Genomic DNA, 115,343 nt, shown 5'->3' on the forward strand with positions numbered 1-115,343 from the left:
GGTGACCACGACCTCGGAGGTATCATCTACGGTACAGGGCGACGTTGCCGCCACGGTATAGGTATAGGTTGCGGCACCAGCGAGGGCAGGGGACCATGTTCCCCCGGAATCAGGAGAATTCCCCAAACGGGCAAAAAGTTGTGCTTCGGTAACGGTCTCTCCTTCACAGATGGTCAAAGTGCCATCGGTCCCGGCATTGGGAGAAGCTTGTGCGGTGACCACCACTTCGGAAGTATCATCTACGGTACAGGGCGACGTTGCCGCCACCGTATAGGTGTAGGTTCCGGCACCGGCAAGGGCGGGCGACCAAGTGCCTCCGGAATCAGGGGAATTCCCCAACTGGGCAAAAAGTTGTGCTTCGGTGACGGTCTCTCCTTCACAGATGGTCAAAGCACCATCGGTCCCCGCGTTGGGAGAAGCTTGTGCGGTGACCACCACTTCGGAGGTGTCACCTACGGTACAGGGCGACGTTGCCGCTACCGTATAGGTATAGGTTCCAGCACCGGAAAGTGCGGGCGACCAAGTGCCCCCGGAATCGGGGGAATTCCCCAACAGGGCAAAAAGTTGTGCTTCGGTGACTGTTTCCCCTTCACAGATGATCAAAGTGCCATCGGTCCCGGCATTGGAAGCAGCCTGTTCGGTGACCACCACTTCGGAGGTGTCATCTACGGTACAGGGAGACGTTGCCGCTACCGTATAGGTATAGGTTCCAGCACCTGAAAGGGCGGGTGACCAAGTCCCTCCGGAATCAGGGGAATTTCCCAACCGGGCAAAAAGTTGAGCTTCGGTAACGGTCTCCCCTTCACAGATGGTCAAAGTGCCATCGGTCCCGGCGTTGGGGGCAGCCTGTTCGGTGACCACCACTTCGGACGTATCATCTACGGTACAGGGCGACGTTGCCGCCACGGTATAGGTATAGGTTCCGGCACCAGCGAGGGCAGGGGACCATGTTCCCCCGGAATCAGGGGAATTCCCCAACTGGGCAACAAGTTGTGCTTCGGTGACGGTCTCCCCTTCACAGATGGTCAGAGTGCCATCGGTCCCCGCGTTGGGGGCAGCCTGTTCAATAATAAATATAGTCGCTTCGCTAGTTGAAGAACATGGGGCAGTTCCGGTGATGGAATAGGTGTAAGAGCCACTAGGGTTTTTGACCCATGTACCACCAGTATCCGGCGAACCTCCCAAGGCATTGAACAGATCGGAATCACTAGGGGTGCTTCCTTCGCAAATTTGTAAGCTTGAATTTAATCCAGCTTCGGGACAAGAATTTATAGTAATGTTCACCGTAGCATGACCAATATGTCCTTTCCCATCTATAATACCGTAATCAAAAGAATCCGTTCCAGAATAATTGGTTGCTGGGGTATACACAAAATAATCGTCAAGCGGGTTGTTTGGTGTGCCATTAATGAATAAGGCCACCGTACCATTACTGGGAGTGCTCACCAAGAAGATGTCGTTATTGGCAGGTCCGTTACCGCTAAAATCATCATTTAGCACCACATCAATTTGTATCGGATTATCCTCATCTGTGTTTGCAGTATCATCAATCGGAGCAGGAAAGTAGCTTTCCGTAACATCATTTTCCGTATTACCATCACTATCCCATCCATCGTCGGAGATGTCGGTAGTATCTGCCGGACCATATGGACTATCTGCAGTAACCGTTACTTGATTTAAAAATCCGCCATGCAGTAAGTCGCTTGCAACCATGGTATAACCGGCAACATAGGTCGCGACTTCATTTGGTTGGAGTGTGCCTTCTGGTGACCCCATGGTAGAATTAGTATAGCTTGGTGCACTAGTTAGGCTTAAGGTATTGCCATCCACATCAGTAAAAGTATCGTTCAGTGAAATGTTATGTAGAGTTACATTTCCGGTATTTGTGATTTCAATTTCATAGGAAATTTGGTCGCCTGCACTTATAGGTACCGAGTAACTTTCGGTTACCGTTTTAGTGGCTTCAACAGAAGGTTCTGCAATAATTAAGTTGGAGAGAACGAATTCTACTTGGTCGGAGGCTGTTAGTACGCTTAGAATACTTCCTTGAAAATCAGTATCCATATTAATAACGGAAAGAGGTACATTTAGACTTAGACTACCACCTCCGGTTCCTTCATCAACTCCGTTTTGGCATTCTCCACCACCCCCAATTAAAAAGGCCTCATCATCTATTCTGAATTCTGTAGGGGTGGATTCAAAAATAGGTCCTACCGAGCTTAATTCGGTCCATGACCCTTCTAGCAAGGTGAAATTGGCGGTAGCGGCCCTTCCAAATAAAGGGAGAACTGTTAAGAGTTCAAATGTTCCAACCTTATCTGCATGTAAAATAGGATTTACAATATATACAGGACTTCCTGAAATAGCATCGAAAAAATGAAAACTAATATTGCCGTTCAAAAGGAAACTTGATTCAATTTCAAGGGACGGACTACCAAAAATTGCAGGGTCGCTGTAGGTAGATGCATCTACACAGCCCATGGTTTCATTTCCTAGAATGGATACACCGCCCGTGACCCTACATTCTACCCGAACCAACCCGTCAGACGAAAAGGATTCCCATACGGTTGATGAAACCGATGTCCAACTTGTGGTTTGCTGGGCGGTTCCAAAAATGTTAATTAGAAATAAGAAAAGGAGCCCCAGAAATTTTTTAAGATTATTCACCAATAGGGAATATTTAAATGGACTCCCGCTTCAATTGAAAGTCTACAACGTTGAAAACGATAAAATTAAAGGCAATAATGGGGCTGAGGAATTATATGTTGTATACTCCTGTGGAATAGATGTATAACCTTTTTATTTTGTTGAAACCACCTAGTAATGTACCGGTTTATTATGAATTTTATTTCACTTGAGGTACAAAAAAACCCTTCAGAAGAAGGGTTTGGCAAAATTTACGCGAAAATTTATTTAATTACGATAAACTCGGATCGTCTGTTTTCTTCATGCCTTTTATCTGCGCAGGATGAACTGGTTTCACAGTTGTTTACCAATTGAGATTCACCATATCCTTTACTTTCTAATCTATTCTCCTCAACTCCATTGGCAATAAGGTAAGCAACCGTATTTTTTGCCCTTCTCGCACTTAAATTGAGATTATAGCTTTCGCTTGCTCTAACATCTGTATGTGATTGTACTTCTATTCTTGTATTTGGAAATGTATTTAAATAGGCAATTACCTTTTCCAAAGTTTGCATGGCATCCGTTCTAATGACATCCTTATCCAAATCAAAATAGATAGGTTGCAAATTGAGATACGTAATGAGATTTGTGCCAACCGGAGCTGCCTTAAGGGATTTAGTAAGTTTCACGTTTACTATTTCATCTGAATTTTGGGTGGCCACCCAAGATTTTTCACTAGAATCATAGTCTTCTTTAGAGGCTACTACTTTTAATTGTTTAGCGTTACAATCCACATTGGCTGAAAATCTACCATCCCTATCAGTTATGCTTTCAGTCACAATTTTTTCAGTCTTGTCCACTATTAGGACCTTTGCATTAGACAGAGGCAAGTTTTTTTCCTGATCCAATACTATTCCATTGATCAACGAAGTGCACTCGAATGTTATGGGTTCGTGTTCTTGGAAGGAGTAAATATCATCACTACCTACGCCTCCATCTCTGTTCGAAGCAAAAAAGCCACTTCCGGATTCTTCGCTATAAAAGAAAGAAAAATCATCTTGCTTACCATTTAGGGGTTTGCCCAAGTTGATGATTTCCGATATTTCATCTCCCTTTATTTGTACGGCGAATATATCCAGGCCCCCAAGTCCTGGGTGACCATCTGAAGCAAAATAGAGAATATCATTTTTTGCTGCAAATGGAAAAGTTTCACGAGATTCCGTATTGATGGAGTTTCCGAGATTTTTTGGCGTTCCAAAACTTCCGTCTTCGTTTACATCAACAACATATATGTCCGAAGCGCCGTAGGTACCCTCTCTATCTGATGCAAAGTACAACTTGGTTTCATCTGGATTAAGGGTAGGGTGGGCCGTAGAAAATTCATCGCCATTAAATGGTAATTCTGTGATGTCTTTCCACTCATCTCCCTCTATGGTGGCTCTATAAATTTTAAGTCGACTTACCCCTTCATTATCTCGTGCGAATTTACCTTTCTCGGAATTATTTCTTGTAAAGTAAACGGTTTTCCCATCCTTGGTAAAAGCTGTGGTAGATTCATGCGTTTTCTTGTTCATACTTTTAGGTAATCTTTCTGCATTTGAGAAAGTTCCATTGTTGAAAGTTGCCTTGTACAAGTTTAGAAATGAACGGTTTGTCCACTCATGAATGTTTCTAAATGTTTTGCCGGTGTCCCTAGCGGTAGAAAAAATAAGTTCTTGATCTTTAAGCGAAGGCGCAAAATCAGATTCAGGTGAATTAATAGGAATATTTTCTATGGTATACCGACCGGACATACGCTCAATTTTTTCTAAATAATCCTGATTTTCATTGTAGTTTTTTGCCCGTAAATCTGAATCAATAGCGTCTTCAAATCTTTCCATCCAAATATTGGATGCTTCGTATTCTCCACTGGATTTTAAAGATTGGGCATAGCGGTACATATGGTCTGCACTTGCTGGTTCGTTATCTTTCATGAACAATTTTCCGTACCAATTGGCAGCCTCGGCATAATTAGCATTTAGATAATTGGCATCACCTAGATTCTTGTAGATTTCTTCATCTGAATACCCTTTTTTAACTAGGGTCTCATAACTTTCAATGGCATTTTGGTAGGCTAATTGATCGTAAGCCTTATCTGCTTTACGTTCTTTTTGAGACTGGCCATATCCTACGCTTCCTATTAGCAAGGAGAATGCAAAAATTGTTATATATTTCTTTTTCATCATTGCTGGTTTAGAAGAATCTTGGGGTAATGACACGCTTATACCTAGTTAGGAATTCATATCTAAGCATGATTTCAAAGGAACCATCATTAAATCTTGTTCCGCCTAGTTCCGTTACTTCCCTATCATAGGCTAGACCTACTAGAAATTGGTCGGTCAATTGAAAACCGAACATAGCACTTACAGCTGCATCCCACCTATAGGCTGCTCCCAGAGTAAACTTCTCATTATATAAAAAGTTAGCGGATAGATCTACTTGCAACGGAGCACCGCTAACAGCCTTAACGAGTGCCGCAGGTTTAAATTTCCAGATAGGGTGGATGTCAAAGATATATCCCGCAATCATATAGAAATTCATACGCTCCTCAGCTAAAAAGGAAGTGCTGGAAGAAGAATCATCAAAATGCTTTGTCTTTAGGAAATTAGGTACGGACAATCCAATATAGGCATTGTCTGTATGATAATAAACTCCGGCTCCAAAATTGGGTGAAAATTTACGGTCAATATTGCTTAAACCCAATGAGCTAGCTTCATTGTTATAATTTGCCAATTTGTTGAAATCTACATTTAAGAGATGGGCAGAGGCCTTGACCCCAAAAGAGAGTTTTGCTTCCCTGGCTAAAGGAATGGTATAGGAAAACACGCCATCAAAATAGGTTTCTTGATTGGTTCCGTTTCCAATTTCATCATTGACAATGGAAAGGCCTATACCCACCCGTTCAGAAACCGGACTATGAAAATTAAGGGTCTGGGTTTTGGGGGCACCGTCTAGGCCAATCCATTGGGACCTATGGAGCCCTGCAATACTTAATACCCCTCTAGAGCCAGCATATGCGGGATTTACTGCCATAGTATTGTACATGTACTGCGTATATTGGGCATCTTGTTGGGCCCATCCAGTAAAACATGTGATACCAATTAGGGTAATGGTTAGCATTAGTTTCTTCATGATTCTTTATTTACGCGATATAAGTAGGTTTGTTTATTATCTATTAATGTAAAGGTATCCATTTTTAGTTTGGACTTTTCCATTTATGGTATAGTCAATAATGTAAAAATAAATCCCTACCGGTAATTCTTTATTCACATTTATGGTGGCCCGCCCTTTTGAAATGCCTGTAAAAACAATATCTCTATTATCGTACCCAGTCGATTCAAAAACTATAACACCCCAACGGTTATAAATACGTACCGTATTTTCCGGAAAGGACTCAATATTAGTAATAACGAATTTTCCTTCATTTATTGTAGGTATAAATAGATCTGTATCTATTTGAATATCACAGTTCAAGTCATTGGGGGGAGTCCCTCCTAAGGAATTACAGCCGTCTAATGGGTCTGTACCATCAGATACTTCTTGACCGTCCATTATACCATCTCCATCTGTATCTGCCCTATTAGGGTCTGTTCCAAGGGCTTGCTCTTGATTATTTGAAAGACCATCTAAGTCACAGTCTGAAGTAGTCAATGGTACACCATTGAATGAATCACAGTCATCCAAGGGATTTGTACTATCCGAGTTTACTTCTTGACCATCTAAAATTCCATCACCATCGGAATCTGGAATTAGTGAATCCGTTCCCAACTCTATTTCTTCTCCGTCCGTTAGACCATCCCCATCGGTATCACAGAGACTATTCAAGTTATCCGGGTCGCAGGCATTTAGAGGATCAGTGTTGTTTGCTACTTCCTGCCCGTCGTTGATACCGTCACCATCTGAATCGGGATTGTTGGGGTCGGTACCCGATGCCGTTTCCTCAGCAGTTGTCAATCCATCGCCATCACAGTCCGAAGTAGCGAGAGGCGCCCCACCGTTGGAGTCGCAATCATCCAATGGGTCCGTACCATCGGTATTCACTTCCCGTCCGTCACTGATGCCATCGCCATCTGAATCGGGATTGTTGGGGTCTGTGCCCGCTGCCGTTTCCTCGACGGTGGTCAATCCATCGCCATCGCAGTCCGAAGTAGTCATAGGCGCCCCACCGTTGGAGTCGCAATCGTCCAATGGGTCCGTACCATCGGTATTCACTTCCTGACCGTCATTGATGCCATCGCCATCTGAATCGGGATTGTTTGGGTCGGTACCTGCCGTCGTTTCCTCGGCGGTGGTCAATCCATCGCCATCGCAATCGGAGGTTGCCAAAGGCGCCCCTCCGTTGGAATCACAATCGTCCAATGGATCGGTGCCATCGGTATTTATTTCCTGCCCGTCGTTGATGCCATCGCCATCTGAATCGGGGCTGTTGGGATCGGTACCCGCTGCGTTTTCCTCGGCGGTGGTCAATCCATCGCCATCACAGTCCGAAGTTGCCAAAGGTGCCCCTCCGTTAGAAGAGCAATCGTCCAACGGGTCCGTACCATCGGTATTCACTTCCTGCCCGTCGTTGATGCCATCGCCATCTGAATCAGGATTGTTGGGGTCTGTACCTGCTACCGTTTCCTCGGCGGTGGTCAATCCATCGCCATCACAGTCCGAAGTAGCGAGAGGAGCCCCACCGTTGGAGTCGCAATCGTCCAACGGGTCCGTACCATCGGTATTCACTTCCTCTCCGTCATTGATGCCATCGCCATCTGAATCGGGGTTGTTCGGGTCGGTACCCGCTACGGTTTCCTCAGTAGTTGTCAATCCATCGCCATCGCAATCGGATGTTGCTAAAGGCGTCCCACCGTTGGAGTCGCAATCGTCCAATGGGTCCGTACCATCTGTATTTATTTCCTGCCCGTCGTTGATGCCATCGCCATCTGAATCGGGGCTGTTGGGATCGGTACCCGCTACGGTTTCCTCGGCGGTGGTCAATCCATCGCCATCACAGTCCGAAGTTGCTAAAGGTGCCCCACCATTGGAGTCGCAATCGTCCAATGGATCGGTACCAGCGGTATTTACTTCCTGCCCGTCATTGATGCCATCGCCATCTGAATCGGGATTATTGGGGTCTGTGCCCGCCGCCGTTTCCTCGGCGGTTGTTAGTCCATCGCCATCACAGTCCGAAGTTGCCAAAGGCGCCCCACCGTTGGAGTCGCAATCGTCCAATGGGTCCGTACCATCGATATTCACTTCCTGCCCGTCATTGATACCGTCACCGTCCGAGTCGGAATCGTTGGGGTCGGTACCTGCTGCCGTTTCCTCGGCGGTGGTCAATCCATCGCCATCACAGTCCGAAGTAGCGAGAGGTGCCCCTCCGTTGGAGTCGCAATCGTCCAACGGGTCCGTACCATCGGTATTAACTTCCTGCCCGTCATTAATGCCATCGCCGTCTGAATCTGGATTGTTCGGGTCGGTACCTGCTGCCGTTTCCTCGGCGGTAGTCAATCCATCGCCATCACAGTCCGAAGTTGCTAAAGGTGCCCCTCCGTTGGAGTCGCAATCGTCCAACGGGTCCGTACCATCGATATTCACTTCCTGCCCGTCATTAATGCCATCGCCATCTGAATCGGAACTGTTTGGGTCTGTACCTGCCGCCGTTTCCTCGGCGGTGGTCAATCCATCGCCATCACAGTCCGAGTCTGGCAAGGGAGTACTTCCGTTGGAGTCACAGTCGTCCAAAGGGTCCGTACCATCGGTATTTACTTCCTGCCCGTCATTGATGCCGTCACCGTCCGAATCAGGATTATTGGGGTCTGTGCCTGCTGAAAGTTCTTCAGAATTAGGCAGACCATCTGCATCACAATCGGTTCCACCTAAGGGGGTACCTCCGTTGGAGTCGCAATCGTCCAGTGGGTCGGTCCCATCGGTATTTACTTCCTGACCGTCGTTGATGCCATCGCCATCGGTATCGGCAACTTCTGGATCCGTACCGGCAACAGTTTCATCATCGTTTGACAATCCATCTCCATCGCAATCCGAGATGCCCAATGGCGTACCGCCAATTGAATCACAGTCATTGGTAGGATTGGAGCCATCTACTTTCACCTCCTGACCGTCGTTGATGCCATCACCATCTGTATCTGCTATATTTGGGTCAGTGCCTTCTGCCGTTTCTTCGGCAGTGGTGAGCCCATCTCCATCACAGTCCGAGTCTGGCAAGGGGGTACCTCCGGTAGAGTCGCAATCGTCCAATGGGTCGGTCCCATCACTATTTACTTCCTGCCCGTCATTGATACCATCGCCATCTGAATCCGGGTTAGAAATATCCGTACCTGCGGCTTCCTCCTCTGCATTTGTGAGCCCATCTCCATCACAATCGTTTGTAGGTTGCGGTTGCCAATAAGGATTGGAAGTCGGTTGACAGGGGTCATTTTCAAAACCAGGTTCGTTAATGTCACAAATATTATCACCATCTAGATCTGAGCAGCTTGGTACCGTAATGAAAACCGTGGCCGTTGAACAAACGGTATTATTGCAGACTTGATAGTTAATGGTAATGATGCTGTTATTATCTGCCGCAACTGGGGTATAGTTTATTTCTCCGGTGGCTGAATTAAAAGAGACCGAACCATTATAAGTGCCTCCCCCAAAATCTGTGAGAATACTACCTGGTAAAAAATCGTCATTATAAACAATGTTGAGGGTTTTTGGTATTCCTACATCAGCGGCTGTAGCATCATCATTGGCTGTAGCATTGTAAGGATTGGGATCTGTACCGTTTAGGTTTCCATCTCCGTCACAATCATTATTTGGCAAAGGAGTTCCTCCAACGGAGTCGCAATCGTTCAATGGGTCAGTACCATCTGTATTTACTTCCTGCCCATCAGAAATGCCGTCTCCATCTGAATCTTCGTTATTTGGATCTGTACCTGCCGCTGATTCTTCTGCTGTTGTTAAACCATCGCCATCACAATCTGCAGAGGATGTGGGAGTGCCACCAACAGAACTACAAGAGTCGTTAGGGTCCGTTCCATCCGTATTCACTTCCTGTCCGTCGACAATTCCATCTCCGTCGCTATCTGCTACATTAGGATCTGTACCGGTAATTGCTTCTTGGGAATTGGTGAGACCATCCCCATCACAATCCGATGACCCAAGAGCAGTTCCTCCATTAGAATCACAATCGTTCAAAGGGTCAGTTCCATCTATATTTACTTCCTGCCCGTCATTAATTCCGTCACCATCGGAATCGGGATTATCTGGGTCTGTGCCTTCAGCAGTTTCATCTGCATTTGTTAATCCATCTCCGTCACAATCTGAACTAGAAAGGGGAGTACCGCCATTAGAGTCACAATCATCAAGGGGGTCTGTTGAGTCTGCATTTACTTCTTCGCCATCATTGATGCCATCCCCATCGGTATCTGGGTTATTGGGATCCGTTCCCAAATTTGTTTCATCATCATTGGATATACCATCAGTATCACAATCTGAGGTACCCAACGGACTTCCTCCAACGGAATCACAGTCGTTCAGTGGGTCTGTACCATCTAAATTCGCCTCTTGACCATCATTAATACCGTCACCATCCGTATCAGCTACATTTTCATCTGTTCCGAGGGCATTTTCTTCGGCATTGGTAAGGCCATCCCCATCACAGTCATTAGAAGGTTGAGGCTGCCAATCCATATGATTGTTGGGTACACAAGGGTCATTTGGAGCGGGATCGTCTACATCGCATATATTATCACCGTCTATATCTGAACAAGCAGGAATGGTAATGAAAATAGTAGCTGTTGCACACACACTTCCTTCACATATTTGATAGTCTACAGTGACCGTGCTATTATCTTCCGAAGCCAATGCCGTATAGGTAATCTCTCCCGTACTTTGGTCAATTGCAAGCGTTCCACTGGCCGTTCCCGTAGTTAAATCGGTTATTGTACTACCTGCCAGAAAATCATCATTTGTGATAATATTCAATGTTTTGGCAACTCCTACATCTGCCGAGGTATGATCATCGTTTGCTATTGGTAGTGTTCTATTAGGGTCACTACTATCTGGATTTCCGTCATTATCACTATCGGAATCCTGGGAGTCTGAAATGCCGTCTCCATCTGTATCAACACAAACAAAAACATTTACCTGAATAGAGATCGGACCCATTTCTCCTTGCCCGATATGGTTACTATTACCTAGTTTTATATTGGTATTTTCAAGACAGCTCAATGTGTTTTGGGAAAGGATCCAATTAGGCAAAGAATTGTTCATATATGGGAGGGCATCTACTCGCCCCCCTGTTGTGGCATCTAAAAAGAGCTGTGCCGAACCTCCAGCAGCTATAACCAATTCCGGATTTCCTTCACCCGTTGTTGGGTCCCAATTACCATCTCCATTAATGTCAAAAATTCCTCCGGAGCCAAATGCTGGTTGGTTTTCATAATGAGTAGAATCAAAATAGAGTATTGGTATATTATCAATATGAAGTTGTAATCCATCATCAAAATTGGTGGGGAATGTTATTATATTGCAACCATTGTAAATGTCATTTGGTCCCAGAACGGCCTGTAAATTGAAATCTGTAATGGTCTCCAAGCCCATTCCAGCGCCCGTTGAGCCGTTTCCACTTGCAGTTACAGGATAACCGCCGGTACTGTTTGAAGTAAGGTCTCCGGATAGATTTAGGGTAGTGGTATTTGAACCACATTCTACAGAATTGCCTACCCCATCTCCATCACAATCCGTAGTAGGCAAAGGGTATCCTCCATTTGAGTCACAATCGTCTGTAGGGTCTGTTCCATCTTCAAATACTTCTGTTCCGTCCAGTATTCCGTCCCCATCGCTGTCAGGATTATTAGGGTCTGTTCCATAGGTAGCCTCATCCTCGTCGTTAATTCCGTCACCGTCACTATCCAGTTTAGCCAGAACGGTAATGGTTTCCGATAGGTCATCGGCAATAGTATTACTGTCCGTTTGTGTTTGGGAATTGGTTGCCGTGTTGGTTATTGTTCTTTCCTCAAGTGTTTGATCTGCCGTGGCAGTAATTACCAAGTTGTGTACTTGTCCGCTATAAAAATCACCTATGCTCCAATCGGGATAAGTCCAGGTTCCAAAACTGGGCGTGGCTGAAACCAAAGTCAATCCTTCCGGCAATATATCCTGAACCGCAAGATTGGTTACAGTTTCAACGCCTAAATTCTCTACACTAATAGTGAATTCAACATTATCGCCCTCAAAAACAGTATTGGTATTAGCGGTTTTGGTAAGCACTATTTCGGGATCACAATTATAAGCGGATAGGGGAGAGGAATCATAACTACACGGCCCTTTGGTGACCCTTACGTGAAAATCTCCAGGAGAGGCGGGCGTATAACTACTGTTGGTAGCTCCCGGAATGAGGGTTCCATCTTTATACCATTGATAGGCATCAAAACTTCCGGTAATCTCTTCAACTGCAGATCCTGGTAAACAACCTCCGCCAACTATTTCCAAATCAACAATGGGTACTGTATCAAACCCTGAAAAATAACCTGCTATTCCCGCGCTACTTCTCACACCTAAAAATCCAACGGCAATAGGTCCCGTAGATTGTACCGATACGTCACCGGTCAAATTAGGGACGTAAAAGGTTTTCCAATCCGTAGATCCATTTACGGCCCTACTGGTAAGGGTTGAACCATCTCTACTTCCATTATTATCTGTTACAACAATGTTGGCATCTGGAGTGGTAGTGGATGCTATTATAGTAATGCCGCCGTTAAACGTTTGTCCATCAACATTACGTATATTGGGGATATTGTCCATGTTATCTGGCAACAAGCAATTTATGGGAGCAATAAAATTTAGGCCTATGGTCTGTATCGCCGTTGAGCCCGCCAAACACTGATAGGCATAGGTATCCTTACTAGTGGTAACCAACATATTGCCCCCTGCACTATAATTGGAGTAATGGATACCCGGGACGATAAAATAATCGCCATTATTGATGGTTGCAATAGGGGTGACAGAACCGTTTACATAGATATCCGTTCCGTTCTGAGTACCGATAATAATTGGAAATTCCGTTTCATTGGTTCCGTTGCCACGTACAAAAATATAATCCCGTCCAATAACATTTTGGGGCACCGGTTGGTCAATGGCAGCATCACGCAAGCCGGAACCTACCCTTACTCCGGTATTTAATCCACCATTGCTTATGGCTATTGGCTTGTCAGATTCAATGGTGGCTCCCAGCCAGCCATCTATGTTTGCGGCAGTTTCATTTTTTCTAGCTTCAAATACAAAAGATTCTCCGGCATTCAAGTTGATGGTGTAGGAATCATTTGTAAGGCCGTCTGCATCATTTTGATATCTAAACTCGCAATTGGGGTCATAATCATGAACTATTACTTGGGTATTGTCTTCAGTTGCCATGATTCCCAGAACACTTGATAGTGAGTTCTGGTTTGCCAGATTGGGGATGCCACCCCATTTGAATAAGGTTCCCAATGCCTGACGCCCCTTTGAGGTAAGGGAGGTGGCTTGTGCGGAAGAACGGCCTCTATAGTTAACATAGAATTTTTCACCACCTGGCGATTGAAACCTCAAACCACTATTGTTAAGAACAATACCTGTATTACTGTTACTAACAAGGGTAATTTCATTATCTCCGTTTGCAATGTTGTATTGGTAGGGCGTATTGTTTGAAACTGAAAAAGATGCAATTGGTGAGGTGTTGGAGCCTCTAAATACCTGAACTGTGAATGGATTTACATCTGGGGTAGAAATATAAAAAGCTTGCTCCCTTATGGCTTGATTATTACCGCCCTGTTTTAGGGGTGGTAAGATGTGAAGGTCACTAAGCTGTGCATACGTGGAGATTATTCCAAAAATGATAAAACATAGTGATAGTAAAAGTTTTTTGGGGAGCATCATCTTTACTTTTTAAACAAGCTATGGTCAAAACATAGCAACCTGACATTTTAAAATTATCCAGATCTGCAAGCTTAAAAAATAATTTGTTGTGTTTTCCTACATCTTTGATGTTAAATTGTAAAAAGATGTTGTTTATCGATAATCCTTTACACAATAGTACTTTAAAGAGTTTTTTAGTAAATTGAAACTATAACGTTTTCGTAATTTTCTTACACGAAAAATTTGAATTCGGAGTGAGCGGTTATCATATACCCACGAATAATTATACCCGAAATACTTTTCTTATGAAGTAAATCTAACATAGTAAGGAGATTATAATTTGCTAATTTTTGGTGGTTAGACCGAGAGCTTTTCCTTTTTGAAGCATAAAATTCTTAGCAGCTTCATATTCATTTGGGATTTCACCTTCTAGTATGGCTTCCTTGATAGCATCTTTGATTAGGCCAATTTCCCGAGAGGGTTTAAGATTAAAGGTGTCCATAATTTCTTCGCCGCTTACTGGTGGCTGAAAATTTCTAATATGATCACGTTCTTCAACTTCTTTGATCTTTTGGCGTACAAGCTTAAAGTTGTTCTTATATTTCTTTTGTTTCTTGGAGTTCTTGGTAGTAATGTCCGCCTCGCATAGCGTCATCAAGTCGTCTACATGGTCCCCTGCTTCAAATACTAAGCGCCTTACGGCAGAATCCGTTACAAAATCTTCAGAAAGTATCTGTGGCCTTGAACTCATCAAAACCATTTTTTGAACGTATTTCATTTTGTCGTTCAGGGGCATCCTCAAGCGTTTGAAGAGCTTGTACACCATTTTACTTCCCACAAATTCATGACCGTGAAAAGTCCACCCTATTTTCTTATGGAACTTTTTAGTAGGTGCTTTGCCTATATCATGCAATAAAGCCGCCCAGCGTAACCAAAGATTATCAGTTTCTTTCGAAATATTATCAACGACTTCCAAGGTATGCCAAAAATTGTCCTTATGGCGCTGACCTTCCTTTTCCTCAATACCTTGTAGAGCGGTCAATTCCGGTAAAATGTATGATAAAAGCTCTGTTTTATTTAAAAGGGCAAAGCCTTTGGAGGGCTTTGGACTGGCCATAATTTTATTCAGTTCATCTACAATTCGCTCTTTGGATATAATTTTGATTCTCTCCTTATGAGAAGTGATGGCTTGTAACGACTTTAATTCTATAGTAAAGTTCAATTGTGTGGCAAACCTAATGGCGCGCATCATTCGCAAGGGGTCATCACTATAAGTAATGCCCGGTTCTAAAGGGGTTCTAATAATCTGCTCCTGTAAATCTGCAACTCCATTGAATGGGTCTAATAATTTCCCAAAGTCTGAAGCGTTCAATGATAGGGCCAAGGCATTGATGGTAAAATCACGTCTGTCTTGATCGTCCTGTAAAGTGCCGTTTTCTACAATAGGTTTTCGGCTATTTCTTTGGTAGCTTTCCTTTCTAGCTCCCACAAACTCCAATTCAATACCTTCATGTTTGAGCATGGCCGTACCAAAATTCTTGAAAATGGAAACTTGGGGCTTTCCCTTTAATTTGTCAGCTACGGCTTTTGCTAACTCAATACCGCTGCCAATGGCAACAATATCAATGTCCTTTGGTATTCCTCTTTGTAGCAAATAGTCCCTTACGTAGCCACCAATAACAAAAGCGGTTACCCCTAATTCATCCGCGGCAGCGGAAACAATTTTAAATATTGGATTTTCTAAAGCCTTTTGATGGTTCAATTGATAGCATTTAACAGAATCCTCCTGGATTAAGGGATCCTACTTTCTTTACATTACTCCCTAATGACCTTTACCGTACCATCATTGCTCAATTTTATAATGGACGATGGTACCGAATTTTGATGTTCGGGCTGCAAATTTACCACATAGTCTACACCTTTTAAAATTGCGCTGCTAATTTCATCGAAAGACTTAGGTGTAGGTTGCCCGGAGATGTTTGCTGAGGTAGAAACAATGGGCTTTCTAAATTTATTGATTAGGTACTGACAAAATTTATCTGAAGCAACCCTGATAGCTAATGTATTGTCACTTGCTACCAAGTTCTTGGCAATACCCTTGGGATGGTCGTAAATAATGGTAGTTGGCTTTGTAGAAAGGTCAATAAGGTCATAAGCTAGGTCCGGTACATTTTCTACGTGTTTCTCCAGCATGGCGTCATTGCCTACCAAGCAGATCAAAGCCTTGCTATCCTCCCGGTTTTTTAAATCATACACCTTCTTAACCGCTTCTTCATTGGTAGCGTCACAGCCAATTCCCCAGACCGTATCCGTAGGGTAGAGTATGAGCCCACCATTTTTTAGGACCTCTACGCAGTTGTTTATTTCTTGGGAAAAGTCGGTAGGCATTACTTCTGATATTTTAATTTTTTTCGTTGAACATCCTCAATATCGAGAATATCCTGTTGTTTAAAGGTTAAGGCTTCATAAGTAGCTTTTAAATCCCTGCAAAGTTTTCTTAGGCCCATGGGTTCAAGAGAAGCTGCATGGTCCGTACCTTTCCACGTTCTGTCTAAGGTATAATGTCTTTCGATAATATGTGCCCCCAATGTATATGCAGCAACATCTATGGCAATACCAAGATGATGCCCAGAGAAACCAATGCTTTTAACCCTATGTTCATATTTTTCCTTTAACTTCAAAATATCCAAAAGACAAACATCTTTGAACGGCACCGGGTAGCCAGAAGTACAATTATATACCACTAAATCTTTGTTTCGTTTTCTTTTCTCGAAGAAATTTATAATGGATTCAATTTCGTCTTTGGTGGTCATACCTGTTGAAATATGAATTTCCCCCTTATAATTGTCACATAACCAACCTAACATCTCGTAGTTATTGTTGCAGGCTGATGGAATTTTAATGAACTCAGGATTTAGACTTGCAATTTCTTTTGCTGAAGTTGTTTCCCATACAGAAGTGGAATACGTGATTCCTAATTCTTCACAATATTCCTTTAACTCTTTATGCTGCTCAACCGTAAATTCCAAAAACTCCCTGTGTTCGCCGTACGTATCACCATAGGAATTGGAAGGATTCGGGTGCGGAGCGGCATACTGCACCTCTGTCAATAACTCCTTGTTGTTTCTTTTTTGAAATTTTACAGCGTCTGCATTGCCAAAAATTTTTGCCATATTAATGAGCTCTTTGGCAATTTTAATATCCCCTTTATGGTTACAACCAATTTCTGCAATTACGTAGGGTTTTTTATAAGTCATTAAATCTTAAATTGTAGTTGATAATAAATTCCGCGGTTTCTCTAATAGCTCCAGAAGCGGAATTACTGTTAAGAACCATATCTGCGTGATATTTGATTGTTTTGGTGGCATTGGCCGGACAAAAAGACCATCCAACGCGTAACATGTTGCTCCAGTCGTTAATATCGTCCCCCACATAGGCTATTTCTTGTGGAACTATTTTTCGTTGAGAGCATAGGTGACTTAATAGGGAATACTTATCTTTAACACCTAAATAAACATCTTCAATTTGAAGTTTCGCCATTCTCTTGGCAACCACCTCAGATTGCTCCGAAGTCATTACAATGACTTGAACACCGTGCTGTCTTAGAATTTCAAGACCCATACCGTCACGCATGTCAAAAACTTTTGAGAGTTCCCCTTCTGAAGAAAAATGAACCCTACCATCTGTAAAAACCCCATCAACATCTAAAATAAGATAGTTGATACGCCTTGAAGATTTATCAGTCTTAAATTTGTTGACCAATAGCTGTTCAATTAACAACCAATCTGTTTCAGAATCAATTTCGGTCAATGTATCCTCATCCATTTCAATGAGTCCAATTTGGCCACTTAGTCTGTTTTTAGACTTTAAAAGTGCATTTTTTGAGGTACAGTAAATAGCTCCGTTCTCTATAAGAAGTCCATCAAAATCTTGTCTACGAGGTCTCTTCTTATAATCATAATTGAGCGCTCTACCCTCATTGGACCAGATAAATCTATGCGTTTTGACTACACTAAGTACAGCATCTAATTTGTCCAGTTTTTGCTTATCCAATGCTTCATTGATGTCCTTCCTAGTTGTTAGGGGAGAAGTAGCCTGTAACAAGCAGAAAACGTCAAAATCAATATTATGATCATTACAAAACTCCATCATCGCCGCTTCGGTAGATGCCGTATCAGATGCATTCTCCTCAGAGCGTTTTAAGGCTTTAACTTTATTGGTCCAACGAAAATTCGCGTTTATGTATTCAATAATATATTCGTCATCTGTAAAAACATAGATTTCGTCTAGTTTTGAGAATATAGCTTCTGTTAAGACCCAAGTAAATAAAGGTCTTCCTAAAAGCTTTTTTTTGTTTTTGCCGGGAATACCTTTTGAGTTTTTTCTTAAAGGAATAAATCCAATTGTTTTGTAGGCCATATATGGAATGCTATGGGTTTACAACCATATTTTTTATAAGGTTGCGAGTTGATTTGGAGGTAAATTTATCCAAATATTCTTTACCTAGAAAAAATCGCTCTTCAACCATATCCAAATTATTGAGAGCTGTAGAAAATAGGGTATATCCTTTTTTAAAGTAGAAACCGTCTTTTAAGGTTAGTATTTCAATAGGAAAAAGTCCAGGCAAAACAGTGATACCCTTTAAATGTTTTTCATATTGGGTACGTTCTCTTGGATGGGTTTTTAAAACTATATGCATCCCCTCAGGAATTTTTGAAATAATATTCCTGTAAATGGATATCTTTTCTTGCTCATTTGCTATAACCTTATCTTCCGAAATAGGTTGTGTAAGAATCAAGGCGCTGTTTGGGTTGTTAATGGTAAGTGAACTGTTGGGTAAGAATAAATCAAAAATTTCATCTTTGGTTTGCTGAGTTAACTTCGAGCATATCTTACTTATATTAAGTTCTACTGCTTTTTCCTTTATACCTGCAGGAAGCCTTTCTGGAAATTGAGCATAAATGGTGTCAATTTCTTTATCAAATCCGCCACCAATGGGTGTACCGGTAATAAATTCCCTATAAAATTGTTCAAATTTAGAGTGACGCTGGCAATAGGTCCTAGCCCCATCTTCAATCATGTTTATCTTCTTGTGGCCATAAGTGTATAAGAAATAGCTTTTTGAAGAATCTGTGTCACATAAAAATAGGTCTGAGTTCTCTATAAAGGAATGCTCTTCAACCAAAACCGGATGCTTCTCTCTTAAATAGGGTAGTAGTCTACCCTTTCGTCTAAACGCATAATTGAAAGGTCCTACATCATTCTTGTGGATTTTACGCTTGGAAATAATGTGAACATCCCTAAAAAAGTTCTTTTTTAGACTGGGGATAAGTGTTTCTATGAAAGGAGTGCTTTCCACCAAGAAGAGAAGGTTATCTCCTCTTTCAACAGAATCAAAATTGCTGTCTTTTACTATATGAAGAAGCGAAAGATAGATGTGGTAAATTGTGGAGCCAACGTAGGTTCGCTTCATATAATTTAAAAAATTGTTATTGGGAATGGACCTCAAAAAACTACATTTGCAAAAGTAGCTAAAATTAAATTGTTCTTCATGAGTACGGTAAGTGTTATCGTTAGTACCTATAACCATCCGGAGTGGTTGGAAAAAGTTCTTTGGGGTTTCCATTGCCAAACATATAAGGATTTTGAAGTGGTTATTGCCGATGACGGTAGTGGAGAAGAAACAAAGCAACTCATTGAAAAAATTGAAAAAAAGGTCAAGTTTCCAATAAAACACGTTTGGCAAGAAGATGATGGCTTTCAAAAGTGTAGGATTCTCAACAAAGCGGTAAAATCTTGTAGTGCAGAATACGTGATTATGACCGATGGGGATTGCATTCCTAGGGAAGATTTTGTCCAGGTACATTACATTAATAAAGAACCTGGCTATTTTATTTCTGGTGGATATTACATGCTGCCAATGAATATTTCCAAAGCCATAACATTAAAGGATATTGAGGAACAAAACTGTTTCAATATACAATGGTTAAAGGAAATGGGTATACCAAAAACCTTTAAAAACAATAAGCTTACGGCAAGGGGTTTTATTTCAACCTTGTTCAACACTTTCACGCCAACAAACGCCAGTTGGAACGGCCATAATTCCTCAGGTTGGAAAAAGGATATCTACAATGTGAACGGCTTTGATGAACGTATGCAATATGGTGGGGAAGACCGTGAATTTGGTGAGCGACTATTTAATTTTGGGGTAAAATCCAAGCAATTGAGATATAGTGCTGTCTGTGTACATTTAGATCATGCTCGAGGTTATAAAACCCCTGAAGCAATTGCCAAAAATCAAGTAATTAGAAGAGAGGTAAGACAAAACAAAAGTGTTTGGACCTATCACGGCATTACCAAATAATAGGCAAGCTCATTTTTCTTTTCCAGCTTTTTCAATTCTCTATATCTTTCCAAATCACCCAAGGCGTTTAGATAACAAATGGTGATACCTTTTCGCCCATCTAAAACCCCCAAACGTATAATGTAGTGATTAAAAAACTTCCAAGCAGGTTTAAATATTAAAGATAGTACATTGTATCTGTTCTCCCTATAAAAGTCTTCTTTCGCTTTTAATCTACCATATTTTAGCATCTTGGATTTATAATCCTCAAAGCTCTTGTAGCAGTAATGGGTAAGCTTATTTTTTAAGATTCCCGAAGTTCCTTGAACAACCAAGGTTTCATGCACTATTTTTTTATCGGAAAATCGAGCCTTACTTTTTCTAAAAAGCCTATAGTTTTTATCTGTTTGCCATCCGCTGAAATGTAGCGGACTGTTCTCGAACATAAATTTTCTATAGAACCAAAAGGCAACGTCCTCCGGATTACTTTCAATAGTTTCAACAATCTCGTATTGTAGTTTTTTGGAAACTACTTCATCTGCATCCAAAAACAAAACCCAGTCATTGGAGGCCTGATCCAATGCAAATGACTTTTGTTGGGTAAAGTTGGAAAAAGGATGTTGTATGACCCTAACCTTGGGATGTGCCTTTAAATACTCATAAGTACCGTCCGTACTATAGGAATCAACAACAATAATCTCGTCTGCAAATTCAACAGATTCTACACACTTTTCAATATAGCCTATTTCGTTATAGGTAATGATTAGGGCCGATACTTTTTTGTTGTCCTTTGGCATTTGCGATTATTTGGGTTTGGTTAAGCATACTACTCTGTAGATTAAAAAGAACTGAAAAGGTTGCGTTTTCAGGCTCAATAAAAATCCTACCCTTTAATAACAAAGAAAAAACAAAAAAATTATGTTTAATCAAAAAAATCCTACAATTTATACAGCAACATCATACTCACGTAGGGCATCATTCAAGGATGTCTTCTTATTGGTGCTTTCTTTTCGCGTTCCAATAATCAAAGCACATGGCACCTGAAATTCGCCTGCGGCAAATTTCTTGGTGTAACTCCCCGGTATAACAACTGACCTTGCCGGAACCCTACCTTTTAGTTCAACAGGGCTATCTCCAGTTACATCTATTATTTTGGTAGAAGCGGTCAATACTACATTAGCACCTAGTACGGCCTCCTTTTCCACACGTACCCCCTCTACAACAATACACCTAGATCCTATAAAACAATTATCTTCAATAATGACGGGTGCTGCCTGTAAAGGCTCTAAAACACCTCCAATGCCAACACCTCCACTTAAGTGGACATTTTTACCGATCTGGGCACAGCTTCCAACGGTGGCCCAAGTATCAACCATGGTTCCTTCATCTACATAAGCACCAATATTCACATAAGACGGCATTAAAATGGTACCCGAGGAAATATAGGCACCGTGTCTAGCAACAGCGTGAGGTACAACCCTAATCCCTTTTTCTTGATAACCCTTTTTCAATGGAATTTTATCATGATACTCAAAAATTCCGGCTTCCAAGGTTTCCATTTTTTGAATGGGAAAATATAGTACCACACCTTTTTTAACCCATTCATTAATTTGCCAACCATTCTCAGTAGGTTCTGCACAACGTAATTCACCGGAATCCAAAAGATTGATCACTTCTCTAATGGCATCTTGGGTAGATGCTTCCTTTAAAAGTTCCCTGTTTTCCCAAGCATTCTCTATGGTTTTCCTTAATTCCGTCATGGTGTTATATTCTTTTGATTTTGTTGTCTAAAAATTCAAACTTCTTTATGAAGTGGCTGTTAAAGCGATGCAAATATAAGCTAGCATACTCATTTAGACGCCCAATTTTACGCTTATAACAATTTATGAGTTATTTTTGCCAAAAAATTAGGCTTGGGAAGACTATTGGCTTTGGATTTTGGACAGAAAAGAACGGGAATAGCCGTAACGGATGAGCTTCAAATCATTGCCTCAGGCCTAACTACAGAACCCACAGAGAAGGTAGTTGATTTTCTTAAGGACTATTTGGCACGAGAAAATGTTGAACGGTTCATAATAGGGGAGCCTAAACAAATGGATAATTCCCCTTCGCAATCCGAGGTTTATATTCAGGAGTTCATATTGAGCCTGAAGTCCGTTTTCCCCAATATCCCCATAGAACGCCAAGATGAGCGGTTCACCTCTAAATTGGCAGTAAAGAGCATGGTTGCAGGAGGACTCAAAAAAAAGCAGCGAAAGAACAAAGCTTTGGTAGACCAAATCAGCGCGACCATAATTTTGCAAGATTATTTAAATAAAATCAAATGATATTACCCATTGTTGCCTATGGCGACCCGGTTTTAAGAAAAGTAGGAGAGGATATTTCTGAAGATTATCCTAAGTTGGACGAATTGTTGGAAAACATGTGGGAGACCATGTACAACGCGAGTGGAGTGGGATTGGCCGCTCCTCAAATTGGACTTCCTATAAGAATATTTTTGGTAGATACAACTCCCTTTGCCAATGATGAAGACCTTTCTAAAAAAGAGCAAAAACAACTCAATGGGTTCAAGAAGGTTTTTATCAATGCCTACATAGAAGAGGAAACCGGAACTGAATGGGCCTTTAATGAAGGTTGCTTAAGTATACCGGATGTTCGTGAAGATGTGAAGCGAAAGGATACCTTGACCATCAATTACTTAGATGAGAACTTTAAAGAACACACAGAAACCTATGATGGCCTATTGGCACGTGTCATACAGCATGAATATGATCATATAGAAGGTGTGTTGTTCACAGATAAACTTAGCCCCCTAAAAAAGAGAATGCTAAAGAGTAAGCTTAGCAATATTTCAAAAGGAAAAATTAACGTAGAATATCGCATGCGTTTTCCTAATATGAAAAAAGGACGTTAAATTTTACCCTAATCCAGCTAAAAGTATAATTTTGCGCTCCTAAAACGTAAATTTCTATATGAGTTTAGACAAAGTTTTATCCATTGGAGGCAAACCAGGCCTTTATAAATTAGTAACGCAGACGCGTACCGGTTTTGTTGCGGAATCCTTATTGGACAAGAAACGTATTAGCGTGAGTATGCGAAACAACGTAAGCGTACTTTCTGAAATAGCTATATACACTTTAGAAGAGGAAGTGCCCCTAAGACAGGTTTTCCTAAATATTCAAGTAAAGGAAAAGGGAGGTAAAACTTCTGTTGGTCACAAGGAAGAAAAGATAAAATTAGAGGAGTATTTCTTTGAGATACTACCCAATTATGATGAAGATAGGGTGTATGCCAGTGATATTAAAAAAGTAATACAGTGGTATAATATTCTTCACGATAATGGGATTACAGAATTTAACGATCCCGAAGAAAAATCTTCATCTGAAGAAGAGTAAGTAAAACCCTCGCATTGCGAGGGTTTTTTGTTCAAGGTTCTTTTTTCATTTCAGGTTGATGTTTTACAATTAGCTTAAAAATATCTTCCCTGGCGTAATGCCCAATTACGTCAAAATCCAATTTACTCCTAATAACTTGATTTAAGTCTAGTTCTGCAGAAACGATACCTACCTGATCTAAAAGTGGGCCGTCCATAATCTCTCCCATAGGCGATATAATTACGCTTCCTCCCTTGGAAATGGTTGATTCTTCCTCGTCAGGAAAATCCTGATATTCTTTTGGATACATTTCCTTTGTGAAATATTGATTGCAACCCAGAACAAAACATCTGCCTTCTAGCGCAATGTGTTTTAAGGTAGCTATCCAATTATCACGGGAGTCGGCCGTAGGAGCTATATATACCTCTATTCCTTTTTGAAACATTGCCATTCTTGCCAAAGGCATATAGTTTTCCCAACAGATGAGTCCACCCAGCTTCCCTATTTTAGTATCATACGTTACCAAAGATGTACCATCGGCTTCTGCCCATATAACACGCTCTGCAGCCGTAGGTTTAATTTTTCTGTGAACACCTAAATATCCATTGGTTGGCGATATATAAACCATGGAACAAAATAAACTTCCGTTAGTATTCTGCTTTTCCGTTATGCCAATGATCAAATAGACATTGTTCTCCTTTGAAATGGTTTCCAATCTATGTAAGTCCCGCCCTCCCAAATCCACACTATTTTCATAGTATTTAGCATATTGGGTCCTACCTTCTTCACTGCGGCTACCTACTTTGGTGCCAAATGTAAAGCCTCTTGGGTAGCCGGGAATGAACGATTCCGGGAATACCAAAAGTTCGTGACCTTGGTTGGCGTAAGAAATTACAAGTTTCTGTAATTTGTCCAACGTTTTCTCCTTATCAAAGAAAACTGGATTATCCTGTACTACGCCAACCTTAACCTTCATTTTTCGGGAATCGTAACTTAATCTTTCTTAATTTCCTCGTAGGTGTATTTGCTCTTTTTCCAATCAATAAGTGGAGAGGGGTAATACTTAACGTTCATTCGGTCTAAAAAGGGTGCTTGATTGCCCAATCGTATTTTATAATTTTCCCAATTACGATCTTCGGGGGTAGACCAACTTAATTCTGCATAGCCAATAGCTCTTGGAAAGGCAAGATATTCAGCTTCGCCAATATCGCTCACCGTTTCAGACCAGAGGGGTGCCTCAATTCCCAAAATGTTTTCTACTGGAATTCCCTCATATTTTTCTGGGGTCCAGATATAGGCCGTGTCCGTGGGAATAAAAGCTGCCCAATGAAGACCATGTTTGGAAAGCGAATCATACTGCATATCTAAGTAGGCCTTTTTTGCTGGGGACATAATTATTTTCATTCCTTTTTCAACTGCCAAATCTGCATTTTTCTTGCTGGACCAAAATTGAGCTATGGATTTGGAATCAATATCTGCTGTTACTACTTCATCCCATCCAATCATGGTCTTGCCATACTTGTGGACTATTTTTTCTACTTTTTCAACGAAATAGATATAATCTTTTTTCTTGGTCACATGGCTTTCGTCACCCCCAATATGAAAGTAAGGTCCAGGGGTCATCTCAGAAATCTCTCTTACCACATCATCAATAAAAGCGTATACGGTATCTTTTCTAGTATCAAAGGTGCTGAAACCAACATGGGTACCTTCATAAAGTTCTACTTTTTTTCCGTTTCCGTTTAAAAAAGGATAGGAAACAGAAGCGGCATTGGTGTGGCCCGGCATATCAACTTCGGGAACTATGGTAATATATCTTTCAGCGGCATAGGCAACAATATCCTTGTATTGTTCTTGGGTGAAAAAGCCGCCTTTTTCACCGCCTACTTCTGTGCTTCCACCAATTTCGGTTAGTTTGGGCCATGACTTAATTTCTATCCGCCATCCTTGGTCGTCCGTCAAATGAAGGTGAAGAACATTGTACTTGTAATAGGCTAATAAGTCAATATATTTCTTAACCTCGTCTACACTAAAAACGTGACGAGCAACATCTAACATGCTACCTCTATACTCAAAAACGGGACTGTCCGTAATTTTCCCAGTAGGTAAGGGCCAAACCTTATAATCTGCAATGGTATCCAAACTTACCTCGGGTATAATTTGCCTTAGGGTTTGTATTCCTCTAAAGGCCCCTTGAGCCGTATTCGAATTTAGGATTACCGAGTCCGGTGTAATGTATAATTGATAAGCCTCAGGAATATCCAGTTCCAAACTGTCCGATTGATTAATGTAAATAATTCCTTCCCTATTGGGTACTTCTTCCACATTCACAGGGATATCAAGGTCTGTCTTTGCTTTAATAGATTTGGCTAGGAATTTTCCTGCCTCAGGAAAACCAACTGCGTTTTCGGAAGTATAAATGGCCGTAAATTGGTCTAAGGCAAAAGCTTTTTCAGTTGCCAATATTTTTTGCGGCATCGGTATTAAATCTCCCTTGGCCAAATCTGTTTGTGGCAGATTTAGGACTCGCTTTTTCTTTTCCGGCTCACAGGAAAAAGTTGCCGTAACCGCAATGCCTAGAACAAAGCATTGCACTAAAAGTTTCTTCATGGTACGTTATTTTTGGTTGTTTAGTTTGTGATGTAATCTTTCATGACCCCAAACCAAATTTCGTATCCTTTTAGGTTCATGTGAAGACCATCTTCAATGAATAAGTCTTCTTGAAGTTTTCTTCCGTCTAACATGGGTTTCCAAACATCGGCAAAATCCAATAGGGGGTCCTTTTGGGCCATTCTTTTGAATTTGCGGTTCAATCTTTTGTATTTACCTCTTAATTTCCATCTTGAAATACTGGGTTTGGCGGAAATGAGTACAATATTGGTAGCGGGGTATCTTTCCCTTACCAAATTGATGATTTGTTTGGTATCCGCTATAACATCGTTTGGTTTTTTCTTGGCTTGAATATCATTGTCCCCTTCGTAAATAAAAACTTGTTTAGGTTTGTATCTCAGAATCAGATTATCGGCAAAGTATAATAAATCTGAAGCCTGGGAGCCTCCAAATCCTGTATTGATGACCTGTTGATCTGGAAATCGCTCCTGTACATCCTTCCACATGCGTATACTGGAACTTCCTGTGAATACAATCGTTTCCCTGGATGGGTCCCAAATGCTATCATATTTGGTATCAAGCTCAGAAACTTGTTTTTTATAACGGTTGGGATCTTGGGCAAAAGTTTGAAAGGTAATTAAAACGGTAAGTAAGGTAAGGATGTTTTTCATGCTTAATATTTAAGAGACACAAGTTAGTTCATATTTACCGGTGTACAAAAGTAATATTAGGGTTATGGAATTTGTCTTCGTATTCATACGGGGTGGTGAATAGCTCTCTTTAACCTTGTAAACTACTGATTATGATTCCCAACTTCAAAAAGCTTCTATTAAGCCTAATTGTATTCTTTTTTCTCTCCTCGGTTCAATCCCAGCAAATCTCCAAAGAAGAACTTATCTTTTTGACTCCCGAGTGGAAAGGTGAACGTTTTGAGGATGGTAGGCCAAAGGTCCCGGATAATTTATTGCAAAGGATGGTAGGTGTTACCTTGGAGGAAGCTTGGGCAGTTCTAAAGGGTGAAAATTTTAAGTACCAATATGCAGAGGGGTGGAAGACCATAAATCCGGACAGTGTTTTGGTGGGCCGGGCGGTAACTGCAGTTTTTGTTCCCGGAAGGCCGGACATACATAGGGTAATCGATGATAGAGGACATAAGCAGGATGGTAGGATTAAGTCACAAAATGCCTGGACCATAGATTTATTACAAAAGGGAGATGTCTATGTGGTAGATCAATTTGGAGCCCACGTAGACGGACCTACAATTGGAGACAACCTTGGGAACTCAATCTATGCTAAAACAGGTAACGGAATTGTGTACGACGGCGCTATTAGGGATATTGACGGACTAAAGGAAATAGGTGGATTTACTTCTTTTTTTAGAAGCTATCATCCTTCCCATCATCTAAATAATCCTGATGGGCAACTGAATACCACTCTTATTGGTATTAATACTCCTACCAGAATAGGTTTGGCTACTGTAATTCCAGGTGATGTTGTTCTAGGTAGGGACGGAGGGGTAATCTTCATTCCGCCACATTTAGTTGAGAAAGTGGTGAAAACCTCTGAAGTTGTTAGGTTAAGGGATATGTTTGGCCACCAGAGGTTAAGAGAACAAAAGTATACCCCAGGACAAATTGATAACAGATGGTCTGAGGATATTGAAAAGGATTTCTCCCAATGGTTGAACGATCATATAGATGAATTGCCAGTGCCAAAAGAGCAGATTCAGGAATTGTTGAAAACCAGGACATGGTAAGATGGCGGTTGTGTTTTTTTAAATAAAAAATTAGGGTTTTGACATTTTAGGTTCGTATTTATTGAGAATGCTATAAAATCCATCCGACCTATGAAAAATTCAAGAAGACATTTTTTTACAAAAGCAGCCGCCGCCACGACACTTACCACTCTTCCTTTTGCAACTTTTGGAAGGGAGTACTCTAAAGCCATTGATAACACCCAAAAATTATCGGCTCCTTCGGAATTAAAGATTACAGATATTAAATGTGGTTTTATTAGGGGAGGGCATAGTCTTTTTGTAAAAATATATAGCAATCAGGATATTATTGGTCACGGTGAAGGTGTAGATGCTACTCCTGGAACTTATCATTTGGTGAAGATGTTCGGGAAAAGATTGGAAGGTAAGAATCCCTTGAACGTCCACAGACTCTTTGAAGATATAAGACGGAGTGGTTTTTTTGAAGGGGCTCAATCCGGAATGTACGTTGCTGTTCTAACCGCAGTGGAAACCGCCCTTTGGGATTTGGCCGGTAAAGCCCTTGGTTTGCCGGTGTATCAACTATTAGGCGGTAAATTTAGGGATAGGATTAGGGTGTATATGGATACGGCTTTATACCAAAGTAGGCTACCTAAGCCTGAGGATTTTGCCGCTAGCGCCAAGGAAGCGGTGGATATGGGTTTTACGGCGGTGAAGTTTGATTTAGATCAGGCGAACGACCCCAATAAATATGATACCTATAATTGGACCGCTAGCCCTGCCGAGTTACAACGCATGTTCGATCAAATGGCTGCAACCCGAGAGGCTGTGGGTCCAACTATCGATATATGTGCCGATATGCATGGTAGGTACGATGCGATCACAGGTGAAAAGGTGGCTAAAATGTTGGAGCCACTTAATATGATGTGGCTCGAGGAGCCCATTCCTGCTGAGAACGTAGATGCCTATAAAAAAATTACGGAGTCTACCAGTACACCGATCTGTGCAGGAGAAAACCATTATTTGGCCCACGGTTTTAGACCTTTATTGGAAACCGGTGCCGTAGATGTTATTATGCCGGACTTGCAAAAAGCGGGTGGATTGGGAGAAGCGCAACGCATTGCTAATTTAGCCAACTTGTATTACGTGCCATTCGCACCCCATATGGTCGCTTCCTTTTTAGGAGCAATGGCTTCCTGTCATGTGTGTGCCTCTGTTCCTAATTTTATGATATTGGAATGGCAGATCTACTTTCACAAGAACCCTATGTACAAAGAAATTGTAAGTTATGATGGGGAGATGGTCAGGGATGGCTTCATTACGCTTTCGGAAAAGCCAGGCATAGGCGTGGAAATAAATGAGGATGGAATGAAAAAATATGCGGACAAGGATGTTCCATTTTTTAAATAAACTATCCCTTTGAAACTTTTTCAATAATTTTTTCTGCTTTGGCCCAATCATAAAATCGCTCGATCCAACTATCTGAAGGCAGCCCCTGGGTTTTCATTCCAAAGCCATGACCTCCTTGGGAGTACATGTGCAAGGCCGGGGTATTTCCGGTCTTTAACCAAGAAGTATAAAGCTCAATACTGCCCTTTGCAAGTCCCAATGGGTCATCTGTGGCGCAAACAACAAGCATTTTAGGGGCATTTTTGGGAGCTTCTTGAACAGGAAAAGCAGAGGTCCAAGGATACACGGGAACTATAAAATCAGGTCGGTCCAGTATTTTGGAATAGTAGCCTACCCCCATAGTGACAGCTCCACCAGCGGAAAAACCCATAAATCCAATTTTTGATGGATCTACATTGTAATCATTTGCATGCTCCCTTACATAGGCAACTGCAGAAAGTCCGTCCGCAATGGATAATGGCAGCACTGGTTTAATACGTTCCCCAATTTTAGCAGGGTTGTTGGTACCTTCATCCGTAATTTCCTGTACCCCATCGTTACCGGTGGGGACCAATCTATATTTTAGGACAAATGCCGTTACACCTCTTTCACTTAGCCATTTGGCAACCATGTTACCTTCACTTTCTATACTTAGACCGTAAAGTCCCCCTCCGGGAGCTATAATTACGGCCGTACCGTTTGAAGTTGTTGGTTTAAACACCTGCATAGTGGGAGAGTTCACATTGGTAACAACTTGAGTGTCCCAAATGTTGGAGTAGTATTGATTCTCCTTTGTATTCCAAACTACGTTGTTAGATTTTTCGTGGGGTACTTTAATAATTTCCTGTGCAATCAAAGAGGTAGAAAAGGATAGCAGCATTAAAATTGAGAATAGAATTTTCATCAGTACGGGTTTTATACACTAAGGGCCATAAAGGCAAACGCCGCAAGGAAACTTCCAATTACAGGGCCTACAATAGGCACCCAAGCATAGCTCCAATCGCTTTTACCTTTGTTTTTTAAAGGTAGAATGGTATGCGCAATTCTAGGTCCCAAATCCCTGGCAGGATTAATGGCATAGCCAGTGGGTCCTCCTAAGCTGAAACCTATGCCCATAACCAACAAGGCAACTGGGAGGGCATCCAAGGACCCTAAAGAAACAGGTTCGTTTGAAATAGTTCCTCCAGCAATATAGAACACCCCAAATACCAACACAAAGGTTCCTATGATTTCCGTAACGAGGTTCCAGAAGGGACTTCGTATGGCAGGGGCAGTTGAAAAGGTCGCTAAAATGGAGTCTTTATCATCAGTGGCTTCATACTGCTTTTTATAGGTTAACCATACTAATATATTACCCATAAAAGCGCCTAATATCTGAGCCAATATATATCCGGGAACCAAATTCCAGCCAAATTTTCCCGCAGCGGCCAAACCAATGGAAACAGCCGGATTTAAATGTGCACCGCTAACGTCCGCACTTATATAAACTCCAACAAAAACTGCAATACCCCATGCCAATGATATGCCAACCCATCCAGAATCCGAACCTTTGGTTCCTTTTAATACTAGGTTAGCAACAATACCATTGCCCAGTAGGATAAGCATGCAAGTGCCAATAAATTCAAATAAATAGACATTCATATGTTGGTTGGTTTAGGCTGAGAAGTTAAAAAAAATTAGTAAAATGGCGTTTAATCCTTTTCATTTTTACGAAAGATACAATTATAAGTCAATTATTCTGTAAATAACTGTTTTTTCATTTACGGTAGGTCTTAGATTTTATTTTTAGATTGGGATTATTGTATTGATATGGTAAAGCCGCAGTAAGTTAAACTCCAAATTGTTGCAGGTGATGATCAATGTGCTTATAAAATAGGGTATTCCATTCAGTAGAGGTTAGCGGACCAAAAGCATGAGACTCCCTATTGTTAAAATACGAGGTACCTAATTTTTGTGTTTTTTCAACATGTTCTAGGAGTTTCTTTTTTTCAGATTCAAACTCCCTTTCATCGGTAATCAAAAAAACGGGAGCAGTTGGCGAGTTCCTTTTGTAAGGTTTGGGTCCCGTGACTACTTTTTTTGCAAAAAGTTTTATAAAAAACTTTTTTAATCCTTTTGGCTTGGGGTATTTGTCCGTATATACCAAATCATAGGCTACATTGCAATGGGCCAACATTTGACCCACATTCATTTTACCCCAATGGCCTTTGGATTCTGGAGAAAGTTGGTTGATTCTTGAGACCAGTTCGGTGGATACTTCGGGTGAGAAACAATCTTTTATGACCATAAGTTTCAGATTTCTAAATTAGGATAAGACGTTTGTCTTAAAAGTAGTAAAGTATGGTTATAATTTATAAAGCAACACTAAGAAAACTTGATAAAGTGATACTTATGTTTCAATAATTACTGATAATCTATGGTTTTTGTGATTATTAATGAATTGTTCTCGAGAACAATGGATTTTTACTATTTATTAACATTTTAACACTTCGTTTTGTAGGAAAAATAAGTAACTTCGAAATTTGTGTTAAAGTTTTGACCCTATTTAACAAAATTAAAATAGCCCTAATTCCCTCCAAGAACTACCATTTTTATTGATTTGAGTGATTTCAAAATATGTTGAAGAAGTTCCTCGGTATATTCTTACTACTATATATTCCCTTATTAGTTCTTTCCCTGCTTATGCTAGCGGGGCAACGAAGAGCGCGTATGGTTGAATTCTATGAGGAAGAAACTTCAGTAGCTATCAACAAAACGTATTTTTTAAGTGATGTCTGTCAGTACCTAGCGCACAATACCATGTACTGGACGTCAATTGAATACCCAAAAAACTTTGATCCTCTAGGGGAGGATAGGGGATTTCTACAACCCTACCTGGATGTTCTTAGAGACCTGGGTTTTTATGATCAATTTAGGATAATTGATTTGAATGGTGAGGAATTGTTGAGGTATCAAAGTAATCAAGGCAGGGAAATGGAACTCGCCCAATCACAGAATAAGGTACATCGAGAATATGTGCGAGAAGGTTTAAAATTAAATAAAGGGGAAGTCTACTTATCCCGTATCAATTTAAATCGGGAAAATGGCGAGATTGAACGGCCGTACAAGCCTGTACTTAGGTCTGTTGGGCCCATCTACGATTCTAATAATATTAGGCTAGGTTTGGTGGTTATCAATTTTAGAATGGAAGATATTCTAAAGCCTATTGTAAGTTTTAGGTCCAAAGGAAATACCTATTTGGTAGATTCGGATTTGACGGTGATTACAGCGAGTACTACCAAATATTCGATACCAAATGAAGTAGAAAAATTCCAGGATTCCTTAAAGGGTATTTATAGATTGGAAGATGTTGGACTTAAAAATTTAAGAGATACAACCTATATATCCAATGGTTCTATTTGGAGTTTACACAAGATGGACTTAACTAAAGGTTCTTTGCGAAATAGTGCGGTTTTTAATGAACCCGAAGCCATAAAAACTGCCACTGATTGGGCTGTGGTGAGGGAATTGCCGGAAGAAGAAATAAGTAATGGGCTCTGGCCCATTTACCAAAACTTTATGGTACTTCACCTATTTTCAATAATTGCTTTGACAGGAATAGCCTATGGGTATTTAAAATATCAGCAGACCAAATTGCAACTGGTGGGAGAATTGAAGGACAAAAATGAATCATTGGTTCAAAAAAAGAGCGAATTGGAAATGATCAATAAGCAGGTAAAGCAATCCAATTTACGCTTAAAGATAAGAAATGAGCAATTGGAACAATTCAGCTACTTGATATCCCACAACCTTCGTTCTCCCGTGACAAATATGACCGTAATCTTGGATATGTTGAAAAAGGAAAAAGATATAATCGGCGTACAGACATTATTGCCTAAGCTGGAATCTATAGCAGACCGCGTTACCAGTCTTACGGAAGATGTTAGATACTATATTTCCATTTTAGATCGTAACGAGGTGGATTTGAAGGAAATTGATTTACGTCAATTAATTGAAAAAGTGCGGGGTGATTTTTCTGAATCTGCTGTAGATGATGAAAACTTTAAGATAGTTTATGATTTAAAGGAGTGGGATACACTTGTCTTTTCCAAATATTATTTGAAAAGTATCATACATAGTTTTTTGGCGAATGCCATAAGATTTCGAAATAAAGAAGTGGATTCGTACGTTATATTCCGAAGTGATTTTGAAAAGGGAAGAAGGGTTCTTTATGTAGAAGATAATGGTTTAGGATTTGACTTTAAAAGGCACAAACACAATGTCTTCAAGTTGTATCGAAGGTTCCACAGAGATATTTCAGGCAAAGGAATGGGTCTTTTTCTTATTAAAACTTTGTTAGAATCCCTTGATGCGTCTGTAAGTGTTAAAAGTATTGTGGGAAAAGGAACTATTTTTAAGATAATTTTTTAAATTTAAGTAACTAACACTTTTAAATAGCAAACAGTAATTGGGGTTTTTAAATGCGAATTTAGAAACCTTGGACAATTAAAATTCAACTAACATGAGTAAAGCTAACATTTTGTTGGTAGATGATGATGAAATCTATCTCTACCTAACTGAACGTCTGTTGGAGGGCATCTCTGAGAACTTGGAGATAAATACTTACACAGATGGGGAAAAAGCCTTGGATTACATTGGGGAGTGTATCAATGAAGGTAATGAGCTACCAGGTGTTATCCTTTTGGATGTAAACATGCCCTTTTTGGATGGATGGGGATTTTTAAAGGAATTTAGAAATCTAAAATCAAAAATGACAGCGCCAGTTCACATTTACTTGGTTACCTCTTCTGAGCGTGAAAGGGACAAGGAACGCGCCAAGGAATTTGATGAGTTAACGGGTTATGTGGTAAAACCTGTGTCTGAAGACAAATTAGTAGAAATTCTTACGGCGGTTTATGAAAACCAATGGTAAGTAGTGTAAATGATTAAAGACTAGAGTATAAAAGAAAAATACTATTTTGGTTTGAGACCACAAGAAGTAAAAAGGGCGATATAAATCGCCCTTTTTTATTACCATCTTACCCCTTGAACGTTCATCATAAGTGTGTAAACGGAGTCCATGGCAGTTATAAACAAAATGTTTTGCTTTGGTCCTCCAAAAGTTACATTGGCCGTCCAGTTTTCTGGCACGGGTATGTGTTTTATTTGCTCACCATCAGCATTAAAAACTGTAACGCCATCTCCTGTTAGATATACATTGCCCTTATTGTCCACGGTCATTCCGTCTGAGCCCATATCTGCAAATAGTTTTTTGTTGGTTACTTTACCTGCCGCATCGATATCGTATACGTAGGTTTTTTTTGCCCCGTTATCTGAGACGTAAAGTCTTTTTCCGTCTGGTGTTCCAATAATTCCATTGGGTTGTTCATAGTTATCATCAATGACAATTTGTGGTTCAGCAGTCCCCTTTTTCAAGTAGTACACCCTTCTTGCCGTTTGTTCCGGCTCTTCATGGTTCCACCATGGCCTTTTATAAAAGGGATCCGTAAAGTAAATACCACCTTTGGCATCTAACCATAAGTCATTGGGCCCATTAAATAGTTTGTTCTCGAAATCATCCAAAAGAACCGTTACTTCCTTATTTAGGTTAATTTTCCAGAGCTCATTTTTTTCATCGGCTGCTGCCAAAATAGCACCCTCATTGTCAATGTAAAGTCCGTTTGAACGCCCTGCCGGCTTCATGTAATCGCTAACAGTATTGTTTCTGCAATCCCATTTTACGATCCTGTTATTCGGTTGGTCCGTAAAATAGACATCTCCATTTCTGGCCATTGCAGGACCTTCGGTAAACTTAAACTCTTCAGAAACCAAAGTAAGTTCTGCACCTTTGGCTACAATGTCTTCCGGTATTTTTTGTGCCCTACAGGAAACAAAACAGCTCAATAAACTGGCACAAATCAGTATTTTTTTCATCGTATTAAGTTGTGGTTAAAGCGCTTTAAGAAATTGCATATTGTGTTTCATGCTATCCAAGGCATTGTTAGCGTATTCTTCTTGTTCAATAAAGATATGCTCTACGCCAGATGCTTTTTGGCTGTCCATAATTTGTGCAATATCCAATCCTCCTTTGCCGAATTCTGTACTTTCCTTTTCGTGCATGTCCATATCCTTCAAGTGCCAGCATGGGAAACGCCCTGGATATTTTTTAAAATAGTCCATTGGTTCAAGCCCGGCCACTACAACCCATCCCAAATCGAGCTCCATAAACACTAGTTCCGGATCGGTATAGTCCATTAAAACATCATACAGTACTTGGCCTTCGTGACTTTCAAATTCATATTCATGGTTGTGATAGCCAAATTTCATTCCCAACTTTTTACAGGATTCGCCAGCCTTGTTAAAAGCATCGGCTACTCGTTTGTAATTTTCAACGGTTTGTCCCTTGCTAGGTAAAGAGGAGCAAATAACATATTCTTGACCCGACTCTACTGCCTGTGCCATCGTATGGTCAAAATTTTCATCAAGAGCTACATGCCCACTTACTAGTTTCATTCCCAAATTTTCACACTCCTTTTTCATCTCTTTTGGGGTAAGACCGTAATATAAACCTTTGGAGCTTCTAGCGGATTCTATTTTCTTTATCCCCAAATCGGCTATTTTTCTCAAGGTGCCTTTTGCATCTTTGGCCAACTCGTCTCTAAAGGTATAGAGTTGTACCCCGTATGCTACATTCTCATGTTTGGTAAAGGAAAATGTTGGTAACAAAAGGCTTCCAGCACCAGCAAGGGCACTGTTTTTAATAAAAGTTCTACGTGAATTCATAAGGTTAATTTTAGTCTTGCTCAAGATAGCGAAATTGGCTGACAACACATTTTAAAAAGGTTCAAAATAGATGTGATTGGTGTAGCGGTATTTTACAAAGCTGATTTACTTTTAGATATCAATTTAGTAGTATGAAAATTTTCAACTGTGAAGAGTGTGGTAGCCCATTGTATTTTGAAAATACCATGTGTATCGCTTGTGGGAGTGGCTTGGGTTACTTGGAAAAAACTACCCAGCTCGTACCTCTAGCGAGGACTGGTAACCAAAATTCATTTTTAGGAGAGGATGGAAAAAATTATCGCTATTGTGAAAATCACCAATATGAAGTCTGTAATTGGTTGGTGGAAGAAAGCACCGAAACAACTTTTTGTACGGCATGTGCTTTGAATAGGACTATTCCTGACCTAAGCAGCCACAATAATCTAGAAGAATGGCGAAAATTGGAAACAGCCAAGCATAGACTGGTTTATTCGTTAATTAGGCTAGGATTGCAGGTTGAACCCAAATCCGACGAAAACCCAAACGGGTTGGCCTTTGAATTTTTATCGGAAACAGCAACAAAGGGAGGGGTCACCACCGGACACTTAAATGGAATCATAACCATTAATTTGGCAGAGGCCGATGCGGTGCACCGTGAATATATGCGCAAACAAATGGCTGAACCCTACCGAACCTTAATAGGGCATTTTAGACATGAAGTAGGTCATTATTATTGGAATGTCTTAATTGCTAATAATGAAGAAAGGTTAAAGGCTTTTAGAGCGCTATTCGGGGATGAGCGAACAGATTATTCGCAAGCCTTGGATGCTCATTATAAAAATGGGGCGCCTGCGGATTGGAGCCATCAATACATCAGTGCTTATGCTACTTCGCACCCTTGGGAAGATTGGGCGGAAACTTGGGCTCATTACCTTCATATAATTGATATGCTAGAAACCGCCTTTTACTTTGGTATACAAACCGGTAACCAGACTTTGGGAGAATCTCCTTTAAAAATGCAGGCTACTTTTGACCCATATCAAGAACCGGATTTTGAACGCATCAATGAGGCATTTACCCCTTTGACCTTTGCTCTAAATAGTTTGAACAGAAGTATGGGGCAACCGGATATTTATCCCTTTGTCATACCCGTTGCCGTTTTGGAAAAGATGAAATTCATTCATCAAATTCTTTATTGATTTTTTATACTTCACTTATTGTTTTACCCTTGACTAGATGCTTATTTTTGCATCAAAATTTAAAGGGGATGAATTCCAGGGAAGAACAATTAAAAGCGTTTGATAGGTTGCTGACCATTATGGATGAACTAAGGGAGCAATGCCCTTGGGATAAAAAGCAGACCATGCAGACGCTTCGTCACCTTACCATTGAGGAAACCTATGAGCTGGGTGATGCCATTTTGGACGATGATTTGGAGGAAGTTAAAAAAGAATTGGGAGATGTACTTTTACACATTGTATTCTATTCTAAAATTGGCTCTGAAACCCAGGATTTTGACATTGCCGATGTATGTAATACCATTTGCGACAAGTTGATCAACCGTCATCCGCATATTTATGGCGATGTAGAGGTGAAAAACGAAGAAGACGTAAAGCGCAATTGGGAAAACCTGAAACTTAAAGAAGGTAAAAAAAGTGTTTTGGAAGGCGTACCTAACGGATTACCGGCCTTGGTAAAGGCCAATCGGGTTCAAGATAAGGTGGCCGGTGTGGGATTTGATTGGGAAAAACCGGAGCAAGTTTGGGAGAAGGTACAAGAAGAACTTCAGGAATTTCAAGCTGAGGTGGCCAAAGGTGATGCCAATTTAATGGAAGCTGAGTTTGGTGATGTGATGTTTTCCATGGTCAATTATGCCCGCTTTCTAAAAATCAATCCTGAAAACGCCCTTGAACGAACCAACAAGAAATTTATGGGTAGATTTCAATACCTGGAGCAAAAAGCCAAGGAATTAGGTAAAAACCTTAAGGATATGACACTTGCTGAAATGGATGTTTTTTGGGAAGAGGCCAAACATCAATAGCAAAAACCTCCATAGTTTTTACCACAGATTGATTTAGCACCAAACTCAACTTTTAGCTTTGTTAGCCAAGTACACAAAAGAATTTAGATATAACATAAAACTCTCCGTTCCTGTCATCATGGGAATGTTGGGCCATACCTTTGTTCAGTTGGCCGATAACATTATGGTGGGGCAATTGGGTACGGCACAATTGGCGGCCGTCTCTTTGGGCAACAGCTTTGTCTTTATTGCCATGAGTATCGGTATTGGTTTTTCCACGGCTATTACCCCTTTGGTGGCAGAGGCCGATGGTGCGGGCAATAAGGTCGACGCTAAAAATGCTCTTAAGCATGGGCTCGCTCTTTGTTCGGTTTTGGGTTTGACGCTATTTGGGTTGATTTTGCTAACAAAGCCATTGATGTATAAAATGGACCAACCCCCTGAAGTGGTAGATTTAGCGCTACCATATTTAGATTTGGTGGCCTTCTCCTTGGTACCCTTAATAATTTTTCAGGCTTTTAAACAGTTTTCTGAAGGGTTATCACAAACCCGCTACCCAATGTACGCCACCATTATTGCCAACGTGGTGAATATCACTTTGAATTACCTTTTGATTTTTGGAACCTTTGGTTTTCCTGAAATGGGCATCATTGGTGCGGCTATTGGTACCTTGGTCTCACGGTTTGTAATGGTACTGTACATTTGGTTCCTGCTAAAAAGTAAGAAGAAATTCCATGATTATGTTACCGGTTTTAAATTCAAAAATTTAGAACAAAAGGTCCTCAAGAAAATCATAAACTTGGGTTTTCCTTCTTCACTTCAAATGTTCTTTGAAGTGGCCATTTTTACAGCTGCTATTTGGTTGAGTGGCGTTTTAGGTAAAAATGCCCAGGCAGCCAACCAGATAGCTTTAAATTTAAGTAGTATGACCTTTATGTTCGGTATGGGACTGGGGGTTGCGGCCATGATTCGAGTAGGAAATCAGAAGGGATTAAAAAATTATAAGGGACTTAAGCGAATAGGGGAGTCCATTTTCTTTTTGACGTTTTTATTGGAAATCGTTTTTGCAATTTTATTTTTATTGGGAAGAAATTGGTTTCCGTCATTATATCTAGATGTAGATGATGTCGTGAATATGGCAGATAACTCTGAAGTGATCATTTTGGCTTCGGAATTATTGTTGGTAGCGGCCATTTTCCAAATTTCAGATGGGGTACAGGTCGTGGTCTTAGGGGCTTTGAGGGGAATGCAAGACGTGAAAATACCCACTCTTATTACCTTTATCGCCTATTGGGGAATCGGTTTTCCGGTAAGCTTCTATTTGGGTTTACATACGGGATTAAAGAGTACCGGAATTTGGCTTGGACTGTTAACAGGACTCACCGCTTCAGGTATTATGTTGTATCTTCGCTTTAATTATCTAACCAATAAATTGATTGCAAAATCGGCTTCGAGCACTGTGTTTTAAAGCCGTTAGCAAAACTAAAAATATGGAGTTTCCGAAGTTTCTTTTAGGGGATAATACCGATTATCCTACGGCAATTTTTGTTGTTCATACAGAATATCCCCGTTTTATCATCAACCTAGAGAATGATGAGGTAGAATGGCTGGAAGATTTTTCACCTGAGGATGAAAAGGAATTGGAGTCAGAAGCCGAGAATCTTATCGAACAGGCCGGTAATTTTTATGATAGGGAAGTTTCAAGGTACGAAGAATAGGTATGTTGCAAGAATTGGTTCAATGGGATAAGGAACTTTTCCTCTTTTTGAACAATTTGGGTACCCCAAGTTGGGATGCTTTTTGGATGTTTATCACCAACAAATGGAGTGCTATTCCATTGTATGCCCTGCTACTTGGTATATCTTTTAAGAAGTACGGATTAAAACGTACCATTGTCATTATAGTAACTGTGGCCCTGATGATCGTTGTTACCGATCAACTTTCCAATTTCTTTAAATATGGTGTACAAAGGTTACGCCCTTGTTATGATCCAGAACTTGATGGTCTGGTACGATTGGTGAAAAATTCATGCGGAGGTAAATTCGGTTATTTTTCTGCACATGCGGGCAATAATTTTGCAGTGGCACTTTTCTTTACTTTTTTGTTGAGGACATATTACCGGTATATAGAAGTTTTCTTAATACTTTGGGCGTTATTGGTGTCTTATAGTCGTATTTATATAGGTGTTCATTTTCCTTTAGATGTGCTAACAGGAGCTCTAATAGGTCTGATTTTTAGCTGGTTGTTTACAAAGTTGGCTATATTTGCACACCATAAAATAGCTCTATGATATCTAACTCTAGATATTGGGTTTTAGTTCTTTTAGTAGTTCTGGTCTATATCACCGGAATGTTCGTGACCCTTTTTGAAAATGATTCTGCCCAGTTTGCGGTAATGTCCATGAGAATGGTGCAGGAAAATGATTTCTTAAATCTTTTTAAGGGTACAGAGGAGTATTTGGATAAGCCCCATTTGCATTATTGGCTTGCCGCTTTTTCATACCTGATCTTTGGCTTGGAAGATTGGGCATATCGCATACCTGGTATTTTGGCGGTTCTATTGGCGGCATATTCCAGTTACGGTTTGGGTAAACTTTTGTATAATAGACAGGTTGGGAAAATAGCCGCTTTAATCTTTATGACCGCTCAGACCATTGTTCTTTCCGCTATTGATGTTAGAACAGATGCGGTTTTGACCGGTTTTGTTGCCCTAGCCATTTGGCAATTGGCTGCTTACGTTAATACAGGCTCTTTAAAAGCGATCATACTAGGGGCCATAGCTACGGGGCTTGCCTTTTCCACAAAGGGGCAATTGGCTATTTTAATTATAGGTCTGGCGCTCCTTAGCCATATAGCCTATAGAAGAAAATGGATTGTTTTGGTCAATTGGAAAGTTATAGTAGCACTGGCTGCGTTTGCGATTGCCATTGCTCCCATGCTATATGCTTACTACCATCAATTTGATATGCATCCCGAGAAAATTATCAGGGGTAAGGCTGAGCGTAGCGGAATCTTCTTTATTTTTTGGGAACAGAGTTTTGAGCGTATGAGCGGTGGTGGTATGGGAAGCAACAGTAGCGATTATTTCTTTTTCTTCCATACTTTTCTGTGGGTTTTTCTACCGTGGACGACACTAGGGTTACTGGCTTATGCTACTAAAATGAAAGCCATTTTCAAGAGCCGATTTAACTTTATACAAGGTCAGGAATTTTTAACCTTAGGTTGTATTACATTTTTCTTTTTGATTGCTAGTTTTTCGCAATTTAAGTTACCTCACTATTTAAATAGTACCATTCCCCTCTTTTCTGTATTGACGGCTTCTTACATCCTAACCCTGTTAGAGGATAAAAAAGCAAGGATTTTATTAGGAATTCAATATTTTGTGCTGAGCGTTATTTTCATTACTACCGTTCTTTTATGCTTTTTGGTGTTTGAGTTCAGCAATATTTTTGCGCTTGTTCTATTGTTGACTTTTATAACAGTAATCATTTATTTCTGTTTGAAGAATGAGACGTGTCCTAAAAAAATGATTACTATCTCTGCATTTGGGGCGCTTCTTTTAAATGCCACCCTCAATCTTCATTTCTATCCGAATTTATTGACCTACCAAGCGGGGTCAAGTATGTCTAAAGTGGTAGAAGAGAAAGAAATTCCTGTCGACAAAATTTACAAACTGGGTGACTATCATACCTGGTCATTGGATTTTTATAATCAACGACCAGTACAGATTACCTCCCTTGATGGAGTAAGGAATAAAAAGGATATTTGGATTTATGCTACAGATGCTCAACTTCGGCAATTGAAGGAATTGGACATGGATTGGGACATTCAATATACCCGAAATCAATTTAGAATTACGCGGTTGAGCCTAAAATTCCTTAATCCTTCCAAACGTAATAAGGTACTTTCCAAAATGCACTTAGTGCACATTTACTAGACGTTTTTCAGGATCGGTTTTTTGAAGTGATAGATAATTCCCCATAAGGAAGTAAAAGCGCTTATTAAAAAGAACATCATGCTCAAGGTTATAGAAATATCTTGATCTAAGCCCAACCACAAGGAAAAGTAATAAAAGGTTACTTCCCTACTTCCTATGCCCCCTATGGTCAAAGGTAAAACGGCCACAATGGAAGAAACCAAGAAAACAAAAAGATAGGACAGTATATTACTTTCAACGCCCATTGCTAAAATTAAAAGCCAAACACTCATGAGTTGCGTTAGTTGTACAATTGCCGAATAGCCCAAGGATTTCCAATAAACGCTGAAAACGGAAGGAAAGTATTTTTTATTGATGAACCAAAAAACAAGCAAACCTATGGCTAGCACAGGCAATGATAACATTTGATACCCTTTTAAAAGCGGATGCTCCAAAAAAAGGAATATAAGACAGACATAAACGCATATGAAACAGAGTCCGCTCAGCCTATCTAGTAAAAGAACAGAAACCACGCTCTTTGTTTTTACATCAAAGGTTTTTTTGATGAGATATCCTTTATAGGCATCCCCCCCAATTCCCCCGGGTAAAAATAGATTATAGAACATACCTAGAAGATACAATTCCAGGTTGCTTTTCTGACCTATTGGTAACGATAGCTCGTGAAAATATAGGTTGAGTCTAAAGGCTGCAAAAAGTTTGGAGACCACAAACAGAATAAGGGAGACTGTCAATAAATATGGGTCCACCATTTTTATAATTAGCCATACTTCCTGTATGTTCACTTTTGTAAAAACTAGGTAAACCAGTAGAGCACTGAATACAAATTTGAGCGCCGTAATGCCTTTTTTACGCAGATTGCCCACCTACCGATACTTTTTTGATTCTGTACGGGCGCTTTTGTTGGGACTCATAGTAAGTTCTAATCAAAAGTTCCATGACAATACCGATAGTAAATAGTTGAATACCACCTAGAATAAGCATAACTCCAAATATGAGAAGGGGTCTTGTACCTATATCTTCTCCCATTCCAAATTTCACAACCAATAAGTACATGTTAATTAGAATACCTAGCAGAATGAGTAACACACCAAAAATTCCAAAAAGGTGAATGGGCCGCTGAAAATATTTTCTGATAAACAGCAAAAGCATCATATCTGCAATTACCTTAAAAACCCTTTCCAATCCATATTTGGATACCCCTGCATTTCTTGCATGGTGTTTTACAGGAACTTGTTTTATCTGCGCACCTTCCAAATAAGCTAAAAGTGTAATAAAGCGATGCATTTCGCCATAGAGGTTAAGGTCTTTGGCTATATCCCGAGAAAAAACCTTAAGGGCACAACCATTGTCCTTAATGTCCAGATTGGTCACTCTACGAACCAAAAAATTGGCAATTTTAGAAGGTATTTTCTTGACCAAGGAATCTTTTCTTTTTTGTCTGATACCTGTAACCAAATCAAATTCGCCATTTACGGCATAAGAAAGCATTTCAGGTATATCAGTAGGGTCATTTTGCAAATCGCCGTCCATAGTGATTATAAATTCCCCTTCAGCGTAGTCAATACCTGCAGCTAGCGCCAAACTTTGACCGTAATTTTTCTTGAGACATATAAGATGTACCTTTTCGTCCTGCATATCATTGACCACCTTTCGAGTACCATCGGTAGAAAAATCGTCTACGTATATAATTTGATATTGGTAGCCCACTAGGCTTTCGTGTATCTTTTGTGTCAATAACATTACATTGTCCTCTTCGTTAAATAAGGGTACGATAATGGAAAGCAACGACGTTGTAATAGGGTTCATTCCTGTTTTTTGGTTTGTGGGCAAATTTAGGGTTTTATTGGCTAGTAAATAACTTAGTTGCGGATAGTTAAACTAAACCTTATTGTTATGCCTTTATTTTCTCATTAGGAGTTGGGCGGCTTCCCCAGCAGAGATTTGACTGTCCCTAACCATTTTAATAAAGGATTCTAAAGCATCGGAGCTGTTGTTGTCTTCAAAATATTGTAACCTAAGCTCTTCGTCAAGGGTTTGATAAAGCCATTTTTCTCGCTGAAGCTTCCTTTTTTCCTCAAAGAATCCCGAACTTTTTGCCAAGGAAACAAACTCTTGAATTGTCTTCCAAATAGTATCGATTCCTTTTCCTTCCGTAGCTGAACAAATACCGACTATAGTATTCCAAAAAGCATACTTTGGAGGGTATAGTTCCATGGTTTTTTGTAGTTGCGATTGGGCTTGGTGGGATTTTTTGAGGTTGTCCCCATCTGCTTTGTTGATTGCAATGGCATCGGCCATTTCAATAATCCCTCGTTTAATACCTTGTAATTCGTCCCCTGTTCCGGGCAAATTTAAAAGAAGGAAAAAGTCTACCATGTCATAAACGGCAGTTTCGCTTTGGCCTACCCCTACAGTTTCAATAAAAATAATATTGAAACCAGCTGCCTCGCAGAGGAGAATAGTTTCCCTTGTTTTAGTGGTAACTCCGCCCAAGGCTTTTCTTGTTGGAGAAGGCCGAACAAAGGCATTTTTGTTTTGTGCTAAATAGGGCATTCTTGTCTTGTCACCCAAAATACTACCAGAGCTCTGGATGCTACTTGGGTCAACGGCTAGGACAGCTACCCTTTCTCCCTTGTCAAGCAAACGGGAGCCTAAATTTTCAATAAAAGTACTTTTCCCAACTCCGGGTATACCCGTAATGCCAATTCGCACGCTATCCACACTATTGCTTAGACAATGGCTTACCAGTTGATTTGATAATATTTTGTCTTCGGCCTTGGTACTTTCAACCAATGTAATGGCCCTTGCCAAAATAGCAGTATTTCCAGTTTTTAAACCTTCTTGAAATTCTTTTAAGGTAAGATTCCTTTTGCTCCCTAGTTTTTTCTTATTGGAAGTTTCTTGGTTTCCAGAGAGCTTTTCATCTTTCAAAATTAATTGTTTACAGGAATTTTTACTTTGGTGTTATCCCAAGCCATAAACATAAAAAGCTCGCCGTTATCTTCAAAATCGATGGTGAAGTTTTCCATAGTTTTTTCTAAACGCTCTACTGGAACGGTAATTTCGATTACATCTTCTTCTGGTTTTCTGGCAGTTTCCTTACCACCGCTCATGACTGTAACGCCCCAATCCGGAATGTCCTTGTTAAAAATGATATCCCAACTTTCTTTATTGGGTCGGGTCCATAGGGAATAGGTGCCCGGTGGCAAACTTTTATCTGCCATTCTAATACCTGTCTCCGTAAAAAATGTAGTTGGCTCGTTGGCACCGGTTCTCCATATAGCTCCAAAAGGAACAAGCTCACCAAAAATTTGTCGTCCCTTTTTTAAAGGGCTGGAATAGTTAACTTTTAGATGGAAATCATCACTTTCATAAACCACCTCTTTAAGCGGACTGTGTTTTTTGGTTTGCTCGCGCATATAAGGTTCTAAAACAAAGAAAAATAAAACTGCTATTACTCCAACAATAATTAAAATCCATTTTAACAATTTCATATTGCGTTCTAGTTCTATGGTTGCACCATCTTTTTAGGGTGCAAGATTATGAAATTCTAATGTACAAATAATTATGAAACCCTATAAAAAAACAGGGTTGAGACATTTTTTTAGTGAAGTTTTTTGATTGACCCGATATTTGAATGCTTTAAATTCTATTGTTAACGGTATTCATCATTTTCACATGAATTTAATACAACTCTTTATGATAGCTGAACTAAGCTGCGTATCTTCAAGAAATAATCAAAAAGTAATAATACGATGAAAACTATATTTCAAACAAGTGCTACCAATTCTGGCGGTAGAGAGGGTCACGTTAAAAGTGATGATGGAGCTATTGATTTGGGAATAAAAATGCCCAACTCTAAGGGAGAGACAGATGGCAAATCCACTAATCCGGAACAATTATTTGCAGCGGCCTATTCCACCTGTTTTGCGGGTGCCCTTCAAGCGGTTGCTAAGGAACACAAAGTGGATGATTTAGGTGATTTTAGTGTTACTGCTGTTGTAGGTTTCAATAAGGACGAAGAGGGATTTTTTATAGATGCCACATTGGACTGTTGGTTGCCAACCGTTGATAAGGAAACCGGTGAGAAATTGATAAATGCCGCTCACGAGATTTGCCCTTACAGTAAAGCAACAAGAGATAATATTACAGTTGAACTAAACCTTATGGTTGAAGCGTAATTGGTTTATTGTGCTTAATAACATGTAAAAGGTTCCGTTATGCGGAACCTTTTTTTAGTTGGTACTGAACCTGAATTCTGAAATATTCCTATATTTTTCTTTCGGTCTTAAAACGCAGTTAGGGAAATTCTTATGATTAGGTGCATCGGGTAAGTTTTGTGTCTCAAAGCATATAGCTCCAAAGTTAGATGGTGTGTAAACAACCATTCCAACTTGATTGGTAGCGACTTCCATGGAAATTCCTGATTTTGGTGAACTACATTTGGCGACAACAGGAGAATTCATATCAACGACGAATGGAGTATCTAATCTCTCATCCCCAATTGATTTCTCCTTTGTGAAATCCTTCGATGAACCTTCGGTTAGATAGGCCTTTCCAGTTGGTAAAAGGTTGGGTTTTGTTTCTAAAAAATGAGAACAGTTTAGTTGCAACCTATACTCGTTTATAGAAGCCTCATCATCCAGTTTAAAGTAAGAATGATTGGTTAGGTTAACCACGGTAGCTCTATCGGTAACCGCGTCAAAGATAATCCGCAAATTTTTCCCTTTCAACGCATAGGTAACGGTAGTTTTTAGATTGCCCGGGTAACCCTCCTCTAAATGGGCACTTTCGTAGGAAAGTTTTACATATGGGTTTTCTCCGTAGTGTACTTCTTCAAATTTCCAATACTTTTTGCTAAAACCTTCTCTGCCACCGTGTAAATGAACTCCATGATCATTGGGTAATTGATATGTTTCCCTATCCAATGTAAATTCTTTTCCAATACGGCCTGCATATCTACCTACGCACGCACCAAGGTATAGCTCATCATCTAAATAATCGCTAGGGAATTCATGACCTACTACCACATTAGAATAGGTTTCATCTGAATTTTTTAACATCAATTTTTGGATTACTGCGCCATAATCCAAGACCATTAGTATGAGATGGTCATTCTTAATTGTAACTTGTTTCAAGAGTGCTCAATAAAAAATTTCATCAAAATTACTCGTTTTTTGCAACATCCAATTATTTGTATCGTCCTTTAAGAAAAATAGATAACACATCAACCTCAAAAACGGCTCCAAAAACGAATGCTTCAACTGGACCTTATAAGAAAGTGCCAGGCCAAAAATAGAAAGGCCCAATTACATCTATACCGTAAGTATTGTGGGGGTATGTTTATAGTGGCCTCTAGGTACTTGATAAATGAAGACGATGCGGAAGATGCAGTACAAGAAGCATTCATTAAGGCGTTTCAAAATTTGGAACAGTTTTCTGGAGAGGTAACTTTTGGTGCTTGGCTAAAAAAAATTGTCATAAATCAATGTCTGGATGTTCTCAAGTCCCGAAATCAGGATTTTGTGGAAATAGAGGAGAATAATTTGTCTGAAGAACCTAATTGGGACTGGAAGGTAGATGAAAATTGTACGGTTGGTCAAGTTAAAAATGCAATCAATAATCTGCCGGACAAGTACAGATATGTAACCATGATGTATTTATTGGAGGGATATGACCATGGTGAAATCTCGGAAGTACTTAAAATAACGGAATCAGCTTGCAGAACAAGATTGATGAGGGGTAAAGGTTATCTACAAAAAGTTTTAAAAGAGAAAAAATATGTCACGGGATATTAGAGATTTGCTTAAAACAGATTCGGCAAATGAATTGCCAAAAATGAAAAGTGGACATGAAAAAAGATTTATTGATCGATTGGAAAAAGAAATGCCTAGAAGTAGGACTAAGGTAATTCCAATATGGGCCGTAGCAGCATCAATTTTAATTCTGTTAGGAATCTTTTTGTTCTTGAAGGACCCATCTTTGGAAAACAGTAATAAGCCTACCATTGTTAATACAGATAAAGAGCATCCTGAAAAAGACACTTCCATTAAGTTAGGAGACCTGTCGCCAGATTTAAAGAAAATAGAGGATTACTATGTGGCCAATATTAATTTGGAACTGGCAAAATTGCCAGTTTCAAAAGAAAACGAGGAATTGGTAGAAAGTTATATAGCACAATTAGAAGAATTAAACAAAGAATATAGGGCATTGAGTGAGGAGCTTAATTTATACGGGCCCAATGATCAAACAATTACCGCAATGATTCAAAATTTACAGCTTAGGTTGGAATTGCTGCGAAAGTTAAAGGAGGAATTAAATCAGATAAAAAAATCAAAAAATGAAACAGTTTAATCGAAAGTTGTTAAGTGTCCTTTATATGCTTCCATGCCTCATCACCATGGGAGCTGTGGGCCAATCTAGGGAGAAGAGTATTACCGAGGAATTTAATGTAGAAGAGAATGTAATCATTGAAATCAATACAAGTTATGCGGATTTGGAATTTGACACATGGAATAAAGACAAGGTAGAAATAATTGCAACCATTGAAATTGATGGAGTTACCGAAACTGAGTTTGAAGAGTATGTGGACAATGATTTTTTTGAAATTTTAGGTAATAGCAGAAAAATTCATATTTCAAATAAAGGGAGTAAAGTGAAGCCTGTTCATTTTGTCCAAGACGCCCGGCCACTGGTCATTGAAATACCCAACCTACCTTCTATGGAAGATTTTGAATTCGACTTTGATTTTTCGGAATTAGAAGATGTACCGGAAATGCCTCCAGTTCCCAATCCAAACTTTGATTATGAGGCCTTTAAAAAGGACGGAGAGGCTTACATGAAAAAATGGCAAGAAGGTTTTGAAAAGGATTTTGGAGAGCCCTACCAAGCGCGTATGTTGGAGTGGCAGGAAAAGATGGAAGAGAAACGAATAAAAGCAGAGGAAAAACGCAGGGAAGCAATGGAGAAACGAACTCAAAAAATAGAGCAGGCTCAAGAGCAAAGATGGGAGGCCCATCAACAAAGAATGCAGACCCAAAAGGAACGGATAGAACAACAGCAAAGAAGAGCCCAAAATAATTCAATTAGAAAGGCAAATACTTTTTACTTTATAAATGAGGAACAGCCTAAAAACTTTAAGGTGAAAAGAACCTTAAAAATAAAAATGCCTAAATCTGCAAAATTAAAGATGAACGTAAGGCACGGAGAGGTAAAACTAGCCGAAAGAACCCATAACTTGGATGCTTCGTTTTCTCATGCCAAACTTATGGCGAATGCAATTGATGGTACAGAAACCGTATTAGTGGTTTCGTATTCGCCAATACACGTGGAAAATTGGCTTGACGGAACTTTGCATGCCAATTATACCAAAGGAGTGGATTTAAAGGATGTGGTCAATTTGGAATTACATGGAAAGTCATCTGAAATTATCATTGATAGATTAGTAAAACGGGCACTCATAAAAAATGACTTTGGACCATTGGTGGTAAATTCTATGGCCCATGACTTTGAAGAATTCCAGGTGTCTTCAAATAATGGAGAGGTTATATGTAATCTTCCTTCTTCCGGCTACAGATTTAGGGTAGAAGGTTCTGGAATGGAGTTTATTTTTCCTAAGAACTTAAAGGTGGATACAGCCAGCAAAAATGGAAAAATGGTTTATTCAGGTGGCATGGGAAATAAATCATCTACTGGAAACATTGATATTAATGGTAACTATTCTGAAATAGTGTTAAAATAAGTATATCGAAACTAAATGAAAAAGCGACCTGATTAGGTCGCTTTTTTTAATGTTTGGCATCATCTTTCAAATAGTCTTGAAAATTTTCCTTAAACCTGTTCAATCTAGGTATGGAGACATTTCTTATATAAGAGTTATTAGGGTGCTTTTTTTCATAATCTTGATGGTAATCTTCAGCATCATAAAATTTATTAAAGGGAACAACTTGGGTGGTAATTGGTAATCCTTGATAAACATCATTTTCCTCAAGGGCCTTTATGTAACTCTCAATAATCTTCTTTTCGTCTTCATTTTTGTAAAATGCAATAGACCTGTATTGTGGTCCACGGTCAGGGCCTTGTCGGTTGAGGGTTGTAGGGTCATGCGATCCAAAAAATACTTGTACCAAAGCCGTGAAGGATATTACTTTTGGGTCATAATATACTTTTACTGCCTCTGCATGGTCAGTCATACCTCCGCCTACTTCTTCGTATGTAGGGTTCTTTTTAGTCCCACCGGAATAACCGGAAACTACTTCCTCAACCCCTTTAACACTTTCAAAAATTGCTTCAACACACCAAAAACAACCGCTTGCAAAATAAGCCGTTTCAAACTTTTCCAAATCTTCCTGTTCCAATGTAATATTTTTTTCTAAGGTGGATTGAGAAGTTGTGGCCACTTCATCCTTTTTCTTTTTTACGTTAGATTGACAGGAAGTGGAAAAGGAGATTGCCAATAATGATACTAATATTCTGAACATAGTTTTATTAATTAGTTATCATAATGTACGAAACCTTACGAAATAGGTTCAAAAAAAAAGGTCATTTGCTAAACAAATGACCTTTTAAAAATATATAGTTTAATATTTTAGTTACCTACGGTACCTGTTCCAAAAATTTCTATTGCCGAGATTTTCGGTTTATTGGTAGTTGCTTCTAATGTTATTGTTAATTCACCATCGGAAACTTCAATGTCATACATTTTAGTGCCTGCTGAAGCGGGGCCATGTTCTTTATGAAGGTCATAGCCTGTAAATACTTGAGTATCTTCCATTGCAATATTAAAAATTCTTTTCCCATCTCCTCCTTGAAGTCCCTCCGGATTTTCAGAACCCCAATAAATCTCTGCAAAATATAATTTTACGGTATATGTACCATTGGTAACAGGTATGTTGTAAGAAATGGGTCCTCTAACTTTGGTGTTATCTGATATTCTTTCAGTTAAAAATATGTCGTCCATATCTGTACCATCAATTTCCGTAACAAATGGATTTGTGTATGCTTCAGTAGGTCCATTAAAATATTGATCCTCCAAGAAGGTAATGTTATCGTAAGTTACTTCGGGTCCTCCAGAATTAATTCTTATAATTGAGGGACCTACTGGTTCAGAAGATTGTTCAATTTCTTGAGCAGGATTAGATTCATCTGGATTGAAAGTAATATTTGCTGTATTAGTAATTGATGTACCGTCCAGTGTACCGGATACAACTACAGCTTCTTCTGAATCTCCAGTTACTGTGGCTGTATAGGTACCGTCCCCGTTGTCTGTAACTTCAGAAACAGTAGTAGACCCCGTTACCGAAATTGATATAACTCCTCCTGAAGTACTCAATAAATTACCATCTGCATCTGCCAATTGAATAGTTACCGTTGATGTACCAATTCCGTTACTGTGAATCGGTTCAGTTGCTTCAATTGTTGTATTTTCATTTGTTGGGTCCGGATCAGCTTCCGGTTCTGGCTCTGGTTCCGGCTCCGGTTGTTCCTGTCCTGTGCCACTTCCTCCATCATCACTGCTACAAGCTACCGGTACCATTACAAAAGAGAATAGTAGGAACGCAAACAGAAAAAATTTACTAATTAAATTACGTTTCATAGTTAAGGTGTTTAAAAATTAATTCATTTTCTTTTTCAAAATATCCATGCAAATTATTCAAATACTGTGCATACTGCAATATTTTTTTTGAAATATCGACAAAATACGAGGAAATGACGTTGGTCTTTCCATTTGATATGTCAACGACTCCCATTTCTTAATAAGTAACAATGTGAGGTATCATACTGATATTTTTATAATTAAATGATGTTTGAGGAGCGATTAGTTCTATATCTCACAACTTATGTAGAATATTAGGTTGGCAGTAATTAGTTGTTCTGAACGGCAAAACTCAACTCTTTGGCAAATCAAAATTTCACTTTTGTTAATTCAAGTGCAAATGGGGCAAAATCCCTTGAAAAGCTGACCAATAGTATCGATGAACGGTTTGTTTTTCGGGATAAACGGTTCCTACAACACATGCATTTGGACTACAATATTTTACTTTTTGACGAAAAACCCTCCTTTCATCGATGAAATATGTCAATTGAACGAGTGAGGAATCCTAATTATGCCTTTCACCGAGTTTTAATTTAAATAAATTCCAACCATGAAATCATATTTATTTACTATACTTACGATTATAGGTCTATTATTACATATAAATAACTCCAATGATATTTATATATCGAATGCTATTGACCTTAATCAAATGCTTTCACAAGTAGAAACAAGGACTCCTACATATAGAATACGTTTTGGGAGGTCTAAAAAAGAATCTATTGTTGTGAATTTTGAAAGGTCAAAATCAGTTCTACGATAAACTAAATGTCTTTAATGACATCCTCCAAAATTTGCCAAACGTTTTCCATGACAATTTTTTGTCCTTCGGCAGTAGGATGAATACCATCTTCCAGATTTAGTTTTGAATTTCCTGCTACGCCTTCCAAGAGAAAAGGGATAAGTGCGACATTATTTTTTTCTGCTAATTGCGGGTACATTTCCTTGAATTCAGACGTATATGCCTCGCCCATATTGGGAGGTATTTGCATACCTGCAAGAATAATTTTTGTTTGGGGATTCTTTTCCTTGACTAGTTCAATTATCTTTTGAAGGTTGTTTTTAGATTCCCTCAGAGAAATTCCTCTTAAACCATCATTGGCACCTAATTCCAATACAAGAATGTCTACCTTTTGATTTAAAACCCATTCTAAACGGTTGAGTCCTCCAGAGGTAGTCTCCCCACTTACTCCAGAGTTAATAGCTGTATAGTTGAGGTTTAAAGAGTCTAACCTTTTTTGAATAAGCGCAGGAAACCCTTCCTCTTTTTGTAAACCATAAGCGGCTGTTAGACTATTACCAAAGAAAAGAATTATTTTTTCGTCAGAGACAGCTGTTTCTTCCTCTGGGGATATTTTGGTGGATTTATTCTCTTGATTTATTTTTTTGCTCTTTTCACCACACGAGAAAAGCATTAGTATAGCTAAAAAATAACTTAATTTTAAGATGTTATGCATGTTTAATGGAGCTTAAAACTGAATACAAATGCTTATTTTTCGGCTTTTGGCGTAAAATAACACAAGAGAGGAAAAAGTAAGCATACCTGTTCATGGCAAAGATATTAAACGTTACCCAGTTGGGGAAAAGTTATCAAAGTGGTTCAAAGCAACTAACGGTTCTTTCGGAAATTGATTTTCACATTGATAAAGGTGAAAGTTTTGCGATTGTAGGTCCGTCAGGTAGTGGAAAAACTACCTTACTAGGTCTTTGTGCTGGACTTGATTATCCAAATGAAGGCTCCATTCAACTGTGCTCAACGGACTTGGCTGCCCTGAACGAGGATCAGAGAGCTCAATTGCGAAACAGGGAAGTAGGGTTTATCTTTCAAAACTTTCAATTGTTACCAACGCTTACTGCCCTGGAGAATGTTATCGTTCCTCTAGAACTTCAGGGGGTGAAAAATGCCGTTGAAACAGGTCACGAGTTGCTTTCCAAGGTTGGGTTGGAAAATAGAATGAATCACTATCCTTCTCAATTATCGGGTGGGGAACAGCAACGCGTCGCTTTGGCAAGAGCGTTTTCAAGTAATCCTTCCATTTTGTTTGCTGATGAGCCCACTGGTAATTTGGATGAGGAAACAGGGGAGAAGATCATTCAGTTATTATTCAACTTGAATAAAGAGGCCGGTACCACCTTGGTCATTGTTACCCATGATTTGGAATTGGCAAAAAAATGTGATAGAGTGCTGAAGCTTAAAGGAGGAAGAATTCAATCAACGGAAATTAATCAAGGAAATTAATGATGGAGCAAAAAAAAGGCTCGGAAATCAATTTCCCCTGGTTGTTTAAAATGGCTTGGCGGGACGGTAGGGCTAGTGGAAAAAGACTGTTGTTGTTTATGGCTTCCATTGTTCTTGGTATTGCAGCTGTGGTTTCCGTACAATCTTTCAGTGAAAATTTAAAGACAAATATAGCCCTACAGTCCAAGGAACTAATGGGGGCGGACTTTATAATCGATAGTAATAAGCCGCCCAATGAGAGAGTATTGGGAATAATCGACTCATTGGGAGGTGCAGATGCTAAAGGGGTTAGTTTTCCATCAATGGCTTTCTTCTCCAAAAATGGGGATACCAAACTGGTAGATGTGAAAGGGTTGGAAGGTAATTTTCCTTTTTATGGAAGATTGGAGACCGAACCGCGGAAAGCTGCAGATTCTTATAAAATAAACAAAGGGGCATTGGTAGATGCCACCTTAATGTTGCAATTTAACCTAAATGAAGGAGATTCTGTAAGTCTCGGAAATATCACAATACCCATTGAAGGTGCATTGATTTCTGCACCTGGAGCAGGAGGAATTTCCGCTTCGGTGGCACCGCCCGTCATTATTCCTTATGAATTGGTTGAAGATACAGGACTTATTCAAGTAGGTAGCAGAATAGACTATGATTATTTCTTTGTGGCTGAGCCTGAACAGGACATGGAGGAACTGGATAAAATACTTGACCCAGTACTAGATTCGGAAAATGCCGATTTGGATACCCACGATTCAACCGGTAGGAGACTGGGGCGCAGGTACGATAATTTTGGTAAATTCTTAAATCTTGTTGCTTTTATTGCCTTATTGTTAGGTTGCGTTGGCATTGCGAGTTCTGTTCATATTTACATTAAAGAAAAATTACAATCCGTAGCAGTATTAAAATGTTTAGGGGCTACTAGAAAGCAGAGTTTTTACATTTTTTTAATTCAAATCGCTGGTATGGGCGTATTGGGAGGTCTGGTTGGTTCTCTACTTGGGTTTGGTCTACAACAGTTTTTTCCAATTTTGATACAAGGTTTTTTACCATTTAAAATCGATATTACTTTTTCTTTTACACCTGTTTTATTAGGTCTTTTACTGGGATTGATTATGTCTGTACTTTTTGCTTTGGCTCCACTTTTAAATACTTGGTATGTTTCACCCCTACAAGTGTTAAGGGTACAGGAAAGTAACCCTTCAAGTTCTAAAAAGGTAAATTGGATCATTCTCCTCTCTATTTTGTGTTTTATTTTTGTCTTTGCTTTTATTTTATTGGAAAAATGGTCTTATGCCTTTTATTTCGTCTTAGGAATATTGGTTGTATTTGGTATTCTTTCGGGGGTTGCCATCATTTTTATGAAGCTGGTTAAAAAACATTTTCCCCATTCTTGGGGCTTTACCGCTCGGCAGAGTTTACTGAATTTATTTAGACCTAATAACCAAACGCTGGTTTTAATATTGGCCATTGGTACAGGAACTTTTTTGATCAGTACATTGTACTTTACCAAGAATATTTTGCTGGCAAAGGCTAACCTAGAGAATAGCGCTCAGGCGCCTAATTTGATTTTTCTGGATATCCAGTCCAATGAGAAGGATGAGGTTTCTCAAAGTTTGAAAAAGTTGGAAGTACCAGTTTTAAATAATATTCCCATCGTGACCATGCGGGTACAAAAAATCAAGGACCGGGAGGCAAATGAAATAAGAAACGACACTACCTCTAAAATTAACGAATGGGTACTTAACCATGAATTTAGGGTAAGTTATAGAGATACTTTAATAGCTTCCGAAGATTCTGTTGATGGAAGTTGGCCATCTAATAGTTCTGAGGACGGGTTGATTCCCATCTCTTTATCGGATAATGTAGCTCGTGATGCAGAAGTAGAAATAGGAGACATGCTCACATTTAATGTTCAGGGTGTATTAATGAAAACAGAAGTAGTCCATATTAGATCGGTAGATTGGGGCCGCATGCAGTTGAACTTTAATATAATTTTCCCATCCAGTGTTTTGGAAAATGCACCGCAGTTTCACGTCATCACTTCTAATGCCCCGAATGCCAAAAAGTCTGCCGAAGTTCAAAGAGCTATGGTGGCAAAGTTTCCAACGGTTTCCATCATTGATTTAAGACAGATGTTGACTGTTGTAGAAGGCATATTAGATAAAATATCCTGGGTCATTAATTTTATGGCCTTCTTTAGTATACTTACTGGTATTATCGTTTTGATTGGTTCGGTAAGAACAAGTAAGTATCAAAGAATAAAGGAAAGTGTGCTTTTGAGGACGTTGGGGGCAAAAGGAAAGCAAATTTCTAAAATTGCTTTTTTGGAATATTTCTACCTGGGTTTCATGGGTAGTTTTGTAGGAGTGCTATTGTCTTTAATAGGTAGCTTACTTTTGGCCATATTTGTTTTTAAAGCTCCGTTTGTCCCGTCTTGGGAACCATTTCTAATAGTTGTACCATTAATCACTATTATTGTTTTGACTATAGGACTTTGGAATAACCGTGATGTACTTTCAAGTCCTCCATTGGAGGTGCTTAGGAAAGAAGTAGCTTAAGTACTCTTTTTAGAGCTGGTGGTCCTAACAAGGCTTATGCCGGAGAAAAAGAAAATGGCACCAAGCACTCCATATACTATTAGCATTTTAGTCGTTCCTTGCTCGTTGGCAAACAGAATACCGGTATAAATTAGCCCACCTATTCCTAATAGGGTAAGGAGCGTTCCAAAAATTTTCTTTAAATCCATAAAGTCAAAAATAGAAAAAATTTAGGGTCAATACCTTTGGTTAAAATCAAAAATTAAAATTGCACCTAATTTCCAAATGTAGAAGATATGGATTTTACGGTAAAATGCACCATTTGTCGGTAAGTGGTTATGGTTCTAATTTTCGTTTGTCGGAGGTTTTTTACCGTTTAACCTATTCGTTGCATTTAAACGAGTATTTTTTTTCGTTGAACGAACCAACATCAGTGAGATAGGGGGGTGTAGAGTTTTATATATATAAAATCTACTGTCATGAAAACTATTATAACTTTTGTTTTTGTTCTTTTTATCGGATTAAGTGCACAAGCTCAAACCAAGGTTGCAGAAGTAAAAGTTGAGACTATTCAAATGACCGTCGTAACAACCATCAGAGTTGAAAAGAAAGTAACGTCCAAGGGGTGCCAAGTTGCCAGATTGTACAAAAGGGATAATGCTAGAGTAAAAAAGGAACTTTCATTTATCACCAAGTACAACAGAGCTAAAATGGCCTAATCATTTATTCGTTCTCCCAGCATTCTTGCCACACTCTCTTCTGCCCATTTGGATACTTGCCCATCAAAGCATTCCAGTATGGCATCCACACCCACAACACTTCCTTTGGATAATCTTCCCAAAACGGCTAGAGGTATATTTTTTTTCCTGTCCTTAGACTTAACCAATCCATTTTTAAAGGTGTCCAGGCCTAATTCAGTATGAATGGGTTCAATTAATTTATTTTTCAAGAGGTTTACCACAACGGGTGAATTGATCTCCAGTAATTTTGGGGAATCTAAAACGCAATTGACCATACAGTTCACATGAGCGACTTTTTGATTTTTGCTCAATTTCCAACCTGTTTCAACCAGTTCAATTTTTGGGTCGGTTACATAGGACAAGTCCATAATTCCTGCACGTATTAAGGCCATTAATTGTTGCATACTTTTTAATGGCGGACCATAAGAATACCTTTTTAAGCGTTCATGTAGAGCAATTACTTTGGCGATGGTCTCTTCAGATTGATCGGCGTGAGAAAAGGCATCATACCAAGTAGATTGTAGGTGTCTCCATACTTGACCAATACAGTAATCCAAGGATATGGCAGTTCGATTAAGAGCCATTTGAATGAACCTTTCAATAACTTCCCGCTTTTTCAATTCGTGATTCAATAATAGGGGGTGTTGAAATTCTTCATCCTCTAGCCACGCCAAGGAAACTCTTTTAATTTCATCTGGGTTGGTTTGATTTCCGATTTTATTAGGTAATTCGGCATAAACACGAACCACAATTTTGATAATTTCGTTCTTTAAAAACTGTGCGTCTTCTTTGTTGGTCTTTCCTTGACCTACTTCTGATATGCTTTTCTTAAAATTTAAGAGTTCATCCTGTGTTGGTTCATATAGCGTATCAATAATTTTGTTCAATGGTTTAGGAGCCAACGGGAGTCCTTCCAAGGAAAATGGAATTAACCTTTTGGGTACTTTAGGGATGGTTTTAAAAGAATATTCCAAGGTTCGTGGGTCCGTTTCAATAAATTCTCCGCCTCGGTCTATGGTAAGCGCCCTCATAGCATCTAACATAGATAGACCAAAACCTCTAAGGCCTATAACGCTGCTATGATTAATTTTTACTTCGTTTGTAAGATGTTCAATAGGATAAGCTTTTTCAAATAAAAGAATATCCGAGGCGGTTGAGGCATGCTCCTTCCAAGATTTTAGCTGATCGGATAACTCGGTGGGTTGATGACCTACGGTAAGCAAAACTTCGTCTGCCTCATAACTACTTGAATTTTCATCTGTAAGTAGAAATTTTTCCTTTTCAAACGCTATTTGATGGATGTTTTCTCTATACGTTGAAATTATATCCTTTCCTATCAACTCTTTTGCCAGTGTCTTGAATCTGGCATTTAAATAGGTTCCCAATTTAGAACGTGGAGGAAAAACATCTGGTTGGGTTTCTTTTGTTAGTTCATTACCTAAACTCCAATCTTTATATGATGGAAATTCTGGATTATGAAAGCTTGCACAACTTATTTCTGGTCTATTTGGTAGTTCCTCTAATGAACGCTCGGAAATATTGAGCCAATTACTAGAGGGTTGATTGATCCGCCAAACATTGCCGGCTCCCAAATGTTCCTGAGGTTCAAAAATGAGAATATGAAAATGTTGTGTATGACTAAGCTTTGATGAATACCTCAAATATTGTTCAAGGGCATAAAGACCTCTAGGACCAAGCCCAATTATAGCCAAGTTTTTTTTGTTGTTTGAATTGCTCAACTCAATAAATTTAAGGTTAAAGTAACTAAACTAGATGCAAACCGACTGATTTTAACGGTGAATATTTCGGCTCAAATGCATTTTGTTCCGATGAGGTGTTGAAAGGCTCATTTTCATTCATCGAGGTTAATTTGCACTTTACCCGAAGTATGACACTTGAACGAATATTTAATCTTGTTGAACGAACCAAAATCCCGTAAACGGGGGCCTGTGGAGTTTTATTTATATAAAATCTACAGTCATGAAAACCTTTGTAACTTTTGTTTTTGTTCTTTTTATTGGGATGGTTTCTTATGCTCAAGAAGGTGTTGAGGTAAAAGTTAATGCAGTTGAAAAAACAATCGTCACGAATGTTCAGTTGGAAAAGGAAGTTAAAATAGAAAAGCAAGAAGTAGCTAGATTATATAAAAGAGATAATGCCAGAGTAAAGAAGGCTCTTACTTTCTCAACAAAAAGGAGTAGAGCAAAAATGGCATAGCATTAATTCAATCTTTCAGGATTGCCCCTTAACCATAAAGCCAGCAAAATATGTTGGCTTTTTACTTTTTGTCAGGGACTTAGTTATGATTTTCCTCGTTAAAACCTCCATTTTTTTGGATAAGGTGTTAATTATGTAATGTTCGCTAAACGATGAAAATGAACGTTTTAACCTTTTTTATTACAGAGACCGAAAAAGGGTGCACTTTATCTGGTAAAAATTGTAAAAGCATTAAGCCTGTAGTTATTTAGATGTACCCAAATGATAATTATGAAAGCCTTTTTAACCTATTTATTGTTCGCAATATTTACTACCGCTGCTTTGGCAAATAATGGAACTGAGGAAGTTAAGATGAAAAAAATGGTAGCTTCGGTTGTACTATTGAATAGTACTGAATTTGCATCATCACCAATGAAATCGGTTAAAGAAAATAGGCAGGAGGTTGCAAGATTGTATAAGTTTAAAAATTCTAGGGTGCAGAAAGCTTTGGCTTTTGAATTAAAAAAATATAATAAATCCAGATTGGCTTAATTCTTGATTCCTTTAAGAAACTAATTTTTATAAAGCTATGTTTATACTTTCATTTTTATGGGCCATTATCTTCACTGGATTCACGTTTTTACTTGTGAGACCTAATAAAAAACTTAAAGCTATTAGAGTACGGGTAGAAAAAAGTTTTAGGAAACGCTAGGTGTAGGCATGGGCGGTGCCACCTGATTTTTAATGTGTTTGAATTTCACTATATAGTGCGTTCCTTTTTTACTGAAGTCTCTTTTAATAGTTCCTTGTAGTTGTCTTACTAAATTGTTTATCAGTTTCAATCCAAGGGAGTTAGACGTTTTGTGATTCACCGTTTCCGGAAATCCTATACCATTGTCTCCTATATGTAAAAGATATTCATTAGCATCATCCTTGGTGAGCTTAATATGTATCTCACCTTTGTTCTCATCAACAATACCATATTTTAGGGCATTGGTAACCGCTTCATTGATTAAAAGCCCCAAGGGAATAGCGGTATCAATATTAAGTTTCAAATCAGGTATATCTATATCTAGTGTAATGTTGCTACTGGTACCTTTGATAGATCTAATCAGATATTCAGCAAGCTCTTGAACATAGGACCGGTATTCAATTTTGGAGAGATCTTCTCTTAAATAAAGCATCTCATGAACCATGGCCATAGAAATTACCCTGTTCTGGCTACTTTTTAATAAACCTTTTACCTCCTTATCCGCAATATTTCTTGATTGTAGGCTCAATAAACTGGAAACCGTTTGAAGATTGTTTTTTACACGGTGGTGCACTTCCTTGATCAACGTTTCTTTCTCATTGATTTTTTCCTCCAGTTCATTCTTTGTCTTGTATAAATTGTGATGTGCATGTAGCAGATTTTTACCAAATACTCCACCCAGTAGATAGACGGAGAAGAGCACGCTTAAAAGAGCAAAAAGATTTCTGGAGTTCTCCGGGACCACATTGCTTACAAAACTGAAATCTACTACCGATTGTGAGTATATTAAAACAATTATCAATAAGTTGAGATTAAGATAAATGGTTCCATATGATTTTGTGGTTACATAGCCCGCAACAACTATCAAAGCGAGCACAAATATGAACGGACTATTAATACCCCCGCTATAGAGCGTAATAATACTGGCTCCGGCCAAAGTCATAATAGAAACTATGTTGTAAGTGAGGGTTAAGTTTTGGTGGTATCTAAAAAGAAAAGTATTAATCAGATTGAGGATTCCGAACGCTAAGAATACGTAAGGAATAACTACGGTTATATTTAGAACAAACAGGCATGCAAGAAAAAATATAAGAGAAAATATGGAGGTAAAATAATTTACCTTAATGACCAATTTTGTCTTATCCTTTAACCGATCGTCTATGTGTCTTTTATTTTGCCAAGGCATAGAGGGGAAATTTTTGGGACACTTAAATTTTCATAAAGAAAAAAGGTACTTCTTAATAGTAAATTTACTTATGTTTTGTCTAATAACAAATTAAGAAGTTTGAATGGGGAAAAATTATTAGTGAAAATCAGTTAAAAACAAGTCAACATATATTCAAATAATCTCAGCCCAAAAGAAAAAGTAAACCATAACTATAGCTACAATCTTTAGGGTTAGCTAGGAGCGGTTATTTCTCTAAAAATAATATGATAACACGTGCCCTTAATTGAAAAATCCCTTTTTACGGAACCTTTTAATTGTCTTGCTAACGTATGAATAAGTTTAAGACCTAAGGATTTTGAGGTTCTTAAATCTACATCCTTGGAATAGCCAATGCCGTTATCGCATATGTTCAAATGATAGGAATTCATGGCTGTATCTTTTCGTAGCTGAATATCTATTTGTCCGTTCTTGTTTTGAACAAAACCATATTTAAGAGAATTGGTAACAGCTTCGTTTATAAGTAAACCTAGCGGTATGGCCGTGTCAATACTTAGTTTAAATTCAGGGATATCTAATTTAATCTTAACATCATGGTTGTCATAATGGGTAGATTGAATAAGGTACTCACTTAATTCCCGCACATAAGGTTTAAATTCTATTTTGGATAGATTGTCTCGTAAATAGAGCATTTCATGAATCATGGCCATGGCGTTTACTCTATTTTGACTACTTAGAACCAAGTTTTTAATTTGCTCATTGCCAGAATTTTTGGCCTGTAAATTAAGTAGACTTGAAACGGTCTGTAAATTGTTTTTAACGCGATGATGAACAGTTCTCAAAAGGTCTTCTTTCTCTAAAATGCGTTTTTCAATTTTGTTTTTGGATTCTACCATTCTATTGTAAGACTTTAACAAGTCTCTTCCAAAAACCCCTCCAAGCATGTAAACGGAGAACAGAATGCTAATAAGAGCAAACAAATCTTTTGAGTTTTCGGGTACTTCATTTACTTTTTTATATATGCCTATTTCACTTAGGGCGTAAATTAAAACAATGGCTAAAGTTGTACTAATGAGGTAAATATTTCCAAACTTTCTTGCAGAAACATATCCACCAAGGACTATTATGACCATTACGAAAATAAATGGACTATTGATACCTCCAGATAAAAGAGTGATAGTTGCTGCACCAACAAATGAAAACAAGGCCGCCAATACGGCACCCTTGGTCAAATTGCCATAAGTTTTAAAATGCCAGAGGTTGAGAAGGTTGCAAATGGCAAATGTGCCAAATATAAAAGGGATAAGTCCTCTCATCTGCAGTGCTAGAATACAGAATAGCGCAAAGAGTAAACTCAGAAAAGATGAGTTATAAATAAATTTCTTGAGTAACCTGGTCTGGTTTACTTGGCGATGGTCTATTTTGAGGCTTTTGGGCATTGAGATATCCTACAAAAATCTAAATCGAATGATTTCTACTATTTCATTGATTAAATACAAATAATTCTGAGGTTCAAATGAAATTGAATTGATTGCTATTTATTTTGGATTAAACTACAATTTTATTACGAAAAATCTTAAGTAATTAGGACAAAAAATTTTTATAAAGATTTTCTGAAATATTTTTCAAAGCTTTATACAGTAGTCAATTAGGATAATCAATATGTACTCTTTAGTTAAATTAACAGGATAAAGACTACGTATGTTTTATTAATTGCTAGATGTATTATCTTTTATTCTCTATTTCTTTAAAAGTTAATATATAAGAGGTCCAGGTGACGGTATTTAGTCTTCTTATGGAGCCATGTAATTGTCTGGCAAGGTTGTGAATAAGTTTTAGTCCAAGCGATTTAATTTCTTTTAAATCAATCTCTTCCTTAAACCCAATACCGTTATCGTTTATGGATAATTTGTATAGATTGGGGTTTTCCAATTTTTCTAGTATGATTGTAATGATACCGTCATTTTCTTCGGTAAAACCATATTTGATGGAATTTGTAACTGTCTCATTGATCAGTAAACCTAGAGGAATTGCAGTGTCTATCCCTAATTGTAGTTCAGGGATATTCAGCTCTAAAAAAATATTCTTGTTTTTTGAAATTGCCGAGTTTAAAAGGTATTCCGTAAGTTGTTCTACATAAGTTCGAAAGTCAATCTTTGAAATATTTTGGTTGAGGTAGAGCATTTCATGTATCATGGCCATAGATAGAACCCTGTTTTGACTCCCTTTTAATAAGTCTTTGATCTTTTCATTTTTAGAATTCCTTGCTTGAAGATTCAATAAACTAGAAACTGTTTGGAGATTATTTTTTACCCTATGGTGTACTTCTTTTAAAAGTGTTTCCTTCTCTTCAATGCGGCTTTCAATTTCATTTTTGGAACGGTATAAATTATGATGGGTCTCCAAAAGGTTTTTTCCGAAAATATAGCCCAGCAAATAGACGGCAAATAGCATACTGAAAAGGCTGAACAAATCCTTTGACGCTTCCGGAACTTCATTTTGTATAAAATCCAAGGGGAGATAATCAATCAAAAAAATGATAAAAATAGTGGCCGTAATACTATATAGGTATATAGTACCGAGCAATTTAGTGGAAACGTAACCGGCCAATACTATAATTGCCAAAATAAATAGGAAGGGACTTTGTACGGCTCCACTACAAAGGCTGATAACAATTGTACTTACCCATGACAACAGACTGGTATAAATAGCCATGGATGTTAGATTACCATGACGTTTAAAGGCCCAAACATTGACGCTATTTAAAATGGTATAAAGAATAAAGGTGAAGGGTATGGTTCCTTCTATGTTCAATAGAAAAATACATAACAAAGCGAAAACAAAGCTAAGTAGGGAAGAGGTATAGTTGAATTTAAGCAACAAACTTGTTTTATTGCCTAACCTAAAAGTATCTATTTTTTCACCCTTGACCATAGGTTTGTGTAAGCCCATTAATTATGTTTACTCAACATTGTAGGCTTAACCTTGTTAAAAGGTACTTTAAAAAATACTAATAATCTTGGTCTAATCGATTATCTACCAAAAAATTACGGCAACCTATGAGGTTGCCGTACATAAATTTTAAGTTATAAAAGGACGTTTAATCTTCTGTCAAAACCCATTCTCCTTTTTGAATTAAAGGTTCTGCCTGCTTAAATTTAACGGTCTTACTTTCTCCGGATACAACATTTTTAATGGTAACCCTATCATTTCTACCAATCTTGGGTCTTTCCCTGGTAATGGTTTCCGTTACTTGTGGTCTTTGCCCTTGAGTTTGACCTGCCGCCCTATTGCGTGCTGCTAGCTCGTCGCTATTGGGTATCTCCTCCTTACTGGTCTGCAGATTCTCTTTTGGCCTACTGATCGTTCTTTCTTCTTGAATCTCATTTGGATTGCTACTTGGTAGCTCGCCTTTGAACAAGAAAGAGACAACTTCTTTATTCACTTTATCAATCATACCCTTAAAAAGTTCAAATGCTTCAAACTTATAAATTAATAATGGGTCTTTTTGTTCGTGAACCGCTAGCTGAACGGATTGCTTTAATTCATCCATCTTGCGTAAATGCGTCTTCCAAGAGTCATCAATAATGGCCAAGGTTATGTTTTTCTCAAAGTCGTTTACCAGTTGCTTACCGTTGGAATCATAGGCCTCTTGTAAATTGGTAACAACATTTAAGGTTTTAATTCCATCTGTAAAAGGAACTACAATTCGCTCAAACTTATTGGAACTATCTTCGTGTACTTTTTTGATGACCGGAAAAGCGGTAGCGGCATTGCGCTCCATTTTTTCTTGGTAATGGTTATAGGCCACTTCATAAACCTTTAAAGCGATATCCTGAACGTTCATTTTCATAAACTCATCCTCGGAAATAGGAGAAGTAATTGAAAAATATTTAATGAGTTCAAACTCAAAATTCTTATAATCGCTAGCGGCTTTGTTGGTGTTCGATATGGCTTCACAAGTATCAAAAACCATGTTGGCGATATCCACTTTTAAACGTTCTCCTTGCAAAGCATGGCGTCTTCTCTTGTAAACCACCTCACGCTGCGCATTCATAACGTCATCATATTCCAAAAGACGCTTACGAACGCCAAAGTTGTTTTCCTCCACTTTTTTCTGGGCACGCTCTATGGACTTGGTCATCATGGAATGTTGTATCACTTCACCCTCTTCAAGCCCCATTTTATCCATCATCTTAGCTACCCTGTCCGAACCAAAAAGTCTCATCAAGTTATCTTCCAAAGAAACATAGAATTGGCTCATACCTGGGTCTCCTTGACGGCCGGACCTACCTCTTAACTGTCTGTCTACACGTCTTGAGTCATGCCTTTCTGTACCAATAATGGCCAAACCACCTGCTTTTTTAACACTATCGGTCAATTTAATATCCGTACCACGACCCGCCATGTTGGTCGCTATAGTTACTACCCCGGCATTACCGGCTTCTGCAACTACATCTGCCTCTTTCTTATGTAATTTGGCGTTCAATACATTGTGCGGTACCTTTCTAATGGTAAGCATTCTAGAAAGCAACTCCGATATTTCAACCGATGTTGTACCGATCAAAACAGGTCTTCCGGCTTGAGAAAGTTTGGTTACTTCCTCAATAATAGCATTGTATTTTTCCCTTTTGGTCTTATAGATAAGATCATTTCTATCATCACGAGCAATAGGACGGTTGGTTGGTATTTCCATCACATCCAATTTATAAATCTCCCAGAATTCACCGGCTTCCGTTACCGCTGTACCTGTCATACCTGCCAGCTTTTTATACATTCTAAAGTAATTCTGGAGGGTAACCGTTGCAAAAGTCTGCGTTAAAGCTTCAATTTTCACGTTTTCCTTTGCTTCAATTGCTTGGTGCAGACCGTCTGAATATCTTCTACCGTCCATGATACGACCAGTTTGTTCATCTACGATCATTACCTTATTGTCCATCACCACGTATTCTACGTCCTTCTCAAACAAGGTGTAGGCCTTTAATAATTGGGTCATGGTGTGAATTCGCTCGCTTTTTACGCCAAATTCCTTAAAAAGTTCTTCCTTAAGTTCCGCTTCTTTTTCAAGCTCAAGATTTTGGTTCTCAATTTTTGCAATTTCGGCACCAATATCCGGCATCACGAAAAAATCCCTGTCTTGGGCACCAGAAATATAATCTACGCCTTTGTCCGTAAGTTCTATCTGATTGTTCTTTTCGTCAATAACGAACAATAGGTCTTCATCTACCTTGGGCATTTCCCTATTGTTATCCTGCATATAAAAACCTTCCGTTTTTTGCAGTAGTTGTTTTATTCCTTCCTCGCTTAAGAACTTGATCAGCGCTTTGTTCTTAGGTAGGCCCCTGTATACTCTCAATAGGAGAAAGCCACCTTCCTTGGTGTCTCCAGCAGCAATAAGTTTCTTGGCCTCTGCCAATACGCCGGTTAAATGCTGTCTTTGCTTATTTACGATGTCACTAACCTTCGGGCGAAGTTCATTAAACTCATGGCGATCTCCCTCCGGAACAGGACCGGAGATAATCAACGGAGTTCTGGCATCATCGATCAATACGGAATCTACCTCATCTACAATGGCAAAATGGTGTGGGCGTTGTACCAAGTCCTTGGGCGTATGCGCCATGTTGTCCCTTAGGTAGTCAAAGCCAAATTCATTATTGGTTCCATAGGTAATATCGGCATTATAGGCAGCCCTTCTACCGGCAGAATTGGGTCTATGTTTATCTATACAGTCCACGGATAAGCCGTGAAATTCAAATATTGGGGCCATCCAAGTACTATCCCTTTTCGCCAAATAATCGTTTACGGTTACCAAATGTGCTCCATGGCCCGCCAAAGCGTTTAAATAGAGCGGTAGGGTAGCCACCAAAGTTTTACCTTCACCTGTTTGCATTTCTGCAATTTTCCCTTGGTGCAAGGCTATTCCTCCAATAAGCTGTACGTCATAGTGAATCATATCCCAAGTAACCTGCTTACCTGCTGCATCCCAAGAATTGGCCCAGATGGCATTTTCACCATCTAGGGTAACATAGCTTTTGCTACCTGAAAGCTCTCTGTCATATTCAGATGCGGTTACCGTTAGCGTTTCGTTTTTGGCAAAACGCTTGGCAGTTTCCTTCACCACTGCGAATGCAACCGGTAGGATATCGTTCAATGTTTTTTCCGTAATAGCGTAAGCTTCTTCTTTTAATTTGTCTATTTCGGCGTATGTTTCTTCATTTTTATCGATGTCAGTGGAGGCTTTTACCTCTGCTTCCAATTCCTCGATTTTGGCCGTTATCTCACTAATATCTTCAGCAATCTTTAACTTGAAAGTCTTGGTTTTGTCCCTTAATTCATCAAGGCTTATCCCTTCCAGTTCTTTTTCGAAGGATTTTATTTTATCAAGTATAGGCTGAAGTTCTTTTACGTCTTTTTTAGACTTATCGCCTACAAATATTTTTAGTACGGAATTTAAAAAACTCATCTTGTCTTTTTTATGATTGAAGCACTCAGGAATACAATGATGTGCAGGTATCTTCAAACTATTTGGCTTTACTCTTCAAAAGCTGTTCCAGTATGGATTTGAATAGCAAATACGATATTGGACTGCCAAAATTACAGAGAAGTTACCGGCCTATATGCCACGTGAGGCGAATTTAACAAATTGTGCTCTAAGAATACCCTATAAAGGAATATATTAAAATTCAATTTGTTCCTTAACTCAGTTCATCAAAAAAAGCCCCGAAAAGGGGCCTTTTTTATAGTTTTTTGGTGTAGGATAATTAATATTCATCCTCGTTCCAAAGGTAGTCTTCTTCAGTTGGATAATCGGGCCAAATCTCTTCAATAGACTCGTAAATTTCACCGCCTTCCTCTTCCATGGACTGTAAATTTTCGACGACCTCTAAGGGCGCACCTGTACGAATGGAATAATCGATCAATTCGTCTTTGGTGGCCGGCCATGGCGCATCACTTAAATAAGATGCTAGTTCTAATGTCCAATACATTGTAATAAATCGGTTTTAAAATTTTTGCAAAAATAATTTTTCTGTGCACATAGCCAAGTAAAAATGACCATTTTATAGCTATTATTTTTGTTTTAATAGTTTGATAACGAAGAAATAATCAATTTATTAGAGAAATCCAAATAATTGCCTCTTTAATTATTTCCTTAGGTGGCTGATGTTGAAATCACCTGCGTTTAGGGAACCCATTTAACTTCTTCTGTCTCCAATTCCTGTGACAATTTTCGCGCCAGAACAAAAAGATAATCACTTAGCCGGTTCAAAAAAACAAGAATATTATCCGCTACCGGTTCATCTTGATGTAATAGGGTGCAAGCTCGTTCCGCCCTTCTACATACTGTTCTGGCTAAATGACAGTATGACACAATTGGGTGCCCGCCAGGAAGTATAAAATGGGTCATTGCCGGGAGAAGTTCGTTCATTTGGTCTATTTCAACCTCCAGCAGTTGTGTGCTACTACCCGTGAATTCCGGAATTTGGAAATTATTTTTACTCTTTTTGTTTGGGTCCAACGCCAATTGTGCACCAACAACAAAAAGTTCTTTTTGGATGGTTTTCAGCATTTTGAGGTGATTCCCATCTATATTTTGGTCTCTGATTAGTCCTAGCCATGAATTTAATTCATCAATATGGCCATAACTATCAATTCTAATATGGTGTTTTTTTACCCGGGTGCCACCAATTAATGATGTGGTTCCTTTATCTCCGGTCTTGGTGTAGATTTTCATAAAATAATGGTTTTAGAAAATTAAATGAAGATTTAAGGGGGTAATAGATTCTATTCCTCAATTTCTTTGGACTCTTTACGCTTATAGCCCTCCATAAATTTTCTACTTTTTCTTTCCTTGTGTTGCCTCCGATTGGTAACGGATATGAATAGATAGATGACGACAACTACACCTAAAATAATGTAAATGGTATTTCCCATAGCTTAGACTTAACCTAAAATTAGCGTATTATATTCTAATCTTAAAATGCTCCTTAACCTGTTCCTTTCTAAAAAAGACCATTGCCCCGTAAAACATATCTACTGTAACAGTTACGCTAGATTCATTTTTTAAATTTTCCCATGATTCTTTCTTTGCTTTATTTGTATAAGGCGAATGTATATATATCATGGTGCCATTAGGAGCTTGATTTTGAAGTGAGAGTCCGTCTAACGGCAGATTTTTGGGGTGGTCAATAATTAAAAAAGGCGCAATTCCTGTGGTTATTTTTATGTTTGTATTTCCCTCAAGAGCTTCTTTAAACTGCTGGCCCTCCTCAATAATATTAACGGTTTTGATATTAAAATAATCCAAACTTTTTAATAGGGCATTTACCCCTTTATTGTTGTGCAGTTTGGATTTCGAATAAAGACATTGAGTAACATATGTAAATACAAACGGGGAGTGTACTCCGTGCTCATTGGAAGATTTATAAAGGAACTGACAGAATTGTAAAAATTGGTACAAGGTTCTAGTTTTTAATCTTCGATCATGGCGGAAAGTTCAAACCACCTTTCGGTCTTTTGGTCAATACTATCCATTGTTTCTTGGAGCTTAATGGATAATTCATCAATTTGTTCCCCGGAGAGTCCTGTGTCTGTAAATTGCTGTTGGATCTCTACTTTTTTCTTTTCAAGTTTCTCAATTTCCTTTTCCAAATTCTTGAACTCCTTTTGCTCCATGTAGCTAAGGGTCTTTCTCTTGTCATTTGTGTGGCTATCCGAGGTATTTTTGGTTTCCTTGTTGGTTTCCGCTTTTTCCAATCGCTCTTCAACTACTTTGCTATCTTCATAAACTCGATAGTCCGAGTAATTTCCTGGAAAATCTTCAATAAGTCCATCGCCCTTAAAAACAAATAAGTGATCGACAATTTTATCCATAAAATAACGGTCGTGGGAGACCACCATGAGACACCCTGGAAAATCCAACAGAAAACTTTCCAAAACGTTTAGAGTAACTATATCCAAATCATTGGTGGGTTCATCTAAAATGAGAAAGTTAGGGTTTTGTATTAGTACGGTACAGAGGTAAAGTCTTTTTCGCTCACCTCCGCTTAACTTATCTACAAAATCGTATTGTTTTTTACGATCGAAGAGGAAACGTTCTAGTAGTTGTTGTGCCGATATTTGCCTCCCTTTTTTAAGGGGAATGAAATCTCCAAATTCACGAATGATATCAATTACCTTTTGGCCTTCTTTTGGCTCTATTCCTTTTTGGGTATAATAGCCAAATTTAATGGTGTCGCCAATAACAACTTTACCGGAATCTGGCTGATCCTTACCTGTCAATATGTTGAGAAAGGTAGATTTACCAGTACCGTTTTTTCCAATGATACCAATTCTTTCCCCTTTTTTAAAAGTGTAGTTAAATTGGTCCAAGATAGTTTTGTTTGGGTAAGCTTTGGAGATTTTGTGAAGCTCTAAAATCTTGCTTCCCATGCGTTCCATGTTGATTTCTAGCTGAACTTCATGGTCCTTTCTGCGTTGGCCCGCTTTTTCTTTTATAGTTTGAAAGTCATCGATTCTTGATTTGGATTTAGTGGTTCGTGCCTTGGGTTGTCTGCGCATCCAATCCAATTCTTTTTTAAACAAGCGTTCAGATTTGTGCTGTTCTACCGCTTCTTGCTCCAATCTAGCTTCTTTTTTTTCTAGGTAATAGGAGTAATTACCTTTGTAGGGATAGAGTTGTCCGTTGTCCAATTCCAAAATTTCGTTACAGACTCTTTCCAAAAAATAGCGGTCATGGGTCACCATAAATAGACTCATATTCTCTTTGGCAAAATAATCTTCTAACCATTCGATCATCTCAAGGTCCAAATGGTTGGTAGGCTCATCCAAAACCAAGAGGTCTGGTTTGTTTATAAGGGCGTTTGCCAAAGCCAAACGTTTTTTTTGTCCTCCAGAGAGTAAACCCACCTTGGCATTTAAATCTTCTAGCTTTAGCTTGAAAAGGATTTGTTTGTACAACGTCTCAAAGTCCCATGCATTGAAACGTTCCATTGCTTCAAAAGCAGCTTGGTAGGTATCTGTGTCCTCAGGATTTTCCAGCGCTTTCTCATAAGAATGAATTACTCTAAGAATCTCGTTGTCCGATGCAAAAATGGTCTCTTCTACCGTTAACTCTGGATTTAAATTGGGCTCTTGTGCCAAAAAGCTCACGCGAATATCTTTTCGGTAATTAATTTGACCGGAATCTGGCGTGTCATCACCTGACATGATATTTAATATGGAGGTCTTTCCCGTACCATTCTTGGCAATCAAAGCAATTTTTTGACCGTTGTTTACACCAAAAGAAAGGTCTTGAAAAAGAATGCGCTCTCCATAGGATTTGGAAATATTTTGGACCGTAAGTAAATTCATTTTAAGCTAATAAAGGTTTCTGATAAGACCAGAATAAAAATAAGTACCGAACGGCTAAGGTAAGCCAAAGTAGGATCAGAACGGGTGAAAAAGATTGTAATCCCACAAGCCACACAATTGCGCTTACCAGGATTAGGCCTAGGGAGAAAAGGGCATATTTAGCAACCCAATTGGGGCCTTTTCTTTTTGAAACTATAAAGGCAACAAAAAGATGTGCTGGAAATGCCCATAAGATGTTATAATTGTCCGCAGTCTGCGTATGATTGGTAAAGAACCAAAGAAAGATAATACCGGCACCAATGAGACCGGGTACTAGAAAAAGCACAAAATCTAGCCATCTTCTGCGAGTATTGTTCTTAAAATCCAAAAAGGTTAGTAATAATACCGCAATCAATATTAGTAGAAACCAAAAGGCAGGGGAGAGTAAAAAAAATGTTGACCTGTCTACGGGTTTGCTTTCAAAGAGTGTTTTGGCATTTTGGGCCAACGCTTTGTCATTTAAGGTGGCTACCGCAATTTGTTCCATCGTATAATCCGGTAGGAACATATGCTCATAAGGTGTGGCATAATCATCTACCAAAGAGCCTAAGGCCAAATCAATCCCAAAACCCAGCCACGAATTAATGGAAACAAAATCCCTGATAAGTTCCCTGTGAGAAACAACAGGTTTATTTTTTAAATAATCTTCCTCAAACCGGAGTTCGTCTCCAAAGTTTTCTTTAAGAACATCCCATATTTTGGTAGAACAGTTGTCATAAAAGAAATCATATTTATAATCCCTGTTTTCAGGTCTATAATTGTTCTCAAGGAATTGGAAGAGTTTTTGCTTTTCCGGAAGGGTTAAGTCGAGAACTTGTTCCTTGACCCATCTATTTTCTTCTTCGTAGCTTAACAGAAAATAGGGAAAACTCTGTCTTGCCAAAGTGTAGTCAAGTTTGCCTCTTGCAAATTTTAAAGTGAAATTGGGCGTAGTAAAATCAAATGTACCGTAGTTGTATACCACATCAATTTTTTGTGAGGCATCATAGACCCTAATGGAACTATGACCAAAGGAAGAATACACTTGGTCACCCGGCCCACATGTTATAATACTAAGTTGCGATTGTGGAGTAAGTTTTACTTTTTGGCTATATGCATTTAGGCAGAGTGCCGTAAGTAACAATAGAAATACTTGTCTCAATGGCGTTCTTGTTATGGCAATTAATAGGGCAAAGATGCGAATAAATTATGGTCTTACCTGATTGATGTTAAATTGTGTTATTTTTACTTTGTAATCGTATCAACAAGGGTGGAAACCTATTTTAAATCTCCCTTTTGTATAAGCAAATTCGGGATTACAACTAGTTTGATCCTGGGGGATTTTTGAGAAATTTTGCATGTATGAAAAGACATATACCTAATCTTATCACCTTATTGAATGTTTTCTGTGGCTGTATAGCGGTAGTTTTTGCAGTTCTAAATCAACTGGAGTTTGCCGCTCTTTTCGTGTTTTTGGGCATATTCTTTGATTTTTTTGACGGACTTGCGGCCAGGCTTTTAAAGGTACAAAGTGACTTAGGTGTTCAGTTAGATTCGCTTGCAGATATGATTACAAGTGGAGTGGTGCCTGGTATCGTTATGTTTCAGCTATTAGGAATGAGCGAAACCGGTGGTTGGAATGCCGGAGGCTTTATGGAAGCCGGTTCTGCTGCCGGAAATATATCCATGGTATTTAGACCGTTGCCGCTATTGGGATTTGTTATAACCATGGCTTCGGCATATAGGCTTGCGAAGTTTAATATCGATGAAAATCAGGTTTCCTCTTTTATAGGGTTGCCTACACCTGCAAATACACTTTTAATATTATCCTTGCCATTAATTTTATTTCATAATGGTAGCGATATTTTAAGCGGGATTATTTTAAATCAATGGTTTTTAATTGCGCTAACCTTTCTAAGCGCGTACCTTCTAAATTCAAAAATTGAGCTTTTCGCCCTAAAATTTAAAAATTGGGGTTTTAAAGATAATGCACTAAGATATATTTTTATAGTATTGAGCTTGGTGCTGTTGGTAACCTTGGAGTACCTGGCAATTCCGTTTATAATAGCATTTTATATCATAGCTTCGGTGGTCGTAAAATTGGGAGGCAATAAATAGGGTTTTAAAAATCCAATTTCTTCTTACGTAGTTCAAAATTTTGGCCTAGGTATACTTTACGCACCATTTCATCTGCCGCCAAATCTTCGGGAATTCCTGACTTTAAGATACCTCCCTCGAACATTAGGTAGGACCTTTCAGTAATGGCCAATGTTTCTTGAACATTGTGGTCCGTTATAAGAATCCCAATGTTTTTGTTCTTTAATTGGGCTACGATGCGTTGAATATCTTCAACGGCTACAGGGTCGACCCCGGCAAAAGGTTCATCCAACAAAATGAATTTAGGATCCGTGGCCAATGCCCGGGCAATTTCAGTTCTACGTCTTTCCCCACCCGAAAGTAGGTCTCCTCTGTTTTTTCTTATATGACCAAGACCAAACTCCTCTATTAGGGACTCCATTTTCATGTGCTGTTCTTTCTTGCTCAGTTTGGTCAATTGTAAAACACTTAGTATGTTTTTTTCAATACTTAACTTTCTAAAAACCGAGGCTTCTTGGGCTAGATAACCAATACCATTTTGCGCCCTTTTGTACATGGGGTAATTGGTAATTTCTGTACCGTCTAGAAATATTTTGCCACCGTTTGGTTTAACCAAACCAACAATCATGTAAAATGAGGTTGTTTTACCGGCACCATTAGGACCTAGTAGACCAATAATCTCTCCTTGATTTACCTCTAGTGATATGCCTTTAACCACTTTACGGCCCCTGTAGGATTTCATTATATTGTCTGCACGTAACTTCATTTATACAATTGTTTAAAAAAGGAAAAGTCGATACATTTTCTAAGTAACATCAAAGAAAAGGGAATCTTTTTACTCAGCGAGGTGTTTACGTTTTCTTTAACCCTTTTTGTTCTTTTCTGGCATCTTTTTTAAGAACGTATCCGGAAATATAAATACTTATTTGATAAAGTATTAAAACCGGTACCGCCACTATAATCTGGCTTGCTACATCTGGAGGCGTAATTACTGCAGATAGGATTAGCACGATTACCAAGGCTATTTTTCGATATTTCTTCATTATTTCCGGGGTAATCAAACCCACCTTGGTCAAAAAGAAAATGATAATGGGTAGTTCAAAAAGAATACCGCATGCAATGACAGCAGAACGTACCGTTCCAATATAGCTGTCAATATCAAATTCATTTAGAATTTCGGCACTTACCTGATAACTTCCCAAGAAATTAATGGATAAGGGGGCTACTACATAATACCCAAAAAGCACACCCATAAAAAATAGGAGTGAGGCTATCAAAATAAATCCTTTTGAATGTTTTCTTTCCTTCTCGTAAAGTCCCGGACTTATGAACTTCCATAATTCATAAAGTATATATGGAAAACCAAGAATAAAGCCTGCCCAGATAGACGTCCAAATATGCATGGAAAACTGAGCGGACATTTGCCTACTTTGTATACTAAAGGGTAATTTATCGGCACAAAAGGCAGAATCAAAACCTAAATAAGTGGCAATATCACAGAACAACTTATAAGTTGGGAAGGACATTTTAGATGGTCCGAAAATGACCGTATCAAAAATAAAACTCTTTGCGAGGAATGCGACGCTTCCGATAAGGACAACGGCTATAGTGGATCGGATTAGGTGCCAACGTAATTCTTCAAGGTGGTCTAAAAACGACATTTCGTCGGGAGACTTCTTATTAACTTTCGCCATTATAATATGCCTTCATTTATCAAATTGTGCAAATGTACAACTCCCACGTATTTTTTGCCCTCTACACCCAATAATTGTGAAATGCCATTTTCCTGCATGGTTTCCAAAGCTTCAATAGCCAAAACCTTGGTAGATATGGTTTTTGGGTTTGAAGTCATGATGTCCTTGGCAATCAAGCCACTTATGTTATCGTACTTATTTAACATACGCCTAATATCCCCATCGGTAATAATGCCAACCAACTGTTCATTTTCGGTCACAGCGGTGACCCCCAACATTTTCTGGCTAATTTCAACAATTACTTCTTTTACACCTGTGGAAAGATGTACTTGCGGAATCTGGTTCTTTGCCACTATATCCGCTACGGTTAAATAGAGTTTTTTGCCCAAGGAGCCGCCAGGGTGGTACTTGGCGAAATCTTTACTGGTAAATCCTTTAATTTCCAATAGGGAAATTGCCAATGCATCGCCAATGACCATTTGGGCCGTGGTGCTAGTAGTGGGAGCCAAGTTATTGGGGCAGGCTTCCTTTTCAATGAAAGTGTTAAGAGTATAATCTGATTCGGACGCTAAATACGATTCCTGATTGCCTGTCATGGCAATTAATGGATTATTCGCACGCTTAAGCAACGGAACCAATAATTTAATCTCAGCAGTGTTGCCGCTGTTGGAAATGCATATGACCACATCATCTTGCTGTATGGTACCTAAATCCCCATGAATGGCATCTGCGGCATGCATGAAAATGGCCGGGGTCCCTGTCGAATTTAAGGTGGCAACAATTTTGGAGGCTACAATGGCACTTTTGCCAATACCGGTAACAATTACCCTGCCCTTGGATTTAAGGATGCAATCCACAGATTTTGCAAAATCTTCATTCAAAAGGTTGCCTAAATTAAGGATGGCATTCCCCTCCGTTTCAATGGTTTTTTTAGCAATCGAGAGAATAACTTTTGTATTGCTCAAAGTAGATTCAATGTTAGAAGGTTGTTAACTTTGCGCGCTTTTTAACGCATAAACATGCACTTTTCCTAAAACTATACAAAAAGCCAATGGTTTAGAAAAGATTGTGCTATATTTAAAGTTACAAAATTACAAAACTAACTATAAGGGAGTTTCACTCCTTTAAAATTAATTTAAATCAAACCTTAATTCCCCCGCACAAGAAAAATGAATTCTCTTAACTTGTTTTTCAACATTCAACATTATAATATAGCTTATGGCGAGTGATAGACCGGTTGTTAATGATAGCAAATTGCATGCGGCGCTCAAAAAGTATTTTGGGTTTGCAGAGTTCAAAGGGCTTCAGCAAGACGTCGTCACCAGTATTTTAGAAGGTAATAACACTTTTGCCATCATGCCTACCGGAGGTGGTAAGTCTTTATGTTACCAATTACCGGCGCTTATGCAAGAAGGAACGGCCATTGTGGTATCGCCATTGATCGCCTTGATGAAAAACCAGGTAGATGCCATTAGAGGTATTTCAGACCAAAACGGTATTGCCCATGTTTTAAATTCTTCTTTAACCAAAACTGAAATAAGACAGGTAAAGCAAGATATTTTAGACGGGGTCACCAAATTGCTTTATGTGGCTCCGGAATCCCTTACCAAGGAAGAAAATGTTGAATTTCTCCAAAGTGTAAAGCTATCGTTTATAGCGGTAGACGAGGCCCATTGTATATCGGAATGGGGACATGATTTTAGGCCGGAATATAGGAACCTTAGGAATATAGTGAATCGGTTAGATGATTCCATTCCGGTTATTGGTCTAACGGCCACTGCCACGCCTAAAGTTCAAGAAGATATTATTAAAAATTTGGGCATTACGGGAGCCAAGACTTTTAAGGCTTCCTTTAATAGGCCCAATTTATTCTACGAAGTTCGTCCAAAAACAGCCAATATTGATTCCGATATTATCCGCTTTGTAAAGAAAAATGCTGGTAAATCGGGGATAGTTTACTGTTTAAGCCGTAAGAAGGTGGAAGAGTTGGCACAGGTACTTCAGGTCAACGGGGTGAGTGCCGTTCCCTACCATGCTGGATTTGACGCCAAAACCCGTTCCAAATATCAGGATATGTTCCTTATGGAGGATGTGGATGTAGTGGTGGCGACAATTGCTTTTGGAATGGGAATAGACAAGCCAGATGTGCGTTTTGTGATTCACCATGATATTCCTAAGAGCATTGAAAGTTATTATCAGGAAACCGGTAGGGCCGGAAGGGATGACGGGGAAGGGCACTGTCTAGCCTTCTACGCTTATAAGGACATAGAAAAATTGGAAAAATTTATGTCTAACAAACCGGTGGCCGAACAAGAAATAGGTAACGCCCTTTTACAAGAAGTGGTGGCCTATGCCGAAACATCCATGAGCCGCAGAAAATTTATGCTCCATTATTTTGGGGAAGAGTTTGATGAGGTAAATGGAGATGGTGCCGATATGGACGATAATGCCCGAAACCCCAAGGAAAAAGTTGAAGCCACTGAGGATGTGGTCAAGGTTTTAAAGGCTATAGAGGGTACCAATGAAAAATTTAAGTCCAAGGAAGTAGTAAAAACGCTTACGGGAAAAGTAAATGCCTTGATTACCTCCCATAAGGTTGACGACAAGGATGTGTTTGGTTCTGGGTCAGATAAAGGGAAGGAGCATTGGATGGCGCTTATACGTCAAATGATTGTGGCCGGGCTTGTTAAAAAGGAGATTGAGCAATATGGAATTCTCCATGTCACTCAAAAAGGGAAGGATTTCATGGCCAAGCCAGACTCTTTTATGATGACCAAAGACCACACCTATACCAGTGCCGGAAATGATGCCATTGTAAGTGCGGGAAAGGCTGCCGTTGCGGACGATAATTTGCTTAAACAGCTACGAGACCTTCGAAAATCTCAAAGTAAAAAGTTGGGTGTACCGCCGTTTGTGGTATTTCAGGACCCTTCTTTGGAAGATATGGCCATGAAATATCCTATTTCTCTAAAAGAGTTGACCAATATCAATGGAGTAGGTGAGGGTAAGGCCAAGAAGTACGGTAAACCTTTTGTGGAATTTATTTCTGCTTATGTTGAGGAAAATGATGTGGTAAGGCCCGATGATTTGGTGGTTAAAAGTACAGGGGCTAATTCCGCGTTGAAGCTTTATATCATTCAAAATGTGGATAGAAAGTTGCCTCTTAGTGATATTGCGGATGCCAAAGGACTTGAAATTCCGGAGTTGATCAAGGAAATGGAGCTAATTGTCTATAGCGGTACCAAGCTTAATATCGATTACTGGATCGATGAAATACTTGATGAGGACCAGCAAGAAGAAATACATGATTATTTTCTAGAGGCAGAGAGCGATAATTTAGAAGAGGCCATGCAGGAATTTGATGGAGATTACGAGGATGAAGAGTTAAGGCTTTATCGTCTTAAATTCATTAGCGAGGTCGCTAATTAGCTTTCAGGTAATGAAACTGATGATAAAAGGGTCCTTGAAATACTATTTCAAGGACCCTTTTTCTTTAAATACACTATTTGGATTAACTAACCGCCTTTTCCAACAATGTAAGCGATAGCCTGTCCGCATCCATTTCCGCTTCAATTCCTATGGGAAACGTAAAATTATTTTCTACATGGCCAAAACTCAGACCGTAGGCTACTGGAATGCCTAAAGGTTTTAGTCTATCTACAAGAACTTCTTTTAAAGAGAATGATAGCTCGTTATTGGAAGAATTACATCCAGCGCAAACTCCAATTGCTATGGCTGCAGCATTTTTAAATGTTTTGCCTTCAATCAATTGAGTGAGCATACGGTCTATTCTATATGGTGCTTCTTCCACATCCTCAATGCAGACAATGGAATCCGTAAAATCAATCTCATGAGCCGTACCTATTAAGGCGTTGATCAGTGTTAGGCTACCTCCAGATAATCTTCCTTTTGCCTTGCCTGAAGTAATGGTATAACGTTCGTATTCTGGATTTAGACTTTCTTCTTGAGACAATTTTACGTTAGTGAGTTCATAGTTTTTCTTTGGATGCATCAAAACATTTTCCAAATGATTTATGCTATAGGCATCGTTAAGCGTACTCCCTACAGGTCCATGAAAGGTTACCAGGCCCGTTTCCTTAAAAATGCCGTTTAAAAGTGCCGTGATATCACTGAAGCCAACCAGTACTTTTGGGTTTTTTCGAATGGAGTCATAGTCAATCATGTCCATAATACGGGTGCAACCATAACCTCCCCGGGCGCAAAGTATACCATCTATTTCAGGATTTGTAAACATTTCGTTGAGGTCTTTTGCCCTTTCCTCGTCCGTATTGCTAAAATAACCGTGGTTACCAATTATCCTTTTGGTGTAATGCGGTTTAAAGCCCATTTTGGCCAGTGTTTCAATAGCGTCTTTGAGTACTTCAGGCTTAACGGCATAACCCGGGGCCACTAAGCCTATTGTATCCCCTTTTTTTAACCCTTTGGGCAGTATTCTTTCTTGTTGTCCTAAAAAAAGTGGTTTATGGGCGGATAGGACGTTGGGTACTAATAAGGCTCCTGCCCCGGTTAAGGCAGTACCCAAGAATTTTCTACGGCTGGCCATATGTTTCGGTTTAAAACGTGAATTTAAAAAGAATAAAAAAAACGGCCACTAGGGCCGTTCTAGTTTATGGATTGAAGTAGGATTATGGAACGGAAGCGCCACCGCTTGAATTGGCTCTTCTCAATTGCCGTTGAATTTTTTTAATGGCAGATTCAATGGATTTCTCAGGTTCTATGATGTTGTATTCACCCCAAAAATCTGGGTCAGCAAAGCCTATAGCCTCATCACTTAGTATTATGGAGGTCTTAATGCGATCTCGGGATTTTGGATAATCAGCAACCATGTTCTTTTTCCAATCGGTTACTGCCATCTCGCAGGTCATGGTGTAAACGGAGTTGAAAAGTCTTCGGTCCCAGTTTATTTTAAATTCCAATAAGACATTGCTATACCCATAATACCATTTTCCATTTTTTTCTCGATAATCTACTCGGTAAGCCACTTCATTGGGCCAGACCTTGGCATTTGCCGGTTTTCGTTTCACAAAGAGTCTGGAAGCAATTTCTTTGTCCGTTATATTCAGGCTATAAATTGCGCTGGTAAGAATTTTGTTATCGGCATCTATATATAGTTTTCCCTTGTACAAAGGGTCTGGAATGTATGGTTTTTGAGCAAAGTCTATAACATAGATCAATTTGTTGTTGACCAAGGTGGAGCGATCAAATTTAAAGTCGTAATAATCGATGGACTCCGGTGAAAAAATATACTCTGGATATTTCATAATATCCACAAAAAGGGCATTAAAAGGTCCTCCTTGTAGCTTAAGTGCTACCGTATCCAATTTGTTATAGTCCGTACTTTTGCGTGCTTTATAGAGCTTTACTCCATCTTGTTTAAGACTGGTATATGGGGTTTTGTAAATATTTACGACTGCTTCTGAAAGTGAAACATTCTGTCTTCTCTTTTTAATCGTTTCCCGGTAAAACGCAGTCATTAAGGTTGGATCTTCAAAATAGTTTTCCCCTTTTCTTTTTAGGGTTTCCCGTACCAGGTTTTCAGCGTCTTTCGGGATAGTCACATTAATTTCGGGCAGTTCTGTAACCGATATATCCATAGTGATACGGTTGTCACCATTTTTAAGCTGGCCTAGAGCAATAGTCTTGGTTTTGTAACCCAAAAAGGAGATTATGATATTGGCATCCGTAATATCTTCCGGAACTTTTAAAGAAAATTCGCCTTCTGTATTGGTAATGGTGCTAATGTTGGATTTTTCAACCATTAGCGATGCAAAAACTAATGGTTTTTTAGTGTCGGAATCAACTACTTCACCTTTGTAGAGTTTAAAATTAGTTTCTTCTTGGAGTTCTTCTTGAAAAAAAGCGAAAGAATACTCTGTGCCAACGAGTACCGAAAACATCGCAATGCACAGTAAATTAATCCAGAGATTTCTCGCTATGTAACCTATTGAGCTTAACATGTCTTTGTAATTTGAGGAATTGAGTCTCTCTAAGTTACTAATTTTTAGCTTGATACCCTGTTAAAAAAAAGGTATTGTTGGGAGCAAATTAAAAGTAATTCAAACTTAGAATGTTAATCGTGGGTTTTGGAGGACGCAGATACCAAGCGATTGATTTCTTTAAGCTCTTGGTCAGTCAAGTCTCGCCATTTTCCTACGGGAATATCCAAAGAAACGTTCATGATCCTGATCCTTTTTAGTCTTGTTACTCGGTAATCCAGATATTCGCACATTCGCCTAATCTGTCTATTAAGGCCTTGGGTGAGGATAATCTTAAATTCAAAAGCACCTATTTTCTCTACTTTGCATTTCCGGGTTACGGTGTCTAAAATGGGAACACCATTTCTCATTTTATTTAAAAAATCTTCCGTAATTGGTTTATCCACAGTTACCAAATACTCTTTTTCATGATGGTTTCTGGCTCTTAAAATCTTATTGACTATATCTCCATCATTGGTCAAAAAAATAAGGCCCTCACTGGGTTTGTCCAGCCTGCCGATAGGGAAGATTCTTTTTGGGTAGTTGATAAAGTCAATAATATTATCCTTTTCCACTCTAGTATCGGTGGTGCACACAATGCCAACGGGTTTATTGAATACAATGTACACAGGCTTATCTTTTGGTTCAGAAATAAGTTTTCCGTCTACCCTAACTTCATCTCCATCGGTAATTTTAGTACCCATTTCGGGTACGCTTCCATTAATGGTTACCCTGCCTTGATCAATAAGTTTGTCGGCAGCTCTTCTCGAGCAATAGCCAACTTCGCTCAAATATTTATTAATTCTTGTTTGTTTGGGTTCTTGCACGCCGCGCTCTTTAGTGGTACAAATTTAATAGAATCTAAAATTCTTTCTACAAAATCGAAAACGTCATTGATTAGGCTTTTGGTTAAGCAAGTGTGAAAGGATTCATTTAGTGCGTTCTAGCTCTATCTGATAAATTTGTCTTCCTAATTCCGCTAAAAAAGGAATGCCAATTTCATCATATTCATATTGGTTATCATTGAAAACCTCGTTATTATTGACAAGTATGGTTGCTGTTAGCAAGAATTCCACATTATTTTTTTCGTCCTTAATATAAGCGCAGTCCGTTAAGGTTCCATATGCAAAACCTACTTTATTATAAATTTTTATGTGATCTGGAATTCTCTCCTTGGTATCGCCATACATAAAAAATTTACAATATCCATCATAATAGGTAGCCTCATCGTATCCGACTTTTCTGGGAACTGTGTGCATGGATTCTAGCAAGTACTCATGTTGTCGGGAAGAAAGTTCAAACTGTTCTGATTTAGGGTACGCTTCCGGGAAAACAACACGTTTTAAAAATTCATGCTGTGCCTTAATAGGATAGTAGTTTTTAAGTGAGAAATCAAAACTTTCATTTATGAGCCGCCCTTCTTCAAAATATCCTTTTCCTTTTTTAATGCCTGATAAGTCCAATGGGTCTGGGGTGGTATTAATCGACCCTTCCATCAGGTAAGTGGTACTATCATTTTCAAAAACAATCAATGGTTTTGTCCTCGGGTCACCTGTATGGTAGCCCAGCCTATGGGAAAACCTTACAGGCTCAATGCCCTTTTTGGTCAGTTGCTGGTTAATATGATCCATTCCCATAAACTCTACCAATCGATTATTCGCTAGGTTGTCACTTACAGCGAATATTTGGGTGACGTCCTTTGCAAAATTGGATTCAATAGTGTCTCCTTCAACAAAATACTTAGTGTACATACCCATGGAATCCGTGGCATTTAGTTTTTCCAATGCCAGTACCGCTATCGGAAATTTTACAGTACTTGCCGGGTAGAAGTATTTATTTTCATTGACCTGTAAGTCATAATCTTTAAAGGTTGGTTTTTCTGTACTGCGATCTATTTGGGTATAACGTATCTGTACTTCGTACTGTTCTACACTATCCATCACCCTTTTGATTTTTGGATGGTCAGATGTTAACGCAGCTTCCAAGGGATTTAAAACAACTTTTCTTTCAGAGCAACCATAGATGACGGAAACGAAAACAAGTAGCAAGGCAAGTAGTCTATTCATTTTTGGGATGTTGGTTGTAAATTTCTCCTCTATGGGGTTTAAGGGCATCTCTTACGGCAATCATTTCAGACTTGGTTACCACCATAAAGGCGATACTGTGTAATTCTGTTAGCTCTTTGAATCCAGTGATAGTGAGGTTGGTTTTTTCTAAGTCAATATATTCTTTTAAGTGTATTTCATGGTGTTCAGCTGTTTTTTTGGCAGCCGGACCTCGAAAATCCCAAATTAACTTTATGAGTTGTTCCATTGGTTGGATTAAAATATTTGTAAAGTAATGAATTAATGGGGCGCACGCCAAAAATCTGTTAAGTAATAGATTAGACTTTGTGCGAGATTACAGTTTTGCTATTTTTGCGGGATGAAATTTTTACATTCCTTGGGAAAACAAGGGGGATGGTGCACATTCCTTTTGTTTGTGGTGTTCTTAAATGTAGGATGCGAATCCCTGTTTAAAAAGAAGGAGCCTAGCTTTGTGGCGAGAGTTGGGGAAAACTATCTTTTTGAAGATGATATCAAAAAACTCCTGATAGAAGGAATGTCTAAAGAAGATAGTGCTTCGTTCGTAACCAATTATATAAACAACTGGGCATCTAAACAGTTGTTATTGGATAAGGCCAAAATTAATCTCCCGGAAGAAAAATTGGCGGAATATGACGCATTGGTGGCAGACTATAGAGCGGATTTATATACCAGGGCCTATAAGGATGCATTGGTGCGCCAAGGAATAGATACCTTAATCACGGAATCTCAACTTGAGAATTTTTATGAGTCTGAAAAAGAGAACTTTAAATTAAAGGAAAAAGTGGTTCAAATAAGGTTTGTGGAGCTTCCCAGACAATTTTTGAACAAAGATGAAGTTATTGATAAACTGAAGAGCTTTAAACCTGAAGATCAGACCTATTTGGATTCTATTGGTGTGCAATTCAAGAAGTTAAACTTTAATGATAGCATTTGGGTGAGTGCCCCCAGGGTTATTGGTGAAATTGCTCCCTTAACTTTTGAAAACGCCGATAAACATCTAAAAAAATCACAATTTTTTGAGATGGAGGATGATAACGGGGTATATTTGGCCAAAGTGGTAGATGTTAAGGATATTAATGATACAGCGCCACTTTCCTTTGTTGAGCCTCAAATAAAACAGGTTTTGTTGAGCAGGAGAAAATTGGATTTTCTTAGGCAATTGGAAACAGAGGTGCTGGATGAGGCAATAAAAAAGAATGAATTTGAAATTTATGCAGAAGATGAATAAACTTTTTGGATTATTTTATTTCATGTTCGGGGTGATCCATTTTGGTTACGCTCAAGAAGATGTAAGCGTTCAAGATGGTCAGGATGAGGCTATGGCTTCAGTTGAAACGGAAGAGGTGGCCGTAATGAAGGATACCGTTAGAAATTTTAAAAGGGTCAAATTAGATGGTATTGCCGCAGTGGTTGGTGATTACGTTATTTTGGACTCCGATATAGAAAAAACACTGATCGATTTAAAAAGTCAAGGTGTTTCAACGGCCGATGTTACCCGTTGTGGGTTGTTGGGGAAATTGATGGAAGACCGGTTATATGCCCATCAGGCAGTTCAGGATAGTCTTTTGGTTTCCGATGATGAAGTTGCCGCTACTACGGAGAGACAAATTCAAGGTTTTGTGCAGCAAATAGGCTCCATGGAAAAATTGTTGAAATTCTACAAAAAAGAGGACGAGGCAAGTTTGCGAGAGGATATCAACGAAATCAATAAACTTAGAATGCTTTCGGAAAAAATGCAAGGTAGTATTGTTGAAGAAGTGGAAATCACTCCTGAAGAGGTGCGACAGTTCTTTAATAAAATACCCGAAGATGAGCGTCCTGTGTTTGGTGCGGAGATGGAAATTGCGCAAATAGTTAAATCTCCAAAACCAACAGAAAAAGAAAAACAGAATGTTATTGACAAGCTCAATGCGATCAAGGCAGATGTAGAGGATAATGATGCTAGTTTTAGCGTTAAGGCCATTCTTTACTCCCAAGATCCCGGGTCAAAGTCAAAAGGTGGATTTTATAGTATTACAAAGGAAACCGGTTTTGATAAGACCTTTAAGGATGTGGCCTTTAGTCTTAAGGAAGGTGAGATTTCAGAACCTTTTGAAACACAATTTGGTTATCATATCATCTACATAGAAAAGATAAGGGGGCAGGAACTGGACTTAAGGCATATTTTAATGCAGCCTGAAATTTCCCAAAAGGCTTTGGATGATGCCAAATCTGAGCTTGATTCCATTAGAAGCCATATAGAGGAAGGAAAATATACTTTTGCCCAAGCGGCCTTGAATTTTTCAGACGAGAAAGAGACTAAATATGATGGGGGACTATTAAGAAATCCAACCACTTTTGATTCTCGTTTTGAACTTACAAAGATGGATCCAACCTTGTATAATCAAGTAAGAAATCTAAAGGATGATGAGATTTCATACCCCATATTGGAGCAGGATCCACGCGGAGGTGGTCCTAAATATAAAATTTTAAAAGTAACCAATAGGTTTGATGAGCATGAGGCCGATTTTGCCAAGGATTATCTAAAGATTCAACAATTGGCAAAGACAGAAAAGCAATATAAAGCCATAAAAGAGTGGATGGACGAGCATATCGAGGAAACTTATATTAGCGTTAACGAGTCCAATCACGAATGCGATTTTGCCAACAACTGGGTAAAAAATTAATTGCATGTCAGATGTAGCGGCAATCGATCAGCTAGTTGATAAACACCAAGCACTTAAAAAGGAAATAGCCAAAGTAATAGTTGGGCAAGAGGAGGTAATCAATCAAATTCTTCTTAGTATTTATACAGGAGGGCATTCGCTCTTGATAGGGGTTCCTGGTTTGGCAAAGACCTTAATGGTCAATACCATCGCCAAAACTTTAGGGCTCGACTTTAAGAGAATTCAGTTTACCCCAGATTTAATGCCCAGTGATATTCTTGGAAGTGAGGTTTTGGATCAAAACCGAAATTTTAAGTTTATTAAAGGCCCCGTATTCGGCAATATCATATTGGCCGATGAAATTAACCGTACCCCTCCAAAAACTCAGGCAGCTCTGCTTGAGGCAATGCAGGAAAGGGCGGTCACAATTTCAGGAAAGCAACATAAGTTGGAACTTCCTTATTTTGTTTTGGCCACTCAAAACCCTATAGAACAAGAGGGGACATACCCATTGCCGGAAGCTCAATTGGATAGGTTTATGTTTGCCATCGAGCTTAAATATCCCTCCATTGAGGAAGAAATTGCGGTGGTAAAAGCTACAACTACAGATGATGTCACCCATGTCAACTCGATGTTCAACTCAGCCGAAATTTTGGATATTCAGCATTTAATAAGAAGAATTCCGGTTCCTGATTCTGTTGTGGAATATGCGGTGAAGCTTGTAAATTCTACGAGGCCTAATTTAGATTCGGCTTCAGATTTTGTTAGGCAGTATCTGGATTGGGGGGCAGGTCCAAGGGCTTCTCAAAACTTAATTCTTGCCGCTAAGGCCCATGCGGCCATCAATGGTAAATATTCCCCTGATGCGGAAGATGTACAGGCCGTAGCTACCGGTATTTTGAGACACAGGATAATTAAGAACTACAAGGCAGAGGCCGAAGGTATATCCGAAGAACAAATCATTCAACAGTTGTTGTAAAACTACCTGTACCTTATCTTTTTTGGATTGGGTATGTCATTTTTTTTGCTCTTTAATGGATTAACGGTAGCCTACGTTTGCCCAACTTGAACGTATCGTATTTCTTACTACTTGAATAGTGCGTTTATAACAAAATGCATCGTGTTATTTAAATTCAATAAAAACACAATAAACCTTCTCTAAAAAATTTTAAAACACTTTGTATTTTAGTAATTTTGTAGGATTACAATAACCTAAAACGTAAAAAGACAATGGCATTCGATATCGATATGATTAAAGAGGTGTACGCCAACATGGCCGAGCGTGTTGATAAGGCCCGTGAAATAGTTGGAAAACCTCTTACCCTCTCGGAGAAAATTTTATATTCCCACCTGTGGGATGGTAATCCTACCACAGCCTTTAAAAGAGGTAAGGACTATGTGGATTTTGCTCCAGATCGTATTGCTTGCCAAGATGCTACCGCCCAGATGGCCTTGTTGCAGTTCATGCAGGCCGGAAAGAAGAAAGTGGCAGTGCCAACAACGGTACACTGTGATCACTTGATTCAAGCCAAAAGCGGTGCTGCAAAAGATTTGCAGTCTGCCAATAGCACAAGTGCTGAGGTTTTTAACTTCTTGGAATCAGTTTCCAACAAGTATGGAATTGGTTTTTGGAAACCTGGCGCAGGTATCATTCACCAAGTTGTTCTTGAAAATTATGCTTTTCCAGGGGGAATGATGATCGGAACGGATTCGCATACCGTAAATGCCGGTGGACTGGGAATGGTTGCCATAGGTGTTGGGGGTGCAGATGCAGTTGACGTAATGGCCGGTATGGCTTGGGAGCTTAAGTTCCCTAAATTAATTGGAGTTAAATTGACCGGAAATATCTCTGGGTGGACTTCTGCCAAAGATGTTATCCTTAAGGTTGCAGGTATATTAACCGTAAAAGGAGGTACTGGAGCTATCATTGAGTATTTTGGAGAAGGTGCCAAGAACCTTTCCTGTACAGGCAAAGGAACCATCTGTAATATGGGTGCCGAGGTTGGTGCTACCACTTCTACTTTTGGTTATGATGATTCTATGGAGCGCTATTTAAGAGCTACCGATAGAAGTGACGTAGCGGATGAAGCTAATAAGGTACGCGAGTATCTTACTGCTGATGAAGAGGTATATGCCAATCCTGGTGAATACTTTGATGAAGTTATAGAAATAAATCTTGATGAATTAAGGCCTCATTTGAATGGACCTTTTACTCCAGATTTGGCTACTCCTGTTGGTGAATTGGGTGTGAAGGCTAAAGAAAATGGATGGCCAATCAATGTTGATTGGGGATTGATCGGTTCTTGTACCAACTCTTCCTACGAAGATTTAACACGTGCCGCTTCCATTGCAAAACAAGCCATTACTAAAAAGATTAAACCAAAATCCGATTTCGGGATCAATCCTGGGTCAGAGCAAATCAGGTTTACAGCTGAAAGGGACGGATTACTTCAGATTTTTGAAGACTTAGGAGCTACCGTGTTTACCAATGCTTGTGGACCTTGTATTGGTCAATGGGACAGAAGTGACCTTAAGGGGGATGAGAAAAATACGATTGTACACTCCTTTAACCGTAACTTCTCTAAGCGTGCCGATGGTAACCCAAATACCCATGCGTTTGTTGGGTCACCAGAAATGGTTGCTGCTATTGCTATCTCCGGTAAATTGGATTTTGACCCAATGAACGATACCCTTATCAATGAGAATGGAGAGGAAGTGAAGCTAGATGAGCCCATGGGGATAGAATTGCCAATTCAAGGCTTTGAGGTGGAGGATGCCGGTTATTTGGCTCCAAAAGAAGATGGATCTGATGTAGAGGTCATTGTTTCCCCAGAATCGGAAAGATTGCAATTGTTAAGTCCATTCGTTCCTATTGAGCCAGAGCAGATGAAAGGAGCCAAGTTGTTGATCAAGGCTTTTGGTAAATGTACAACTGACCATATCTCTATGGCTGGTCCTTGGTTACGTTTCCGTGGTCATTTGGATAATATTGCCAATAATACCTTAATCGGTGCCGTAAATGCCTTCAACAAGAAGACCAATTTTGTAAAGAGTCAGTTGACAGGAGAATACGGAGGAGTTCCAGATGTACAGAGAGAATACAAAGAGCAGGGTATAAAGACTATTGTAGTGGGTGACCACAACTATGGCGAAGGATCTTCTCGTGAACATGCGGCCATGCAACCAAGGCATTTAGGTGTTGCAGCTGTACTGGTGAAATCATTTGCCCGTATTCACGAAACAAATTTGAAAAAACAAGGTATGTTGGCTCTTACTTTTGCCAATGAAAACGATTATGACCTTATTCAAGAGGATGATACGTTCAATTTCCTTGATTTGGCAGCATTTGCACCAGATAAACCATTAACTATAGAGATTGTTCATGCTGATGGTAGTAAAGACACCATAAAAGCAAATCACACTTATAACAATGCACAAATAGGTTGGTTTACTGAAGGGTCTGCCTTAAATGTAATCAAGAGAGAAAACGCAGCTTAATCGCTGTTATAATAATCGAAAGAAAAAACTCCCGCTTTATACGGGAGTTTTTTAGTTTTGAAACGCTTGTATTATAGTGTTAAGATAATTTCATGAAAAGAAAAACTGTATTTACGCTTCTACTGATTGTATTCATCCTATCTTTTTTTATAACCCCTGTAGGATATTGGTCCAAGAAAAAATTAATGCAAGTTTTCGCACCCTCCCCAGAAATTATATCACAAGAAGATAGAATCCACTTGCAAGAATATGATTGGAGACTAAAGGACGCAGATTGGGATTATTTTAATCTGAGAATATCGGAAGGGAAACCTTTATTCATTCATTTTTGGGCATCATGGCACTTACCAAGTTCCTCTGAATTGGATGACATACAAAGACTTTACGATAAATATAAGGGTAAAGTAGATTTCTATATTATTACCAATGAAGAGCGCGAGCCTGTGCAAGAATTTTTAGGAAAGAACAAATATACTTTTCCTATTACCTATAGAATTGTTGGAGAGCCTGCACCGGTTGAAATATTAGAGCCTTCTGGAACCTATATTATTGACACGGAAGGTTCTATTTTGGTGAAGTCACTGGATTCTAAAGATTGGTATAATGATAAAATTAAGGAAATCCTAGATGCGATTGGTAATTAATTGATCAGCTACTTTTGGCGTTCTTAAAATACTTGAAAGGAACAAATAGCATACCGAAGCATTCTCCATCTTCTTTACCAATATGTTTGTGATGCATCTTATGTGCTCTCCTAACTCCCTTGGCATACCAATGATCGGCTTTTCTAAACATTTTAAATCTTTGGTGGATAAAGATGTCATGAACCAAAAAATAGGCGATACCATAAGCTAGAATACCGAATCCTAAAGGCCAGCCATACCAAAACGATGTTTGTGCACCTAGATAAAACAAGACCATACTTACAATGGCGTAAAAGATAAAAAAAGCGTCGTTGCGTTCAAACCAAGAATCGTGGTCCTTTTTGTGATGGTCTCTATGTAAACTCCATAAAAATCCATGCATGATATATTTATGGGTAAACCATGCCATAAATTCCATAAAGCAAAAAGTTCCAAGAAAAATAAGAATCCAAATTAGAAACTTCATATTATACCAGATTCAATTTATAGTTTACGTAGGACTGTGCCAATAATCCAAATTTTTCATAGTTGGGAACGCGTATTCTTACATTTTTGATTTCCAATGGTGGCGTATTCTGTAATTTTTTAAGAAGTCTTGAATAATACTTATATGCTGTATATACCCCAAATTGAGCCTCTGCGGGCAATTTCACTATCCCTGAATAGCCTAAGGCGAAATCTGCCTTTATTTCTTCCACAATAAGTTCTTTGGTGGTTTCGTCCAATTCTTTAAAATTAGTATTGGGAAAATAACTTCTGTTCAGTTCTTCATAATCCGCCTTTAGGTCCCTTAAGAAATTTACCTTCTGAAATGCAGAACCTAAGGCCATTGCGGTTTCCTTTAGTTCATGGTACTTTTCATCATTTCCCTTTACAAATACTTTAAGGCACATGAGACCTACCACATCTGCAGAACCATAAATATACTCCTTGAATTCGGTTTCTGTCAAATAAGTATTTTTATAGAGGTCCGTACGCATACTTTTCATAAAAGAGGCAACCAAGTGATAAGGTATTTGATATTTGTGATAGGTATGCTGGAAAGAATTTAAGATAGGGTTTAAACTTATTCTATTTTCAAGAGCCCGGTCTAAATCCCTTTGAAACTCATTAAAAAGTTCCTCTTTGTCATAATCATGAAAGGTGTCTACAATTTCGTCCGCAAAACGAACAAAACCATAAATGTTGTAAATATCTGCCCTAATGGAAGGCGCCAACATTTTAGTTGCCAGACCAAAGGAAGTACTATAGGATTTGGTCACAATCTTGCTACAACGGTACGAAACTTGATCAAATAATGCCTTCATAATTTTTTACTTTAGGTTTTTCATAATTAAATCGGAAACTAGTTTTCCTGAAATCAAAGCGGGCGGGACCCCTGGGCCGGGTACCGTTAGTTGTCCGGTAAAGAATAAGTTCTTTACCTTACTGCTCATAAGTTTAGGGCGTAAAAAAGCGGTTTGTGTAAGTGTGTTGGCCATACCGTAGGCATTGCCTTTATAGGAATTATATTCGCCTATAAAATCATTGACGCAAAAAGACCTCTTGAAAAGAATATTTCCTTTAACGCTCTGGCCAGTAATTCTTTCAAAACGGTCTATCACAATATCATAGTACTGGTCTCTTAATTCTGCACTATCTTCTAATCCTGGGGCTATTGGAATAAGAAAGAAACCTGTTTCACAACCTTCTGGTGCCATTGATTGGTCCGTTACGGAAGGAAAGTTGGCATAAAATAATGGGTCTTGGGGCCAAGAAGGATTATCGTAAATCTCTTTTGCATGCTTCTCAAAATCAGTATCAAAGAAAAGATTGTGATGCTCAACATTGCTAAGCTTTTTATTAAAACCGATATAAAAAAGTAGGGATGAGGGTGCAAATACCTTGTCTTTCCAATACGCTTCTGAATACTGTCTTTCCTTGGGATCTAAAAGACTTTCAGAGTGATGGTAGTCTGCTCCACTTAAAACGGCATCCGCCACAATTTGGTTTCCGTTGATAACTATACCGTTGGTAACACCATTGATAGTTGTAATTTTTTCAACCGGACTATCCGTATGTATTTCCACACCCAATTCTTTGGCCAAATTATGCATGGCCCTTATTATTTCATACATTCCGCCTTTTGGATGCCAAGTGCCTAAACCAAAATCGGCATAATTCATAAAGCTGTAAAATGAAGGAGTCTGACTTGGTTTAGCTCCTAAAAACAGCACTGGAAACTCCAATGTGGAGACCAATTTTGGGTTTTTAAATTTCTTTCTAACCTCTCCGCTAATCGTTTTAAAGAACTGATCTACTCGCATGATAGTTTCAGGGGTAACCAATTCTAGAGGGGAGAGGCCGGGTCTGAGCACTACCTTGTTAATAGCTATATCATAATTGGTTTCCGCTTTTGAGATAAATTTCTTGAGATGAACAGAACTTCCCGGTTCTATGCGTTCAAATTCTACACAAATTTTATCCAAAGAATCACCGATGGTCAGTTGCTCATCGGTAAAGAATATTTTGTAAGCAGGATCAAGTTTGTCCAAATGATAGTAATCGGATGTTTTTTTGTCAAAATCGGAAAAGAATTTATCAAAAATATCTGGCATCCAATACCAACTAGGCCCCATGTCAAAAGTAAATCCAGATTCTTTAAACTGTCTAGCTCTACCGCCTACAGTAGGATTTTTTTCGTAGATAGCAACTTCAAAACCGGCCTTTGCCAAATAACAAGATGCGGAAAGCGAAGAAAAACCTGAACCTATGACGATTATTTTTTTTGACATTGTAAAATTATAGTTGATTGACCACTTCATCAATTGAGGTGAAGGTGCTCACAAATTCTGGTAATTGTTTGTTCTTTAGATATTGAACCTGATGCCCTAAAAGCCACAGTTTAGGGTTTTCAAATTTGCTGGCAAATGCTTGAAAGTCCTCAATATATTTTTCTATATAATCTTTGGTAGGAACTACGGTAAAGTAGGATAAGAAATGTACACCGTTAAAATATTTTAATACCTCGTTCAAATTATCCATTGGTACGGACTGCCCTAAATAAATTGACCTATAACCTCTTCTAATAATCTCGTAATTTAGGTAAAGAAGACCTATCTCATGTATTTCGTTATCTGGCAGGTAAGGAACGAATACTTTGTCATTTCGTTGAGGTTCCAAAGTTTGAAAAGCCTCGGTATTCACCACTATTTTTTGTTTTACCAAATTGGTAATAAAGTGTTCATGGGCAGGGGAGATGGTATCCGTTTGCCATAAAACACCCATTTCGTTCAAAAGTGGAATAAAAACGTCCTTAAATATTTCATGAAAACTCTTTTCTTTACTTAACTCATTAAAGGTTTTCATAAAAAGCGCTTGGTCAAAGTGAAGCATGGATAGCTTAAAGGCGTTAATGCTATGACTTTTTACGCTGTTTGATGCCACCATTTCCCTCACCATATCAGGTATGTTCTGCTCAGGAATTTTTGCAATTTTAGAAATCTTATGGCCGTGGTTATAAAGCAGGGTAATGTTCAGTAGTTTTTGAAGGCTACTTAAAGAATAGGTTCTTATGTTGGTGCTCGTTCTTTCTGGGGATAGAAGTTCATATCTTTTTTCCCATATTCTGATGGTGTGTGCTTTTATACCCGAAAGGTTTTCAAGATCTCGTATGCTGAACCGTTTCTTTATGTTGTTCATCTTTTAATAAATATTGTTAAACAAATTTATAAATTAATCTGAATGTACAACCCTCTAATTTGCAGGATTTCTTAAAAGATAGTTAAAAAAAGAAACGGATTATCGAAATGAGTTAAAAAAAGATATGAAAAAAGCCATCTTTGATTCATTAAAGATGGCTTTTTGTGCGCACGAGAAGACTCGAACTTCCACGACCTAATGGTCACCAGCCCCTCAAGCTGGCGCGTCTACCAATTCCGCCACGTGCGCAGAAAATAAATGGCTACGGCAATTATTGCTTTTGGCCTGCAAATATCATCAAAATAGATTTTCTATGAAAGTTTAAATTCTCTAAAATTCTAGAATAAAAAAGGAAGTTAACTTCAAAGTATTTTGAAGTTAACTTCCCGAATTCTCGAAAATTATGGTTTTATCGATACTTGATAGCAATTTGTGCTAATTGGCCAACTATCTTGACAGAGTCTTTCATGGAAAGTTTGGAACCATCTGCGTGGATCCAACGCTTTAATGGCTGCTCACAGATTAATCTTTTTGCTTCTTCTTTACCGTAGAACCTGCGCATTCTCATAAATATTTCTACATCAAACAACCATTTGGTAACAAATTTCTTTTGGAACATATGTGTGACTATCTCACGATCCATAATTTTAGCTCCGCATTGGGTATCTTTAAACGGCATGCCTAAAATTTTTTGGATGATCATATTAATGGTCATGCTTATTATTTTTCGGGCAGATTCCTTTGTTATATTTGCTCCCATTCTGCTTATACGGCTTCCACTAACTATTTTAAAGTTGGAATTCTCCAAGGTTTTTACCAAGTCATCAAAATCCCTGAAATCCGTAGATAGGTCAGCATCCAAATAACCAATATAATCCAATTGTTCATCTTTTACCATATGAAGGACGCCTTGTCTTACAGCCTCGGCTTTTCCTCCATTTTTCTCACAATTGTAGACGCTTATATTACTAGGATTTTCTTTTTGAAGTTCTTGTAGAACACTTAAGGTATTATCAGTACTACCATCGTTCACGAAGCATAAATGATATCCTAGGTTCTGATGGGCAAATTTTTTGAATTCCTCCCCAGAAAGTCTTTCTTCCTCATTATAACAGGGAATAACCACTCCCACACAATGCTTTTGTAACATTTGTGTATCTGCTGAAATCTTTGAATTAGGGGTAACCTCAGGAGCTCCAATGATACGTTTAATCCTTGCGGACATTTCATCCAGACTCACGGGTTTTTTCATGTAATCATCGATTCCCAAATCAAAACCGTCTACAATAACCTTTTCATCGGTATTGCCGGACATAATGATAATTGGGGTTTGGGATTTTTTGGTCTGTCTTATGTGTTGTACTACCCCCAAACCTGACATTCCGGGCATATTTATATCCACCAATACCAAGTCCGGTTCCAAGGAGTCGAATAATTCTATGCCTTTTTCTCCATTATCTGCAACTTCTACGTCATAACCTATCTCGGTCAATCTTTTCTTAACCGACATCAATATCAGTTGCTGGTCATCAATAGCTAGTACTTTCATAATTTAAAAGTTTGGGACCTACGTATTCTTTTCGGTGAATCATTTGTTTTGCGATATCACTAGAAAAGGTCAATTTTACAAGTGTATAACAATAATTTCATCTAATTATTGTTGTTATTTCTTACAATTATGCATTTTTAATGAAGGGAACAAACGTATTATTGGTGGTAGCCTTATTTATAGGGCTTGCATTCCATGGGTCCAGTATATTTTTCACGCTGGAATATACCTATGACGCTTTAATACACCTGTTTTTTGCTGACCATTATGCCAACAGTTGGTTTGAACCTTGGGATTATCGCTGGTATACGGGATTTACGGTTCAAGGATATCCACCTTTGGTGCATCAATTAATAGGCATTCTTTCCTATATTGGTGGATTAAAATTTGGGCTTTTTACCGTTGGGTTATTGGCCATTTTGTTGTATGTAACCGGTGCATATAGGTTTGGACTTTTAATGACCGGTGATAAAAAAGTTGCTGGATATACGGCCATTTTAGCGGTTTTTTCCTCTACTTTTATTGAAACCCTACATATTTTTGGACAACTTCCTAGTATTTCGGCATTATCCATATTAATGCATTCCCTTACAGAAATTTACCTCTGGCTTAAGACAGGAAAGCGTGTTTATCTTTTTACAAGTCTATCCTTAATTGCTGTAACGGTTACCTCGCATCATGTAACCCCTATTTTTGGAATGGTCTTTTTCATATTTCCATTGATAGGAATGGTTGTTATGGATGTATCCAGAGATAAAGTTAATTCTTACAAGGAATTAAGGTTCAAAGTGTTTTGGAGTTCCTTTAGACAGCTTTTTTGGAGAATAGTAAGTTTTGGGTTCTTTTCGTTGATTCTTATTGTTACATGTATTTTGCCCTATTGGATCAACTCCAAAAAGAATCCTATCACCCAAGTTCCTATACCCCATGGTTCTAGGGATAATTTTTTGGAAGTAACCTCTTCGGGTTTGGTCTTTTTTATGATTCCTTGGGGAATCTTACTTTTTCTCATTCCCTATCTTTTTTATCGGTTTTATAGCAAGCGCTATTTGTTTTTTGGATTATCAATGACCATGCTCACTATTTTGGGAACAGGGGGAACAACGCCTGTTCCTTTAATGCTCCTTGGAGAGACGGCCTTTAATATCCTAACATTGGATAGGTTTACTTTGTGGGCCACCATTATGGCGCTTCCTATTTTTGGAGAGTTTGCTTTTAGAATGGTAGAGGGCGATATAAAAGAAAAAATTCAGAGAAGGCTTGGTTCTGTTTACCACAGGATTCTAGGTGGTTTTATAGCTGGCGGTGTTCTTTTTATGGTCATTTTTACCATGAGTTTGGGGTATTTTAGACCATCGCAACCGGCAAAAATCAAAATGCTGCCTATCGTAAATTTCTTGAATCAAGATCAGCACGATCGCTGGCGATACTTACCTTTAGGTTTTGGTGATCAAATGGCTTGGTTGTCCGCACAGACGAAGGCAATGACGGTAGACGGAAATTATCATTCTGCAAGACGATTGCCCGAATTAACTACGAGGGCCATAGAAAGGTTGGAAAACTCTAAGTTCAGGGGGGTTGAGGGAATTGGTTCCTTACAACAATTTTTAACTGTACCCGAAAAATACAATCTCAAATACATCTTTAGCAACGACAAATTTTATGATCCGTTGTTGTATTTCTGTGGTTGGCAACGGCTACAGCAATTGGAAAACGGGATTATGGTTTGGGAAAAATTAAATGTACCGCCTATGCCGGCCATACTTCCCAAAGACGATGTGCCAAAGTGGTCAAAAATAATGTGGGGGGTTATACCCATCTTAACTGTTCTGGTAGCTTTCTTTATCAACGTACAGATGTTATGGTACCGTGTCCTAAAATCAAAAAAGTTGCCCTTGCCAGATTATTTTAAGTACCGGGTGGCATATAATCGTTTTCCTGGTTTTATGATTGTTGTCAATCATATTTGGGCTGTAATTGTCTTGATTTGTTTGGCTTTTGGGATGTACAAGTTTTACATTCACAATGCGAGCCAGAGGTCTCCGGAAAATGTACTTACAGCATATTATAACGCTCTGGATTTTAAGGAATTTGAAACCGCTCATTCCTTTTTGGATAAGGAGAGGGAAGTTCCCATTGCACAATATATGCTTGAAGTTTCAGTAACAGATGGCATTTTAAGTTCTTATGCCAAGCTGGATGCAATGGATATTACCATTTCCGAAGAAACAGAATTTGGAGCAAAGGCCATTGTGGACACGGATTGGGTGACCCCTTTAGAAAGAGTAAAGAAAATTTACTATCATGATTTGGTCAAAAGAAACGGCAATTGGTTTATTATGCCATCTTATTTAGATACGGATATACCACCCGATCAACTTTTTAGCAGTAATGACACCAAGTTTTATAATCATGGTAGGCGTAGGGTAACTACCCAACAGACTTATCACGAAGATGTGCTTAAACAACCAGTTTTGGAAGTGTTGACTGCAAAATTAGTTAAATATAATGGTCAATATTCCGTTATAGGAGAGATACAAAATGTGGATAATATTCCGGCAGATGTGGTTATTAAGGCCACTCTTTATAATGACGCCAACAAAGAATTGGCCAATTACGATGCCAAATATCACATGAAACACAAGTTAATGCCTATGGAATCTACTTCGTTCAAAATAAATTTTGAAGGAATTGCCTGGTCGCAGACAAAAGATACCATACCTCCCACTTTTAATCCAGATGAGTTTACGCCGGTTGAATTGGAGGAGCAACCCACTAAATTTAATCTTCAGTGTGCGGGCAATGTAGCCAATACAGATCTTTATAAAGGATTAACAGTGCAATCACTACATATTGAGGAGCAACAAATTGATGGGGAACTCTATAATTCTGGAATTCAAGAGGTAACTATTCCATTATTATTGATTTCCTACTATGATGAGAATAAAGAACTAATTTGGGTGGATCATCAATTTGTTAAGGATGGGGTTAGGGTACAAAGAAAACAGCCCTTTCATTATAATTTATTGAATGTAGATGATGTTAGTACGATTAACAGTAGTCTCAAAAATTGTTTTGTAAATGGCTTGCCCAATGAATCTATAGCGGAGAAGGTAATTCCTGATAGGAACCAAACCCATCAATGGGACCAATTACAACCCCTTAAAGGAAATAGTTTTGATTTTGTTAAACTAGAATTGAATAGTTATATCGGAAATCCGAAATAAAAACATGTTGGGGCGCCATTTTTATATTATCCTGTTTTTTTTGATTCTTTCTTGCAGAGGTGAGGAAAAAAAGACTATGGTATCTAAGGATATATATGTTGTTGGTCATGAGCAACCTTCATCCATTGTAGCTGGGGAAATTGCCAAATTTACTTTTGAGATTAAAGGAAAGGGTAATCCGTATTTATTAATACATCAGGGTTTAGGCCCAATTATTTTGCAGCCAATGTTCCTTGACAACAAGTTGGTTTTTACTTTAAACAAAAAGGATACTAGGCAAGCAGGTTTATATGAATGGGAACTTATTAATAAATCACAAGCAGTGTTAAGTGGTAATTTAAAGGTGTTGCCCAAGCAAGAATTGACCACCAAAATAGAAACCTATTTTGGTCCTAGAAGTATTAGGGCCGGGGGAGATGATTTTTCCATGTTATTTATGGTGCCAACAGACGTGTATGATAATCCTTTACCAGATGGAACATCTGTAATTATCAAAAGACAAATGGACAATGCTCAAGATAGCATACAGGGAGAGTTAAGAAATGGATATCTATGGCATAACCTGTTTAGCTCTGACCATGCCGGGAGAATGTTGGTGAGCGCCACTGTTAATCAAATAAGCTCCAAAGAACTGACCAGTATGATAGCACCATCCAATTCAGTTAATTTCAAGATTGATTACAAAAGAGTACATGATTATGCAGATGGTAATCAGGTAATAGAATTTATAACAGATGAAATTCAAGATCGGTTTGGCAATACGGTTGCAGATGGCACATTGGTTAATTTTCAAGTTACCGATCAAGATGGGGCTAGATTGCTGACCGTGGGGTCTACCTTGGCAGGTGTAGCAACCGGTAAACTCTTGCACCCCACAAAAGCGAGTAATTGGAAGGTTACCGCATATGTTACGGGAGAATCAAAAAGCAATGAAACTCAAGTACAATTTAAATCAGCGGTGAAAGATTATGAAGTTTCTTTTTTGCATGATAACCGTTTGATTGAGGTAGGGCCCATTCATGGTTTTATGGAGCAACTAGTTCCTGATGGGTTGTTGATTACGTTAAAGTTGTTTAATGATAAGGGTGAGTTGGTCGACACTAAATTAACCAACTCCAGCAAGGGCAAAGCCTCCTTTGAATTGGAAGAACTGTTTTATGAAAATGGGTTTTATACCATTAACCTGGAAACGGCCGGCTTACAAAAAGAATTTAAAGTAGCTTTAGGAACTAATGAACTGGAATAGGTTACTCATAAGATGTTTTCTTATAATCACCTTCTTAGGTGTCAATGCCCTTATTCTTTTTGGTATAAGTTCTGTATGGTCCTACTTGAATACAGGAGCCGAAAGGTCTTCACGCTTACATTTGAATTTGGAGGAGGTGCGCACGTATTTACCCAAAGTGGAGTGGGATACATCCAGAGTAGAAGGAAGACCTATGGAGCCGCTAACACTGGCCGCAATTGAACGAGATTATTTAAATGGGTGGTATGTAAAAAACAATTCTCTCTTGACCAATAAGAGATTTGGTCTTTCAGATTATTTCACTGATAGTGCTAGGGTAAAGGTGAACCGTATTCTTGACTTCAATTTAGAACAACAAGCTTCGTTTAGGCAAACTACTTTAAATCACTTTCCAAAACTTGACTTTTATAGTGCAGATGGAACCCAAGTTTATTTCACGGATCATAATGTGGATATTTATCAAGAAAGCTTGGTAAATAATCAACCTGTCCTAGAAGCGAAAAAAAAGGAATCGTATAATGTCATAATGCTTCTGGAGGACGGATTTTGGAGAATTCGTCATTTTACCAAAAGGGAAAATAAACCTGAACCGGAAAAGCCGCTTTCAAAATTATCAGATAGTATTAAATCTTTGGTTAAGGACATTAAAGGTCTTAATTATTACCCCAAGGATACCCCTTGGGATGTTTTTGGGAAAAAATACAGTGATAGTATTATATCCAAAGACTTTGGGTTAATTAAGGAAATGGGCCTTAATACCATTAGAATTTTTATCCCCTACGAGGATTTTGGAGCAGCTTTTGTGGATGGAAAGAAAATTGATAAAGTAAAATCCCTTTTGGACAAGGCATATGAAAACGAGCTAAAGGTTGTTGTTACCCTGTTCGATTTTTACGGTAATTATGATGTTTTTGATTGGACATTGACCCATCGTCACGTAGAGCATGTGGTATTGGCCCTAAAGGACCATAAGGCAATTTTGGCTTGGGATATAAAGAATGAACCTGATTTAGATTTTGAATCCCGCGGAAAGGAAATGGTAATGGCCTGGCTTGATCAAATGGTAGATGAGGTTAGAAAATGGGATGGCAAGCATCCGGTTACTATTGGTTGGGCAACTCCTGAAGGTGCATTGAACCTAAACGAGAAATTGGATTTTATCTCCTTTCATTACTATAGGGAATTAAAGGATTTTGAAGAAGCCTACATTCAACTTGAAGAAGGTATCAATGACCCTGAAAAGCCTATAGTTCTACAAGAGTATGGTCTTTCTTCCTATGGAGGACTTTGGAATTTTTATAGAGGATCAGAAGAAGACCAAGCCAATTACTACAAAGAAATTCAAGGAATTTTAGAGGACCACAATATCCCGTTTCTTTTTTGGACTCTTTATGACTTTAGCCAAGTGCCAAATGCGGTAGTTGGACGTTTACCTTGGCGTAAAAAACCGCAGCAATTTTATGGTTGCTATGATACGGAAGGAAAGCCAAAACCTGCAACAAAGTATTTGATACAAAATAAAAAAGCGGAGTAAAAACTCCGCTTTTAAAAGGGTAACTCGATATAATTAAGCGTCTGTTGTTTCAGGGGACAGTTTTATGGAGTTAACATCGATTACTCTACCTTTTGATTTTTGAACCTGAATGGCCTTGAAGTAATCTATGTACATTTTTGTTATTGTGCTCATAGGAAGAGAACATGCTGCTTTGTAGTTGGTTTGCGCCAATTCTATACGGTGCGCATCATCCAAGATTATCTTTTCAATGGCATCCGCCAAAGAATATTTATCTTCTGGAGCAAAGAATTCACCTCTATAACCTTCTTCCCTTACCAGAATGCTCAAATCGCCTAAGTCTGGCAATGCCACTGCTTTCCCATAGCTTCCCGCTTGGTGAAGTACCCCGGAACTTCCGGTAGTGGAGGTATATGGAAAGACGACAACTGCGCTTTCGCCAAAAATCACGGGAACATCCTCTTCCGCCACATAACCCGTAAACCTAAGTTGGTCTACATGGCTATATTTCTTCTTCATTTCCTCAATATATCCCGGAGTATTAGGGCTATCCGTACCAGCAATAACTATTTCAATGTTTTCATGTGTACGGCTTCGGATTACTTCCACAGCCTCAATAAGAACCTCTACCTTTTTATACGTGCCAAATTTTCCAAAGGCCATCACTTGTTTTGGCCCTTCCGGGAGGTTAAAATTTGGAAGTGGTGGGGTTTCAAAGGATCCATGGGGTATAAGTGCGATATTTTTTGCTTTGTATTTTTTTTCCAAAGTGGAAACATACTTGCTTATGGTAACCGACACAATATCAGAAGCTAAAATAAACCTTGTAAGATTGGTTCCAATAAAATTATAGGCATATTGCAGAAGTTTATTATTTGTAAAACCCGCACTTCCTAAATCCACTTTCTCCAAAATATTATGTAGGAGGGATATAGTAGGAATACCTTTTCGCCTACACATATAGGGTAGCATTAACCCTAGTGCCGCAGGAATCTTTTTATCCCCAAACTTTAGAAACTGTAGGTTAAAGAGGATTGCATCCGGTTGATGTTTGCTCACTGCTTTGTTCACCCTAAATAGGTTCTGGTAACTATTAAAATCCCAACATTCCTCAACGATAATGGGGCACCCTTGTTCCTTGAATTCCAAATCCTTGGGGGTAGGGGTACTGTCTGTCATCAATATAATTTCAGACACCTCTGGTTGTAACCTAAAGTGCTTTACCAAATAATAGGCATACTCGTTCAAAGTGACCTTGCTGGGCGGGTAGGCAGTAACAATTGCTAGTTTCATTTTAGTATTTATTAGTCCGTAAGTCGGTTATTTTTAGTAAGCTCTTTATTTAAAAAATAGATTATTTGTACCACTAATAATGTGGACATAGCAATGATTTGCATGTGTACTACCGTGGCCAGGTTTTCATGAAAAAGGGCCACCAATACTATTTGTGACAGTCCAAGAATTCCGGAAATGATAACCGGAACATAATGATCAAGGGATAAAAAGTAGTAGGCAAAAATATTGGATACAGCAAAGAGTGATGTTGCCAAGGCATATTGCCATAAAAGGTCGGCCATACTTAAATAAGACTGCCCAAACATTAATGTTATGATCAAATCTGGAAATATATAGCAACTGATTACAATTGCTGCGGATAACAGGCCTATATAGGTTACGTATTTGAATAGGATAGGGGCAGTGGGTTCACCATCCTTTTGTTTTTGTACCACAGCGGGTAAAAGAAGCATTACAAACATCCATGCTACAAAATATACAACTCTGCCAATTAAGGCTAGAGAAGCGTAAAGACCGGCATCCAGAGCATCAAAATAATGTTTGACCATTAGGATGTCGCTATTGTTGATGATAATCTGTGTGAGTTCGTAACATGCTGTGAGTACTACAAACTGGGAGACTTTCTTTGCATTTTCTGGGCTTAACTTTTCCGAAGTGTTCAAAGAGACCCCTTGCATATCAGAAGGATAAAGTCCAAATAGGAAGGAAATTAGTATACCTGTTGCTACCAAAATTCCAGGTTCAAAATCAAGGAGTATCAGTAATAACATAGTGATAAGTAGCCTACTCCACATTTCTGTTTGATAGGTGATGGAAAGCCTGTTGAATTCCTGATTTCCCTGATACGTACCTCTATTGACACTCATGAAAAAATAGATAGGTATGCCAATTCCAAAAATGATAAACATCCACTGGCTTTGGGCATTGAAGAGGACTTGTAGTTTACTGGATAAAATAATTATGATAAGCCCAACAATTGTTCCAATAATTGCTGATTGTTTGTAACTATTATTTTTGAATTTGCGCCATTCGTTACCTGTAAAAAGCACCGCAAATTTGGCTACGGCCAATTGAAAGGTCATTCCTAGAAACGAAAGTACTAGTAGCAAGGTAATGAGCAGAGCAGCTTCGGAAAATGCTTCGGGGCCTAAAAACCTTCCCAATAATAGGTTATACAAATAGTTGCCACCGTTGACGATTAGAACGCTTAGCATGAATAACTGCTCTTGCGATACCTTTCGAAGCATTAGTCTAATGGCCGTCATACTATTCTTTAATATGTTGATTTTTCTCTATAAAATGATTACAGTCGTGTAAAACGAGGAATCATTTATAGTATACTAACGTTTATTTTGTATTTTATTGTAGGATAAGTCTTATGTTTTATGGTGCATAATTATCAACTGAAAGTTGATCACACGTTTATTGATTTTTGAGTTTTTGTTTATACTCAATTTACTTGTAAGTGTTATAAATAGTAGGATATAATCATAAAGACTTTACTTCTTGGAAAATTTCGAATATCTCGGTCCGATATTTTTTTAATCCTGACAACATAATTTTGTAAATAGTACGTTATAGTTTTTGTAAATAAAAACTTACGTAAATTGATGTTACGATTCCTGGCAATAATCGGTTTAACCCTGATCACTTCCAACTTGTTGGCACAAGAGGATATGACTCCCGGATTTCAACTACTTGAAAATGGTAAATTTGATAAGGCAGAAACCTTTTTTGAGGACTATTTAGAACAAGACCCACAAAATAAGACTGCAAAGCTTTGTTACGGTCGAGCGGTTGGTTTGAACGGGGATCCTAAGAAAGCTACAGCACTATTTGGATCCTTAAAGGATAGCTATCCCAATGATTATGAAGTAACCATCAATTACAACGAATCATTTTTATGGGATAAGCAGTATGAAAAGGCCAAACCATTGTACAAGGATTTGGTGACGGACTATCCTGATAAATTTGGGGCCGTACTTGGTTATGCAAATACCCTTTCCAATCTAAAGGAATATGAGGAAGCTTTGGTTTGGGTGAATAAAGCTATTCAGCTTAGTCCGGAAAACCCTGGTGCTAAAGTCTCCAAAAAATATATACGGTTAGGGTATGCGAATGAATATACAAATGCACAGAAGTATAAGGAGGCAGAGCATCTTTTATTACAAATTTTTAAGGATTTTCCAGAGGATAAAGATGCCCTTACCAATTTGGCCAATCTTTATTTAATCACAAAAGAAACAGATAAGGCCAAAGCAATCTACTGGCGTTATGCTACGAATAAAAAAGACTCCATAACTGCCAGAAACGGTATTGCCCTGGCAGAGCATATTGCCGAAAATGATAGGGAAGCGCTAAAGGTTTCTCAACGGGCCATGGAGCGTTTGAATTCCGTAAACGACACGGAATTGATAGAACGCACCAATAATAGATATGTACAAGCGCTTATCTGGAATAGGCAATTTAACAAGGCCAAAAAGCAAATAGAACTACTTGAAAAATCCAACCCTGATAGGAACTGGATAAGGGCCTTGAAGGCAACATTGGGGATGTATACGGCTAACTTTAAGATGAGCCTCACAAACTATGAAGAAATATTAGTGAAGGATAGTACTTCATTTGATGGTAACCTTGGTATGGCCAACGCATTATTTGCTTCTGACCGAATAAAACCTGCGTACAATGCGGCCTTTCAGACTTTGAGAATCTTTAAAAACCAAAAGGATGCTCAAGGTTTTATTGAAAAACTAAACGGGTTGCATGTTCCTACCGTACAAGATCATGCGGCTTATACATTTGACAACGGCAATAATGTGGCCTTCTCAAACACTATCAACGGCTTGGTTCCTTGGAGTACAAAATTTAAGACTTCAGTTAGTTATCAATATAGGAATACCGAAAACACTGTTACCTTAAACAAAGCGGAATCCCATGTATTCAGTTTGGGGGTAGATTATAAATTAATGCCCAATGTGAACCTGAGTAGTCATATTGGTGTCAATAATAGTAGGTTTGAAGAAAGTTACAGCCAACCGGTCCTTAACTTTAAGTTGGCCTTAAAGCCCTATCGTTTGCAAAATTTAGAATTGGGATACCAACGTGAAATGCAAAGTTTTAATGCCGATTTGATTGAAAGGGAGATAGTGATGGATAACTACGGCCTCACTTATAATTTAGGAACCAACATCAATTTGGGATGGTACACGCAGCTAATGCACACCAGACAGTCAGATGATAATATTCGTAATTTATTGTTTACCTCTCTATACTATTCAGTGTTTCGCAAACCAGCATTTAAAGTTGGGCTAAATTATCAATACATTACTTTTAAGGACCAAGTGCCCACTATTTATTTTAGCCCTGAGGTTTATAGGGCTGGAGAGGTTTTTGCGGACTTAAGAGGTGATTTTTCTGATAAAACCAAGTATTATCTCAGCGTTGCCACGGGTTTGCAGCGTGTGGAAAATGACCCGCAAACGCCTATATTTAGAGCAGAGGCTGGTATCACCCATCAATTCAATAAAAGGCTAAGTGGAAACCTTTATGGAAAATACAGTAATATTGCGTCTGCGACTGCTGCTGGATTTGAATTTACGGAAGTAGGATTAAAGGTTAAATGGCAATTACAGGAAAAGCCTATTTTTTTCGCCAAGCTCGATAATTAAATCTATTGCCCATTACAACGCTTTATCCAATAAAAAAAGATGGGAATTCCCATCTTTTTTACCAATAACTGTATGAGGTTAAATAGTTTGTATGTATTCTGTCACTAGATTTAAAGATGCTTCAAACTTTGTTTGCATATCCGTATTGCTTTTAAGCAGTTCTGCTTCGTAATCCTGTGCCAATTGATAGGATTCCTCTAGACCAAGAATATTGAACTTGTGTTTAATTTTGTGCACCAGCTGAGCCGTTTCTTGATATTCTTTATTTTGTAATGTTTTTTGGTATTCGTCTCTTTCTACGGGAAATTCTTCCTTTAATATATTGATGAATTGTTGTTCAAACTCCAAGTCATCTCCGGCCAGTTGTTTTATATAGTTTTTGTTAGGTGTTTCCATAGCTATTTCTGTTTTTTTAGGGTAAGATAAAAAGTGGTTCCTTCACCTTCCCTCGAAGTTAAGCTAATATCTCCTTCATAAAGATTGACTATTTTTTTGACCAGGGAAAGCCCAATTCCTGTAGCATTGTTTTCATTGCTCAGCTTACTGAACATATCAAATATCTTGGATTGATGATGTTCTGGGATACCTTTGCCATTATCGGTTATTTCAAAGGTGTAGTAAAATTTATTTTCTTTGGCACTTATCCTAATGATTCCTTTTTCTTGCTCTTCAGTAGCGGTAATGGCGTTGGTAATTAGATTGGTAAAGAGTTGCTCTAAAGTATATTTTTGCCCAAAGATGGTTGGTAATTCTCCCGAAAAATCTAAAGTTACGTTTTCAGGTACATAGATGGTATTTTCTATTTCCTGTAATAAATCTGAAATATTGATATTGGCTTTCTCTTCTTCTAAGGTGGAAACGGTAGCATGCTTAAGAACGCCATCAATCAACCGGTCCATCTTGACTAAATTTTGGGAAATCATTTCGCTATTGGCTTTGCTATCTTCAGAGAATTTTTCTTTCTCCTCCTCCATGATCCATGTCAACAACGTATTAATGTTTCTTATGGGAGATTTTAAATCATGGGAAACCACGTGGGCATAATTGTTTAGGGATTCATTTTGAGATTCCAATTCCTTCATCAATTTACTCTGCTCCGTACTCATTCTAGAAAGTTGTTCTGCTTGCTCACCAATTTTAGTAGCTAACTTTTCAACATCTAAAATACTGGAACGACTCCCATTTTTGATATTCAAGTTTTCATTTAAACTTTTTAATGCTTTTTCAAGGGCATCAATTATTTTTTTCTGGCGTTGTGCTTCCGCTTCTAACTCTCTGTTTGCTTCATAAAGCTCTTTTGAACTAATGGCTGTCGCCCTTTGGATCATAGCCAGCTTATCATCTTGATCTTGATAGGACCTTTGGACCGCTTCTAGAAAATCACGGAGACCTTCATGTTCCCGTAAATCTTCCGGGAGAAATTTTCTTATTTGTCTATTTAATAAGGAATGCATTATTCGCTAAGTAGGGTTAAGGTCATGGTCTGGTTATGTAGCTTACACGCGCCTTGGCTTGCAAAAGGTGCCATTTCCCCGTAGGAATAAAACCCGGTAACTGCGGCTTGTTTACCAATGACATCAATTACTTCTTCCACTTCATCTTCCGTTCTTTGATCCATGACCAATTTACGGCCAACACAACTTACCAACAAGGCCAATTCTGTTTTCTTTTCTCTTATTTCAACGGCTAATTTTGCCGCTTCCCTTGCTCCATCCGCAATATCATCCACGGTAGACATCATTAATTGTACGGAGGATCCCTCTGGGACATTTCCCGCCAAAATCATGGAATTGGATGCTTCATCTATATTCAATATGGTTCTTACCAATGGTTGTGAACCATCATGTTGGTCTACGTTCAACGGGTAAAAAAGAGCGGAGTAGGGCAAATCTTTTGCTTTGTCCCCTAAATATTGTTTGTAGAGGTCTAAAGCAGGTTTACCATCAAGCTCGAACAGTATATTTTCTTCAGATTTGGTAATGGTTCTTTTGGGCCCAAATACGGACCAGCCTCCATAATTGGCACTTGTTACTTCTAGACTTTCGCCATATAGACCTACCGCGATTATTTCCCCTTCCTTGGGAGCTGTATTATATGAAGAAAGAGTTTTTTCAAATCGCGCATCATCTCCGCAGAGGCCACCGCTAAGCCCCACATTGGCCTTCTTGGATAATTCTAGTCCAATAATTAAACTGCTTCCATTCACAGAGCTTCCTTCAGAAACCACGAAAACGTGTTTAAGATTTTTTTGAGGAAATTCTTCCATTAAAGTTTTTCCTAGTAATTCATCGTCACCATTAAAATCCGCTAAATTCTTGCTTTTTACCAAATAGCTGCTTTTTTCGAATTCTATAGCGGTAAGAACCATGGATTTTTCAAATACATTCTCTTTTAAAATCTCTCCGCTAGTGGAGCCAATTACTATATGACCATCCGGAAATAATTGAGAAATTTCTTCAAAACAGTTTTCTTCTTCCAATAAAAATCGGTCACCAAATACTAGGACCAGGGGATTTTTTAAGATGGACTTATCTGTGCTAAATTCCCAAGGATTACCTTTTGTTTTTTTTGCCTGAACTATTTTCATGACTCTATATTTTCATTGGTTAATACAGACTTTTTAAGGGTGAAATGAAACTGGGTTCCTTCCCCCACTTCACTATCTACCCAAACATCACCTTCATAACGGTCTACAATTTTCTTTACAATAGAAAGTCCAATACCTGTTGACCTTTCTTTATTTCCTATAGATTGGAAAATTTTAAAAATCTTTTCATGATATTCCTTTGGGATACCTACACCATTATCTTCTACGGTAAAATGGTAGAATTCTTTGGTGTCCTTAAAAAGAACTTGTACCAGGCCTACTTCCCTCTCAATATGTACCACGGCATTGCCTATTATATTCTGAAATAGCTGTTGCATCTTGGTCTTATCACCAACGATGGTAGGTAACGGATCGGGCACGGTTACATTTACATGATCTGGAATGAAAATAGTTTCCTTAATGGTATCTATTACCTCGTTTAAGTCCACCTCACTGGATAACAGTTGGGAACTATTGGCGGTAGAATATTCCAAAATACCTTGGATGAGTTTGTCCATGGAAGCAACTTTTTCCTGTAGCAACGAAAGTTGTTCTTGTCCAGCTTCATCAATCTTATCATGGTAATCTTCTTTTATCCATGAGGCCAAGGCACTTATACTGCGGAGCGGTGATTTTAAATCATGCGAAACGATATGCGCGTACTCTTGGAGATTTTTGTTACTGGCTTCCAGGTCAACTAAAAGTTGTTCTTTTTGTTTTTGAAGTTCTTTTTCTAATGTGATGTCCTCTATGACAACTACCTGAAATTTAATCTCGCCTTTTTGGTCTCTAACGGCGTTGATGTTTGTTTTAGCAAAAAAGGTACTTCCATCTTTTCTTATGTATTCTTTTGTCACCGAAATATTGTCCTGACCGGATTGATTGTGAGTTTCCACAAACTCATTGCACTCTTCTTCATCATAGCAGGTGGTGATATCTTTGGGAGTGACGTTAATCAGTTCATTTTCAGTATACCCTAACAATTGTGAGAAAGTGGGGTTGGCTTTTATAATCTTACCCTCAACGGTCAGGGCTATTCCTAGGGGAGAGTTATCTACAATGATATTAAGTTCCCTGCGCTGTTCATCCAACAACTCCTTAATTTCCATTTCTCGGCTAATATCTCGCATCACCCCATGAATCCCAATAGGGTTCTGTTCCGCATCATAAATGAGACTGGCGTTTATCTGTATAAATTTTTGAACCTTGTCCTTAAGTACAATTTTGGCTTGATAGTTTCTAAGGATACCAATCTTTTTCAGGGACCCAAAAGCTTCCAGAGTGTAATTAACATAGTCATAGTGAACCATGGTACCTACATTGATGGATTCTTTACGATGGTCAACGCCTAAAAACTTGATGGCAGAATCGTTCATAGTAATTACATTATAATCCAAGTCTAAGATGACATATGGATCGATGATGTCCATAAAAGAATCACTAAGGTCTGTCTGCTTTTTATTCAATAGGCCCTCTAATTTATTATTGGCTGCTTTTAAATGACGAGTCATGTCATAAAGTTCTTTGGATTTCTCCTCAAGAATCTTTTCGGCCTGTTGGCGTGCCAATTTTTGGCGCTCCAAAGCCCGTTTAAGCATTTGTACCTCTTTGCTATCCATTTTGGACGATGTCGAACTGTACTTCTGTTCCATCCTCTTTTAATAATTTGTATGATACTTGGGCAGAACTATTATAATGCTCAAAGCAGCGTTCAATTAAACCGTGTGCCAATCTATAAAGTCCCCTTGAAGATGCGTACACCATGGAAAGGGAATGGTCTGTTTTATCCAAAATTTTAAATGTGGGTAGTTCCGCTTCAGGATAGATTTTTTGCACATGAACGTGAATGTGGTCTTCAATGGCGTAAATAAGCCCTAAAGGATTATTATAACTCTGTATTACCTCAGGATGCGCTTTACCAAGACTAGCAAAAAGATAATGGCCAAAAGTATAGATCAGCGTATCTATATCAATCTTGACCTCAGAGCTGAGGTTGGTAATTAGACTTAGCATTTCATTGAATTCGTACGTGCCTATGGCGGTATAAACTCCATTGGAGGGTAAGTCGGAATTTTCAATGATGGAGTCGGCTACTTCGAGTCCAAATTTCTCTTCCACCATCTCAAGAAACTCGGTAAAGACTATTCCTTTCATTTAATTAGGTTTAAGTTGAATTTTGATTCGGTCTTTTAATTAACGATAAATGTAGGAAAAAGACTTCCGAAATAAGCAAAAATGTTGTAAAATGTAGGAAAAACGTTATGCCTTCACTAATTCACTAGCTTCCCAATAATGGACTACCTTAATGAGTTTTTCTTCGTATTCCTCATATTTTAAGGGTTTTAAGATGTATCCAGCTATGCCAATGCGGTAACATTCCAGCAAATCTGCCCTATTTTGAGATGTTGTAAGCATTATTGTAGGAAGATATTTATAATGCTCATCTGCTTTTAATATTTTCAAAAATTCAATACCGCTCATTCTTGGCATATTCAAATCGAGCAGAATGATGTCTGGTAATTGGTCTCCAGAACCCAAAACTTCGAGAGCTTCTTCTCCATTTTTGGCTTCGGTAATTTTATGTTTAACATTTAGTTTTGCCAGAGTACGTTTAAATTTCATGGTCTCAATGGCATCGTCTTCAATAAATAGAATGTTCATGATGGTAGTTTATAATTGCCCTATGCTAAATATAATGAAAAGTTAGTCCGAATATTGTGTGGCAACTTCAACTTACTGTAAATCAATGTGGAATATATGGTGCGAAATCGTTTGCAGAAGGACTGTACAATTTTAAATTTCTTACGAACCAAATGCCGATGAGATTTAATGTATAATATTTACGGCTTCACCTAGTTTAGAAGATTTATAGGCGGCATCAACAATTTTATTTACAATAATACCTTCTTTTAAACCTGGTACTGGTATTCTGTTTTTTTGGATACAGTCAATAAAATAAGCCATTTGTTTATCATAGATGCTTTGATCGCAATGTTCATTTTTTTTAGGAAAAATGGGTGTGGAAATTTCACTGGAATCTCCATTTTTTATTTTTAAAGATGTAGGAAATAGTCTAGCATAGCCCTCAGTACCAAAAATTGCTGTGCTGGCCTCGGGGCCATCCATATGCGGTTGCCACCAGCCGCTCTCAATAATGCTTTCAGTACCATTACTCCAAGTGATAACCAAAATTGCCGAGTCATCCACTTCATAATCGCCAAAATTGGTAGCGATCCTTGCATAAACCTTTACAGGTTTGGGGTCGTTTAGGAGAAAACGTACCGTGTCAATGGCATGTACGCCCATATCTGCTAAAGCACCTCCACCGGCTAATTTTTTATTGGTAAACCACCCTGTAGGACCCCAATTTTCATGTATACCATAGCCCTTGGTTTTTATGATTTTACCGAGGTCTCCTCTTTCAATGGTCGCTTTAATAAATTGAGCCTCACGATCAAACCGCCACATATGGCCAACCATTACCTTTTGCTGACACTTGCTCGCGGTGGTTTCTATTTTAAAAGCCTCTTTCTCGGAAAGGGCCAAAGGTTTTTCGATGAAAACGTCTTTTCCATGCTTTAGAAAAGCTATGGCATGAGGAGCATGTAGGGCATTTGGCGTACTTAATATTACCGCATCAATGATACTATTATTTAATAGGGGTTTAATATCATCAAAGGTGTGTGGTATTTTATATTTTGAAGCAAATCTTTGGGCACTTTTTAAAGTTCTGGCCACTACGGCGAGCGTATCTACGTTAGCTAATTTTTGAATAGCTCTAGCATGGTAGTCTGCAATATAGCCTGCCCCAATTAATGCTACTTTTATGCTTTTCATTAGAAGATTATTTAATGGTAATCTGATTCAGTTTCTAACTTTTTAAATTCACTTAACAATAATGAAAGCCTATCCGTCAAAATAAAGTCTACGCCCAAATCAATTAACTCTTTCATTTCTTCAATAGAATCGGTTCCAAAATAATTGACTTGAACATCTTTGTTTTTAAGTGAAGTAAGCTCCTTTTCAAGACTTCCTTTTTCTCTTGATTTTTTTAATTGTATAAATTTGAAATTACCCTCTATAGTTTCAGAAATATACTTGTCACGAGAGGTTGTACGATTCATATTACAGACCATCAAATTTTTGTTTACAGATTGTATACCAGCGAAGGCTTCATTTCCACAGGCGATAACCGACTGCCGTTCTTTGTTGGATTTTAAAATTTGAAGAGCCACTTTTCTTCCCAATTCCTTACCACCTTTTAAATGCACATTTAACCAAACAGTGTTGGGCATAATGTTTAAAACTTCCTCTAAAGTGGGTATTCGGGTATTTTTTAACTGAAGAGATTTCCATGAACCGGCGTCTAATTGTCGCAGTTCCTTTAAATTTTTATGAGATACTTGTCCGTTTCCATCGGTGGTGCGGTCTACGGTATCGTCATGAATAATGACCAAGGCACCATCCTTTGAAAGTTGTACATCAAATTCTATCATTTGGGCACCTAACCGAATAGCTTCTTCAAAGGCTGGTAGGGTATTTTCAGGATGGTTCTCAGTAGCACCTCTGTGAGCACAAATTCCCTTTTTAGGTAGTTTCATTTCCTGTGCTATCAAGATAAAAGGAATTAGAGTTAGTAGTATAGAAAATAAGGGTTTCATTTATTAACTCATTAATTGTTCCGCTTGCTCGTATATTTTTTTAATGGCATTTGCAATCAAAATCATATCTTCTTTGCTTCCCATCAAAACTTTATGGTGTAAACAAACAGACTCTTCATGAAAGATACGCTCACATACCGGCAATTGAAATCGGTTCGGGTCTATTTGCTCCCAATAATTTTCATTGAGCTTATGTCTGGCCGGCTTTGTATGGGGTACATACAACGAACATTGGTTGAGTGGTTCATAACATGCATCAACTACAATATTTAGTTCAGCTTCAAACGCTTTTCTAAAAATTTCGATGGGCAAACCTTTAAACTCAACTTTTAAATATCTAAAGGCGAAATTAAAATAAGCTTTTTTGGTTTCCCGAGAATCCCTTTTCAAAGGGTGGATGCCGGGTAGTTCTTTTAAAAGCTCGTTGAGATATGCTCCGTTTTCATCCCTTGTGTCATTTTGCTTTGGCAATCTTTTGAGTCCCTCCACTAAAATAGCTGCTTGAAACTCGGTAATTCTCAGATTACCCGATTGCAAGAAATTACCATCGTCGCCATAATCACCAATACCTTTATCCCCACTTTTAAAACTGCCTTCCGGCCTTCTGCCACAATTTCTTAAGGCGTCAAGTCGTTCTGCCAAATCCGGGTCATTGGTAGTAACGGCGCCACCTTCCCCAGCGGTTAAATGCTTTGATAGTTGAAAACTGAAGCTTCCTATATCACCGATACTTCCGGCTTTTTTCCCTTTCCATTCGCCTCCATGTTTGTGGGCGCAGTCTTCAATGATGTGCAAATCATGTTCTTTTGCTATAGCCATTATCGAGTCCATATCGGCAAAGGCGCCATACAAGTGAACGGGAATAACTGCTTTGGTCCTCGGGGTTATAGCTTTTTTAATGGCTTCGGGATCGATACACCAGGTGTCTTCAAGAACATCGACAATAACGGGGGTCGCATTTACATCGATGACCGTTGCCGCTGTAGCCTGCCAAGTAAGTCCGGGAATGATGACTTCGTCGCCCACACCTATTTCAAGGGCTTCCAAAGCAATCTGTAAAGTGACGGTTCCGTTTACGGTGCATACCGAATATTTGGTTCCAGTGAAAGCAGCAAAAAGTTGATTGAATTCTGTTTCTTTTGGGCCATTGTAAGACCAGACGCCACTATTCAGTACTTCAATGAGGGCTTTTTCCTCTTCCTTGCCCCAAACAGGCCATTGAGGCCAGGGGTCTTTAAATATGTCTTTGACGGATGGCCCACCCAAAAGTGCCAGTTGTTCCATATTTCAGTTTGATTAAATTGGTATTGATTTTGGTGAAATTTCGGTTCTAAATTCTTTGATATTCCATCCAGAGATTTTTAATTGGACAGTTCCATGATAATTGAAATGGACTTCTATTACTCTCTTTTCGTTCGGCAGAAGGGAGATGTAATTGTCATCCCAGAAAACAGGAAGAATATCATTTTCACTGCCATCTAATAGAAAGAGAGAAACTTGAAAGGCTATAACATTTGTAGTATTGGTCAGCTCTACTTTTAATTGCCCTTGTCTAGCGTCTATTTCGTACCCAACTTGAAGTTCAATTTTATCCAATTTTTGCAACATGGTAAAATCTGAAAACTGATTGCTTGGGGTATGGAAGGCGAATTCACCTAAATTTGCTTCGTAATCTAAAATCTCTTCTTGGGTGGATAACCAATAAAAGTTAGAGCTAATCGCATTCTTGTCTTTCTCGAACAATCTGAGATCTAAAAAATAGGTAGTCGATAAATTCTTGATGTCACCTAATTTATACAACTGAGTCGAGCTATTTGCTTCAGAAATGGTTTGGTGCTCGACACTGAAAATTAATTCTGAATGAATATTAAAAACTTTAATTTCTGCGACACAATCAGAACTTACATCAAATAGGTCATTGACCAAGTACACAGAATGACTTCCGTAATCATAGATTAACTGTTGGGGAGCGCAGGCTTTTCTAGCGGCGTAGAAAGCTG

General features: G+C 38.7%; 98 protein-coding genes and 1 tRNA gene (1 of these 99 running past the window's edge). 34 read left to right on the forward strand and 65 right to left on the reverse strand.

Annotated elements, in window-relative coordinates; genetic code table 11:
• The 9 genes from BIZ36_RS21305 to BIZ36_RS09935 form a co-directional block, all read right to left on the reverse strand.
• Positions 1–2,667: Ig-like domain-containing protein (locus BIZ36_RS21305; protein WP_187457742.1), on the reverse strand; the 2,667-nt coding region annotated here is incomplete at its 3' end.
• Between the two features lie 242 nt (positions 2,668–2,909).
• The gene (locus BIZ36_RS09900; RefSeq protein ID WP_222937338.1) at positions 2,910–4,850 is read right to left on the reverse strand and encodes an OmpA family protein; all 1,941 of its coding nucleotides are present in this window, start codon (positions 4,848–4,850) and stop codon (positions 2,910–2,912) included.
• A 7-nt stretch (positions 4,851–4,857) separates the two neighbouring features.
• Complete coding sequence (locus tag BIZ36_RS09905) at positions 4,858–5,796, reverse strand: PorP/SprF family type IX secretion system membrane protein (RefSeq protein ID WP_187457743.1); 939 nt, start codon at positions 5,794–5,796, stop codon at positions 4,858–4,860.
• 36 nt (positions 5,797–5,832) lie between these two features.
• A complete protein-coding gene (locus BIZ36_RS21135; RefSeq protein ID WP_187457744.1) occupies positions 5,833–13,563 on the reverse strand; it encodes a T9SS type B sorting domain-containing protein in 7,731 nt (2,576 codons plus the stop codon).
• A 322-nt stretch (positions 13,564–13,885) separates the two neighbouring features.
• The gene (locus tag BIZ36_RS09915; protein ID WP_187457745.1) at positions 13,886–15,304 is read right to left on the reverse strand and encodes a CCA tRNA nucleotidyltransferase; all 1,419 of its coding nucleotides are present in this window, start codon (positions 15,302–15,304) and stop codon (positions 13,886–13,888) included.
• 53 nt (positions 15,305–15,357) lie between these two features.
• Positions 15,358–15,930, reverse strand: a complete 573-nt coding sequence (locus BIZ36_RS09920) for an L-threonylcarbamoyladenylate synthase (RefSeq protein ID WP_187457746.1) — start codon at positions 15,928–15,930, stop codon at positions 15,358–15,360.
• Complete coding sequence (locus BIZ36_RS09925) at positions 15,930–16,799, reverse strand: N-acetylneuraminate synthase family protein (protein ID WP_187457747.1); 870 nt, start codon at positions 16,797–16,799, stop codon at positions 15,930–15,932. Before BIZ36_RS09925 ends, BIZ36_RS09920 begins: the two co-directional genes overlap by 1 nt.
• The gene (locus tag BIZ36_RS09930) at positions 16,789–17,961 is read right to left on the reverse strand and encodes an acylneuraminate cytidylyltransferase (protein ID WP_187457748.1); all 1,173 of its coding nucleotides are present in this window, start codon (positions 17,959–17,961) and stop codon (positions 16,789–16,791) included. Before BIZ36_RS09930 ends, BIZ36_RS09925 begins: the two co-directional genes overlap by 11 nt.
• A gap of 10 nt (positions 17,962–17,971) precedes the next feature.
• On the reverse strand, positions 17,972–19,015 hold the full coding sequence (locus tag BIZ36_RS09935; RefSeq protein ID WP_187457749.1) for a glycosyltransferase family 52: 1,044 nt from the start codon (positions 19,013–19,015) through the stop codon (positions 17,972–17,974).
• A 78-nt stretch (positions 19,016–19,093) separates the two neighbouring features.
• Between BIZ36_RS09935 and BIZ36_RS09940 the strand changes: the two genes are divergently transcribed.
• On the forward strand, positions 19,094–19,906 hold the full coding sequence (locus tag BIZ36_RS09940) for a glycosyltransferase family 2 protein (RefSeq protein ID WP_187457750.1): 813 nt from the start codon (positions 19,094–19,096) through the stop codon (positions 19,904–19,906).
• Here the strand turns inward: BIZ36_RS09940 and BIZ36_RS09945 are convergent.
• Together BIZ36_RS09945 and BIZ36_RS09950 are read right to left on the reverse strand one after the other, a co-directional pair.
• Positions 19,888–20,682 carry a glycosyltransferase family 2 protein gene (locus tag BIZ36_RS09945; RefSeq protein ID WP_187457751.1) on the reverse strand — a complete coding sequence of 265 codons (795 nt, stop codon included), beginning with the start codon at positions 20,680–20,682 and terminating at the stop codon, positions 19,888–19,890. The genes BIZ36_RS09940 and BIZ36_RS09945 overlap by 19 nt on opposite strands.
• Positions 20,683–20,829: 147 nt before the next feature.
• Positions 20,830–21,645: a 2,3,4,5-tetrahydropyridine-2,6-dicarboxylate N-succinyltransferase gene (locus BIZ36_RS09950; RefSeq protein ID WP_187457752.1), complete on the reverse strand. Its 816-nt coding sequence runs from the start codon at positions 21,643–21,645 to the stop codon at positions 20,830–20,832.
• Positions 21,646–21,798: 153 nt separating this feature from the next.
• On the opposite strand from BIZ36_RS09950, the gene ruvX reads away from it, so the two are divergent.
• The 3 genes from ruvX to BIZ36_RS09965 are packed head-to-tail and all read left to right on the forward strand — an operon-like array spanning position 21,799 to position 23,280.
• Positions 21,799–22,212 carry a Holliday junction resolvase RuvX gene (gene ruvX / locus BIZ36_RS09955; RefSeq protein WP_187457753.1) on the forward strand — a complete coding sequence of 138 codons (414 nt, stop codon included), beginning with the start codon at positions 21,799–21,801 and terminating at the stop codon, positions 22,210–22,212.
• On the forward strand, positions 22,209–22,799 hold the full coding sequence (def, locus tag BIZ36_RS09960) for a peptide deformylase (RefSeq protein WP_187457754.1): 591 nt from the start codon (positions 22,209–22,211) through the stop codon (positions 22,797–22,799). The genes ruvX and def overlap by 4 nt, the downstream gene beginning before the upstream one ends.
• 58 nt (positions 22,800–22,857) lie before the next feature.
• The gene (locus tag BIZ36_RS09965; RefSeq protein ID WP_187457755.1) at positions 22,858–23,280 is read left to right on the forward strand and encodes a DUF5606 family protein; all 423 of its coding nucleotides are present in this window, start codon (positions 22,858–22,860) and stop codon (positions 23,278–23,280) included.
• Positions 23,281–23,311: 31 nt separating this feature from the next.
• Here BIZ36_RS09965 and BIZ36_RS09970 read toward each other — a convergent pair whose 3' ends face one another.
• The 3 genes from BIZ36_RS09970 to BIZ36_RS09980 are packed head-to-tail and all read right to left on the reverse strand — an operon-like array spanning position 23,312 to position 26,540.
• Positions 23,312–24,235 carry a carbon-nitrogen hydrolase family protein gene (locus BIZ36_RS09970; protein WP_187457756.1) on the reverse strand — a complete coding sequence of 308 codons (924 nt, stop codon included), beginning with the start codon at positions 24,233–24,235 and terminating at the stop codon, positions 23,312–23,314.
• Positions 24,236–24,252: 17 nt separating this feature from the next.
• On the reverse strand, positions 24,253–25,869 hold the full coding sequence (locus tag BIZ36_RS09975; protein ID WP_187457757.1) for a beta-N-acetylhexosaminidase: 1,617 nt from the start codon (positions 25,867–25,869) through the stop codon (positions 24,253–24,255).
• Between the two features lie 20 nt (positions 25,870–25,889).
• On the reverse strand, positions 25,890–26,540 hold the full coding sequence (locus tag BIZ36_RS09980; protein ID WP_187457758.1) for an SGNH/GDSL hydrolase family protein: 651 nt from the start codon (positions 26,538–26,540) through the stop codon (positions 25,890–25,892).
• Positions 26,541–26,671: 131 nt separating this feature from the next.
• On the opposite strand from BIZ36_RS09980, the gene BIZ36_RS09985 reads away from it, so the two are divergent.
• Positions 26,672–27,625 carry an RraA family protein gene (locus BIZ36_RS09985; protein ID WP_187457759.1) on the forward strand — a complete coding sequence of 318 codons (954 nt, stop codon included), beginning with the start codon at positions 26,672–26,674 and terminating at the stop codon, positions 27,623–27,625.
• A 90-nt stretch (positions 27,626–27,715) separates the two neighbouring features.
• Entirely contained in the window at positions 27,716–28,993 is a 1,278-nt protein-coding gene (locus tag BIZ36_RS09990) for a mandelate racemase/muconate lactonizing enzyme family protein (protein ID WP_187457760.1), read from the forward strand.
• 1 nt (position 28,994) lies between these two features.
• On the opposite strand, the gene BIZ36_RS09995 is transcribed toward BIZ36_RS09990, so the two are convergent.
• From BIZ36_RS09995 to BIZ36_RS10005, 3 genes are all read right to left on the reverse strand, one after another.
• Positions 28,995–29,876, reverse strand: a complete 882-nt coding sequence (locus BIZ36_RS09995) for an alpha/beta hydrolase (RefSeq protein WP_187457761.1) — start codon at positions 29,874–29,876, stop codon at positions 28,995–28,997.
• A gap of 11 nt (positions 29,877–29,887) precedes the next feature.
• Positions 29,888–30,613, reverse strand: coding sequence for an MIP/aquaporin family protein (locus BIZ36_RS10000; RefSeq protein ID WP_187457762.1), 726 nt, complete (start codon positions 30,611–30,613; stop codon positions 29,888–29,890).
• A gap of 187 nt (positions 30,614–30,800) precedes the next feature.
• Positions 30,801–31,259 carry a DUF1569 domain-containing protein gene (locus BIZ36_RS10005; protein ID WP_187457763.1) on the reverse strand — a complete coding sequence of 153 codons (459 nt, stop codon included), beginning with the start codon at positions 31,257–31,259 and terminating at the stop codon, positions 30,801–30,803.
• A 329-nt stretch (positions 31,260–31,588) separates the two neighbouring features.
• Between BIZ36_RS10005 and BIZ36_RS10010 the strand changes: the two genes are divergently transcribed.
• Positions 31,589–33,382, forward strand: a complete 1,794-nt coding sequence (locus BIZ36_RS10010; protein WP_187457764.1) for a sensor histidine kinase — start codon at positions 31,589–31,591, stop codon at positions 33,380–33,382.
• 91 nt (positions 33,383–33,473) lie between these two features.
• Positions 33,474–33,884 (forward strand): response regulator, encoded by a 411-nt coding sequence (locus BIZ36_RS10015; protein WP_187457765.1) that lies wholly within the window; start codon positions 33,474–33,476, stop codon positions 33,882–33,884.
• 98 nt (positions 33,885–33,982) lie between these two features.
• Here the strand turns inward: BIZ36_RS10015 and BIZ36_RS10020 are convergent, their stop codons facing one another.
• Complete coding sequence (locus BIZ36_RS10020; RefSeq protein ID WP_187457766.1) at positions 33,983–34,885, reverse strand: SMP-30/gluconolactonase/LRE family protein; 903 nt, start codon at positions 34,883–34,885, stop codon at positions 33,983–33,985.
• Between the two features lie 15 nt (positions 34,886–34,900).
• A complete protein-coding gene (locus BIZ36_RS10025; protein ID WP_187457767.1) occupies positions 34,901–35,734 on the reverse strand; it encodes a sugar phosphate isomerase/epimerase family protein in 834 nt (277 codons plus the stop codon).
• Between the two features lie 131 nt (positions 35,735–35,865).
• Here BIZ36_RS10025 and BIZ36_RS10030 point away from each other — a divergent pair, with 131 nt between their 5' ends.
• From BIZ36_RS10030 to BIZ36_RS10055, 6 genes are all read left to right on the forward strand, one after another.
• The gene (locus tag BIZ36_RS10030) at positions 35,866–36,912 is read left to right on the forward strand and encodes a zinc-binding metallopeptidase family protein (protein ID WP_187457768.1); all 1,047 of its coding nucleotides are present in this window, start codon (positions 35,866–35,868) and stop codon (positions 36,910–36,912) included.
• A 68-nt stretch (positions 36,913–36,980) separates the two neighbouring features.
• Positions 36,981–37,754: a nucleoside triphosphate pyrophosphohydrolase gene (gene mazG / locus BIZ36_RS10035; RefSeq protein WP_187457769.1), complete on the forward strand. Its 774-nt coding sequence runs from the start codon at positions 36,981–36,983 to the stop codon at positions 37,752–37,754.
• Positions 37,755–37,812: 58 nt separating this feature from the next.
• Positions 37,813–39,201: an MATE family efflux transporter gene (locus tag BIZ36_RS10040; protein ID WP_222937339.1), complete on the forward strand. Its 1,389-nt coding sequence runs from the start codon at positions 37,813–37,815 to the stop codon at positions 39,199–39,201.
• Positions 39,202–39,223: 22 nt separating this feature from the next.
• On the forward strand, positions 39,224–39,451 hold the full coding sequence (locus BIZ36_RS10045; protein WP_187457770.1) for a DUF8828 family protein: 228 nt from the start codon (positions 39,224–39,226) through the stop codon (positions 39,449–39,451).
• A gap of 2 nt (positions 39,452–39,453) precedes the next feature.
• The gene (locus BIZ36_RS10050; RefSeq protein WP_187457771.1) at positions 39,454–40,023 is read left to right on the forward strand and encodes a phosphatase PAP2 family protein; all 570 of its coding nucleotides are present in this window, start codon (positions 39,454–39,456) and stop codon (positions 40,021–40,023) included.
• Positions 40,020–41,669, forward strand: a complete 1,650-nt coding sequence (locus tag BIZ36_RS10055) for a glycosyltransferase family 39 protein (RefSeq protein ID WP_187457772.1) — start codon at positions 40,020–40,022, stop codon at positions 41,667–41,669. The genes BIZ36_RS10050 and BIZ36_RS10055 overlap by 4 nt, the downstream gene beginning before the upstream one ends.
• Here BIZ36_RS10055 and BIZ36_RS10060 read toward each other — a convergent pair.
• The 4 genes from BIZ36_RS10060 to BIZ36_RS10075 all read right to left on the reverse strand — a co-directional run bounded on the left by BIZ36_RS10060 (position 41,666) and on the right by BIZ36_RS10075 (position 45,163).
• Complete coding sequence (locus tag BIZ36_RS10060; protein ID WP_187457773.1) at positions 41,666–42,532, reverse strand: lysylphosphatidylglycerol synthase transmembrane domain-containing protein; 867 nt, start codon at positions 42,530–42,532, stop codon at positions 41,666–41,668. The two genes, BIZ36_RS10055 and BIZ36_RS10060, sit on opposite strands and share 4 nt — an antisense overlap.
• A complete protein-coding gene (locus BIZ36_RS10065; protein ID WP_187457774.1) occupies positions 42,516–43,475 on the reverse strand; it encodes a glycosyltransferase family 2 protein in 960 nt (319 codons plus the stop codon). The genes BIZ36_RS10060 and BIZ36_RS10065 overlap by 17 nt, the downstream gene beginning before the upstream one ends.
• 93 nt (positions 43,476–43,568) lie before the next feature.
• A complete protein-coding gene (meaB, locus tag BIZ36_RS10070; protein WP_187457775.1) occupies positions 43,569–44,600 on the reverse strand; it encodes a methylmalonyl Co-A mutase-associated GTPase MeaB in 1,032 nt (343 codons plus the stop codon).
• 2 nt (positions 44,601–44,602) lie between these two features.
• Positions 44,603–45,163, reverse strand: coding sequence for a DUF2911 domain-containing protein (locus tag BIZ36_RS10075; protein WP_187457776.1), 561 nt, complete (start codon positions 45,161–45,163; stop codon positions 44,603–44,605).
• 261 nt (positions 45,164–45,424) lie between these two features.
• Between BIZ36_RS10075 and BIZ36_RS10080 the strand changes: the two genes are divergently transcribed.
• A complete protein-coding gene (locus tag BIZ36_RS10080; RefSeq protein WP_187457777.1) occupies positions 45,425–45,850 on the forward strand; it encodes an organic hydroperoxide resistance protein in 426 nt (141 codons plus the stop codon).
• 54 nt (positions 45,851–45,904) lie between these two features.
• Here BIZ36_RS10080 and BIZ36_RS10085 read toward each other — a convergent pair whose 3' ends face one another.
• Positions 45,905–46,807 carry an aldose epimerase family protein gene (locus BIZ36_RS10085; protein WP_187457778.1) on the reverse strand — a complete coding sequence of 301 codons (903 nt, stop codon included), beginning with the start codon at positions 46,805–46,807 and terminating at the stop codon, positions 45,905–45,907.
• A 117-nt stretch (positions 46,808–46,924) separates the two neighbouring features.
• On the opposite strand from BIZ36_RS10085, the gene BIZ36_RS10090 reads away from it, so the two are divergent.
• From BIZ36_RS10090 to BIZ36_RS10100, 3 genes are read left to right on the forward strand one after another with little or no spacing between them, the layout of a single operon-like run.
• Positions 46,925–47,467: an RNA polymerase sigma factor gene (locus BIZ36_RS10090; protein WP_187457779.1), complete on the forward strand. Its 543-nt coding sequence runs from the start codon at positions 46,925–46,927 to the stop codon at positions 47,465–47,467.
• Positions 47,451–48,023, forward strand: a complete 573-nt coding sequence (locus BIZ36_RS10095) for a hypothetical protein (protein WP_187457780.1) — start codon at positions 47,451–47,453, stop codon at positions 48,021–48,023. The genes BIZ36_RS10090 and BIZ36_RS10095 overlap by 17 nt, the downstream gene beginning before the upstream one ends.
• The gene (locus tag BIZ36_RS10100; protein WP_187457781.1) at positions 48,010–49,410 is read left to right on the forward strand and encodes a hypothetical protein; all 1,401 of its coding nucleotides are present in this window, start codon (positions 48,010–48,012) and stop codon (positions 49,408–49,410) included. Before BIZ36_RS10095 ends, BIZ36_RS10100 begins: the two co-directional genes overlap by 14 nt.
• A gap of 46 nt (positions 49,411–49,456) precedes the next feature.
• Here BIZ36_RS10100 and msrA read toward each other — a convergent pair whose 3' ends face one another.
• The 3 genes from msrA to BIZ36_RS10115 form a co-directional block, all read right to left on the reverse strand.
• Positions 49,457–50,149 carry a peptide-methionine (S)-S-oxide reductase MsrA gene (gene msrA / locus BIZ36_RS10105; protein WP_187457782.1) on the reverse strand — a complete coding sequence of 231 codons (693 nt, stop codon included), beginning with the start codon at positions 50,147–50,149 and terminating at the stop codon, positions 49,457–49,459.
• 107 nt (positions 50,150–50,256) lie between these two features.
• On the reverse strand, positions 50,257–51,264 hold the full coding sequence (locus BIZ36_RS10110; RefSeq protein ID WP_187457783.1) for a malectin domain-containing carbohydrate-binding protein: 1,008 nt from the start codon (positions 51,262–51,264) through the stop codon (positions 50,257–50,259).
• Between the two features lie 764 nt (positions 51,265–52,028).
• Positions 52,029–52,721, reverse strand: coding sequence for an arylesterase (locus BIZ36_RS10115; protein ID WP_187457784.1), 693 nt, complete (start codon positions 52,719–52,721; stop codon positions 52,029–52,031).
• A gap of 92 nt (positions 52,722–52,813) precedes the next feature.
• Here BIZ36_RS10115 and BIZ36_RS10120 point away from each other — a divergent pair, with 92 nt between their 5' ends.
• Both BIZ36_RS10120 and BIZ36_RS10125 read left to right on the forward strand, forming a co-directional pair.
• Positions 52,814–53,503: an ABC transporter ATP-binding protein gene (locus tag BIZ36_RS10120; RefSeq protein WP_187457785.1), complete on the forward strand. Its 690-nt coding sequence runs from the start codon at positions 52,814–52,816 to the stop codon at positions 53,501–53,503.
• Positions 53,503–56,055, forward strand: a complete 2,553-nt coding sequence (locus BIZ36_RS10125) for an ABC transporter permease (protein WP_222937340.1) — start codon at positions 53,503–53,505, stop codon at positions 56,053–56,055. The genes BIZ36_RS10120 and BIZ36_RS10125 overlap by 1 nt, the downstream gene beginning before the upstream one ends.
• Here the strand turns inward: BIZ36_RS10125 and BIZ36_RS10130 are convergent.
• Positions 56,052–56,243: a hypothetical protein gene (locus BIZ36_RS10130; protein WP_187457786.1), complete on the reverse strand. Its 192-nt coding sequence runs from the start codon at positions 56,241–56,243 to the stop codon at positions 56,052–56,054. The genes BIZ36_RS10125 and BIZ36_RS10130 overlap by 4 nt on opposite strands.
• 270 nt (positions 56,244–56,513) lie before the next feature.
• On the opposite strand from BIZ36_RS10130, the gene BIZ36_RS10135 reads away from it, so the two are divergent.
• Positions 56,514–56,753 (forward strand): hypothetical protein, encoded by a 240-nt coding sequence (locus BIZ36_RS10135; RefSeq protein ID WP_187457787.1) that lies wholly within the window; start codon positions 56,514–56,516, stop codon positions 56,751–56,753.
• On the opposite strand, the gene BIZ36_RS10140 is transcribed toward BIZ36_RS10135, so the two are convergent.
• Positions 56,750–58,513, reverse strand: coding sequence for an FAD/NAD(P)-binding protein (locus tag BIZ36_RS10140; RefSeq protein WP_187457788.1), 1,764 nt, complete (start codon positions 58,511–58,513; stop codon positions 56,750–56,752). The two genes, BIZ36_RS10135 and BIZ36_RS10140, sit on opposite strands and share 4 nt — an antisense overlap.
• A gap of 241 nt (positions 58,514–58,754) precedes the next feature.
• On the opposite strand from BIZ36_RS10140, the gene BIZ36_RS10145 reads away from it, so the two are divergent.
• Complete coding sequence (locus BIZ36_RS10145; RefSeq protein WP_187457789.1) at positions 58,755–58,991, forward strand: hypothetical protein; 237 nt, start codon at positions 58,755–58,757, stop codon at positions 58,989–58,991.
• Between the two features lie 270 nt (positions 58,992–59,261).
• Positions 59,262–59,522, forward strand: a complete 261-nt coding sequence (locus BIZ36_RS10150; RefSeq protein ID WP_187457790.1) for a hypothetical protein — start codon at positions 59,262–59,264, stop codon at positions 59,520–59,522.
• Positions 59,523–59,668: 146 nt separating this feature from the next.
• Here the strand turns inward: BIZ36_RS10150 and BIZ36_RS10155 are convergent, their stop codons facing one another.
• The 10 genes from BIZ36_RS10155 to BIZ36_RS10200 form a co-directional block, all read right to left on the reverse strand.
• Entirely contained in the window at positions 59,669–60,907 is a 1,239-nt protein-coding gene (locus tag BIZ36_RS10155; protein WP_187457791.1) for a sensor histidine kinase, read from the reverse strand.
• A 212-nt stretch (positions 60,908–61,119) separates the two neighbouring features.
• Complete coding sequence (locus BIZ36_RS10160) at positions 61,120–62,202, reverse strand: sensor histidine kinase (RefSeq protein WP_222937341.1); 1,083 nt, start codon at positions 62,200–62,202, stop codon at positions 61,120–61,122.
• A gap of 409 nt (positions 62,203–62,611) precedes the next feature.
• On the reverse strand, positions 62,612–63,838 hold the full coding sequence (locus BIZ36_RS10165; protein WP_222937342.1) for a sensor histidine kinase: 1,227 nt from the start codon (positions 63,836–63,838) through the stop codon (positions 62,612–62,614).
• A 148-nt stretch (positions 63,839–63,986) separates the two neighbouring features.
• Positions 63,987–67,349 (reverse strand): preprotein translocase subunit SecA, encoded by a 3,363-nt coding sequence (gene secA, locus BIZ36_RS10170; protein ID WP_187457793.1) that lies wholly within the window; start codon positions 67,347–67,349, stop codon positions 63,987–63,989.
• A gap of 298 nt (positions 67,350–67,647) precedes the next feature.
• The gene (locus tag BIZ36_RS10175) at positions 67,648–67,872 is read right to left on the reverse strand and encodes a DUF2795 domain-containing protein (protein WP_013994285.1); all 225 of its coding nucleotides are present in this window, start codon (positions 67,870–67,872) and stop codon (positions 67,648–67,650) included.
• Positions 67,873–68,066: 194 nt separating this feature from the next.
• A complete protein-coding gene (locus BIZ36_RS10180; protein ID WP_187457794.1) occupies positions 68,067–68,618 on the reverse strand; it encodes a cob(I)yrinic acid a,c-diamide adenosyltransferase in 552 nt (183 codons plus the stop codon).
• Between the two features lie 50 nt (positions 68,619–68,668).
• Entirely contained in the window at positions 68,669–68,818 is a 150-nt protein-coding gene (locus BIZ36_RS10185; RefSeq protein WP_187457795.1) for a hypothetical protein, read from the reverse strand.
• Positions 68,819–68,846: 28 nt separating this feature from the next.
• Positions 68,847–69,191: a hypothetical protein gene (locus BIZ36_RS10190; RefSeq protein WP_187457796.1), complete on the reverse strand. Its 345-nt coding sequence runs from the start codon at positions 69,189–69,191 to the stop codon at positions 68,847–68,849.
• A 164-nt stretch (positions 69,192–69,355) separates the two neighbouring features.
• The gene (locus BIZ36_RS10195; protein ID WP_187457797.1) at positions 69,356–71,236 is read right to left on the reverse strand and encodes an ABC-F family ATP-binding cassette domain-containing protein; all 1,881 of its coding nucleotides are present in this window, start codon (positions 71,234–71,236) and stop codon (positions 69,356–69,358) included.
• Position 71,237: 1 nt separating this feature from the next.
• The gene (locus tag BIZ36_RS10200) at positions 71,238–72,416 is read right to left on the reverse strand and encodes an Lnb N-terminal periplasmic domain-containing protein (RefSeq protein ID WP_187457798.1); all 1,179 of its coding nucleotides are present in this window, start codon (positions 72,414–72,416) and stop codon (positions 71,238–71,240) included.
• A 200-nt stretch (positions 72,417–72,616) separates the two neighbouring features.
• Here BIZ36_RS10200 and BIZ36_RS10205 point away from each other — a divergent pair, with 200 nt between their 5' ends.
• Positions 72,617–73,372, forward strand: coding sequence for a CDP-alcohol phosphatidyltransferase family protein (locus BIZ36_RS10205; protein WP_187457799.1), 756 nt, complete (start codon positions 72,617–72,619; stop codon positions 73,370–73,372).
• A gap of 4 nt (positions 73,373–73,376) precedes the next feature.
• Here BIZ36_RS10205 and lptB read toward each other — a convergent pair whose 3' ends face one another.
• The 3 genes from lptB to BIZ36_RS10220 form a co-directional block, all read right to left on the reverse strand.
• On the reverse strand, positions 73,377–74,117 hold the full coding sequence (gene lptB / locus BIZ36_RS10210) for an LPS export ABC transporter ATP-binding protein (protein WP_187457800.1): 741 nt from the start codon (positions 74,115–74,117) through the stop codon (positions 73,377–73,379).
• An 85-nt stretch (positions 74,118–74,202) separates the two neighbouring features.
• Complete coding sequence (gene tatC / locus BIZ36_RS10215; protein WP_187457801.1) at positions 74,203–75,045, reverse strand: twin-arginine translocase subunit TatC; 843 nt, start codon at positions 75,043–75,045, stop codon at positions 74,203–74,205.
• Positions 75,045–76,010 (reverse strand): KpsF/GutQ family sugar-phosphate isomerase, encoded by a 966-nt coding sequence (locus BIZ36_RS10220; RefSeq protein WP_187457802.1) that lies wholly within the window; start codon positions 76,008–76,010, stop codon positions 75,045–75,047. Before BIZ36_RS10220 ends, tatC begins: the two co-directional genes overlap by 1 nt.
• Positions 76,011–76,263: 253 nt before the next feature.
• Here BIZ36_RS10220 and recQ point away from each other — a divergent pair, with 253 nt between their 5' ends.
• Entirely contained in the window at positions 76,264–78,474 is a 2,211-nt protein-coding gene (gene recQ / locus BIZ36_RS10225) for a DNA helicase RecQ (RefSeq protein WP_187457803.1), read from the forward strand.
• Between the two features lie 82 nt (positions 78,475–78,556).
• Here recQ and BIZ36_RS10230 read toward each other — a convergent pair whose 3' ends face one another.
• The 5 genes from BIZ36_RS10230 to BIZ36_RS10250 form a co-directional block, all read right to left on the reverse strand.
• On the reverse strand, positions 78,557–79,609 hold the full coding sequence (locus BIZ36_RS10230) for a S66 peptidase family protein (protein WP_187457804.1): 1,053 nt from the start codon (positions 79,607–79,609) through the stop codon (positions 78,557–78,559).
• 82 nt (positions 79,610–79,691) lie between these two features.
• Complete coding sequence (locus BIZ36_RS10235) at positions 79,692–81,023, reverse strand: carboxypeptidase-like regulatory domain-containing protein (RefSeq protein ID WP_222937343.1); 1,332 nt, start codon at positions 81,021–81,023, stop codon at positions 79,692–79,694.
• Between the two features lie 113 nt (positions 81,024–81,136).
• Positions 81,137–81,868, reverse strand: a complete 732-nt coding sequence (gene rluF, locus BIZ36_RS10240) for a 23S rRNA pseudouridine(2604) synthase RluF (RefSeq protein ID WP_187457805.1) — start codon at positions 81,866–81,868, stop codon at positions 81,137–81,139.
• A gap of 102 nt (positions 81,869–81,970) precedes the next feature.
• Positions 81,971–83,107: a serine hydrolase gene (locus tag BIZ36_RS10245; RefSeq protein WP_187457806.1), complete on the reverse strand. Its 1,137-nt coding sequence runs from the start codon at positions 83,105–83,107 to the stop codon at positions 81,971–81,973.
• Positions 83,100–83,354 (reverse strand): hypothetical protein, encoded by a 255-nt coding sequence (locus BIZ36_RS10250; RefSeq protein WP_187457807.1) that lies wholly within the window; start codon positions 83,352–83,354, stop codon positions 83,100–83,102. Before BIZ36_RS10250 ends, BIZ36_RS10245 begins: the two co-directional genes overlap by 8 nt.
• A gap of 111 nt (positions 83,355–83,465) precedes the next feature.
• On the opposite strand from BIZ36_RS10250, the gene BIZ36_RS10255 reads away from it, so the two are divergent.
• From BIZ36_RS10255 to BIZ36_RS10275, 5 genes are all read left to right on the forward strand, one after another.
• Positions 83,466–84,356, forward strand: a complete 891-nt coding sequence (locus BIZ36_RS10255) for a peptidylprolyl isomerase (RefSeq protein ID WP_187457808.1) — start codon at positions 83,466–83,468, stop codon at positions 84,354–84,356.
• Complete coding sequence (locus BIZ36_RS10260) at positions 84,349–85,794, forward strand: peptidylprolyl isomerase (protein ID WP_222937344.1); 1,446 nt, start codon at positions 84,349–84,351, stop codon at positions 85,792–85,794. The genes BIZ36_RS10255 and BIZ36_RS10260 overlap by 8 nt, the downstream gene beginning before the upstream one ends.
• 4 nt (positions 85,795–85,798) lie before the next feature.
• Positions 85,799–86,752 carry an AAA family ATPase gene (locus BIZ36_RS10265; RefSeq protein ID WP_187457810.1) on the forward strand — a complete coding sequence of 318 codons (954 nt, stop codon included), beginning with the start codon at positions 85,799–85,801 and terminating at the stop codon, positions 86,750–86,752.
• Between the two features lie 251 nt (positions 86,753–87,003).
• The gene (locus tag BIZ36_RS10270; protein WP_187457811.1) at positions 87,004–89,271 is read left to right on the forward strand and encodes an aconitate hydratase; all 2,268 of its coding nucleotides are present in this window, start codon (positions 87,004–87,006) and stop codon (positions 89,269–89,271) included.
• Between the two features lie 92 nt (positions 89,272–89,363).
• Positions 89,364–89,915: a TlpA disulfide reductase family protein gene (locus BIZ36_RS10275; RefSeq protein ID WP_187457812.1), complete on the forward strand. Its 552-nt coding sequence runs from the start codon at positions 89,364–89,366 to the stop codon at positions 89,913–89,915.
• Positions 89,916–89,919: 4 nt separating this feature from the next.
• Here BIZ36_RS10275 and BIZ36_RS10280 read toward each other — a convergent pair whose 3' ends face one another.
• The 6 genes from BIZ36_RS10280 to BIZ36_RS10305 all read right to left on the reverse strand — a co-directional run bounded on the left by BIZ36_RS10280 (position 89,920) and on the right by BIZ36_RS10305 (position 95,145).
• A complete protein-coding gene (locus BIZ36_RS10280) occupies positions 89,920–90,381 on the reverse strand; it encodes a sterol desaturase family protein (RefSeq protein ID WP_187457813.1) in 462 nt (153 codons plus the stop codon).
• A gap of 1 nt (position 90,382) precedes the next feature.
• Positions 90,383–91,222 (reverse strand): phytoene/squalene synthase family protein, encoded by an 840-nt coding sequence (locus tag BIZ36_RS10285; RefSeq protein WP_187457814.1) that lies wholly within the window; start codon positions 91,220–91,222, stop codon positions 90,383–90,385.
• A 6-nt stretch (positions 91,223–91,228) separates the two neighbouring features.
• Complete coding sequence (gene crtID / locus BIZ36_RS10290) at positions 91,229–92,689, reverse strand: bifunctional phytoene desaturase/3,4-desaturase (protein WP_187457815.1); 1,461 nt, start codon at positions 92,687–92,689, stop codon at positions 91,229–91,231.
• Positions 92,690–92,696: 7 nt separating this feature from the next.
• A complete protein-coding gene (locus BIZ36_RS10295; protein ID WP_187457816.1) occupies positions 92,697–93,596 on the reverse strand; it encodes a MerR family transcriptional regulator in 900 nt (299 codons plus the stop codon).
• Positions 93,597–93,761: 165 nt separating this feature from the next.
• A tRNA-Leu gene (locus BIZ36_RS10300) sits at positions 93,762–93,845 on the reverse strand.
• 160 nt (positions 93,846–94,005) lie between these two features.
• Positions 94,006–95,145 (reverse strand): response regulator, encoded by a 1,140-nt coding sequence (locus tag BIZ36_RS10305; protein ID WP_187457817.1) that lies wholly within the window; start codon positions 95,143–95,145, stop codon positions 94,006–94,008.
• Between the two features lie 140 nt (positions 95,146–95,285).
• Between BIZ36_RS10305 and BIZ36_RS10310 the strand changes: the two genes are divergently transcribed.
• The 3 genes from BIZ36_RS10310 to BIZ36_RS10320 all read left to right on the forward strand — a co-directional run bounded on the left by BIZ36_RS10310 (position 95,286) and on the right by BIZ36_RS10320 (position 101,152).
• Positions 95,286–98,372, forward strand: a complete 3,087-nt coding sequence (locus BIZ36_RS10310) for a putative glycosyltransferase family protein (RefSeq protein WP_187457818.1) — start codon at positions 95,286–95,288, stop codon at positions 98,370–98,372.
• A 76-nt stretch (positions 98,373–98,448) separates the two neighbouring features.
• Positions 98,449–99,618: a hypothetical protein gene (locus BIZ36_RS10315; protein WP_187457819.1), complete on the forward strand. Its 1,170-nt coding sequence runs from the start codon at positions 98,449–98,451 to the stop codon at positions 99,616–99,618.
• Positions 99,605–101,152, forward strand: coding sequence for a cellulase family glycosylhydrolase (locus BIZ36_RS10320; RefSeq protein WP_187457820.1), 1,548 nt, complete (start codon positions 99,605–99,607; stop codon positions 101,150–101,152). Before BIZ36_RS10315 ends, BIZ36_RS10320 begins: the two co-directional genes overlap by 14 nt.
• Positions 101,153–101,185: 33 nt before the next feature.
• Here BIZ36_RS10320 and BIZ36_RS10325 read toward each other — a convergent pair whose 3' ends face one another.
• Complete coding sequence (locus BIZ36_RS10325; RefSeq protein ID WP_187457821.1) at positions 101,186–102,424, reverse strand: glycosyltransferase; 1,239 nt, start codon at positions 102,422–102,424, stop codon at positions 101,186–101,188.
• 11 nt (positions 102,425–102,435) lie between these two features.
• The gene (locus BIZ36_RS10330) at positions 102,436–103,692 is read right to left on the reverse strand and encodes an oligosaccharide flippase family protein (RefSeq protein ID WP_187457822.1); all 1,257 of its coding nucleotides are present in this window, start codon (positions 103,690–103,692) and stop codon (positions 102,436–102,438) included.
• Positions 103,693–104,037: 345 nt separating this feature from the next.
• On the opposite strand from BIZ36_RS10330, the gene BIZ36_RS10335 reads away from it, so the two are divergent.
• Positions 104,038–106,095: a tetratricopeptide repeat protein gene (locus BIZ36_RS10335; protein ID WP_187457823.1), complete on the forward strand. Its 2,058-nt coding sequence runs from the start codon at positions 104,038–104,040 to the stop codon at positions 106,093–106,095.
• A gap of 78 nt (positions 106,096–106,173) precedes the next feature.
• On the opposite strand, the gene BIZ36_RS10340 is transcribed toward BIZ36_RS10335, so the two are convergent.
• From BIZ36_RS10340 to BIZ36_RS10385, 10 genes are all read right to left on the reverse strand, one after another.
• The gene (locus BIZ36_RS10340) at positions 106,174–106,491 is read right to left on the reverse strand and encodes an Hpt domain-containing protein (RefSeq protein ID WP_187457824.1); all 318 of its coding nucleotides are present in this window, start codon (positions 106,489–106,491) and stop codon (positions 106,174–106,176) included.
• Between the two features lie 2 nt (positions 106,492–106,493).
• The gene (locus tag BIZ36_RS10345; RefSeq protein WP_187457825.1) at positions 106,494–107,549 is read right to left on the reverse strand and encodes a sensor histidine kinase; all 1,056 of its coding nucleotides are present in this window, start codon (positions 107,547–107,549) and stop codon (positions 106,494–106,496) included.
• Positions 107,549–108,682, reverse strand: a complete 1,134-nt coding sequence (locus BIZ36_RS10350; RefSeq protein ID WP_187457826.1) for an FIST signal transduction protein — start codon at positions 108,680–108,682, stop codon at positions 107,549–107,551. Before BIZ36_RS10350 ends, BIZ36_RS10345 begins: the two co-directional genes overlap by 1 nt.
• Positions 108,679–110,334, reverse strand: coding sequence for a PAS domain-containing sensor histidine kinase (locus tag BIZ36_RS10355; protein WP_222937345.1), 1,656 nt, complete (start codon positions 110,332–110,334; stop codon positions 108,679–108,681). Before BIZ36_RS10355 ends, BIZ36_RS10350 begins: the two co-directional genes overlap by 4 nt.
• On the reverse strand, positions 110,294–110,836 hold the full coding sequence (locus BIZ36_RS10360) for a heme NO-binding domain-containing protein (RefSeq protein WP_187457827.1): 543 nt from the start codon (positions 110,834–110,836) through the stop codon (positions 110,294–110,296). The genes BIZ36_RS10355 and BIZ36_RS10360 overlap by 41 nt, the downstream gene beginning before the upstream one ends.
• Before the next feature lie 105 nt (positions 110,837–110,941).
• Entirely contained in the window at positions 110,942–111,343 is a 402-nt protein-coding gene (locus tag BIZ36_RS10365; RefSeq protein ID WP_187457828.1) for a response regulator, read from the reverse strand.
• Positions 111,344–111,508: 165 nt separating this feature from the next.
• On the reverse strand, positions 111,509–112,519 hold the full coding sequence (locus BIZ36_RS10370) for a Gfo/Idh/MocA family protein (RefSeq protein WP_187457829.1): 1,011 nt from the start codon (positions 112,517–112,519) through the stop codon (positions 111,509–111,511).
• 11 nt (positions 112,520–112,530) lie between these two features.
• A complete protein-coding gene (locus tag BIZ36_RS10375) occupies positions 112,531–113,343 on the reverse strand; it encodes a glycerophosphodiester phosphodiesterase (protein WP_187457830.1) in 813 nt (270 codons plus the stop codon).
• A gap of 3 nt (positions 113,344–113,346) precedes the next feature.
• Positions 113,347–114,627, reverse strand: a complete 1,281-nt coding sequence (locus BIZ36_RS10380) for a DegT/DnrJ/EryC1/StrS family aminotransferase (RefSeq protein WP_187457831.1) — start codon at positions 114,625–114,627, stop codon at positions 113,347–113,349.
• Between the two features lie 12 nt (positions 114,628–114,639).
• On the reverse strand, positions 114,640–115,343 hold the end of the coding sequence (locus BIZ36_RS10385; protein ID WP_187457832.1) for a glycosyl hydrolase 2 galactose-binding domain-containing protein. 1,897 nt of this gene lie beyond the right edge of the window; the window shows 704 of its 2,601 coding nt (coding positions 1,898–2,601); its start codon lies beyond the right edge, outside the window; it ends in the stop codon at positions 114,640–114,642.

The organism is Cytophaga sp. FL35, assembly GCF_014349235.1.
Classification (GTDB): Bacteria; Bacteroidota; Bacteroidia; order Flavobacteriales; family Flavobacteriaceae; genus Euzebyella.

What these genes read in the sequence shown, in the direction of transcription:
- BIZ36_RS10165 (WP_222937342.1), bottom strand. Translation starts at nt 63,838, where the DNA reads ATGGGCTTACACAAACCTATGGTCAAGGGTGAAAAAATAGATACTTTT.
- BIZ36_RS10155 (WP_187457791.1), bottom strand. Translation starts at nt 60,907, where the DNA reads ATGCCTTGGCAAAATAAAAGACACATAGACGATCGGTTAAAGGATAAG.
- BIZ36_RS10020 (WP_187457766.1), bottom strand. Translation starts at nt 34,885, where the DNA reads ATGAAAAAAATACTGATTTGTGCCAGTTTATTGAGCTGTTTTGTTTCC.
- BIZ36_RS10345 (WP_187457825.1), bottom strand. Translation starts at nt 107,549, where the DNA reads ATGCATTCCTTATTAAATAGACAAATAAGAAAATTTCTCCCGGAAGAT.
- BIZ36_RS10145 (WP_187457789.1), top strand. Translation starts at nt 58,755, where the DNA reads ATGAAAACCTTTGTAACTTTTGTTTTTGTTCTTTTTATTGGGATGGTT.
- BIZ36_RS09965 (WP_187457755.1), top strand. Translation starts at nt 22,858, where the DNA reads ATGAGTTTAGACAAAGTTTTATCCATTGGAGGCAAACCAGGCCTTTAT.
- BIZ36_RS10205 (WP_187457799.1), top strand. Translation starts at nt 72,617, where the DNA reads ATGAAAAGACATATACCTAATCTTATCACCTTATTGAATGTTTTCTGT.
- BIZ36_RS10050 (WP_187457771.1), top strand. Translation starts at nt 39,454, where the DNA reads ATGTTGCAAGAATTGGTTCAATGGGATAAGGAACTTTTCCTCTTTTTG.
- BIZ36_RS10175 (WP_013994285.1), bottom strand. Translation starts at nt 67,872, where the DNA reads ATGTATTGGACATTAGAACTAGCATCTTATTTAAGTGATGCGCCATGG.
- def (WP_187457754.1), top strand. Translation starts at nt 22,209, where the DNA reads ATGATATTACCCATTGTTGCCTATGGCGACCCGGTTTTAAGAAAAGTA.
- BIZ36_RS09995 (WP_187457761.1), bottom strand. Translation starts at nt 29,876, where the DNA reads ATGAAAATTCTATTCTCAATTTTAATGCTGCTATCCTTTTCTACCTCT.
- BIZ36_RS10075 (WP_187457776.1), bottom strand. Translation starts at nt 45,163, where the DNA reads ATGAAATTGTTAAAATGGATTTTAATTATTGTTGGAGTAATAGCAGTT.
- BIZ36_RS10285 (WP_187457814.1), bottom strand. Translation starts at nt 91,222, where the DNA reads ATGAAGGCATTATTTGATCAAGTTTCGTACCGTTGTAGCAAGATTGTG.
- BIZ36_RS10275 (WP_187457812.1), top strand. Translation starts at nt 89,364, where the DNA reads ATGAAAAGAAAAACTGTATTTACGCTTCTACTGATTGTATTCATCCTA.
- BIZ36_RS10355 (WP_222937345.1), bottom strand. Translation starts at nt 110,334, where the DNA reads ATGGAACAGAAGTACAGTTCGACATCGTCCAAAATGGATAGCAAAGAG.
- BIZ36_RS10150 (WP_187457790.1), top strand. Translation starts at nt 59,262, where the DNA reads ATGAAAGCCTTTTTAACCTATTTATTGTTCGCAATATTTACTACCGCT.
- secA (WP_187457793.1), bottom strand. Translation starts at nt 67,349, where the DNA reads ATGAGTTTTTTAAATTCCGTACTAAAAATATTTGTAGGCGATAAGTCT.
- BIZ36_RS10235 (WP_222937343.1), bottom strand. Translation starts at nt 81,023, where the DNA reads ATGTTAAGCTCAATAGGTTACATAGCGAGAAATCTCTGGATTAATTTA.
- BIZ36_RS10320 (WP_187457820.1), top strand. Translation starts at nt 99,605, where the DNA reads ATGAACTGGAATAGGTTACTCATAAGATGTTTTCTTATAATCACCTTC.
- BIZ36_RS10015 (WP_187457765.1), top strand. Translation starts at nt 33,474, where the DNA reads ATGAGTAAAGCTAACATTTTGTTGGTAGATGATGATGAAATCTATCTC.
- BIZ36_RS09990 (WP_187457760.1), top strand. Translation starts at nt 27,716, where the DNA reads ATGAAAAATTCAAGAAGACATTTTTTTACAAAAGCAGCCGCCGCCACG.
- BIZ36_RS09985 (WP_187457759.1), top strand. Translation starts at nt 26,672, where the DNA reads ATGATTCCCAACTTCAAAAAGCTTCTATTAAGCCTAATTGTATTCTTT.
- BIZ36_RS09935 (WP_187457749.1), bottom strand. Translation starts at nt 19,015, where the DNA reads ATGAAGCGAACCTACGTTGGCTCCACAATTTACCACATCTATCTTTCG.
- BIZ36_RS10270 (WP_187457811.1), top strand. Translation starts at nt 87,004, where the DNA reads ATGGCATTCGATATCGATATGATTAAAGAGGTGTACGCCAACATGGCC.
- BIZ36_RS10230 (WP_187457804.1), bottom strand. Translation starts at nt 79,609, where the DNA reads ATGGCCAGCCGTAGAAAATTCTTGGGTACTGCCTTAACCGGGGCAGGA.
- BIZ36_RS10375 (WP_187457830.1), bottom strand. Translation starts at nt 113,343, where the DNA reads ATGAAACCCTTATTTTCTATACTACTAACTCTAATTCCTTTTATCTTG.
- BIZ36_RS10080 (WP_187457777.1), top strand. Translation starts at nt 45,425, where the DNA reads ATGAAAACTATATTTCAAACAAGTGCTACCAATTCTGGCGGTAGAGAG.
- BIZ36_RS10045 (WP_187457770.1), top strand. Translation starts at nt 39,224, where the DNA reads ATGGAGTTTCCGAAGTTTCTTTTAGGGGATAATACCGATTATCCTACG.
- BIZ36_RS21135 (WP_187457744.1), bottom strand. Translation starts at nt 13,563, where the DNA reads ATGATGCTCCCCAAAAAACTTTTACTATCACTATGTTTTATCATTTTT.
- BIZ36_RS09920 (WP_187457746.1), bottom strand. Translation starts at nt 15,930, where the DNA reads ATGCCTACCGACTTTTCCCAAGAAATAAACAACTGCGTAGAGGTCCTA.
- BIZ36_RS09950 (WP_187457752.1), bottom strand. Translation starts at nt 21,645, where the DNA reads ATGACGGAATTAAGGAAAACCATAGAGAATGCTTGGGAAAACAGGGAA.
- BIZ36_RS09925 (WP_187457747.1), bottom strand. Translation starts at nt 16,799, where the DNA reads ATGACTTATAAAAAACCCTACGTAATTGCAGAAATTGGTTGTAACCAT.
- BIZ36_RS10180 (WP_187457794.1), bottom strand. Translation starts at nt 68,618, where the DNA reads ATGAAAATCTACACCAAGACCGGAGATAAAGGAACCACATCATTAATT.
- BIZ36_RS10365 (WP_187457828.1), bottom strand. Translation starts at nt 111,343, where the DNA reads ATGAACATTCTATTTATTGAAGACGATGCCATTGAGACCATGAAATTT.
- BIZ36_RS10255 (WP_187457808.1), top strand. Translation starts at nt 83,466, where the DNA reads ATGAAATTTTTACATTCCTTGGGAAAACAAGGGGGATGGTGCACATTC.
- BIZ36_RS10265 (WP_187457810.1), top strand. Translation starts at nt 85,799, where the DNA reads ATGTCAGATGTAGCGGCAATCGATCAGCTAGTTGATAAACACCAAGCA.
- BIZ36_RS10110 (WP_187457783.1), bottom strand. Translation starts at nt 51,264, where the DNA reads ATGAAACGTAATTTAATTAGTAAATTTTTTCTGTTTGCGTTCCTACTA.
- BIZ36_RS10115 (WP_187457784.1), bottom strand. Translation starts at nt 52,721, where the DNA reads ATGCATAACATCTTAAAATTAAGTTATTTTTTAGCTATACTAATGCTT.
- BIZ36_RS10370 (WP_187457829.1), bottom strand. Translation starts at nt 112,519, where the DNA reads ATGAAAAGCATAAAAGTAGCATTAATTGGGGCAGGCTATATTGCAGAC.
- BIZ36_RS10130 (WP_187457786.1), bottom strand. Translation starts at nt 56,243, where the DNA reads ATGGATTTAAAGAAAATTTTTGGAACGCTCCTTACCCTATTAGGAATA.
- BIZ36_RS10185 (WP_187457795.1), bottom strand. Translation starts at nt 68,818, where the DNA reads ATGGGAAATACCATTTACATTATTTTAGGTGTAGTTGTCGTCATCTAT.
- BIZ36_RS10335 (WP_187457823.1), top strand. Translation starts at nt 104,038, where the DNA reads ATGTTACGATTCCTGGCAATAATCGGTTTAACCCTGATCACTTCCAAC.
- BIZ36_RS10055 (WP_187457772.1), top strand. Translation starts at nt 40,020, where the DNA reads ATGATATCTAACTCTAGATATTGGGTTTTAGTTCTTTTAGTAGTTCTG.
- BIZ36_RS10195 (WP_187457797.1), bottom strand. Translation starts at nt 71,236, where the DNA reads ATGAATTTACTTACGGTCCAAAATATTTCCAAATCCTATGGAGAGCGC.
- lptB (WP_187457800.1), bottom strand. Translation starts at nt 74,117, where the DNA reads ATGAAGTTACGTGCAGACAATATAATGAAATCCTACAGGGGCCGTAAA.
- BIZ36_RS09940 (WP_187457750.1), top strand. Translation starts at nt 19,094, where the DNA reads ATGAGTACGGTAAGTGTTATCGTTAGTACCTATAACCATCCGGAGTGG.
- BIZ36_RS10160 (WP_222937341.1), bottom strand. Translation starts at nt 62,202, where the DNA reads ATGAGAGGACTTATCCCTTTTATATTTGGCACATTTGCCATTTGCAAC.
- recQ (WP_187457803.1), top strand. Translation starts at nt 76,264, where the DNA reads ATGGCGAGTGATAGACCGGTTGTTAATGATAGCAAATTGCATGCGGCG.
- BIZ36_RS10330 (WP_187457822.1), bottom strand. Translation starts at nt 103,692, where the DNA reads ATGACGGCCATTAGACTAATGCTTCGAAAGGTATCGCAAGAGCAGTTA.
- BIZ36_RS10025 (WP_187457767.1), bottom strand. Translation starts at nt 35,734, where the DNA reads ATGAATTCACGTAGAACTTTTATTAAAAACAGTGCCCTTGCTGGTGCT.
- BIZ36_RS10340 (WP_187457824.1), bottom strand. Translation starts at nt 106,491, where the DNA reads ATGGAAACACCTAACAAAAACTATATAAAACAACTGGCCGGAGATGAC.
- BIZ36_RS10350 (WP_187457826.1), bottom strand. Translation starts at nt 108,682, where the DNA reads ATGAAAATAGTTCAGGCAAAAAAAACAAAAGGTAATCCTTGGGAATTT.
- BIZ36_RS10305 (WP_187457817.1), bottom strand. Translation starts at nt 95,145, where the DNA reads ATGAAAGTACTAGCTATTGATGACCAGCAACTGATATTGATGTCGGTT.
- BIZ36_RS09900 (WP_222937338.1), bottom strand. Translation starts at nt 4,850, where the DNA reads ATGATGAAAAAGAAATATATAACAATTTTTGCATTCTCCTTGCTAATA.
- BIZ36_RS10095 (WP_187457780.1), top strand. Translation starts at nt 47,451, where the DNA reads ATGTCACGGGATATTAGAGATTTGCTTAAAACAGATTCGGCAAATGAA.
- BIZ36_RS10380 (WP_187457831.1), bottom strand. Translation starts at nt 114,627, where the DNA reads ATGGAACAACTGGCACTTTTGGGTGGGCCATCCGTCAAAGACATATTT.
- BIZ36_RS10250 (WP_187457807.1), bottom strand. Translation starts at nt 83,354, where the DNA reads ATGGAACAACTCATAAAGTTAATTTGGGATTTTCGAGGTCCGGCTGCC.
- BIZ36_RS10315 (WP_187457819.1), top strand. Translation starts at nt 98,449, where the DNA reads ATGGTATCTAAGGATATATATGTTGTTGGTCATGAGCAACCTTCATCC.
- BIZ36_RS09975 (WP_187457757.1), bottom strand. Translation starts at nt 25,869, where the DNA reads ATGAAGAAACTTTTAGTGCAATGCTTTGTTCTAGGCATTGCGGTTACG.
- BIZ36_RS10260 (WP_222937344.1), top strand. Translation starts at nt 84,349, where the DNA reads ATGAATAAACTTTTTGGATTATTTTATTTCATGTTCGGGGTGATCCAT.
- BIZ36_RS10135 (WP_187457787.1), top strand. Translation starts at nt 56,514, where the DNA reads ATGAAAACTATTATAACTTTTGTTTTTGTTCTTTTTATCGGATTAAGT.
- BIZ36_RS09970 (WP_187457756.1), bottom strand. Translation starts at nt 24,235, where the DNA reads ATGAAGGTTAAGGTTGGCGTAGTACAGGATAATCCAGTTTTCTTTGAT.
- BIZ36_RS09905 (WP_187457743.1), bottom strand. Translation starts at nt 5,796, where the DNA reads ATGAAGAAACTAATGCTAACCATTACCCTAATTGGTATCACATGTTTT.
- BIZ36_RS09980 (WP_187457758.1), bottom strand. Translation starts at nt 26,540, where the DNA reads ATGAAAAACATCCTTACCTTACTTACCGTTTTAATTACCTTTCAAACT.
- BIZ36_RS10065 (WP_187457774.1), bottom strand. Translation starts at nt 43,475, where the DNA reads ATGAACCCTATTACAACGTCGTTGCTTTCCATTATCGTACCCTTATTT.
- tatC (WP_187457801.1), bottom strand. Translation starts at nt 75,045, where the DNA reads ATGGCGAAAGTTAATAAGAAGTCTCCCGACGAAATGTCGTTTTTAGAC.
- BIZ36_RS10005 (WP_187457763.1), bottom strand. Translation starts at nt 31,259, where the DNA reads ATGGTCATAAAAGATTGTTTCTCACCCGAAGTATCCACCGAACTGGTC.
- BIZ36_RS10325 (WP_187457821.1), bottom strand. Translation starts at nt 102,424, where the DNA reads ATGAAACTAGCAATTGTTACTGCCTACCCGCCCAGCAAGGTCACTTTG.
- BIZ36_RS10310 (WP_187457818.1), top strand. Translation starts at nt 95,286, where the DNA reads ATGAAGGGAACAAACGTATTATTGGTGGTAGCCTTATTTATAGGGCTT.
- BIZ36_RS09930 (WP_187457748.1), bottom strand. Translation starts at nt 17,961, where the DNA reads ATGGCCTACAAAACAATTGGATTTATTCCTTTAAGAAAAAACTCAAAA.
- BIZ36_RS09945 (WP_187457751.1), bottom strand. Translation starts at nt 20,682, where the DNA reads ATGCCAAAGGACAACAAAAAAGTATCGGCCCTAATCATTACCTATAAC.
- mazG (WP_187457769.1), top strand. Translation starts at nt 36,981, where the DNA reads ATGAATTCCAGGGAAGAACAATTAAAAGCGTTTGATAGGTTGCTGACC.
- msrA (WP_187457782.1), bottom strand. Translation starts at nt 50,149, where the DNA reads ATGTTCAGAATATTAGTATCATTATTGGCAATCTCCTTTTCCACTTCC.
- BIZ36_RS10010 (WP_187457764.1), top strand. Translation starts at nt 31,589, where the DNA reads ATGTTGAAGAAGTTCCTCGGTATATTCTTACTACTATATATTCCCTTA.
- BIZ36_RS10030 (WP_187457768.1), top strand. Translation starts at nt 35,866, where the DNA reads ATGAAAATTTTCAACTGTGAAGAGTGTGGTAGCCCATTGTATTTTGAA.
- BIZ36_RS10120 (WP_187457785.1), top strand. Translation starts at nt 52,814, where the DNA reads ATGGCAAAGATATTAAACGTTACCCAGTTGGGGAAAAGTTATCAAAGT.
- BIZ36_RS10100 (WP_187457781.1), top strand. Translation starts at nt 48,010, where the DNA reads ATGAAACAGTTTAATCGAAAGTTGTTAAGTGTCCTTTATATGCTTCCA.
- BIZ36_RS10360 (WP_187457827.1), bottom strand. Translation starts at nt 110,836, where the DNA reads ATGAAAGGAATAGTCTTTACCGAGTTTCTTGAGATGGTGGAAGAGAAA.
- crtID (WP_187457815.1), bottom strand. Translation starts at nt 92,689, where the DNA reads ATGTCAAAAAAAATAATCGTCATAGGTTCAGGTTTTTCTTCGCTTTCC.
- BIZ36_RS10000 (WP_187457762.1), bottom strand. Translation starts at nt 30,613, where the DNA reads ATGAATGTCTATTTATTTGAATTTATTGGCACTTGCATGCTTATCCTA.
- BIZ36_RS10090 (WP_187457779.1), top strand. Translation starts at nt 46,925, where the DNA reads ATGCTTCAACTGGACCTTATAAGAAAGTGCCAGGCCAAAAATAGAAAG.
- BIZ36_RS10295 (WP_187457816.1), bottom strand. Translation starts at nt 93,596, where the DNA reads ATGAACAACATAAAGAAACGGTTCAGCATACGAGATCTTGAAAACCTT.
- BIZ36_RS10280 (WP_187457813.1), bottom strand. Translation starts at nt 90,381, where the DNA reads ATGAAGTTTCTAATTTGGATTCTTATTTTTCTTGGAACTTTTTGCTTT.
- BIZ36_RS10245 (WP_187457806.1), bottom strand. Translation starts at nt 83,107, where the DNA reads ATGAATAGACTACTTGCCTTGCTACTTGTTTTCGTTTCCGTCATCTAT.
- BIZ36_RS10125 (WP_222937340.1), top strand. Translation starts at nt 53,503, where the DNA reads ATGATGGAGCAAAAAAAAGGCTCGGAAATCAATTTCCCCTGGTTGTTT.